Origin of the sequence: Salinimicrobium xinjiangense DSM 19287 (genome assembly GCF_000423585.1) — a bacterium.
Taxonomy (GTDB): Bacteria; Bacteroidota; Bacteroidia; order Flavobacteriales; family Flavobacteriaceae; genus Salinimicrobium; species Salinimicrobium xinjiangense.
This window is the reverse complement of record NZ_AUIG01000001.1, coordinates 115,343-230,685: the sequence shown is the minus strand read 5'-3', so window position 1 is coordinate 230,685 and position 115,343 is coordinate 115,343. Positions and strand designations below refer to the sequence as shown.

At 41.1% G+C, this 115,343-nt stretch carries 95 protein-coding genes (2 of these 95 running past the window's edge); 26 read left to right on the top strand and 69 right to left on the bottom strand.

The window, feature by feature from the left end; all coding sequences use genetic code 11:
• The 7 genes from G564_RS0101040 to G564_RS0101010 form a co-directional block, all read right to left on the bottom strand.
• A protein-coding gene (locus G564_RS0101040; protein ID WP_029036022.1) for an NAD-dependent epimerase crosses the window boundary here: on the bottom strand, positions 1–796 show its 5' portion. The gene continues 236 nt to the left of window position 1, outside the view; only the first 796 of its 1,032 coding nucleotides appear in the window; it begins with the start codon at positions 794–796; its stop codon lies beyond the left edge, outside the window.
• A 232-nt stretch (positions 797–1,028) separates the two neighbouring features.
• Positions 1,029–2,174 carry a dTDP-4-amino-4,6-dideoxygalactose transaminase gene (gene rffA / locus G564_RS0101035; protein WP_029036021.1) on the bottom strand — a complete coding sequence of 382 codons (1,146 nt, stop codon included), beginning with the start codon at positions 2,172–2,174 and terminating at the stop codon, positions 1,029–1,031.
• A gap of 1 nt (position 2,175) precedes the next feature.
• Entirely contained in the window at positions 2,176–3,051 is an 876-nt protein-coding gene (locus G564_RS19710; RefSeq protein ID WP_051205221.1) for a methionyl-tRNA formyltransferase, read from the bottom strand.
• Positions 3,051–3,977, bottom strand: coding sequence for a glycosyltransferase family 2 protein (locus G564_RS0101025; protein ID WP_037373236.1), 927 nt, complete (start codon positions 3,975–3,977; stop codon positions 3,051–3,053). Before G564_RS0101025 ends, G564_RS19710 begins: the two co-directional genes overlap by 1 nt.
• 51 nt (positions 3,978–4,028) lie before the next feature.
• Positions 4,029–5,651, bottom strand: a complete 1,623-nt coding sequence (locus G564_RS0101020) for a hypothetical protein (protein WP_029036019.1) — start codon at positions 5,649–5,651, stop codon at positions 4,029–4,031.
• A 12-nt stretch (positions 5,652–5,663) separates the two neighbouring features.
• Positions 5,664–6,737 carry a DegT/DnrJ/EryC1/StrS family aminotransferase gene (locus G564_RS0101015; RefSeq protein WP_029036018.1) on the bottom strand — a complete coding sequence of 358 codons (1,074 nt, stop codon included), beginning with the start codon at positions 6,735–6,737 and terminating at the stop codon, positions 5,664–5,666.
• Entirely contained in the window at positions 6,734–8,170 is a 1,437-nt protein-coding gene (locus G564_RS0101010) for a lipopolysaccharide biosynthesis protein (RefSeq protein WP_029036017.1), read from the bottom strand. Before G564_RS0101010 ends, G564_RS0101015 begins: the two co-directional genes overlap by 4 nt.
• Positions 8,171–8,371: 201 nt before the next feature.
• On the opposite strand from G564_RS0101010, the gene G564_RS18225 reads away from it, so the two are divergent.
• Complete coding sequence (locus G564_RS18225) at positions 8,372–9,361, top strand: glycosyltransferase family 10 domain-containing protein (protein ID WP_051205219.1); 990 nt, start codon at positions 8,372–8,374, stop codon at positions 9,359–9,361.
• A gap of 145 nt (positions 9,362–9,506) precedes the next feature.
• On the opposite strand, the gene G564_RS0100995 is transcribed toward G564_RS18225, so the two are convergent.
• The 14 genes from G564_RS0100995 to G564_RS0100925 form a co-directional block, all read right to left on the bottom strand.
• Entirely contained in the window at positions 9,507–10,763 is a 1,257-nt protein-coding gene (locus tag G564_RS0100995; protein WP_029036016.1) for a sulfate adenylyltransferase subunit 1, read from the bottom strand.
• A 72-nt stretch (positions 10,764–10,835) separates the two neighbouring features.
• Positions 10,836–11,201 (bottom strand): GxxExxY protein, encoded by a 366-nt coding sequence (locus G564_RS0100990; protein ID WP_029036015.1) that lies wholly within the window; start codon positions 11,199–11,201, stop codon positions 10,836–10,838.
• A gap of 33 nt (positions 11,202–11,234) precedes the next feature.
• Entirely contained in the window at positions 11,235–12,140 is a 906-nt protein-coding gene (gene cysD, locus G564_RS0100985) for a sulfate adenylyltransferase subunit CysD (protein WP_029036014.1), read from the bottom strand.
• Entirely contained in the window at positions 12,133–12,729 is a 597-nt protein-coding gene (gene cysC / locus G564_RS0100980) for an adenylyl-sulfate kinase (protein ID WP_029036013.1), read from the bottom strand. Before cysC ends, cysD begins: the two co-directional genes overlap by 8 nt.
• 383 nt (positions 12,730–13,112) lie before the next feature.
• The gene (locus tag G564_RS0100975; RefSeq protein ID WP_029036012.1) at positions 13,113–13,580 is read right to left on the bottom strand and encodes a DUF2061 domain-containing protein; all 468 of its coding nucleotides are present in this window, start codon (positions 13,578–13,580) and stop codon (positions 13,113–13,115) included.
• Positions 13,570–14,370 carry a 3'(2'),5'-bisphosphate nucleotidase CysQ gene (gene cysQ / locus G564_RS0100970; RefSeq protein ID WP_029036011.1) on the bottom strand — a complete coding sequence of 267 codons (801 nt, stop codon included), beginning with the start codon at positions 14,368–14,370 and terminating at the stop codon, positions 13,570–13,572. The genes G564_RS0100975 and cysQ overlap by 11 nt, the downstream gene beginning before the upstream one ends.
• A gap of 183 nt (positions 14,371–14,553) precedes the next feature.
• The gene (locus G564_RS0100965) at positions 14,554–15,948 is read right to left on the bottom strand and encodes a nucleotide sugar dehydrogenase (RefSeq protein WP_029036010.1); all 1,395 of its coding nucleotides are present in this window, start codon (positions 15,946–15,948) and stop codon (positions 14,554–14,556) included.
• Positions 15,949–16,023: 75 nt separating this feature from the next.
• Positions 16,024–16,401, bottom strand: a complete 378-nt coding sequence (locus G564_RS0100960) for a four helix bundle protein (RefSeq protein ID WP_029036009.1) — start codon at positions 16,399–16,401, stop codon at positions 16,024–16,026.
• 191 nt (positions 16,402–16,592) lie between these two features.
• On the bottom strand, positions 16,593–17,924 hold the full coding sequence (locus G564_RS0100955; RefSeq protein ID WP_084625555.1) for a nucleotide sugar dehydrogenase: 1,332 nt from the start codon (positions 17,922–17,924) through the stop codon (positions 16,593–16,595).
• Between the two features lie 221 nt (positions 17,925–18,145).
• Positions 18,146–18,520, bottom strand: a complete 375-nt coding sequence (locus tag G564_RS0100950) for a four helix bundle protein (protein WP_029036007.1) — start codon at positions 18,518–18,520, stop codon at positions 18,146–18,148.
• A gap of 5 nt (positions 18,521–18,525) precedes the next feature.
• Positions 18,526–18,756: a hypothetical protein gene (locus G564_RS0100945; RefSeq protein WP_029036006.1), complete on the bottom strand. Its 231-nt coding sequence runs from the start codon at positions 18,754–18,756 to the stop codon at positions 18,526–18,528.
• 13 nt (positions 18,757–18,769) lie between these two features.
• A complete protein-coding gene (locus G564_RS0100940) occupies positions 18,770–19,786 on the bottom strand; it encodes an SDR family oxidoreductase (protein WP_029036005.1) in 1,017 nt (338 codons plus the stop codon).
• Positions 19,776–20,051: a GIY-YIG nuclease family protein gene (locus tag G564_RS20855; protein WP_029036004.1), complete on the bottom strand. Its 276-nt coding sequence runs from the start codon at positions 20,049–20,051 to the stop codon at positions 19,776–19,778. The genes G564_RS0100940 and G564_RS20855 overlap by 11 nt, the downstream gene beginning before the upstream one ends.
• Before the next feature lie 218 nt (positions 20,052–20,269).
• Entirely contained in the window at positions 20,270–21,292 is a 1,023-nt protein-coding gene (locus G564_RS0100925) for a LacI family DNA-binding transcriptional regulator (RefSeq protein WP_029036003.1), read from the bottom strand.
• A 109-nt stretch (positions 21,293–21,401) separates the two neighbouring features.
• On the opposite strand from G564_RS0100925, the gene G564_RS20445 reads away from it, so the two are divergent.
• The 5 genes from G564_RS20445 (at position 21,402) to G564_RS0100895 (ending at position 24,270) form a co-directional block, all read left to right on the top strand.
• Positions 21,402–21,545: a hypothetical protein gene (locus G564_RS20445; protein WP_169578102.1), complete on the top strand. Its 144-nt coding sequence runs from the start codon at positions 21,402–21,404 to the stop codon at positions 21,543–21,545.
• Between the two features lie 90 nt (positions 21,546–21,635).
• Positions 21,636–21,959 carry a hypothetical protein gene (locus G564_RS0100915; protein WP_029036002.1) on the top strand — a complete coding sequence of 108 codons (324 nt, stop codon included), beginning with the start codon at positions 21,636–21,638 and terminating at the stop codon, positions 21,957–21,959.
• Positions 21,960–22,032: 73 nt separating this feature from the next.
• Positions 22,033–22,524 (top strand): Dps family protein, encoded by a 492-nt coding sequence (locus G564_RS0100910; protein ID WP_029036001.1) that lies wholly within the window; start codon positions 22,033–22,035, stop codon positions 22,522–22,524.
• Between the two features lie 5 nt (positions 22,525–22,529).
• Positions 22,530–23,435: a mechanosensitive ion channel family protein gene (locus G564_RS0100905; RefSeq protein WP_029036000.1), complete on the top strand. Its 906-nt coding sequence runs from the start codon at positions 22,530–22,532 to the stop codon at positions 23,433–23,435.
• Between the two features lie 544 nt (positions 23,436–23,979).
• Positions 23,980–24,270 carry a GIY-YIG nuclease family protein gene (locus tag G564_RS0100895; protein ID WP_029035999.1) on the top strand — a complete coding sequence of 97 codons (291 nt, stop codon included), beginning with the start codon at positions 23,980–23,982 and terminating at the stop codon, positions 24,268–24,270.
• A 1,073-nt stretch (positions 24,271–25,343) separates the two neighbouring features.
• On the opposite strand, the gene G564_RS0100890 is transcribed toward G564_RS0100895, so the two are convergent.
• On the bottom strand, positions 25,344–29,066 hold the full coding sequence (locus G564_RS0100890; RefSeq protein ID WP_029035998.1) for a metallophosphoesterase: 3,723 nt from the start codon (positions 29,064–29,066) through the stop codon (positions 25,344–25,346).
• A gap of 55 nt (positions 29,067–29,121) precedes the next feature.
• Between G564_RS0100890 and G564_RS0100885 the strand changes: the two genes are divergently transcribed.
• Positions 29,122–30,312 (top strand): Pycsar system effector family protein, encoded by a 1,191-nt coding sequence (locus tag G564_RS0100885; protein WP_029035997.1) that lies wholly within the window; start codon positions 29,122–29,124, stop codon positions 30,310–30,312.
• Here the strand turns inward: G564_RS0100885 and G564_RS0100880 are convergent.
• Positions 30,271–32,679, bottom strand: coding sequence for a hypothetical protein (locus tag G564_RS0100880; RefSeq protein ID WP_029035996.1), 2,409 nt, complete (start codon positions 32,677–32,679; stop codon positions 30,271–30,273). The genes G564_RS0100885 and G564_RS0100880 overlap by 42 nt on opposite strands.
• Positions 32,680–32,802: 123 nt before the next feature.
• On the opposite strand from G564_RS0100880, the gene G564_RS0100875 reads away from it, so the two are divergent.
• Positions 32,803–33,927 (top strand): TlpA disulfide reductase family protein, encoded by a 1,125-nt coding sequence (locus tag G564_RS0100875; protein WP_029035995.1) that lies wholly within the window; start codon positions 32,803–32,805, stop codon positions 33,925–33,927.
• Between the two features lie 71 nt (positions 33,928–33,998).
• On the opposite strand, the gene G564_RS0100870 is transcribed toward G564_RS0100875, so the two are convergent.
• Positions 33,999–34,673, bottom strand: a complete 675-nt coding sequence (locus G564_RS0100870; RefSeq protein ID WP_029035994.1) for an SIMPL domain-containing protein — start codon at positions 34,671–34,673, stop codon at positions 33,999–34,001.
• Between the two features lie 42 nt (positions 34,674–34,715).
• Positions 34,716–35,366, bottom strand: coding sequence for a rhomboid family intramembrane serine protease (locus G564_RS0100865; RefSeq protein WP_029035993.1), 651 nt, complete (start codon positions 35,364–35,366; stop codon positions 34,716–34,718).
• Positions 35,367–35,419: 53 nt separating this feature from the next.
• Between G564_RS0100865 and G564_RS0100860 the strand changes: the two genes are divergently transcribed.
• Complete coding sequence (locus G564_RS0100860) at positions 35,420–36,331, top strand: lysophospholipid acyltransferase family protein (protein ID WP_029035992.1); 912 nt, start codon at positions 35,420–35,422, stop codon at positions 36,329–36,331.
• On the opposite strand, the gene glmM is transcribed toward G564_RS0100860, so the two are convergent.
• Complete coding sequence (gene glmM, locus G564_RS0100855; protein ID WP_029035991.1) at positions 36,318–37,709, bottom strand: phosphoglucosamine mutase; 1,392 nt, start codon at positions 37,707–37,709, stop codon at positions 36,318–36,320. The two genes, G564_RS0100860 and glmM, sit on opposite strands and share 14 nt — an antisense overlap.
• A gap of 161 nt (positions 37,710–37,870) precedes the next feature.
• Between glmM and G564_RS0100850 the strand changes: the two genes are divergently transcribed.
• Both G564_RS0100850 and ggt read left to right on the top strand, forming a co-directional pair.
• Positions 37,871–38,455: an acyl carrier protein phosphodiesterase gene (locus G564_RS0100850; RefSeq protein WP_029035990.1), complete on the top strand. Its 585-nt coding sequence runs from the start codon at positions 37,871–37,873 to the stop codon at positions 38,453–38,455.
• A gap of 7 nt (positions 38,456–38,462) precedes the next feature.
• A complete protein-coding gene (gene ggt, locus G564_RS0100845; RefSeq protein WP_029035989.1) occupies positions 38,463–40,157 on the top strand; it encodes a gamma-glutamyltransferase in 1,695 nt (564 codons plus the stop codon).
• A 45-nt stretch (positions 40,158–40,202) separates the two neighbouring features.
• Here ggt and G564_RS0100840 read toward each other — a convergent pair whose 3' ends face one another.
• The 6 genes from G564_RS0100840 to G564_RS18210 all read right to left on the bottom strand — a co-directional run bounded on the left by G564_RS0100840 (position 40,203) and on the right by G564_RS18210 (position 49,515).
• Positions 40,203–41,342, bottom strand: coding sequence for a M12 family metallopeptidase (locus G564_RS0100840; RefSeq protein WP_245583639.1), 1,140 nt, complete (start codon positions 41,340–41,342; stop codon positions 40,203–40,205).
• Between the two features lie 1,079 nt (positions 41,343–42,421).
• On the bottom strand, positions 42,422–44,095 hold the full coding sequence (locus tag G564_RS19705) for a thrombospondin type 3 repeat-containing protein (protein ID WP_029035987.1): 1,674 nt from the start codon (positions 44,093–44,095) through the stop codon (positions 42,422–42,424).
• Positions 44,096–44,175: 80 nt separating this feature from the next.
• Positions 44,176–45,108, bottom strand: coding sequence for a hypothetical protein (locus G564_RS0100830; protein WP_029035986.1), 933 nt, complete (start codon positions 45,106–45,108; stop codon positions 44,176–44,178).
• 93 nt (positions 45,109–45,201) lie between these two features.
• A complete protein-coding gene (locus tag G564_RS19700) occupies positions 45,202–46,623 on the bottom strand; it encodes a hypothetical protein (RefSeq protein ID WP_156879154.1) in 1,422 nt (473 codons plus the stop codon).
• Between the two features lie 130 nt (positions 46,624–46,753).
• Positions 46,754–48,328, bottom strand: a complete 1,575-nt coding sequence (locus G564_RS0100815) for a thrombospondin type 3 repeat-containing protein (protein WP_156879153.1) — start codon at positions 48,326–48,328, stop codon at positions 46,754–46,756.
• A gap of 188 nt (positions 48,329–48,516) precedes the next feature.
• Entirely contained in the window at positions 48,517–49,515 is a 999-nt protein-coding gene (locus G564_RS18210; protein ID WP_051205215.1) for a response regulator transcription factor, read from the bottom strand.
• A 333-nt stretch (positions 49,516–49,848) separates the two neighbouring features.
• On the opposite strand from G564_RS18210, the gene uvrA reads away from it, so the two are divergent.
• The 4 genes from uvrA (at position 49,849) to G564_RS0100790 (ending at position 58,966) form a co-directional block, all read left to right on the top strand.
• Positions 49,849–52,680: an excinuclease ABC subunit UvrA gene (uvrA, locus tag G564_RS0100805; RefSeq protein ID WP_029035984.1), complete on the top strand. Its 2,832-nt coding sequence runs from the start codon at positions 49,849–49,851 to the stop codon at positions 52,678–52,680.
• Positions 52,681–52,696: 16 nt separating this feature from the next.
• Positions 52,697–53,386: an LOG family protein gene (locus G564_RS0100800; RefSeq protein ID WP_029035983.1), complete on the top strand. Its 690-nt coding sequence runs from the start codon at positions 52,697–52,699 to the stop codon at positions 53,384–53,386.
• A gap of 220 nt (positions 53,387–53,606) precedes the next feature.
• Entirely contained in the window at positions 53,607–56,390 is a 2,784-nt protein-coding gene (locus G564_RS0100795) for a gluzincin family metallopeptidase (protein WP_029035982.1), read from the top strand.
• Between the two features lie 161 nt (positions 56,391–56,551).
• Entirely contained in the window at positions 56,552–58,966 is a 2,415-nt protein-coding gene (locus G564_RS0100790; RefSeq protein WP_029035981.1) for an alpha-ketoacid dehydrogenase subunit alpha/beta, read from the top strand.
• A 54-nt stretch (positions 58,967–59,020) separates the two neighbouring features.
• Here G564_RS0100790 and G564_RS0100785 read toward each other — a convergent pair whose 3' ends face one another.
• The 4 genes from G564_RS0100785 to G564_RS0100770 form a co-directional block, all read right to left on the bottom strand.
• Complete coding sequence (locus G564_RS0100785) at positions 59,021–59,569, bottom strand: hypothetical protein (RefSeq protein ID WP_156879152.1); 549 nt, start codon at positions 59,567–59,569, stop codon at positions 59,021–59,023.
• Positions 59,570–59,734: 165 nt separating this feature from the next.
• Complete coding sequence (locus G564_RS0100780) at positions 59,735–61,246, bottom strand: PH domain-containing protein (protein WP_029035979.1); 1,512 nt, start codon at positions 61,244–61,246, stop codon at positions 59,735–59,737.
• On the bottom strand, positions 61,239–61,772 hold the full coding sequence (locus tag G564_RS0100775; protein WP_029035978.1) for a PH domain-containing protein: 534 nt from the start codon (positions 61,770–61,772) through the stop codon (positions 61,239–61,241). Before G564_RS0100775 ends, G564_RS0100780 begins: the two co-directional genes overlap by 8 nt.
• The gene (locus tag G564_RS0100770) at positions 61,760–62,599 is read right to left on the bottom strand and encodes a 1,4-dihydroxy-2-naphthoyl-CoA synthase (RefSeq protein ID WP_029035977.1); all 840 of its coding nucleotides are present in this window, start codon (positions 62,597–62,599) and stop codon (positions 61,760–61,762) included. Before G564_RS0100770 ends, G564_RS0100775 begins: the two co-directional genes overlap by 13 nt.
• Positions 62,600–62,750: 151 nt before the next feature.
• On the opposite strand from G564_RS0100770, the gene G564_RS0100765 reads away from it, so the two are divergent.
• The gene (locus tag G564_RS0100765; protein ID WP_029035976.1) at positions 62,751–63,218 is read left to right on the top strand and encodes a hypothetical protein; all 468 of its coding nucleotides are present in this window, start codon (positions 62,751–62,753) and stop codon (positions 63,216–63,218) included.
• Here the strand turns inward: G564_RS0100765 and G564_RS0100760 are convergent.
• The 4 genes from G564_RS0100760 to G564_RS0100745 form a co-directional block, all read right to left on the bottom strand.
• Positions 63,215–64,051, bottom strand: coding sequence for a CvfB family protein (locus G564_RS0100760; protein WP_029035975.1), 837 nt, complete (start codon positions 64,049–64,051; stop codon positions 63,215–63,217). The genes G564_RS0100765 and G564_RS0100760 overlap by 4 nt on opposite strands.
• 37 nt (positions 64,052–64,088) lie before the next feature.
• The gene (gene menD, locus G564_RS0100755; RefSeq protein WP_029035974.1) at positions 64,089–65,819 is read right to left on the bottom strand and encodes a 2-succinyl-5-enolpyruvyl-6-hydroxy-3-cyclohexene-1-carboxylic-acid synthase; all 1,731 of its coding nucleotides are present in this window, start codon (positions 65,817–65,819) and stop codon (positions 64,089–64,091) included.
• 89 nt (positions 65,820–65,908) lie between these two features.
• Entirely contained in the window at positions 65,909–67,072 is a 1,164-nt protein-coding gene (locus G564_RS0100750) for a chorismate-binding protein (RefSeq protein WP_029035973.1), read from the bottom strand.
• The gene (locus tag G564_RS0100745; RefSeq protein ID WP_029035972.1) at positions 67,065–67,493 is read right to left on the bottom strand and encodes a PaaI family thioesterase; all 429 of its coding nucleotides are present in this window, start codon (positions 67,491–67,493) and stop codon (positions 67,065–67,067) included. Before G564_RS0100745 ends, G564_RS0100750 begins: the two co-directional genes overlap by 8 nt.
• 47 nt (positions 67,494–67,540) lie before the next feature.
• Between G564_RS0100745 and G564_RS0100740 the strand changes: the two genes are divergently transcribed.
• Complete coding sequence (locus tag G564_RS0100740; protein WP_029035971.1) at positions 67,541–68,179, top strand: alpha/beta hydrolase; 639 nt, start codon at positions 67,541–67,543, stop codon at positions 68,177–68,179.
• Between the two features lie 497 nt (positions 68,180–68,676).
• Here the strand turns inward: G564_RS0100740 and dnaK are convergent, their stop codons facing one another.
• Positions 68,677–70,617 carry a molecular chaperone DnaK gene (gene dnaK, locus G564_RS0100735; protein ID WP_029035970.1) on the bottom strand — a complete coding sequence of 647 codons (1,941 nt, stop codon included), beginning with the start codon at positions 70,615–70,617 and terminating at the stop codon, positions 68,677–68,679.
• A 195-nt stretch (positions 70,618–70,812) separates the two neighbouring features.
• Between dnaK and G564_RS0100730 the strand changes: the two genes are divergently transcribed.
• On the top strand, positions 70,813–72,237 hold the full coding sequence (locus G564_RS0100730) for an L-serine ammonia-lyase (RefSeq protein ID WP_029035969.1): 1,425 nt from the start codon (positions 70,813–70,815) through the stop codon (positions 72,235–72,237).
• Positions 72,238–72,669: 432 nt separating this feature from the next.
• Here the strand turns inward: G564_RS0100730 and G564_RS0100720 are convergent, their stop codons facing one another.
• Positions 72,670–73,146: a nuclear transport factor 2 family protein gene (locus G564_RS0100720; protein ID WP_037373235.1), complete on the bottom strand. Its 477-nt coding sequence runs from the start codon at positions 73,144–73,146 to the stop codon at positions 72,670–72,672.
• Between the two features lie 57 nt (positions 73,147–73,203).
• Here G564_RS0100720 and panB point away from each other — a divergent pair, with 57 nt between their 5' ends.
• Genes panB through G564_RS0100695 form a run of 5 tightly spaced genes read left to right on the top strand, consistent with a single transcriptional unit; the run spans position 73,204 to position 76,040 of the window.
• Positions 73,204–74,022, top strand: coding sequence for a 3-methyl-2-oxobutanoate hydroxymethyltransferase (gene panB, locus G564_RS0100715; protein ID WP_029035967.1), 819 nt, complete (start codon positions 73,204–73,206; stop codon positions 74,020–74,022).
• A 41-nt stretch (positions 74,023–74,063) separates the two neighbouring features.
• Positions 74,064–74,498 carry a hypothetical protein gene (locus G564_RS0100710; RefSeq protein WP_029035966.1) on the top strand — a complete coding sequence of 145 codons (435 nt, stop codon included), beginning with the start codon at positions 74,064–74,066 and terminating at the stop codon, positions 74,496–74,498.
• Positions 74,492–74,917, top strand: coding sequence for a hypothetical protein (locus G564_RS0100705; protein WP_029035965.1), 426 nt, complete (start codon positions 74,492–74,494; stop codon positions 74,915–74,917). The genes G564_RS0100710 and G564_RS0100705 overlap by 7 nt, the downstream gene beginning before the upstream one ends.
• Positions 74,914–75,330, top strand: coding sequence for a hypothetical protein (locus G564_RS0100700; protein ID WP_029035964.1), 417 nt, complete (start codon positions 74,914–74,916; stop codon positions 75,328–75,330). Before G564_RS0100705 ends, G564_RS0100700 begins: the two co-directional genes overlap by 4 nt.
• Positions 75,331–75,341: 11 nt before the next feature.
• A complete protein-coding gene (locus tag G564_RS0100695; protein WP_029035963.1) occupies positions 75,342–76,040 on the top strand; it encodes an RluA family pseudouridine synthase in 699 nt (232 codons plus the stop codon).
• A gap of 48 nt (positions 76,041–76,088) precedes the next feature.
• Here the strand turns inward: G564_RS0100695 and argH are convergent, their stop codons facing one another.
• From argH to G564_RS0100655, 8 genes are all read right to left on the bottom strand, one after another.
• Positions 76,089–77,369, bottom strand: a complete 1,281-nt coding sequence (gene argH, locus G564_RS0100690; RefSeq protein ID WP_029035962.1) for an argininosuccinate lyase — start codon at positions 77,367–77,369, stop codon at positions 76,089–76,091.
• A 123-nt stretch (positions 77,370–77,492) separates the two neighbouring features.
• Positions 77,493–78,560 (bottom strand): M20 family metallo-hydrolase, encoded by a 1,068-nt coding sequence (locus tag G564_RS0100685; protein ID WP_029035961.1) that lies wholly within the window; start codon positions 78,558–78,560, stop codon positions 77,493–77,495.
• Positions 78,560–79,336, bottom strand: a complete 777-nt coding sequence (argB, locus tag G564_RS0100680; RefSeq protein WP_029035960.1) for an acetylglutamate kinase — start codon at positions 79,334–79,336, stop codon at positions 78,560–78,562. The genes G564_RS0100685 and argB overlap by 1 nt, the downstream gene beginning before the upstream one ends.
• A 119-nt stretch (positions 79,337–79,455) precedes the next feature.
• The gene (locus G564_RS0100675) at positions 79,456–80,409 is read right to left on the bottom strand and encodes an N-acetylornithine carbamoyltransferase (protein WP_029035959.1); all 954 of its coding nucleotides are present in this window, start codon (positions 80,407–80,409) and stop codon (positions 79,456–79,458) included.
• A 69-nt stretch (positions 80,410–80,478) separates the two neighbouring features.
• Positions 80,479–81,603, bottom strand: coding sequence for an aspartate aminotransferase family protein (locus G564_RS0100670; protein ID WP_029035958.1), 1,125 nt, complete (start codon positions 81,601–81,603; stop codon positions 80,479–80,481).
• Positions 81,604–81,614: 11 nt separating this feature from the next.
• The gene (gene argC / locus G564_RS0100665; RefSeq protein ID WP_029035957.1) at positions 81,615–82,580 is read right to left on the bottom strand and encodes an N-acetyl-gamma-glutamyl-phosphate reductase; all 966 of its coding nucleotides are present in this window, start codon (positions 82,578–82,580) and stop codon (positions 81,615–81,617) included.
• Complete coding sequence (locus tag G564_RS0100660) at positions 82,577–83,764, bottom strand: argininosuccinate synthase (RefSeq protein WP_029035956.1); 1,188 nt, start codon at positions 83,762–83,764, stop codon at positions 82,577–82,579. The genes argC and G564_RS0100660 overlap by 4 nt, the downstream gene beginning before the upstream one ends.
• Before the next feature lies 1 nt (position 83,765).
• Positions 83,766–84,407 (bottom strand): GNAT family N-acetyltransferase, encoded by a 642-nt coding sequence (locus G564_RS0100655; protein ID WP_029035955.1) that lies wholly within the window; start codon positions 84,405–84,407, stop codon positions 83,766–83,768.
• Between the two features lie 480 nt (positions 84,408–84,887).
• On the opposite strand from G564_RS0100655, the gene G564_RS19695 reads away from it, so the two are divergent.
• Together G564_RS19695 and G564_RS0100640 are read left to right on the top strand one after the other, a co-directional pair.
• Complete coding sequence (locus tag G564_RS19695; RefSeq protein WP_029035954.1) at positions 84,888–85,595, top strand: energy transducer TonB; 708 nt, start codon at positions 84,888–84,890, stop codon at positions 85,593–85,595.
• A 36-nt stretch (positions 85,596–85,631) separates the two neighbouring features.
• A complete protein-coding gene (locus G564_RS0100640) occupies positions 85,632–87,035 on the top strand; it encodes an aldehyde dehydrogenase (protein ID WP_051205210.1) in 1,404 nt (467 codons plus the stop codon).
• Here G564_RS0100640 and G564_RS0100635 read toward each other — a convergent pair whose 3' ends face one another.
• The 19 genes from G564_RS0100635 to G564_RS0100540 form a co-directional block, all read right to left on the bottom strand.
• Positions 87,036–88,559 carry a carbon-nitrogen hydrolase family protein gene (locus G564_RS0100635; protein ID WP_029035952.1) on the bottom strand — a complete coding sequence of 508 codons (1,524 nt, stop codon included), beginning with the start codon at positions 88,557–88,559 and terminating at the stop codon, positions 87,036–87,038.
• 260 nt (positions 88,560–88,819) lie between these two features.
• A complete protein-coding gene (locus G564_RS0100625; RefSeq protein ID WP_029035951.1) occupies positions 88,820–89,692 on the bottom strand; it encodes a 5-oxoprolinase subunit C family protein in 873 nt (290 codons plus the stop codon).
• Positions 89,682–90,413 (bottom strand): 5-oxoprolinase subunit PxpB, encoded by a 732-nt coding sequence (gene pxpB, locus G564_RS0100620; protein ID WP_037373234.1) that lies wholly within the window; start codon positions 90,411–90,413, stop codon positions 89,682–89,684. The genes G564_RS0100625 and pxpB overlap by 11 nt, the downstream gene beginning before the upstream one ends.
• Complete coding sequence (gene pxpA / locus G564_RS0100615) at positions 90,413–91,150, bottom strand: 5-oxoprolinase subunit PxpA (RefSeq protein WP_029035949.1); 738 nt, start codon at positions 91,148–91,150, stop codon at positions 90,413–90,415. Before pxpA ends, pxpB begins: the two co-directional genes overlap by 1 nt.
• A 1-nt stretch (position 91,151) precedes the next feature.
• On the bottom strand, positions 91,152–92,375 hold the full coding sequence (locus tag G564_RS0100610; protein WP_029035948.1) for an Nramp family divalent metal transporter: 1,224 nt from the start codon (positions 92,373–92,375) through the stop codon (positions 91,152–91,154).
• Positions 92,372–93,523 (bottom strand): DUF2891 domain-containing protein, encoded by a 1,152-nt coding sequence (locus G564_RS0100605; protein ID WP_029035947.1) that lies wholly within the window; start codon positions 93,521–93,523, stop codon positions 92,372–92,374. The genes G564_RS0100610 and G564_RS0100605 overlap by 4 nt, the downstream gene beginning before the upstream one ends.
• Positions 93,524–93,532: 9 nt before the next feature.
• Positions 93,533–95,071, bottom strand: a complete 1,539-nt coding sequence (locus G564_RS0100600) for a YifB family Mg chelatase-like AAA ATPase (RefSeq protein WP_029035946.1) — start codon at positions 95,069–95,071, stop codon at positions 93,533–93,535.
• 188 nt (positions 95,072–95,259) lie between these two features.
• Entirely contained in the window at positions 95,260–96,117 is an 858-nt protein-coding gene (locus G564_RS0100595; protein WP_029035945.1) for a BadF/BadG/BcrA/BcrD ATPase family protein, read from the bottom strand.
• 47 nt (positions 96,118–96,164) lie between these two features.
• Positions 96,165–97,166 carry a type I glyceraldehyde-3-phosphate dehydrogenase gene (gene gap / locus G564_RS0100590; protein WP_029035944.1) on the bottom strand — a complete coding sequence of 334 codons (1,002 nt, stop codon included), beginning with the start codon at positions 97,164–97,166 and terminating at the stop codon, positions 96,165–96,167.
• A 21-nt stretch (positions 97,167–97,187) separates the two neighbouring features.
• The gene (pfkA, locus tag G564_RS0100585; RefSeq protein WP_029035943.1) at positions 97,188–98,174 is read right to left on the bottom strand and encodes a 6-phosphofructokinase; all 987 of its coding nucleotides are present in this window, start codon (positions 98,172–98,174) and stop codon (positions 97,188–97,190) included.
• A 124-nt stretch (positions 98,175–98,298) separates the two neighbouring features.
• On the bottom strand, positions 98,299–99,738 hold the full coding sequence (locus G564_RS0100580) for an alpha-amylase family glycosyl hydrolase (protein WP_029035942.1): 1,440 nt from the start codon (positions 99,736–99,738) through the stop codon (positions 98,299–98,301).
• A gap of 65 nt (positions 99,739–99,803) precedes the next feature.
• Positions 99,804–101,477, bottom strand: coding sequence for an alpha-amylase family glycosyl hydrolase (locus G564_RS0100575; RefSeq protein WP_029035941.1), 1,674 nt, complete (start codon positions 101,475–101,477; stop codon positions 99,804–99,806).
• A gap of 5 nt (positions 101,478–101,482) precedes the next feature.
• Positions 101,483–103,366, bottom strand: coding sequence for an alpha-amylase family glycosyl hydrolase (locus tag G564_RS0100570; protein ID WP_029035940.1), 1,884 nt, complete (start codon positions 103,364–103,366; stop codon positions 101,483–101,485).
• 69 nt (positions 103,367–103,435) lie between these two features.
• Positions 103,436–105,844, bottom strand: a complete 2,409-nt coding sequence (locus G564_RS18200) for a glycoside hydrolase family 31 protein (RefSeq protein ID WP_051205208.1) — start codon at positions 105,842–105,844, stop codon at positions 103,436–103,438.
• A gap of 6 nt (positions 105,845–105,850) precedes the next feature.
• A complete protein-coding gene (locus tag G564_RS0100560; RefSeq protein ID WP_029035939.1) occupies positions 105,851–107,692 on the bottom strand; it encodes a glycoside hydrolase family 13 protein in 1,842 nt (613 codons plus the stop codon).
• A gap of 10 nt (positions 107,693–107,702) precedes the next feature.
• A complete protein-coding gene (locus tag G564_RS0100555) occupies positions 107,703–110,009 on the bottom strand; it encodes a glycoside hydrolase family 65 protein (RefSeq protein ID WP_029035938.1) in 2,307 nt (768 codons plus the stop codon).
• A gap of 4 nt (positions 110,010–110,013) precedes the next feature.
• A complete protein-coding gene (gene pgmB, locus G564_RS0100550; protein WP_029035937.1) occupies positions 110,014–110,673 on the bottom strand; it encodes a beta-phosphoglucomutase in 660 nt (219 codons plus the stop codon).
• On the bottom strand, positions 110,666–112,180 hold the full coding sequence (locus G564_RS0100545) for an MFS transporter (protein WP_029035936.1): 1,515 nt from the start codon (positions 112,178–112,180) through the stop codon (positions 110,666–110,668). Before G564_RS0100545 ends, pgmB begins: the two co-directional genes overlap by 8 nt.
• A 107-nt stretch (positions 112,181–112,287) precedes the next feature.
• Positions 112,288–113,325, bottom strand: a complete 1,038-nt coding sequence (locus tag G564_RS0100540) for a LacI family DNA-binding transcriptional regulator (protein WP_029035935.1) — start codon at positions 113,323–113,325, stop codon at positions 112,288–112,290.
• 215 nt (positions 113,326–113,540) lie between these two features.
• On the opposite strand from G564_RS0100540, the gene G564_RS0100535 reads away from it, so the two are divergent.
• A protein-coding gene (locus G564_RS0100535) for a SusC/RagA family TonB-linked outer membrane protein (RefSeq protein WP_029035934.1) crosses the window boundary here: on the top strand, positions 113,541–115,343 show its 5' portion. Its footprint extends 1,116 nt past the window's final position; 1,803 of the gene's 2,919 nt are visible here — the first part of the coding sequence; the start codon lies at positions 113,541–113,543; its stop codon lies beyond the right edge, outside the window.

The following is a 115,343-nucleotide window of genomic DNA, read 5'->3' as shown; positions in this document are numbered from 1 at the left end:
AACTATGTCCTTGGGAATTATCAGCCTTTTGAATAATTTGATATATACCCTGAACGATATCATCTATATAAGTGAAATCCCGTTCCAGATTCCCATTATTAAAAACTTTAATTGGACGATCATTTAATATGGCATCTGTAAATAAAAACATGGCCATATCCGGACGCCCCCAGGGACCATATACAGTAAAGAATCGTAAACCGGTTGTTTTAAAGCCATACAGATGGCTGTACGTAAAGGCCATCAATTCATTACTCTTCTTTGTAGCTGCATACAGACTTATTGGATGGTCCACATTATCTTCTGTAGAGAATGGAATCTTTTCATTTTGACCATAAACGCTGGAACTACTGGCATAAATAAGATGTTTCACCTGGAAATTTCTACAACATTCCAATAAATTAGCAAATCCAACGAGATTACTATCCACATAGGCTGTTGGATTCTCTATGCTGTACCTTACTCCGGCCTGAGCAGCCAGATTAACTACTTTGTAGAACTTCTCCTGAGAGAACAAGGCAGGGAGACGGATACGATCCTCAAGGTCTAATTTGATAAACCCAAAGTTCTCAAATTTCCCACTCCGGATCAATTTATTGTATTCCGATACCTTTTTGGAAGGAATGCCTAACTCCAGAAGCCGATCTATTTTGAGCTGAGGATCATAGTAATTATTCAGGTTATCTAATCCTACAACCTGATAACCTTCTTCAACTAAAATTTTGGATAAATGAAAACCGATAAAACCTGCCGAACCTGTGACAAGAATCTTCCGCCGATCTTTAATCTCTGACATTTCTTTTCTTAAAATTTCATCGGCAAAGATAAAGGATTAGGCTGAAGACGACCCTTATTTAGTCTTAAAGAACTGTGAAAACCACAATAATAGTTATGACCAATAGTCAGGAGATACTTGTGGAAGCTTTTTTCCCTTTTAAACATTTTAAAATCCGTATCCAAATGATCAACCCGTATACTGTGCTGCTGAAATTGTTCTTAGTACCTTTTAAAAAATATATTATTCACAATTACGAAATAAGTTCAAACAACCTTCTTGTAATAAGACTAACAGTCTTATTTTCCAACTCATAAAAAAAAGGAAGCCTTACAACACAGTTCGTATATCTATCTGAGTTCTTCAGGTGTCTACCGTCATGTTTCATTTTGTAAAAAGGACTTTTATGCAGGCTTAAATAGTGGAATACTGCCATTATTTTATTCGATCTTAATCCGTCTAATATTCTATTTCTTTGTTCCAGATCCTTACAAATCAGATAAAACATATGGGCATTATTGGTTGCAAAGTCCGGTATTGATGGGAGCTGTATATTGTTCGCTTTCGCCCACTGTTTTAAATCGCTATAATAATTATCCCAGAGGTCATGTCTCCTGATCTGAATATCCTCCAGGTTCTCTAACTGAGCCCAAAGAAATGCCGAAATAATCTCTGAAGGTAGAAAAGAACTTCCCATTGATATCCAGTTATACTTTCCCACTTCTCCCCTAAAAAAAGCAGAACGATTCGTTCCCTTCTCCCAGATAATTTCTGCTTTGTCCATTAAGCTTGGATCATTGATAGCCAGCATTCCTCCTTCTCCACTAATGATATTCTTAGTTTCATGAAACGAAAAGGCGGCTAAATGACCTATTGAGCCGAGTGCTTTTTTTTCTCCATCTTTCCCTGTATAAAAACCATCAATTGCCTGTGCAGCATCTTCTACAACATAAAGTCCATATTTATTCGCCAGGGACATTATTTTATCCATGTCACAGGCGACTCCCGCATAATGAACCGGAACGACGGCTTTTGTTCGGGCAGTAATCAAAGCTTCAATGGCATTTTCGTCTATTCCCGGATGGTCTTCCCTGCTATCTGCAAATACTATTTTGGCACCTCTTAAAACAAAGGCATTGGCCGTCGAAACAAAGGTGTAGGACGGTATTATCACTTCATCCCCTGGTTGAATATCGATGAGTAGAGCAGCCATTTCCAGGGCATCTGTACATGATGTGGTTAGCAAAACCTTTCCAAAACCATAACGCTCTTTTAGAAAATCCTGACACAATCGGGTGTATTTGCCGTTTCCGGATATTTTACCTGTATTTACGGCATCTTCAATGTAGAAAGTTTCTTTGCCTGTTAAATATGGTTTGTTAAATGGTATCTTTTTCATCCTATCTGAGCCGGGTTCTGAATTTTTTGAAGTGGCACGGATTACCATTCAGGTCCTCCATCTCAATAAGCCTCACCGCATTTTTACCACAGAGTATTACAGGATTATTCCTTTCAAACATCAGCATTTTCCCCGGTGCTTCAATTTCTGAAACGACCTTGTCAACTACTTCACATTCCAGGATGCGAATTACCTGATCATCTTCTGTTCTTGTTTTTGCACCATCAAAAGGATAGCCAACAGCATCAACAAATCGCACGATATCTGCAGCCTCATCTGTCCAGTTTATAAAGTAATCCTCTTCATTCCTCCAAATACTATAAGTTGCCTGCTCAGGATCCTGAGGCGTACTATTTAATTCCTTTTTATTTATAAGCAGCTCCACAATATTAAGAACGATGTCAACATATAACCCGGCAATTAAATCAATTGCCGTCCGGATCTTTAATGGGTAATTTATATCAATTTTTTTCTGACTGATAATATCACCTTCATCCATCCTTTCGGAAGCCCAAAGTGCCGTAACTCCTAAATGATCCTCCCCCTTAATAAGCATGTTTACTATTGGCGAAAACCCTCTGTATTTTGGAAGATAAGAATCATGGATAACTATTAAATTTAGCGGTTCTTTAATGAGCCATCTCCAACCTATTGCAATTGAATATTCACTTTGAACCGGCAACTTCCCACCTCTTTCTATATGCCTGATGCTGTGATGCTCACATAATTCTTTGATTTCGTCGTAGTAATCCTCCTGATTTCCCATGTCCTCCCCGCCCACTACAACATCAATATGTACTATGTACTCCTCTTTTGTCACCAGAGCCTTGAGAACTTCAAATCCTTTTTTGTTTAGTAAGTATAATGTTAGTGACATTATTGTTCCTTAATTATTTTCTCAATTATATAGATAGGTCGCTTTTTTACTCCTTCGAAAATTTTACCCACATACAATCCAATAATTCCTAATGTAGATAAAATAACCCCCGACAACAACCAAATGGAGATAATCAAACTGGTATAACCCAAGACCACCACATCGCCTTTTACCCATTTTATAAAATAGATCAGTGCAATCACTACTGATAAAAAGGAAATGAACAGTCCTGTTTTTACCACTAGGCGGATGGGTTTATCTGAATAGGCCAGAATAATGTCCAGGGCCAAATTGAGCAACCTCTTTAAATTATAACTGGTGTTTCCTTCACTTCTCGCGGCATGTTCCACCGGCACTACAACCGACTTAAATCCAACCCACTTCACCATGGTGGGGAAATACCGGATCGATTCCCGCATCGATACAATGGCATTCACTGCCTTCCTGCTATAGATCCCAAAATTAGCAACTGTTTCGTCCTGTTTGGATCCTGTCAAGTAGCCGAGAGTTCTGTAAAACATCTTCGAGAATAACTTCTTTACAAAACTATCTTTTCTATTAGATCTTCTGGCTATCACAATCTCAAAGCCTTCCTGTGCTTTATGATACAATTTTTCAATCTCTTCTGGTTGATCCTGCAGGTCGCAATCCATTACAACTACCCAGTCTCCATCAGCCTCATCAAGTCCTGCTGTTATTGCGTAATGTTGACCAAAATTCCGGCTCAATTTAATCCCAACCACTTTGCTATTCGCGCTGGCCTCCTTTTCAATCAGCTCCCAGGAGTTATCCTGTCCCTTATCTTCTACCAGGATAATCTCATAATCGGCAGTAATCTTCTGCACGCTTATTTCGATTCTGCTAATCAACTGAGGTATAATTTTTTCCGCATTGTATACGGGGCTAACAATTGACAAATGTGCCATAGGTATAGTTTAATGTGTTTCAGCTAAAAATGGTGTCTCATCTATTCCACTTTAATCAGTTTGCTTTTGAGAATCTATACTTTTTAGATAATATGTAAGTAAGCCTTTTTCTATCCTGCCCACTCCCATTCTTTGAAAATCACCCTCCAATGCACTGGTAAGAAAATTGGAACTTTCGGGGTAGGAATGTATAATAAATATTGCAAAATTGTCTTTTCCCTGCAGCATCTCTTTAATTTTTGCCCTACTGGTCAGATCATCAATGGATTGATGAAAAAAGCCGCTTATCACTACAGACCGGGGATACAGGTAATGAAAAATATGACTCTTATCCCCATAAAAATAAACTTTGATATCCCTGCTTCCTAGCTCTTTAACTTCGGCATCTATTGCGTCTAAAAATTGGGCCCTGAATTCATTAGTACGAATAGGAGAAAGCAGCTCGTGCCTGGGCACTACGTTCAGTGAGAGCAGATTCTTATCCTCATATATCCCGTAAAGTTTATTTACAAAGGAAAATGGGATCAGGACGAGGAGCAGTGTTGACCAGTAATTTTTACCTGCTGAATTTCCGATACTAAAAACGAATGGGAATAAGACAAACAATGAATAGCCTTTCAGAAGTCCGGTGTTTGAACCAAACAAATTAATAAATAGAAAAAGAAAGTACAGGACAAATATCTGAAGTTGCATTCCAGATCGCTTTTTCCAATGGAATATTTGGATACCTGTATACGATAAAACAACTGCAAAAATAAAAAGGGAATAATTAAAAATGTACTTCGTGGGAAGAAGATAATAACTCATAAAGATCAGAAGGATCAGTATAAGCAAGAGATAAGTGAAGACTTTTGAAATCCTTCTCCGTATTCTTAGGAACAGGAAATAGCTAATGAGAATGAAACTGAGAAAAAAGAATAATTGAATTCCATCCCGGAAATAATTTTGAAGGAGTTCTTTAATAAAATGGGAATCTGCATTTGCTGAAGCATTTATAAATGAATTCCAGCTTCCGTAGTACAAAGCATAACCCAAGGCTAATCCCAGAAGTGATAGCAATAGAAGAATCACCGCCTGCCAGCGGTACAACAAGGTCTTTGGAAAAGCACTTCTAAAAAAAAGAAACCAGAAAAAAATAATGGGTAAGACCAGAATATTAGGTAGTCTTACTAATACAGCGGCTGAACAGAGAATGGACAGAAAAAGGAGTTTAGAAAGCTTCGGTTTTTTTATGTGATAAATACAGAGGGTAAAGATCAATGACAGAAAAAAAATGCTGAGGGTGTCGTAGCCCAGAATGTTGACATTAAAAGGTAGAAAGAGAATTAAACCGCAGGCCAGATAGAGCATAATTTTGTTTCTGGAAAGCTGTGGCTTGAGAATGAGGAATGGAAAGAGGAAAGAAAGTAAGAGCAAAAGAGAATTGGCCAGCCGTAAAAAAATGATTTTAGGACCCAATAATTCGACAATCTCCTTTATGATCAGAGAACTACCAAGAAAGGGATAAAGATGTTGATCTCCGGCAGGATGAAGCGCCTGATTCAGGTGATAGAAACTATCAGTAAAATCGAGCCCGAAAAAGATACCTACGAAAAAAAAGGAAATCGACAGGAATAGAGATAAATAAGCAATAAGCCTCTCCTGGCGTCTATCTAAGATTTCAAAAATTTTCATTCGTAATTGTAATTATTCGGAAGCAATTAACTTATTGGTGATTACTTTTAACTGTTGAGGCTTAAGACCTGCATAAAATGGAAGACACAGAATTCTACTAGAAACCGATTCTGAAATTTCCAAACCAGGCAATTTCGTATAGGGCAGAGAATTTAAGGAAGGATAAAAATACCGTCTTGAGAATATTCCTTTTTCATTCAGAGCCTTCTGTGCTTTTAAAAGTTCCTTTTCATCAGAAAATATTACCGGAAAATAGCTGTAATTCCATTCTACACCATCACGAAGTTTGATCATATTAAGCTGAGTATCTATAAGAGCTTCTCTGTAAAAGTCATAGACCCTTTTTCTTTGTTCTATATCTGAATCTACATAGGGTAAAACTGCTAATCCCATTGCAGCCTGTAACTCACTCATTTTTGCATTGATTCCCAATCCTGAAAACTCTGTTGCGCTTTTGTGTCCAAAATTGTGCCTGTAAAAAAGCTCCTCGTATAGTTGGGGATCTTTACAAAACATAGCTCCTCCCTCTCCTGTATGGAATATTTTTGTAGCATGAAAACTACAGGTGCTTACATCTCCATAATTAAAGATCGACTGGTCTTTGTATTTTACTGCAAAACAATGCGCCGCATCATAGATCACCTTCAGCCTATGCTTTTTTGCTATTCTTTCTATCTCCTCCACGTTACAGGGATTACCGAAAACATGGGTTGCCAGAATTGCTGTGGTTTTGTCTGTAATCGCAGCTTCAATTTTAGTTTCATCAATGGTCAAATATTTAGGATGTATATCAACAAAAACTGGTGTGCAATTCTCCCATACGATTGCCGCGGTTGTGGCCACATAACTGAAAGGAGTTGTTATAACCTCCCCATTTTTTGCAAGTGTTTTCAAGGCAATTTGAATAGGAAGAGTTCCATTTGAAGTAAGAATGAGGTTTGGAGAATCCAGATATTCCTTAAGTGTTGCCTGTAACTCATACCAGAGTTTGCCACCATTAGCAATTTGATTTGACTCCCAAATCTGTTTCAGGTATTTTTGATACTTCTTCAATGGAGGGAGAAAAGTCTTAGTTACGTTGATCATCGCTTCAGAATCAAATTAGAAAGTTCAAACAGGCTAGTAAACTTAAGAATATACGCTGTAACCAGATACACAAGAGAACCAATAAATCCTCCAATTAGTATACGTAACAGGTACATCTGGTCCAGCAAAATAAATTGATCTACCAGAAAAATAGCAGTACCACCTAATAGAGAAAGCAGAAGTATGGGAAACACATCTTTTATCTGTTCCCAACCGGTATATGAAATAAATCTGCTCGTGTAACGGGCATTTATAAAAAAAGCCAGCAGAGAGATCAATACCTGCCCATACAGCAGTGCCATAATCCCAAATGGAATAGCAATTATTATAGTGAGAACAATAATAATTTTCTTGATCACCTCCAGTTGTAAGAAAAGATCACTTCTACCCTTTACATTTAAAATCGTGAGGTTATAGGAATGAAGGGGGAAAAGAATGCCGGTGATACAAAGGATCTGAAAATAAGGTACTGCAGGTAACCATTTATCAGTAAACAGGAAAATAAAAACCGGTTCTGCCAGTACTGCAAGAAATATCAGCACCGGACTAATTACAAAAACAACCATTAACATCAGCTTTTTATAAACCCTCTTTAGTCTTAATTCATCATCCTGGATTGAGACAAATAATGGGAAAGTCACCTTGTCCAGTGCCCTTGATATGTTAGTTACCGGCAATTGCTTCATAGTTTCTGCCCGGGTGTAGAATCCCACCTGTGCTGCGGAAAAATACTTACCTATGACAATAAGAAAAATGTTATTGAAGATCCTGTTGAGCAGATCAGATAAGGTCAATTTATATCCATAATTGAAATGTTTGCTGAACCTGGACCGGCTGAAAACTAAACGAGGCTTCCAGTTTGAATACCACCACATCTGAATGGTACTTACAACCGCGGTAGTTATACCACTCCACACCAGGCTCCAAACGCCGTATCCACTATAAGCCATCCAGATTCCGACAACTCCACCCATCACTGCCGCAGGAATAGCTATCACAGCCTGGGTCTTAAAATCCATTCGTTTGGTAAGTCTGGCCAATTGAACAGCAGAAAATGAGGTGATCACAATTGTTAAGCAATATACCCGAATGATATCAGTAAGGACAGGTTGTTCATAGAAGGCAGCAATAAAAGGGGCTGAAAGAAATACTAAAGCATACACTAGTAACCCGGCACCAACATTAAAAAAAAATACCGTGGAGTAATCTACCTCATCACAATCGGTATCTCTTATAAGAGATTTGGTAAGTCCGCCATCCAAAAGTGTATTACCCACAGCTACCACTACAGCGATCATTCCTATTAAACCAAATTCTGCGGGAAGTAAGATCCTTGCCAGGACAAGAGAAACCACAAATCCAATGAGTTGATTTCCGAACTGTTGAGTGAAGGTCCAAACCAGACTAAGGGCGGCTTTTCTTTTTAAAGACATGTAAAGTTCACTGGTTTTTCTGAATTCCTTTATTGTACTACGAATGTATCAATTTTTAATCATTCCCATGGAGGAAAAGGAATCGGGACCGCTTCACACCAAGCCCAAAGAACCAGGACTTCCTGGAACAGAAAAATTAATTGCCTTAGTTATCTAAAAAGACATATTTGATTAGCTTTGATATTGAAAACTCAACGGCTCGTGAAGAAAATAAAATTATGGTACTCTGACTTCTATGAAGGTTTTGATCCTTCCAGTAATTATTTACATGATCTTCTTAGCCTCCACTATGAGCTTATACTTGATAAGGAAAATCCCGACTATCTCATTTATTCCTGCTATGGCAAAGATTTTTTAAAGTATAAAAACCCGGTTAAGATCTTTTACACCGGAGAGAACCTTGTTCCGGATTTTAATCTCTGTGACTACGGAATAGGATTCAATTATCTGGAATTCGGAGACCGGTATTTCAGATATCCTAATTTTGCACTGATCCCGGACCAATTTGAAAAGCTCCTTAAGCAGAGATCTTTTATAAAAGAAGATGTTCAAAAAAAAGAATATTTCTGCAACTTCATTTATTCCAATTCACAGGCAGATCCTGCAAGAGATAATTTCTTTCATCTTTTAAGTAATTATAAAAAAGTCATGTCTCCCGGAAGGCATCTCAATAATACTTCAATGGATATTGGGGGCAGATTTACCAAAGACTGGATGTACACCAAATTAAAATTCCAGTCAAAATGCAAATTTACCATAGCCTTTGAAAATTCTTCTTCACCCGGTTATACCACCGAAAAGCTCATGCATGCCTATATTACCAATACGATTCCCATCTACTGGGGTAATCCTGAGGTAGTCAAAGATTTTAATTCTAATTCCCTGATTAACTGTCATGAATTCAGCAACTTTGAAGAGGTGGTAGAGAGGGTGAAGGAAATTGATCAAAATGATGAGCTTACGGCCGAAATTTTAAATGAACCTCCATTTCAGGGGAATGAAGTACCTGAAAACCTGAAGCAGGAAACCCTCGAAGAATTTCTCAGATCCATTTTTGATCAGGATCAGGAAAAAGCTTACCGAAGGCCCAGATTTGGGAGAATTGCAATTTATGAAGAGGATTTATTTAAAAACTTTCATTCGGGGAGGTCCGGTACTCTTAGTTCAATAAGGAAGTTTCTGAACCTCTAATAAAAAAGATTGCACGGATTTGGAAAGGATTACGCGGATTTTATCTGATTGCGCGGATTACGTTTGTTAGACTACCATTCCAGCCGCGACAGTCTTATTTTTTTCTGATTGCACGGATTTAATTAGATTTCACGGATTACGTTCGCTACACCACCATTCCTGCTGCCACTGTTTCGTTTGTATTTTCGTCTATAAGAATAATGCTGCCGGTATTTCGGTTCTCTCTGTAAGAATCGAGCATTAAAGGTCTTGTACATCTTATTTTCACTCTTGCGATGTCATTCATATATAAATCTTTGTCCTCACTTAAGCGCTCATATGAATTTATATCCACCTTATAGACCACCTCTTTGATCATTGCCCGCTGCTCGCTGGAAGTATGCATAACAGTATACTTTGCCCTTGGCTTAGCTGCATCATTGTTTAACCAACAAAGCATCACATCGAATTCCTGTGTGGGTTCCGGCTGATTATTTACTCTTACGATCATATCTCCCCTGCTCACGTCAATATCATCTTCCAGGCTCATGGCAATGGACATAGGAGCGTAGGCTTCTTCAACTTCTGTTTCACCTGAATTTATGGATCTTATTTTTGAAGTAAAACCAGAAGGTAAAACAGCTACTTCATCTCCCACTCTATAAATTCCGCTGGCTACTCGACCGGCATATCCTCTATAATCCCGATGCTCTTCACTTTGCGGCCTGAGAACGGTCTGTACCGGAAAGCGGGCGTCTATTTTATTAATATCACTGCTAATGTGCAGGGTTTCAAGGATATTCAGTAAAGTTCCTCCCTGGTACCAGAACATATTCTCTGATCTATTCACTACGTTATCTCCATCCAAAGCGCTGATAGGGATAAAGCGTACATCCTTCATTAGCAGTTTGGAAGAAAATTCCTCGAATTGACCAATGATCTCATTGAACCTTTCTTCAGAATAATCCACCAGGTCCATTTTATTGATACATACTATAAGATGTGGAATGTTCAATAAAGAAGCTATAAAAGAATGTCTTTTCGTCTGCTCGATCACTCCGTGTCGGGCATCAATCAAGATCACTGCAGCATTAGCCGTGGATGCGCCGGTAACCATATTCCGGGTATACTGAATATGGCCAGGCGTATCGGCAATGATAAATTTCCTCTTCGGAGTCGTAAAGTACCTGTAAGCTACATCTATAGTAATCCCCTGCTCTCTTTCATCCCTTAAACCATCAGTAAACAGCGCCAGATCCACTCCTTTGTGACCTTTCTTAGCACTTGTAGCACTAACCGATTCGAGTTGATCTTCAAAGATGGATTTTGAGTCGTATAAGAGCCGACCGATGAGGGTGGATTTCCCGTCGTCTACGGAGCCGGCGGTCGTGAATCGTAATAATTGGTTGTTATCTATATGCATTTGCCATTTAATTTGACGCGATTCCACGGATTATAGCGGATTACGCGGATTTGTTGTGTTGATAAAACGTTTTCAAACTAAACTTTTTTGACCGAAATTGACAAGTAAACCTAAGGGTAGTTCGGTGGATTTTAAATAATTGATCAACTGGGCTTCTACATCTTTGACCAGAAAGGAAGCTGCTTTGATCTCAAGAAGTATCTTATCATAACATAAGAAGTCAGCTACAAAATATTTCTTCATAGGTTGGCCTTCATACATCAGTCTTATTTTTAATTGTCTCTGAAAGTCTATTTTTTGAGATTTAAATTCCTTTTCCAATGCCTCCTGATACACCGACTCCAGGAATCCGGGTCCAAGATTTCTATGAACCTTCATACAAGCTCCTATGATTTTATAGGTCTTTTCCTCGTATAATAAAGCATTTTTGTCTCTCATCAATCCGCGTAATCCTTTTTAAAATCCGTGAAATCAGAAATATCCTTGTTTCTTCCTGTCTTCCATTGCCGTTTCACTCCGCTTATCATCACTCCTATCCCCTCTCTCTGTCTTTCTCATAGCAGAAACTTCCTGCACAATCTTTTCAAGAGTATCTGCTTCAGATTCTATTCCTCCGGTGATGGTGATGTCACCTAAAGTTCTGAAACGAATTTTCTTTGTATAGATCTTCTCCCCGGCTTCGAGTTTTAAATATTCTGAATTTGGGATCCAGGAGTTACTCCTCCATACTACCTCTCTCTCATGTGCAACATACAGGGAAGGTATCTTTATATTTTCTCTTTTGATATAATTCCAGACGTCCATTTCTGTCCAGTTACTTATAGGAAATGCTCTGAAATGCTCTCCTTCAAAATGTTTTCCATTCAGCAGATTCCATAACTCCGGCCGCTGGTTCTTTGGATCCCATTCCCCAAAATCGTTGCGGTGAGAAAAGAAACGTTCCTTTGCTCTTGCTTTTTCCTCATCTCTTCTGCCCCCACCAATAGCACAGTCGATCCTGTGTTCTTCAATGGTATCCAGAAGGGTGGTTATTTGAAGGGCATTACGGGTGGCGTTCTTTCCCCTTTCTTCAGCTACTCTTCCGTTATTGATCGACTCCTGAACGGAACCGACAATAAGATTCACCCCTAACTCTTTTACCAGATCGTCCCTGAAATAAATGGTTTCGGGAAAATTATGTCCTGTATCAACGTGCAGTAGAGCAAACGGAATTTTCGCCGGGAAAAATGCCTTTTTTGCCAGGTGGGTTACAAGAATTGAATCTTTCCCCCCTGAAAAGAGGATCACCGGGTTTTCAAACTGAGCCCATACCTCCCGCAGGATATAGATCGCTTCCGACTCTAATTCATCTAGGTAGTTGAGGTAATATTTACTCATTGTAATTCAATTTTTGTTGTAAAAAGGAAAAAAGTCTTTCTACGGCATCTTCAAGAGATTCATCTTCTGTTCTAATTTCAAAGTCTGGATCTTCCGGCGCTTCGTAAGGGGCACTGATCCCGGTAAAATTCTCGATCTCCCCTGCCCTGGCTTTTTTATAAAATCCCTTGACATCCCTTTCTTCACAAACACCTAGAGGAGTATTTACAAAAACTTCAAGAAAGTTCTCCTCTCCAATGACCTGTTTCGCCTGATCCCTATCCTCTTTTAATGGTGAGATGAAGGCAGTTATTGCTACCATCCCTGCATCTACAAAAAGTTTTGCCACTTCTGCTATACGCCGGTTATTTTCATTGCGATCCTCCCGGGTAAATTTCAAGCCTTTCGTAAGTCCGCTGCGAATGTTGTCTCCATCCAAAGAATAAGTCTTTACTCCGGCCTCAAAAAGGCGTTTTTCAAGGGCATTTGCGATGGTAGATTTCCCTGAGCCTGATAGTCCGGTGAACCATAAAACAAAGGAATTGTGTCCGTTTTTCCGGTTCCGGTCTTTTTGGGTGATGTGGTATTTATGTTTTACTATGTTGGGCATTGTTTATTGGTAAATTGGTTAATTGGGGATTGGTTAATTGGTTAATGCGTTAATTCAGAATTGAGTTTTTTAAACAAAATTTCCAGGTTTAATTTAAATTTCAGTTCAGCCTATTCAGACTGAAACTTCTAACTTCTACACTACCGGATGAGATTTGACTACGTCGAAGCTGCGCTTTCTCGTCGCCTCTTCATTTTCTCAAAAGTAAAGACTCTGTCGAAATGACAAGCATTCCACCTAAAAATCAATGATTCCTGTTCCTGATCACTGATCACTTATCTCCCCTCGTCTCCAAGTCCCCTCGTCCCCAAGTCCCCAGTCTCCAAGTCCCCTCTTCTCTAAGTCCCCAAGTCCCCAAGTCTCTCAGTCTCCCAGTCTCTATGTCACCCTTTAACCTGCTCCTTCACTTCCACTACTTCTTCAGCTTTATCTCTCCTTCCCGGCAGTCCGTAATCAACTCTATACCAGGTGCGTTCATGAAGATAGTAAAGGATCATTTTTGTGATGACCTCTGCTAATCCAATCTTAAATCCTGTAATAGGATTTCCGGTGATGATCCAGGCTAGAAGCATGGTGTCCATGGTGCCTACAATCCGCCATGATATTGTTTTGGCAATATGTCTCCTCCTACTGCTCCACTTTCCGGAGGATATAGAAAATTCTCCTTTAAACCAGAACCTTTCGTGAAAATAATACAGGATCATTTTAGTGATCACTTCAGCGAAACCGATCTTTAATCCGGTAAAGGCATTTCCGGAGATCAACCAGGCCAACAGGATAGTGTCCAGAGTTCCTACGATCCTCCAGGTAATGGTCTTGGCAATATGTCGCTTATGTGATTTATCTTTCATAAGAAACTACAAAGTTATCGTTTCTTAGATTTTCCCGGTTATAAGTAATGCTCTTACCGCTACCGTTGAATTTGCAGGAGAAACCTACCGCCTCACAAATAGCCTGTCCCGCTGCAGTATCCCATTCCATGGTGGGACCAAACCTTGGATAAAAATGAGCCTCTCCTTCTGCCAGCAAACAGAATTTTAAAGAGCTTCCTTTCGAAACCACCTGAACTTCCTGTTTTTTCTTTCTGAGTTCCTCTATGAAATCCAACGTTTCCTGATTCATGTGAGAACGGCTACCCACAATATTGATGCACTTTGAATCAGTTTGCGGCTGAATTTCTTTTGCTGATTTTAAAATATAATCGGCATCTAATGCTTCAGAAGGGACAGTTGCTTTATAAGCCTTTCTTTCTGAAACCAGGGTATAGTAAATCAATTCCAGGGCCGGAGCGAAAATCACCCCCAATTCCGGTCTTCCTTTCGAAACTAAAGCAATATTTACCGTAAATTCTCCATTGCGTTTTATAAACTCCTTTGTGCCATCAAGAGGATCAACGATCCAGCATTCCTTCCACTGCTTTCTTTCCTCATAGGAAAGTTCTTCATTTTCTTCACTTATTATTGGAATATCAGTAGGCTTTAAATAAGAGTTGATGATGTCATTAGCTCTTTTATCAGCTACCGTCAAAGGAGATGCATCTGACTTCATTTCCACCTGAAAATCTTCTTCCAGATAAACCTTCATTATCTCTTTCCCGGCTGCAATAGCAGCCTCTATTGCTGTTCTTAAATGTTCTTTCATCAGGAATCAAATATACACAGAGATTTAAAAGGGAGAAAATCTGAAAGACAAAAAAAAGACGCTTACCTCCTTTTATGTAAGGCTGATAAACGTCTCAATAAATCCGTGGAATCTCTATAATCCGCGTAATTCGTTTTCAATAAAAATCCGTGGAATCCGAAGTAAATCCGTGAAATCCAAAATTTAATTCCCTATAGCATAGAATTCGAAACCTATTTCTTTTTTAGTTTTCGGCTCCAGTAGCCTTCTCCCATCAAAAAGGAATGCCGGCTTCAACATCTGATCATATAGCTTTTGCCAATTCAGTTTTTTAAATTCATCCCATTCTGTAAGCACGGCAATGGCGTGTGCATCTTCACAAGCTTCATACGGAGAATTTACCACAGTAACAGCCTGCCGATTAGCATCCCCGCTTCGGCTTCCCAGGTAATCCAAATCAGAATAAATTTGTTCTTCTGTAACTTTTGGATCATACACCACGATCTCTGCCTGTTCGTTCAGCAGGTAATCAGCTACATATATCGCTGCCGACTCCCGGGTATCGTTGGTGTCCTTTTTAAAGGCCCAACCGAGTAAGGCAATTTTTTTACCGGCCACCGTATTGTACATCGTCTGCACCATATTGGCCGCAAAACGCCTTTTCTGATGATCATTCATGATGATCACCTGCTCCCAATAATCTGCCACCTCCTGAAGGTTGTAGGTTCTGGCGATGTACACCAGGTTTAGGATATCCTTTTGAAAACAGGAACCTCCAAAACCAACAGAAGCTTTCAAAAATTTTGGGCCTACCCTACTATCCATTCCGACAGCTTTAGCTACTTCATTTACATCGGCACCTGTCTTTTCACAGAGTTCCGAAATTGCATTAATTGAAGACACTCTCTGAGCCAGAAATGCGTTTGCAGTAAGTTTAGATAATTCTGAAGACCAGACATTGGTAGTCAGGATCTTCTCTTTTGGCACCCAGGAAGCATAAATATTCACCAGAGCATCCATCGCTTCTTGACCTTCTTTGGTATCCACATCACCACCAATTAATACCCTGTCCGGATTTCGGAGATCCTCAACCGCGGTACCTTCCGCAAGGAATTCCGGGTTGGAAAGGATCTGGTACTTTACTCCATTTCCGGTATTATCCAAAATATTCTTCAAAGCAGCTGCTGTTCTTACCGGAAGAGTGGATTTCTCAATAACAATTTTATCATTTTTAGCTACTGCCGCTATTTGTCGGGCGCAAAGCTCAATGTATTTCAAATCGGCAGCCATACCTTTCCCTATTCCGTATGTTTTAGTCGGAGTATTGACTGAAATGAAGATCATATCTGCCTCATCTATAGCTTTATCAACATCAGTTGAAAAGAAGAGATTTCGACCTCTCGTTTCCTCTACAATTTCTGAAAGCCCAGGTTCATAAATTGGAATTTTCTGCACATCAGGATCATTCCATTGCTTTATCCTCTTTTCATTAATGTCTACAACAGTAACTTTAACATTTGAACATTTCTGAGCGATTACTGCCATTGTTGGGCCTCCTACGTAACCGGCGCCGATGCAGCATATGTTTTTAATTTTCATTTTTTATAAGTTAATTGGTGAAATGGTTAATTGGTTAATTGGTTAATTGGATTGTCTCACAACTAATTTTTAGATTTAACCATTACTTTCATTCTGTTTTCTCAAATATTTAATATAACCATTCAACAACCTGATACAGGAGTCGGTAGTAGTTCTTATTTCATTTAAAATCTCATCATTTATATAATTCCAGGAATTAGCTTCAATAGCATGATCAAGCACCTCCGAAACTGAACCTCTTGCATTCAGGAGATATTTTATATTATCTTTAAAGTGGTACCTTCCCCATCCTTCTGCAATATTTGCAGTTGCTGAGCGGGAGGCTCTTAATAGTTGAGACCGCAAATCGAACTTTTCAGAATCCGGTAAAGCTATAAGAACTTTTTCTTTTATTAAAAGCTTCAACTCAAAACACTTTTTCCAGCACTCCAGTTTCTCGAAATTGTCAGCCATTGGTTGGGTTAATTGTTTAGTCTGTTAATTGGTTAATTGGTTAATTGGTTAATTGGAATATAATTTAAACTCATTTCAAGTCTCTAAAATATTTAAACAAAAATTTAAATAAATCAGCTTCCGATTAACTGATCACTAATTAACTAATCACTAATCACCAATTAACCAATCCCTAATTAACTAATCACCAGCTAAAGCTTCTTATCACACCTATCCCCCAACACTCCTTTTACATCATATATAACAGTCTGTCCGTTTTTGAACTGATCGAGGTCGAGGTCAAGGAATTCTTTGTGAGCAACAGTCAAAACAACTGCTTCAAATTTTTCGTTAGGCAATTCTTTTGTGGTGGTGAGGCCATATTCATGCTGAACTTCGTCCGGATCGGCTAATGGATCATAGATGGTCACATTTGTGCCGTATTCCTTCAAATTTTTTATAACATCTACCACTTTAGTGTTCCTTACATCAGGGCAATTCTCCTTAAAAGTTATTCCCAGTACCAGGATATTTGCTCCTTTTACCTTCTGATCATTCTGAAGCATTAGCTTCACAACTTCTGAAGCTACATATTGCCCCATGGAATCATTCATTCTTCTTCCCGCAAGAATAATTTCAGGATGGTAACCGATCTCCTGGGCTTTTTGTGCCAGGTAATACGGATCTACACCTATACAGTGTCCGCCAACCAATCCTGGTCTGAAGGGAAGGAAATTCCACTTTGTTCCGGCTGCTTCTAATACCGCCTGAGTATCGATCTCCATCATATTGAAGATCTTTGCCAGCTCATTCACAAAAGCTATATTAATATCACGTTGAGAGTTTTCTATAACTTTAGCGGCTTCTGCAACTTTAATTGTGGGTGCCAAATGCGTTCCGGCTGTAATTACAGATGCATACAAGTCATCCACTTTTCTACCTATTTCCGGAGTAGAACCCGCAGTGACCTTCAGGATCTTTTCTACCGTGTGCTCCTTGTCTCCCGGATTAATTCTCTCAGGAGAATAGCCTACAAAGAAATCTTCATTAAATTTCATTCCGCTGACCCTTTCCAGCACCGGAACACATTCATCTTCCGTTGCCCCAGGAAATACAGTGGACTCATAGATCACTATATCTCCTTTCTTGAGCACCTTCCCTACAGATTCGCTACTCTTGTACAGCGGAGTAAGGTCTGGCCGGTTATTTTTATCCACCGGAGTAGGTACGGTGATTACGTAATAATTACAGTCCCGGATATCATCAAGTTCTGCAGTACAGAAAAGACCATTCTCATTAGAAGGTGATTCCACCAGCACTTGCTGCAAAACATCATTCTCAACTTCCAGAGTAGTATCTTTTCCTTGCCTAAGTTCTCCAACTCTTCTTTTATTAATATCAAATCCTACAGTTGGATATTTTGTCGCGAATAATCTTGCCAGTGGTAAGCCCACATAACCCAAACCTACTACCGCTATTTTGGGAGTGGGGGACTTGGGGGCTTGGGGACCTGGGGAATTTTTATTGGTATTCGAAATATTCATTTTTATAAGTTTTATATTTTTTGTGCTGCTATTATTGCTTGTCCTACTGGAGGACTCCGGGACTCCGGGACTCGGGGACTTGGGGACTTGGGGACTTGGGGACTCAGGGGCTTGGGGACTCGGGGACTTAGGGATTTGGCATGGAAAAATCTCCTCTTCTCCTAGTCTCCCGGTCTCCTCTTCCCCTAGGCTCCTCTTCCCCTAGTCTCCTCGTCTCATTTTTAAAGTGTCCATTTATCCGGATTGATAATCATTGTGACTATCATACCGATGATGCTATTATATTTTGCAAATATAGCAGCATGTTCTTCTTCATTTATATAATTACAGGCCAAAGCATAGTCCAGCCATACCTGAGTTTCTGCTGCTTCACCTTCTGAATCTGATAGTTTGGCTACAAAAGCTTTTTCATATCTGCGCTTTCGCCAGGCTTCAGCCAAATTTCCAGAGACTGATCTCGAGGATCTTCTTATCTGATCTGTGAGGGAGTATGTTTCTTCTTTTGGAAATTTTTTCGACAACTCATAAACATTCATTCCGGCTTCAAAAGAAAGCTGGTAAACCCTAAGATCCTTATGTGTCTTTATCTTTTCCATATTTATTAAACTGCTTTAATCTCCCTCCCCTCTCTTTCTCCTTTTCTCCAAGTCCCCTTTTTTCCTAAGTCTCCTCTTCCCCCAGTCTCCTCTTCTCCAAAGTTTCTTTTTTCGTTTTGCCCCGCCCTGAAGGGAGCCGAAAAAAGTTGTGGAAAATTTTCATTCTCTCCCAGTCCCGAAGTCTCCTCTTTCCCAAGTCTCCCCATCTCCTCTTCCCCTAGTCTCCTCTTCTCCAAGCCTCCTCTTCCCCTAGTCTCCTCGTCCCAAGTTCTCCCAATACCACTCCACAGCCTCTTTCAAGCCTTCTTCAATCTTGTATTGCGGATCATATCCCAATAATTCTTTTGCTTTATCTACTGAAGCCAAAGAGTGCGGAATATCTCCAGCTCTATTCGGTCCATGCTTCACTTCGATATTAGCTATCTCAGGATCATATTCAGAAAGGTATTTTTTAAGGAGTTGAGTTAGTTCCTTGAGATTTGTTCTGTCCCCGACTGCTGTATTATATACCTGATTTAGTGCTTCCTTATTATCTGTGGTCAACGCCAGCAGATTCATCTGGATCACGTTATCTATATAGGTGAAGTCCCTGGAATAGGTCCCATCTCCGTTGATCACCGGACTCTCATGTTTCATGAACTGAATGACAAACTTCGGGATCACGGCAGCATAAGCGCCATGCGGATCCTGCTTTCTTCCGAAGACATTAAAATACCGTAAACCGATAGTATCTATACCATAAGTCTTATGAAAAATATCAGCATAAAGTTCGTTTACATATTTAGTAATGGCATAAGGTGAGAGCGGCTTTCCTATCTTATCTTCTACCTTTGGCAGTGCCTCAGAATCTCCGTAGGTCGAAGAACTGGCAGCATAGACAAAACGTTTTACGCCTTCCTCTTTTGCAGCAAACAGCATGTTCACAAAACCTGAAATATTCACCTCGTTACTTGTGATAGGATCATTGATAGATCGGGGAACAGAACCCAGCGCTGCCTGATGCAACACGTAATCCACTCCTTTTATAGCCTTTTTACAATCCTCCAGATTCCGGATGTCTCCTTCTATTAAAGTAAAATTGGGATTTTCTTCAATTGCGGAAAGGTTTTCTCTCTTACCTGTGGCAAAGTTGTCCAGGCAAACAACTTTAGCATCTATTTCAAGTAAGGTTTCACAAAGATTTGAACCAATAAACCCGGCCCCTCCAGTTACTAATACTCTTTTGTTACTTAACTTTTCTTTGAATTCTCTATAATTATCTTTCATCCTGACCTGTGAAATACGATTTGAGGCGATTCCCCAAATACATTTTTCCATAATGTGTTTTTAAATATTTTTCTCTTTTTAATGCGTCCTGTTGATCCAGACATCCTTCAAAATATACAAGTTTCAATGGTCGTCTGAATTTTGTAGAAGGAACATGACCATTCTGATGCGCCTCAAATCGTGATGACAAATCTGCCGTATAGCCAGTGTATTTTTTACCGTCAATCAGACTTTTTAGAACATATACAAAATAGAAACCTTCCATATTTGTCATCATTTCACGGGTTAAAACCTGCCCCTCCGGTCACTAATATCTTTTTATTCTTTAGGTCTTCCTGAAATTTTCTGAAATTATGTTCCATTCTTAATAATAAAAAGCTCAAGGTAAGAACCTCAAGCTTTCTGATTTATATAATTTTAATCTGATTCATTTATTACCGGACAAATATAAGAAGTCCGCTGCTGGATATTCCTAATTTACTCTTAAAGAACTTCGCTTTTGTTAAACTGTGTGGACTCCAGATGCACTACTTTGGTTTCAATAATATGTTTCTCCCGCGAGCCCGAATCTTTTTTATTTATCCTATTTATAAGGACCTCCATAGCCTTCTCTCCTATTTTATGCGGGGATTGATCTACATAACTCACTGATGGAGTAAGGTATTTTGCAAGTCCGCCGCGGATAAATCCGATAATTTTGACATCTTCGGGAATACGCAAACCATTTTCATAAGCGAGTCGGTAAGTAAGCATTGTGCTGTCAAAGTCGCTGCACAGAACAGCCTCCACTTTATCTTCCAGGAGCATTTTTAAGGTCTTCTCAGTAAGACTTTCCATATTGGCTGAATTAGCTATGTAAAAAGTCTGGGAATCCCCTAAAGCTTCCCTGTATCCATTGATCCGCGCTCTTCCCACACCCATGTGGTGAATAGAAGTTGCGATACCAACTTTGTTCACTCCTTTTTCAAGAAGGTCTTTGGTTGCTTCAAAAAATATTTTATGATCATCGATCCCCACCTTATCTACGGGCATATCAAAACCTATACGATCGTACAGTACTACCGGAATATCAAAATCAATGATATTTCTTATGTGCTCAAAATCCCCTTTCCGCTGAGTTTCTTCTGCAATGGCAATAAGAACGCCGTCAACATAACCCGAAGTGAGTAATTCAGTAATATGTTGCTCCTTTTCAAGATACTCATTGGAAATATAGGTAATTACCTGCAGGCCTTCCTTTTGTGCTTTTGCCTCCATGCCCGATAATACCTTGGCGAAAAATGAATTGGCAATATTAGGAATAATGACTCCTACAGTGCCACTCTTACTGCTTTTGAGATTAACCGCGGTAGGATTGGGACGGTATTTGTGCAGCGCAGCGAGTTCCTTCACCCGTTCAATAGTCTTAGGACTAATTTCGGGACTGTCATTAAGGGCTTTTGAGACAGTTGAGACGGATACATTAAGTAATTTGGCCAGCTCCTTAAGAGTAATTCTGCTTTTCATTTACATAGGGTGAAGGGTGAAATACAAATGTAAGAAAGACGGGGGAATTGGAGAGATTTTATCCTGTTTCTTGTTTAAATTTGTGTAAATTTTGAAGAAACCTGAAGAAATGAAATTTTTAAAGACTTACTGGTTCTATATTCTGGCGGCTTTAATTACTATAATTGGTTTGGTGACCGGCTGGTATTTTTTCTTTCTCCTGGTCCTTCCTCTTGGCGTGTTTTCCTTTGGAAAGAAAGACCGTGACAGGTAAGTGAGTTAAATAATTACTAAATCCCTGAAGCCATTTGCAAAGACGGGCCTGCAGCCGTAATTTAAACGGAAATGTTTAAACTACTACTAAATGAAACCAAAAGGCACTTTATCTGAGACCATTAACATGTTGAGACTCGAGGAAGGTTATGAAGAAGATTTCAACCTGCTGGATGAGCAGCTTGAACTTAAATCAAAGAAGGAAAAATTCGATATCAATGAGTTTACAGTTGATGAAGTCTATAGATTTGAAGGTCCCTCCAATCCTTCAGATAATGCAATTCTCTATGCCATAACAACTTCTAACGGGAGAAGAGGTGTACTTGTAGATGGTTACGGATATTCCAGCGGACAAATTTCTGATGAGATGATGAAGAAGCTGAACCTAAAGCGCAACCGCCCCACTTCAGAATAAGTGAGAACATTTTGCTTTTTCTTTAAGCTATTGTATATTTGAATAGTAATTTTAAAACCAATAAATAAAAGTTATGAGCTACTTAGGTTTAGACGCCAAAAAGACGTCAAATACTGTACAGGAATTGAATATACTACTTGCCGATTATCATCTGTACTACCAGAAATTAAGGAACTACCACTGGAATGTTATAGGCAAGAACTTCTTTGATCTTCACGAAAAATTTGAAGAGCTCTATGATGATGCAAAGATCAAAGTTGATGAAATAGCTGAAAGGATCTTAACCCTGCGTTACCAGCCTACCAGCAATTTGAGTGAATATCTGGAAAAATCCAATCTTAAGGAATCCAAATCTGATCTTTCAGATTCAAAGATGATCGAAAACCTGCTTTCAGATCATGGTACTATCCTTAAACAAATGCGAAAGGTCGTTGAAGTTGCCGAAAAAGGAGGCGATGAAGGAACTATTGACCTCATCGGGGCTTACATTAGAGAGCTTGAAAAAACAAGTTGGATGCTGGATGCATGGAAGATGAAAACTTCTGAACAACACAAGCCGGTCTAAAGTAAATGTCCGATGAATTTAATATAAATGATTCCATAGAAGGGGTCTGGGAAAAGTTAGGCGAATGGCTGGATTCATTGATCCTGGGTTTGCCTAACTTTCTTTTGGCCTTTATTGTATTTATTCTTTTCCTGCTGGGCGCCAAATATATTGGTAAGATCCTGAGAAAGGTCCTGAGGTTCAAGGTAAAGCAGGATTCGATAAGAGAGATCACCATCAAGATCGTAAAGGTAGTTATTGTGGCCATTGGCTTCTTTGTAGCTCTTGGTCTTCTCAATCTTGATAAAGTTCTCACTTCTGTTCTTGCAGGTGCCGGGGTTGTTGGTCTGGCCATTGGTCTCGCCCTGCAAGGCACTCTGAATAATACCTTTTCGGGTATCCTGCTGAGTTTCCTTCCCGAAATCCAGATTGGCGACTGGATAGAAAATAACGGGTATGCAGGCCGGGTGGTAGAAATCAACCTACGAAGCATAGTGATAAGAGAAGCAGATAATAACTATGTGGTTATTCCGAATTCCCAGGTCATTGACGCACCATTTAAAAACTTTTCCCGCACCTCAAGGTCCAGGGTAATGGTGAACTGCGGGGTATCTTATAATTCCGATCTGGAATTTGTAAAAGAGCTGACTTTAAAAACTATTTCTAAAGTTTATCCTCAACGAGGGAATGAGGAGGTGGAATTCATGTATACCGAATTTGGTGACAGCTCAATTAATTTTGTAGTGAGATTCTGGACACAGGTTACTTCCAACCGGGATATTTTAATAGCGCAAAGCGCGGCTATTATTGCCATCAAGAAAATCTACGACCAAAACAATATCAATATCCCATTCCCAATTCGTACACTGGAATTCAATAATAAACTCAATATTGAAAAACCCTCTGCAGAACAGGATGAGGAAAAGGAGTGATAAGGTTAGATGCTGAAACAAGCCTGCCTGCCGATAGGCAGGTTCAGCATGACGGGAGTTGAAAAATCGCATCTTGAATTTATTTCAGGTTCTCTTTTACTTTTCTCTCTTCAAATGGATGCTGAACCAAGCCTGCCTATCGGCAGGCAGGTTCAGCATGACGGTAGGTAAATATCCGTCACACTGAATTTATTTCAGGGTCTCTTTTATTCTCTTCTGAAATAGATCCTGAAACAAGCCTGCCTATCGGCAGGCAGGTTCAGCATGACGTAGGGAATAAGTGCATCACCCCAAACTCATGAAACACGTTCAGCAAGACGGAACAAAAAACCCGTCACACTTAATTTGCGAACCGTCACCCTGAATTCATTTCAGGGTCTCGTTCAACTGCTGTCTTCAAATGATGCCGAGACATAGATGCTGAAACAGGTTCAGCATGACGGAACCAGAAAACCCGTCACCCTGAATTCATTTCAGGGTCTCCTTTGAGAAAAACCGTCACCCTGAATTTATTTCAGGGTCTATTTCTTATTTTTATTTTACAATGAAATTGAGTTATGTCTACATACTATCAAATAAGAAGAGATCACTAACCTATATTGGTGTGACATCAAATCTGTACAACAGGGTAGTTGAGCATAAATCGGGAAAAGGATCGGTTTTTACAGCAAAGTATCATCTCACTATGCTCCTTTATTTTGAAGAATTTACTTCAATAGACCAGGCAATAGCAAGAGAAAAACAATTAAAGAACTGGCATAAGCAATGGAAGTGGAATCTCATTAAGGAGTTGAACCCCGAATTGGAAGACCTGTTCGACAAGTTGCGGCCTTAAAATTTATTTTCAGGGTCTACTTTACTCTTCTCTCTTCAAATGGAGGTGGAAACATAGATGCTGAAACAAGCCTGCCTGCCGCTAGGCAGGTTCAGCATGATGGAACCAAAAAATAGTCACCCTGAAATTGCGAACCGTCACCCTGAATTTATTTCAGGGGTCTCCTTTACTCTTCTCAAATAGATGTTGAAAAATAGATGCTGAAACAAGTTCAGCATGACGGAAGTTGAAAATCGGTCACACTTAATTTGCGAACCGTCACCCTGAATTCATTTCAGGGTCTCTTTTATTCTCTTCTACTTATGGATGCTGAAACAAGGCTGCCTGCGGTAGGCAGGTTCAGCATGACGGAACCAGAAAACCCACTACTGATTTGGAGGACACCGTCACCCTGAATTTATTTCAGGGTCTATTTCACTCTACTCTCTTCAAATTAAGGCTGAAACTATTTCAGCATAACGAAAAATGAAGGCCGTCACCCTGAATCCATTTCAGGGTCCCCTTTGAGAAAACCTGTTACCCTAAATTCGTTTCAGGGTCTCCTTCACCCTACTCACCTATAACAGATGGTGAAACAAGCCTGCCTGCCGGTAGGCAGGTTCAGCATGACGGAACCAAAAACTAGTCACCCTGAATTTCGAACCGTCACCCTGAATTTATTTCAGGGTCTCCTTTACTCTTCTCAAATAGATGTTGAAAAATAGATGCTGAAACAAGTTCAGCATGACGGAACCAAAAACTAGTCACCCTGAAATTGCGAACCGTCACCCTGAATTTATTTCAGGGTCTCGTTCAACTGCAGTCTTCAAATGATGCCGAGACATAGATGCTGAAACAAGTTCAGCATGACGGAAGCAAAAAATTCATCACCCTGAATTCATTTCAGGGTCTTCTATACTCCACTGTCTTCAAATGAATGCTTGATATAAGTTTGGAATGACGGAGGTCCATAACCGTCACCCTGAATTTATTTCAGGGTCTCCTATACTCCACTCTCTTCAAGTGAAAGCTGATATAAGTTTGGAATTACGAAAGGGAGAAATCGTCACCCCTTCGAATTCCGAATTAACGGATTAAAAATTCACTCCAATACTAAAACTGAATCTTGTTTTGGTTCCGCCGGTAAATAGATTGAACTTTCCCGAGATCGCATCTGCCCCGGTGATCCAGAAGCCTCCACCGTAGCTGTCATGCCAAAGATTACTGTCTTCTCCATCCAGCCAAACCCGACCTACATCATATCCCGCAAAAATTCCAATTTGTATAGGAACAAAGGCAGTTTTAAATTGATCAAAACTGTAGCGCAGATCATTGCCCCAGACAAAGGCACTCTCCCCGGAAAATCTTTCTTCCCTGTATCCCCGCAGGTGTTCGGCTCCACCCAGTGTTGCGGCCTGATAAAATTCAAAGTCGTCACCAAATAGAATTTCTGCATTGATCCGCGAATTCACCACCAGTTTTCTACTTCTGATTATGGCCCTGTAAAATCCTAAATAAGGTGACAGGTATGCGTAAAGATTCTCAGGTTCTCCTGTGTTCACTTTACCTCCTCCAATGAGCTCAAACTTCATCCCGTTGGTTGGGTTAAGCACATCGTCATAGCTCTCATAACGGAAAATTCCCTCCAGACCTGCAAAATATTGTCTTTCAAAGAAGTTGGTGTCCTCCATAAATTCGGCCGAAAGGAAACGGTCCTCGTTTTCTTCGATCTGTACTCCTTCAAAGGACGCAGCAAGTTTATAATAGCGACCAAAAGGTGATTTTTTTACCACTCCAGCCTCTCCGCCAATCCTGCTAATACGCACCCGATTAAAATCTTTTCCAAGTTCTTCTTCAGGATTGACAGTTTCATTACCCATTCCAAAGAAGTTACGGGTGTAACTTGGATTGGTAAAATGTCCTCCCAAAAGCAAATTATAATTGCCTACCACATTGGCAAATTCGCCCTGGTAGCGCAGATCGAAACTCTGGGTGGCAAAATAATATCCGGCTCTAAATCTGTGCTGCGCCGTAAAAGGATTTCTGCGGAAACCGTATTTAGTGAATGAAGTACTTAATCCTACCTGAAAGCCATCGTCAGGATTATAACCTACAGCCGGTAAAATAGCACTATTGGAATATATCTTTCTGTCTTTATCAAATACATTTACTTCATAGTTATCTGTAAAATTAATATCTCCGCCGTCATTTTGTTCTATGGTATTCGGCAGGCTTTTATGATCATATACCTTCACTTTTTTACCATTTTTGATCCTGTAGATATCGTTGTTCTGCCCCCCTATTATTCTCACCAGAATAGAAGATGAAGCCTCTCCAAACACTTCAAAGATATCATCATCGTCCAGGCCGTAGATCCATAATTCTTTTGTGAATTCAGGTTCATATATCCTGTTGCTCACCAGGTCTGCCTTTTCGCCACCTTTGATCCTGAAGATCGTAACCCGGGTTTTTCCTTCAGGCAATCTTTCTATCTCTATATGGTCATCCTTATCTGTACCGGAGATAACACCTATCTTAGCAAAATAATTGTAGTATCTTTCCGCAAGATCCACAAGATTATTCCTTCTTGCTTTCAGGTTCCTTTTTATTTTCTCAGTAGATTCTCCAATAGTTTCTTCAGGAAGATTCTGAAAAGCTTCCTCGATCACCTCATCTGTTATTTGCTTCTGAAGGAATTTTGCCTGCTCCAGCCACTCTTCTCTGCCTTCATTCTGAATAAGACTGCGGTCCAGGCCTACAGCTGCCGAATTGAACCATTTAATATCTTTAATATTCTCGTCATACACTGCAAATTGATTTGCAAAGCCGGTTAATCCGCGGAGGGTATTAAAAAAAGCTCCGTCAAAATTAGAGAAGACCTGGTCCCGGTCCCGAGGTATTGGCCGGAAAGTATGATTACCTTCTTCATCTTCAAATTCGGCCCATCTCCATTGATCCTCGTGCCTGTCCCAGTCTCCCACCAGCATATCAAATAACCGGGCTCTCATATACGCCGATTCATCAAGTTTATATTTTTCATCCCTCCGCAATCTTTCAAAAACTCCCGAAGTACTTTCAATATCGTGATTGGGACTTCCGAAAGATTCGTAACCTACCCAGTCTCCCTCGGGCCTTTCCACGATCATATAGAGTTCGTCACCATACTCCCTGTTATACTGCCCCAGAGCCTTCTGTTTGGGAACATAAAATAGCTGCGGATTTGTATGATTAATCCCCGCTGCTTTGGAAAGAGCAGGTATTGCCAAAAAAGCATATGGGTGAGCTGAAGTGTAAAAGTCCCTGACAATATCCTCCGCAAGGGTACTTTCGAATTTTGTCTCTACAGGCGTATCTTTATAGGCCACAGTTTGTAAAAACTGTACTGCACTTTTTTCGAGAGCCCGCATATTGTAATCCCGGCCTTCACGGTCTTTCAATCTGATAGACCTGGTTTGGTGCCCTCCTCCTGCTCTCACTACCTCCAGGCCTCCATACAAGGTATCCAGCACCGCTACGGGAGCTTCTACTTTTGTCCCATAGAGGTCTCTGTATCTGTCTCCCCAAATACTTTCATATACAGTAGAGACTGTGGTGTCGCGCGGCTCATAAACAGATGCGTAAACAGTCCGGGGGAAAGAGGTGGCTAAGGTATCCAGGTTCACAGGTTCCGGCGCCTTTATTGCTTCTTTTTGATATAAAAGTTTAGGTCGGCTATTTTCACTACCATAGAAGCTTACCCAGGATGAACCATCTTCAAAAACATCAAGAGCAGCAAATCCCTGCCCGGAGTATGCAAATAATCCATCGTTACGCAGGCCAACGTAAGAGGCCTTTGAAGCAGAACCTGATACTACCTGTTTAATGTGATCGTGTTCGATATATTGAAGCGAGTGATCATGACCAGATACGAAAATGATATTCCCCCACCTGCTGGCAATGGTCTCAATGCGTTTACGCATTCCCTTATAGCGTTCGTTCTGGGTATCTGTACTGGTTACACCTCCCGTTGTACGGATGAAATTAGCCAATGTACCCAGTAATGGAAGTGGAAGCTTCCTTTGTGTAGGAAAAATATGATCATTTAAACTGAATTTCCCTCCATGTAATCCATTAGTGTAAAGTGGATGATGAATAACGAAAACTACCGTTTTCGTTTGATTCTTCTTAAGTTCATTATCTATTTCCTGGAAAAAAGCTTCCCGGGTTTTAATGTCAGGACAATCACTGTTAATTTTAGGGTGCTCATCCCAGTCTTCTAAAAACCATTGGGATTCTGCCACTATTACCTGGATGTTCTCGGTTACTTCAAAGGAAGCCAGCCCACAACCGGGTTCGGGATAAAAAACGTCATCTCTTTCAAGTTTTTTCTTTAAATAATCTGCCTGTCTCTGCAGCCCAACCAAACCTTCTCCATACCAATCATGATTCCCGGGGATAAAAAAGAGATTTCCGTCATAATTCTCCACGGCATCTATTTGTGCATCCAAACGATATTCCCCAATTTCCCTTTCGGGATGACCCTCGGGCACCAGACCCACCGGATAGATATTATCTCCAAGGAATACGGTATAGTTTCCTACCTGCTTAACCGAATCTATATAGGTCTTAAAAGCCAAAAGAGCCTCTGAGGAACCACCCGGAGGAGAATAACCTCCGTCTCCCAGAAAATAAAAAGATTTCTCAATGGGTTTTTCCTGAGGATATCCAAAATTGTCTTTGGGTTCATCTTTGGCGTAGTAGAGTTGATTTAAATGCGGAGAACAGCCCGAAAATCCTATGATTATTACCAGTGTTAGAAATATGTTATTTTTTTTCATACAAAATTATTGGGGGGATTTTTTTGTAATTTGGTTCGAACCTAACTTCAATTGAATGACACCCCTTATAGAGAAAGCAGAAAGTTTTGTACAGGAACTATTCAGCAGAAAACTACCAAACACCTTCATTTATCATAATTTAAAGCACACTCAAAGGGTAGTTAAAAGTACTAAAGAATTAATTGAAAAGTCTGAAATTCCTGTTAAACAGGAGGAGGCACTACTACTCGCTGCCTGGCTTCATGACACAGGATACACCGAAAAGTATATGGGTCATGAGGAAGAAAGTGTGGAAATAGCTGAAGCCTGGTTAAAGGAAAATGACGCAGATAAAGAACTTATTGAAACAGTATCCCGCCTCATAATGGCCACCAGGATGCAGGCGAATCCCGAAGACGAGCTTGAGGAGATCATTAAAGATGCCGACACCTCGCATCTCGCAAAAGATTATTTCGAGGAAACCAGCGAATTTCTCCGTCAGGAGTTAAAGCTTGAAAAGATCAAAAATTTTAATCACCAGGAATGGATTGATCAGAATATCGAACTTTTTACAGAACGCCATCAGTATTACACTCCTTTCGCTATAGAGAACTGGAAGGAACAAAAAGATAAAAATCTTTTTGAATTATTGGAAAAGGAAAGAAAGGCCAAAAAGAAGTTAGCTAAAGAAGAAGCCAAAGCCAGACTTAAAGTAAAGTACAAAGATAAAAGTCCCGACAGGGGAATACAGACGCTGTTCAGGGTGACCATGCGGAATCACCTTAAGCTTAGTGATATCGCCGACACCAAAGCAAACATCCTGCTATCAGTAAATGCCATAGTGATTTCTTTGGCAATTGCAAACCTGATTCCCGATCTCACTGCTCCTTCAGACGCAGGAACCACTGTGATGATCCCAACCTTTATATTAATGATCTTTAGTGTAGCCTCAATCATAGGAGCTATTATGTCAACACGACCCAATGTGACCTCTGGAGAATTTACCAGGGAACAAGTGAAGAACGGAGAGGTCAATGTGCTTTTCTTTGGTAATTTTCACCGTATGCCCTATGAACAATTCGAATGGGCTATGCATGAGATCCTGAATAACCAGACCGATGTTTACGAATCTCTGATGAAAGATCTGTATATGCTTGGGGTAGTACTTAACAGAAAATATTATCTCCTAAGAATTACCTACACCATTTTTATGATAGGGATAATTTTAACCGTTCTTAGTTTTATTGTCACTTATTATATGGTCTAGGACTTTTTCAAGATCATCGTATGTGAAGATCTCTTCCTCATGATCTTGTCCTTCTAGGTGGTACAGCACTTCCACCCTTATGGCCTTTAAACCTATTACTCCCTGCACATCTTCAAGTTCTAACATTTCCACATTTCCACCCAGATATTTCTTTGACTGCAGGTATTTGATATAACGCAAATATTCACGTTCATCACTCCTGTTAGAATATACAATGGCTATTTTCCCTTTTTGAGTGATCCTCTCTTCAGAACCTTTGACACTAGCCTTATCTATTCTCTTTTTGATGATCTCGTAACGGGCATTATAGGTGCCGTCGACATCAAACTTCTTTTCATCCATTCTGTATCGGATGGATAAAGTAGTGTTATAAACCAAAATCAGGGAGGCTGCTTCCAGTTTCAGTGGCATATTCTCCTGTATCTGGTAAAAACGATTCTCCATTTCGCACATGGTACTCAGTTGCCAAAGCCGAAGGTTAAAAAGGTAAACCTTATCAAAAGGTTTTATTTTATTATTGGTTAAAGATGCTCCTATATAAATATTGTGTTCAACCCCATCTGTCTTGTATCTCTCAAAATAATGAGGATAGATCTTCTGGGCATCTACTTGTTTGCGGTCGATATAGCGAGCCATGGTGCGGTTGATCTGTTGGACAGCCTCATCATAATTCTTACGATGATTGTAGATGATACCGGTTTCAGAATTTATCTTCTTCTGATATTCTTCTACCTTTTCCTTAAGATGTGGAGTTTGCTTCTCAATATGAGCCATGACAGGGGCAATTTCCCGCTGCAGGAGATTAAATATTTTCTGTTCACTTGAAGCATTTAAACTATCTGAAAATTCTTCTTCAAATTCTTTAATTCTGAATTTTACCTGTTCGTAGATATCCAGATTCTCAATTTCTTCTGCTTCACAAACAATCGTCTTGATAGCCTCCAGCTGGTCGAGCAGATCTTTTTGAATAGCTTCATTTCTTGCTTCAGAAGAGGCTACAATATCAATTTCCCCATAAAGAGGGAAAATATCTTCAAAGGTAATGTCCTTAAAAGAGGCCAGACCATCTTCATCAAGATCCCTGATGAACTTACGGGCTTCTTTTTCAAAGATCCACAGCACACTCGGGTGTATCGAAGTACATTCACTCTGGATCACTGCTTTTACCCTGTTCTCAAACTCAGATTTACTTCTTTCTACTGCTGTAACTATGTACGGCAGAATGTCTTCCAGTTTTGTGGCATTGACACTATTCAGTTCATTTTTGCTGAAGGACACTAACTCCAGAAGCCCAAGCAGATTACCGTTTTTAGCAATAGGAGCAATAATGGCACTTTTAGCCCCTGCTTTCTCCAAAGAAGCCGCAAGGTGATTTTCAGATGAGTCCCTGACGAATTTTTCAACATCGGGTATGCTGAAATAATGGTATTCGTTCACAAGCTTCTGGTAAGCATCTTCATCAAGAGCGGCCCTGCAATCGAGATCTTTCTTACTACCCAGCAGGTAACTCGGCGCCCTGTTGCTCATCATCCGCTCAAAGGTTGATTCCTGTTCATTATACATGGTAAAGCCTATTTTGACCTCCGGGATCTTATAAATAGATCGAAAGATTTCTTCGAATTTTTCAATTTCTTCCTTTCCTGATGCATTTCGTTGAAGTAGTGTTGTTTTCAAATTTGATATTGCATCATCAACAGTAACATCTGTAAGAGAGATGATAGTGAAACCTCTGAAGATCCAGGATCTGGGAGGAAATTTTTCTTTCCAGAGAGCAATGTCTTCAATGTTCTGAATTAACTCATCAACATCTTTACCTGTTATCTCATGATAGCCATCCCCGGGTTCTACTTCTACAAAATCTGAATTCAGGTCGATCCGGTAATGTCTCTGAATTCCATTCGTATCGGGAATATCATAATATAATGGTCTGGAAAAATCGATGTCATAGCCGTAATAGGTATTCAGAATAAGAATACACCCATAAATATAATCCAGGTCTTCATTAAGATTTCTCATCGATAAAGAAAACTCCTCCCCTGCACAGTTAAGGATTTCCCGGAACTTACTGGTAGAATTGAAGATCAGGCTGTGAAAAGGAACCGAGATTGCCTTTATTTGAGTTTCTGAAAGTATTTCCGGAAAAAGGTCTTTCATTAAAATCCGGATTGGATCTTTTAGCCTGATCAATTCCTCGGTATTTTCAATCCCTTGTATTAAGGCAGGGAAAGTAGAAATATATTCAAGCATTTTTTCAATGTACTCCCTGGAAATATTGCTGCTTTCGGTCTCTAATTGCTTTTGGTATTGCTCGATGATCTTATGAAAGCTTATCCTGATATCGAGGGGGAATTCTTTTTGCTGCTTCATATTCTAAAATTAATTTATTTTAATGCCGGGCTTTCGCCTCTGCTTCATATTAACATTATTTTATCTATTATTCAGGCATAGATGAACGAGGTTGTTTATTTTTGTCGAAAATGTAAATATATTATGCGTAAATTTTTAATAATTGGTTTAATTGCTCTGTTTGCTTCCTGTGAAGCTGACAAAGACCAGGGTTACTCTATAAGCGGAACAGTAAAAAATGGCCGTGACGGTCAAAAAGTATTTATTTCTGAATTGAACGAGAGTAATACTCAGACGGTGCCGGTTGATACAGCCACCATTACCAATGGAACTTTTGAACTGGATCTTCCTGAAAAAGAAGCTCCCGCTATTGCTTTTCTAAGCATAGAAGGAGCAAGAGGAAATGTCGTTTATATTGCTGATAATACTCCTATGGCTTTTGAGATCTATCCCGATAGTATGTTCGCCTCAAATGTGACTGGTGGCAGGGACAATGAAGTTCTGTACGGTTATCTCAACGAATTAAGAAAAACGAATAAAAAGCTCATCACAGCGAGAGACGCAATGAGAGATGCATATAATGCACAGGATACAGCTACTCTTGACAGTCTGGATACTGCTCAACAGGGAATTGTTGATATCGACAAAGAGAATAAGAGGGAGCTGGTTCAGAACAATCCGAATTCTATAGTTGCTCTAATGATCCTGCAGGACATGATCAATACGCAGGCTTTCTCTGCATCGGAATTAAATTCTCTGTTCGACAATTTAGCCCCCGAACTTAAGAACTCTGCTTTAGGTAAAAATATAAAGACCAGCCTGGATAGAATGAGTAAATCGGCCATTGGAAGCATGGCACCGAATTTTACTGCACCTACTCCTTCGGGAGAGCAGCTAACTCTTAAAGATGTATTAGGAAAAGTAACACTTGTTGATTTCTGGGCCGCCTGGTGCCGCCCGTGCAGGGTTGAAAATCCAAACATCGTGGAAGTCTACAAAAAATACCATGATAAAGGTTTTAATATTGTGCAGGTTTCTCTTGACCGGCCGGGCCAGAAAGATAAATGGATCCAGGCTATTGAAGACGACAATCTCGACGAATGGCATCACGTTTCTCACCTTATGTTCTGGCAGGATCCCGTGGCTGCAGAATATGGAGTACGTGCTATCCCTGCAGCTTTTCTTTTAGATGAACAGGGAAAAATAATTGCTAAAGATCTTAGAGGCCCAGCACTGGGAGAAAAAGTAGGAGAAATTCTGGATAAATAATTTCGAAAATATTCAATTGTAAAAAGGGCTTTTCAGCCCTTTTTTTTATTCGATTTCTCCTGTAAATAAAATTATAACAGCAGAAAAGACACATCTACTTTTACCCTGATCTCCATTTCTCCGGGAGCTATTGTTTCCTGTTCAGAACTGTCTTGTTTCATCTCCATGACGCGGTATACAGGCTGGTAGCCATCTGTTTGTATTTCGTTTATACTCACAGCTTTCCCTATTTGTTGCCCAAGAGCTTCTGCATATTCTTTCGCCTTTAACTGCGCATCCTGCATAGCTTTTCTTCTTGCTTCCGCCTGTAGCTGTTCCTTTTTGGAAGTCTGAAACTCAATCCCGTCAATTCTATTGAGCCCCGCATTCAGGAGTCCGCTCATGATCATTTCATACTTTTTAAGATCCCTGAGCTGAATGGAAATAGCCTGATTAGCGGAATAAGAGGTATCCTTTGAATTGTAATGATACTCCTTGTTTAATCTTATGTATTCCGTCTGAATATCCTTTGCTGCAATACCTTGAGCCTTTAAATATTTTATCACCCGGTTTACAACCTCATCGTTCTGCTTCTTTACCTCTGCAGCGGGTTTCCCCGTATGTTCAATTCTGGAATTGATCACTACCCTGTCCGGTTCTATATTTACAGTACCTGTACCTACGACAGTTACCCTGGGCTCCTGAGTTTCCTGGGAATAAGATAAGGCCCCCATGAACATAGCCAGCAATAAAAGATATTTTTTCATGTTTTGGATTTTAAAAAGCAAAATTCAATTTCAGTGCCAATGTCAGATTTTCCCCGCTTTTTGTAGGAAAAAAAGGAGAACGATGGGAATAGCAAGAAGAATTACCATAACTAGACTGGTAGTGAAAATTTCCGGCACAAGAATTAAAGTCAAAATATAACCTCCTACAGCCCCACCAAAATGAGCATCATGTCCTATATTTCCAATCCTGTTTTTCATTCCGTATATAGAATACAACATATAGCCTATACCAAAAATGTAAGCCGGTATGGGAATAGGAATGAAAAATAAATACAGACTCATATCAGGATACAGAAGAATGGCTGCATAAATAATTCCTGAAACTGCACCACTGGCCCCCACGGCATTATAATGAGGTTCATCTTTATGAAAGTAATAGGACAGAAGATTCCCCAGCAAAAGACTGGCTATATAAATTAATAAGAACGCAATGCTGCCAAGCGAGGCAATTACTACATCTGCAAAGAAATAAAGGGTTAACATATTTAAAAAAAGATGCCCCGTATCGACATGTAAAAAACCGGAGGATAAAATTCTGAGCTTCTCTCCTCTTTTGACGGCGGCAGTATTGAATTTATATTTTTCAAAGAAGCTGCGGTCTTTAAAGCCTTTCATCGAAATGATCACATTGGCAGCAATTATAAGAATGGTCACCAGGTTTAAATCTCCCATACACGCTTAATTTTGGCCCAAATATACCATATATTTGCCGAAATTACTTTTCAATGCAGCGTTTAGTCTTTTTGCTGACTTACCCTTTTTTATGGCTGATCTCTATACTTCCTTTCAGGCTTTTTTACCTGTTTTCGGATCTGGTTTATTTCATTGTATTCTACATCGCCGGCTACAGAAAAAAGACTGTAAAGGATAATTTGAAATTAGTTTTTCCCGACAAGAGTGAAGCTGAAATAAATAGAATAAGAAAAGACTTCTACAAACACATGGTGGACATGTTCCTGGAAATGGTGAAAAGTATATCCATTTCCAACGAAGAACTTAAAAGGAGATTCACCTTTTCGAATGTGGAAGAAATTCAAAAAATAAGAGAGATGGACAAAAGCATTCTCCTGGCCTGCGGACATTATGCAAGCTATGAGTGGATGAATGCGCTTCAGCTTTATGGACTCGACTACAGAGGCTTCGGAATTTATAAGAAGGTGAAAAATCGCTTTTTTGACAAGTTAGCTAAAGATATAAGAGGTAGATATGATGGCGTACTTATCCCGACTACCAAGGCCACCAAAACTATCGCCGCCAATGAACACGCCGGAATCCGCGGAGTTTATGCCATGGTAGCAGATCAATCTCCAAAACTAGATCGTGCAAAGGCCTGGACAGAATTTATGGGAATAACAGTTCCGGTTTTTACTGGTACAGAAAATCTTTCCCGATCCCTCAATATGGCAGTAGTTTACCTGCATGTCGAAAAAGTAAAAAGAGGCCATTACAAAGCCTCTTTTAAAACCCTTACCTATCATCCTGCACAAGAAGAAGATTTCTACATCACCCGCAGATATTTCGAGGAACTGGAGTCACAAATTAAAAAAGCACCTCAATATTACCTGTGGACCCATAAAAGATGGAAACACAGGAATGTTCCCATTCCAAAAGATGCAGTAGTGATTAAGAGAGACTAGCGATCTCCTTTATTTCACCAATCATCTTCTGCGCTACTTCATCTGCCTTTTCCTGGCTTCCGGCTTCGGTATAGATCCTTATGATAGGTTCTGTATTTGACTTTCTTAAATGTACCCAATGATTAGGAAAATCAATTTTCACCCCGTCAATTGTGGAAACTTCCTCCCCTGAATATTTCTGCTCAACCTGTCGCAGGATCTCATCCACATCCAGTTCAGGAGTCAGTTCTATTTTATTTTTACTCATAAAATAGGAAGGATAGGATTTCCGAAGTTCAGAAACCTTCATTTGTTTTTCTGCCAAAAAGCTCAAAAATAAAGCAACTCCTACCAGGCTGTCTCTCCCGTAGTGAAGCTCCGGATAAATGATCCCGCCGTTTCCTTCACCACCTATTACAGCATCATTCTTTTTCATCAATTCCACCACATTTACTTCTCCTACTGCACTGGCTTCATACTTGCCGCCATGTTTTTCTGTGATGTCCCTTAAAGCGCGGGATGAAGACAAATTACTAACTGTATTTCCCGGAGTTTTACTCAGCACATAATCGGCACAGGCCACCAGCGTATACTCTTCTCCAAACATTTCCCCGTCCTCACTAATAAAAGCAAGTCGGTCAACGTCAGGATCCACTACAATTCCGAAGTCTGCTTTCTCTCTTTGAACAAGATCACTTATTTCATGAAGATGCTCTTTTAAAGGTTCGGGGTTATGCGGAAAGTGGCCTGTAGGTTCACAATATAATTCGATGACCTTCACACCAAGTCTTTTCAGCAACTTTGGGATCGCGATACCACCTGTAGAATTTACACCGTCAACGGCAACAGTAAATCCTGCTTCAGCAATTTTTTTAGCATCCACCAGCGGAAGCATCACCACCTCTTCGATATGGGTATCTATATAATGATCTACCTTTACTATACTTCCAAGATCATCAACTTCAGCAAAGTCAAAATCTGCTTTTTCTGCCATTTCCAGGATCTCTGCACCTTCGGCACTATTCAGGAATTCTCCTTTTTCATTTAGCAGCTTAAGGGCATTCCATTGTTTCGGGTTATGGCTTGCAGTGAGGATGATCCCCCCGTCTGCCTTTTCCATAGGAACTGCAACCTCAACAGTAGGAGTTGTGGAAAGGTCGAGATCAATAACATCAATTCCCAATCCTACCAAAGTGTTCATGACCAATTGTTGGATCATTGGTCCCGAGATACGTGCATCACGGCCAACCACCACCTTCAATTGTTTTTTATCACGGCTGTTTTTCAACCAGCTGCCATAGGAGGCCGCAAATTTTACTGCATCAATAGGGGTGAGATTTTCTGAAGGCTGTCCTCCTATAGTTCCGCGTATTCCGGATATTGATTTAATAAGGGTCATAAAGTATTTTCTAAAGGTTTGTCAAAGATGTCATTTTTGGGACCTCTTTTTCCTGACGGAATTCTTCCCCAGTAAAATGAGATGCGACAAAGATACAGTCCTTCTGAAGCAGTCCCAAACCTTAACAAAAATTAAACACTCAATATGTTAACTTAGCCTGCATGAATTTTCTTGCGCATATATATCTCTCCGGAAAAAATGAGGAGCTCATCCTTGGAAATTTTATAGCCGATTCTATCAAAGGAAAAAAATACCTGAAATATTCCCCGGGGGTACAAAAGGGCATTCTGTTGCATCGAAGGATTGATCATTTTACAGATACCCATCCTATTGTGAAGAAGAGTGCTTCGAAACTCCACAAAAACTACAGTCATTACAGCGGGGTCATTGTGGACATCTTTTATGACCATTTTCTGGCCTCTCAATGGCATCAGTTTTCTGAAATTCCATTGGAAAATTTCGTTGCCGACTTCTATAAACTTCTTCAAAGGAATTTTGAACTCTTACCCGCTCCTATACAAAATTTCCTACCCTATATGGTCGCAGAGAACTGGCTTCTGAGTTACGCTTCTATTGAAGGGATAAGCAGGATCCTTTACCAAATGAACATTCGAACCAGGAATATAGTTCAAATGGACAGGGCGCATATTGACCTCAGGGAGCATTACGATGAATTTAAACTGGAGTTTGCTGCATTCTTCCCGCAGTTGCAAGAGTATTCCAGTGAAAAAATCAAAACCCTCTAAATCTTCTATGAAAATATTCTCATTGCTTGGCATCCTATTTTTAGTGGTTTCCTGTAAAACAGCTACCGAAGTTCCCAAGGCAGAGTCAAGAGGTGTAATTGCAGAGAATGCAATGGTAGTCTCCGCACGAAAAGAAGCCTCTCAAATTGGATTGGAAATCATCAAAAAAGGAGGAAATGCCTTCGATGCCATGATGGCTACAGAAATGGCTTTGGCCGTTTGCTATCCATTTGCCGGAAATCTCGGCGGGGGTGGATTCCTGGTCTACAGGCTTAATTCGGGTGAAACAGGAACTCTGGACTTTCGTGAAAAAGCTCCAATGGCAGCAACGAAAGAAATGTTCCTTGACGAAACAGGAAAAGCAGTACCGGAAAGGAGCCAAAAAGGCGGACTTGCAGTGGGTGTTCCCGGAACAGTTGCAGGTGTTTTCGCTGCACATGAAAAATTCGGTAAACTACCGGTGAGTGAAATTCTTGAGCCGGTAATTGCCCTGGCAGAACAAGGCTTTGAGGTAACTGAAAATCAGGCACGTACTCTTAATTATCACCGTGAGGTTATGCTGGAGGTTAACGCAGACAGTATTCTCTTCACTAAAAATTTTAAAGCAGGAGATACCATTAAAAATCCCGCACTTGCCAGAACTCTAAGCAGGCTTGCCAAAAATGGCAAAAATGAATTTTATTTAGGAGAAACCGCCGATATATTATCTGATTTTTTGCTAAAAAATAAAGGATTAATTAATAAGAATGATCTTGCTGCCTACAAAGCACATTGGAGAGATCCTATCATATTTAACTATAAGGATATTAGGATCATTTCCATGGGACCGCCGTCCAGTGGGGGAATCGTAATGGCACAAATTTTTAAAATGATCGAGACATATCCCATCTCAGGATATGGACATAACAGTTTAAAATATATCCAGGTAATTACTGAAGCAGAAAAAAGAGCCTATGCCGATAGAAGCAAATTTCTCGGAGATCCCGATTTTGTGGAAATCCCCACTTTTATCCTCACAAGTGTGGAATATCTACACAGGCGCATGGAAAACTTTAGTTTTGATGCTGCCACCCCATCTGCAAAAATTTCTCCGGGAGTTGTTCCGGGTTTTGAGGCAGATGAAACCACTCATTATTCCATAGTAGATACAGAAGGAAATGCAGTCGCAGTCACAACTACTTTAAATGGCGCCTATGGTTCTAAACTCTATGTGGAAGAGCTGGGATTCTTTTTAAATAATGAAATGGACGATTTTAGCGCGAAACCGGGAGCCCCCAATATGTTTGGGCTCATTGGAGGTGAAGCCAATGCAGTAGCACCGGAAAAGAGAATGCTGAGTTCCATGACCCCCACGATTGTGGAAAGAGACGGGCAATTCCTCATGTCCCTGGGCTCTCCGGGAGGATCAACTATAATTACTTCTGTTTTGCAAACCATTCTGAATGTGGTAGAACACGATATGACCATGCAGGAGGCCGTTAACGCAGCGCGTTTTCATCATCAATGGCTTCCTGATGTAATTGTGTTTGAACCCGGGGCTTTTGATCCTGTCTTGCTGGAGGAACTAAGACAAAAAGGTTATGAGGTAAATGAGAGGAATTCCCGGATATTGGGCAAAGTAGACGCTGTCCTAAAGCTCCCAAATGGCATTTTGGAAGGCGGTGCCGACCGGCGTGGAGACAATACTGCCGTTGGTTTTTAGGTATAAAAAAACCCGGCAAAGCCGGGTTTATAATTTTATTTCAGATTATCTGGCATAATACCAGTAACCATTCTTTAATACAACTTCTTTCCATCCGTATTTTCTGGAATAATACCACCATAAATCATTATGTCTGTATACAGTTACTCCTTCAATAACGTATGTCTGACCATTAACATATACCGGTTCTGTGCTCGTTGAGCCTGAGGAATAAGGATACATATTGTTAATTCCTGTCTTATCACCAGATGAAAGGCCACTTCTCTGTACGCTAAAGGTGTTTCCATCCTTTTTTACTATAGTGGGTTTTCCATTACTGGAAAAAGAATATGAACCATACATCATAATAGAACCAAGATCAAGAGAACTGGTATACTCGGCACCATCCAACCCCTGCTGAGAATAGGTGTGAAAGTTATGCTCTCTACCACTCTGAACATTCTCATAGTTAATAGTAATATAAGTATCTCTATCAACACGGCTTTGCTCGTGCCACAGACCTATGGCATGCCCTATTTCATGAATAGTGTTACCGGTAGAACAGCTACTTGATAGGGTAATATTTTGTTTACCACCAATCATCCCGACATAAGATGAACAACCGGATCCTGTTACAAAGTAAACATAATTAGACTGGGTAGTTCTTTCAACAAATTTAACGTTGGTATTGCTTTCCCAATGTTTAATAGCATCATATACCCGGGTCTTATTATCCAAACCACTTTCTATAGCATAATAAACAGTATTTTCCGGCCAGCGTCCTGAAGTTCTTCCAACGCTTTTATTTTGAGGAATTACTTCATCTTTTTCAAAAATAACCTGAACCTCAGATGTAGAGGCCATGTCCTTAGGAATTAATATGTCTCCCTGGTATAAATAGTCTCCATTAAAGTCTTCAACATCAAGCTCTTGACCTGCATAAAATACAGTAGTCACACTACCAGTCTCCGGTCTTGCAACTTCAACCATTTCATCTCCTGCGACCATCTCAACAGCAGGATCAATATTGTTAAGCTCTTCAAGCTCATTGGGATTATCTTTACTACAAGAAGCCAATAGGGCAAGAGCTGGTAGTACATAGGTGAATCTAAATTTTTTCATAAGTAGGTTTTCTGTTTTTTCTAACAATGTAAGTTTGGGAGTTACAGTGTTATATGTTTTTTTTAAAGTTTCGATGACGATCAATTTTTTTCGTTAAATAAAAGCTTTTAAAAACAAAAGAAAATCTTAATTTCTCTTATCTGCTCTTACTCTTGTAATAATTATGCCAAAAATAGTTTTAATAATAATTTAACTTTGGGGTTCTGTAAATGTGGGGCGGAGTGGGAATAACTGTCTGTTTCTTGTTAGATGCATTAGGAGTTAAACAATTTCTCATTTACTAAAAAACTTAACGGGATCAACCATTATTAAATTTGTAGGGTAAAAATATAAATTAATATTATTTTAATAGTCTTTTTGAAAACTTTAACAGTCTGGTAATTAAATATTTATGGAGGAAAATTCTTACTTCGAAGAAGGTAAAGCTCCTGAATCAGGCGGATAACAATGAACAGTTCGAAAATTTCCGGATTGCAAAAATTCTTTATAAATTTCTATCAAGGAAGTTCTTTTGACTTAGAAAGGTGTCGTTGGTCGATAAATTACGCTCCTACATTGTAGGAAAATACTGTAATCAACCTCTTTTAAGTTCTGGCACGTATAGACTGTGAACCAAAAGAGAGGGAATACCTCCTGCAAGTCCAAATTTTTCAAGTGTAGTTCAAGGGTAAAATTTCCTCTAACGTTCCAGGAGCAAAAAAAGAGATTTGGTTCTATTGATATCAAATTGCAAATCAATTCCGAAATAATAAAGTTGCTCAAAAGAGCGTGATGTGTGAATTAATAAATCTTCTTCACCACGATTTATCTGAAGAGAGATGAGAAAAGAGCTGCATAATGTACTTACATGCTTTGCCGGGCAGTCATTTTAATAGAGAAAGAAATTGGATCATCCAAAGCAATCGCCTTTCTCTACTCTTGGAAATAAAGAAAAACCCTGCTGCTAAAGAGAAGGACTAGCTCGCAGGAAGCTTTGGCTTGAAATATAGTAATCATTTCGAATAGGAATAACAAAGTAACCTCAATACTAAAAGTACTCGCCAAACAAAAAGTAGCTGTATAAACTTTGAGGTAGAACAGAAAATTATTTTAAAAGTGTAGCAAAAAAAAGGTCGCTTAAAATTGCTTTTAAGCGACCTCTATTATTCATCTAATTCTCCTCTTTATTCAGGAGTACCTACAGGTGTTTCACAAATGATTGCTTTCACCCTAATATAAATAGTAGAATCATCTATAAGACTGTTATCCAAATTAATTAAAATTGGACTTTGATCATCATCTACTAACTGCACAGTTACATCAGCATCGCAAAATGATTGAGAACATTCATCACCAAGATCGTCTTTAACCTCTATTTCATAAGCTATTACTCTATCGGTATTTATAATTCCATCCAGGCTTAAGATATATTGTCCTTCAAGCGTTCCTTGTAAAGTGACCGTTCCAAATTCTTCCTGGAGTGTATTCTCAAGAATAATTGTACTCTCCGCTTCTGAGATTGCAAAGAATCCATCCGGATCTGTTGTATCAGGATAAACGAAGTAACAATTTTCTTCCAGGTCATCAATTGTCTGTGGAATTGAACAAACTTCAGGACATTCGGTTGAAGTAGGACATCCATTGTTATCTACTGGTCCGGCCTCAGTTGGACAGTTATCTACATAGTCCGGCACACCATCTTCATCAGTATCTATTGGACATCCTACTGCATCTACAGCAACTCCGTCTGGAGTGTTTGGACATTCGTCAATAGTATCAACAACTCCGTCACCATCTGCATCAGTTTCTCCTGTTTCAGGACAACCGTTGTTCTCGGCAGAACCTGGTACTGTAGGACATTCATCTACACTATCCGGAACTCCGTCCTCATCAGAATCTACAACTCCGCCGTTTCCGCCGTCATCATCACATCCGAATCTTACGTGCTCATATTCAACGTTATCAGCTCCATCAAAGTTAGCCATGATCTCTGCTCTGCTAAGGCTTCCTGTGATCACCATTTGATCTACATCACCATAAGCATCTTCATTTTCTGTCCAGTCAAGTAGCGTCAACGTATAGTCGATATATTCTTCATCATCTGCATATGCATCAAGGTTAGGAAGTGCGAAACATAATGGATCTGCAAACAGATCACCATTGTCATCTCTTCCGGTATTGTTTACAACACCACTGTAAAGAGATGTTCCATCAATAGAAATATCAACAGCATATCTTGCAGGATAATGTCTTCCTTCAGGAGTACAGTAGTTAGCAAAGAAGCAGAATTCGAAAGCTTCATTGGCATCAAGTTCGAAGAACAGGTAACCATACTGATTTACATCACGGTCATCATAACATACTACTGAAACGTCGACATATTTTTTCACTCCGGCACCAAGATCAATATTTAGTGGAAGTGGATTATCTACAAAGTCGGCAAATATTCCTCCTTTTGGAGCCAACCAGATCAAATCTCCTTCTGCATTATATACAGAAAAGTGATCCAGCGAATAGTTCCCCGGCTCAAGTTCTAAAGCAGCATCTTCTTCAGTGAAGATTTGACCTGCTACAAGATCCACGCGATATGGATCTGCTAAAGATCCAACTACAGCATTTCCTTCCTGCATTAATACTATTTCAACATAGGCAGGTGCATCAGCTGAACACTCTGGGAAATCTCCCACGTCTGACTGCTTATTGTTCGAATTCGCAGCAAGGTCTTGCACTATCGCCCCAAAAGACAATGTTGCTTTGCCGGAATCATCATTCATTCCTGAATTTTCTTCTTTACTACATGAAGTAAAGAGCAGTGCAAAAACTGCTAAAAAGCTCAGGTAAATTTTAAATTTTCTCATAGTTAATTGTTTTGATTAGTAATTAGAATGGTTAATTAAATAGAAGGAGGAAGCTGTTCTCACAGCTTCCTCCTGTTGGTTTATTCACATCCAAACCTTACGTGCTCATACTCAACGTTATCAGCTCCGTCAAAGTTCGCCATGATTTCAGCTCTGCTAAGGCTTCCTGAGATTACTATTGGATCTACATCACCATAAGCATCTTCTTGTTCTGTCCAGTCTAGAAGTGTAAGGGTATAATCAATATACTCCTCGTTGTCACCATATTGTGCAAGATCTGGAAGAGCAAAACATACCGGATCTGCAAAAAGATCACCATTGTTATCTCTTCCAACATTATTCACAACTCCGGTGTATAGAGAAGTACCGTCTATTGAAATATCAACAGAATATCTTGCAGGATAGTGTCTTCCTTCTGGAGTACAATAGTTTGCAAAGAAGCAGAATTCAAATGCATAGTTTAGATCCAGTTCAAAGAATTGGTATCCATATTGATTAACATCTCTGTCATCATAACAGATCACAGATACGTCAACATACTTCTTAACTCCTGCCCCAAGATTAATTGTAAGCGGAAGTGGATTGTCAACAAATTGTGCCAATACTCCTCCTTTAGGCGCTAACCATAGAAGGTCTCCGGCGGCATTATACACTGAAAAATGGTCCAGGGAGTAAGTACCAGGAGTTAGTTCCAGGGCTGCATCTTCTTTGGTGAAAACCTGTCCTGAAACAAGATCAACACGGTAAGGATCTGCAGTAGTTCCCACCACTTCAGTAGTTCCCTGCATAAGAACGATCTCAACATATGCTGCCACATCATCTGAACATGCAGGCATATCTCCTACATCAGATTGCTTTGTAGTAGCATTAGCGGCAAGGTCTTCCACAATAGCTCCAAATGATAAGGAGGCCATTTCAGAACCTGTTGTTGACGAATCTTCGTCTTTACTACAGGATGTAAAAAGCAGGGCAAAAGCTGCTAAAAAGCTCAGGTAAAATTTAAATTTTTTCATGTTAGATTGGTTTTTGGTTAATAAATATTTAGAATGGTTAATAAATACGTTTTTAAAGAAAGCCGGGAGGGATTTTCTCCCGGCTATTTATTTCTAGTGCAGATTTGCGATCTGACCACAAGCTGCCGGAAGAGTAGCCTGGTACTCTCCATTTACCATGAGACCATGAACTACTACCGAAAGGTTTTCCCAATCTGGCAGATCCATAGTGCTCAAGTCAAATGTTCTCTGGTAAGTATATATACCGTGAGCATCTGCAACAGGGAATGAATCATCCTCATAATTTAATGCAAGTTGAACTCCTCCATAGAACGGAGCTCCCTCTTCAAGACTAATCCTTCCATCATTGTTGGTGTCTGCACTCATAGGTGGACATACAGAATTTGAATTGTCGTCAAATCCATGAAGGTGCTGTGGGTGTGCCTTGTTTGGAGTTACACCTGCTGCAAGAACAGTAGCTTTTAGTACATCCCCATTTACTTCTAAATAGGTAAGTGCTACAGACTTACTTCCATTCATTGGATATGCACAAGTCTTATAAAACTCTGATTCTGATTGTGGATCATCAAAGATTGGAGTGGAATCGTCACCACATCCTTCACCTTCTCTGAAGTGATAGTAGTCAAGGTTGTTATCTCCGTCAAAGAAAGCTCTTACAATATCATCATTGATCACTCCTCTTCTTATTACACGCTCAGTTACTGAACCGTATTCGTCTGAAGACCTTAGTGTGATTTCGAAATAATACTCATCAAGCCCATCTCTGTCTGGCAGTGCAAAACACAAAGGTTCTGCATAGAAATCTCCATTTTCATAAGTTCCGGTAACATTAGGAACATCTGTGTATAGAGGAGTTCCGGCTGCACTTGTTCCAGACCATACACTTACACTATATTCTGCAGGGTAGTGTTTTCCTGAAGGAGGACAATAGTTTCCGAAAATACAGAATTCTATTGCCTGATTGGTATCCAGGTCAAAGAAGAGGTATCCATATTCTCTAACATCTCTGTCATCATAACAGATCACAGAAACATCAACATATTTTTTAACTCCTGCCCCCAGATTGATTTGTAATGGTAGTGGATTTTCTACAAATTGAGCTAATACTCCATCTCGTGGAGCTACCCATAAAAGATTTCCACCAGCATCATAAACCATGAAGTGTTCAAGAGTATAAGTCCCCGGTTCTAATTCCAGCTCAGGCACTTCTTCGGTAAAGACCTGACCTCCCACGAGATCAACTCTAAAAGGAGTGGTTGTATTACCTACAACAGGTTGCCCATTTTCATATAATGCTATTTCTACATAGGCAGCAGTAGCATCTGAACATTCAGGCAGATCATCTGTGTCTGACTGTTTAGTAGATTGGTTGGCAATGTCATTTAATATTGCTCCAAAGGATAAGGTTGCCTTATCTGTGTCATTGGAGGTTACATTTTCATCTTCTTTACTACATGAAGTAAAGACCATTGCTAATACAGCAACGTAGCATAAGTAGTACGAAATTCGTTTCATAGTGGTTTGGTTTTTAATTAATAAAATTTAGAATGGTTAATTGTTTTTGATTTTTCCCACAGAAATTCTTGTGGTTTTATATAAACTGCCCGGGAAGAATTATTTCTTCCCGGTACAGTTCTTTATATTTCTAATCTTCTGCTGGACATGCATCTCCAATATGAACGGTAAACCAGAAGTCATTACCCACTTCGGCAAAGTCATCTCCCTCAACATAAGTTAATCCATCGCCGTCAGTATTGTCAAAGACACCAGGTGCTATTTCAGTTTGAGCAGAAGCTCCAACGTAAACATGGATGTCATCAAACTGGTTTCCAGTGAAAGGAACAATGTTCAGAGACACTTGGCCTCCAGTTATGGTTAGAATTACCTGACCAACATAATATCCTTTATCAAGGTTATTCTGTCCGGCACCTGCCCAAATCTGATAAACTTTCTCACCATCTGCTCCGTCAAATTCATTCTCAAAATGCTCAGTCCATCCCCAACGAGTCGCTGTAAGGCCAAGTTCTGTCCATTCAGTATCTCCGAACATAATAGCGGTCTCACAACCTTCCAGAACGTCTCCTGTATCATCTCCTCCTGGAGTTGGATCACAAGCGTTTCCTAAACCGTCGTTATCTGAATCAAGTTGATAAGGGTTGTATACATCAGGACAGTTATCACATACATCTCCATATCCGTCCCCATCAACATCTGACTGGTCTGGGTTATAATCGTTAGGACAATTATCGTCATCATTAGGCACTCCGTCATTATCGTCATCTGGAGGAGTTTGACCATCACATCCAAATCTTAAATGTTCGTAATTAACGTTGTTGGCACCATCAAAGTTGGCTCTAACTTCATTACGACTAAGGCTTCCGGTGATCACCCAGTTGTCTGGAGCATCATAAACGCCATCCCAGTCTAACAGAGTAACGCGGTAATCCAAATATTCAACATCGTCTCCATAGCCTGGAAGATCTGGTAAGGCAAAACAAATTGGATCTGCAAAATTGTCTCCAAATTGATTTACTCCTACATTGTTGATGTTTTCTTCTGCTTCATAAATCACGGTTCCGTCAATAGAGAATTCTACAGAGAATCTTCCAGGATAGTGTCTTCCGTCTGGAGCACAATAATTAACAAAGAAGCAGAATTCAAAAGCTCTGGTCGTATCAAACTCGAAGAAGAGATATCCGTATTCATTTACATCTCTGTCATCATAACAAACTACAGAAACATCAACATACTTCTTAACTCCTGCCCCCAGGTTAATATTTAAAGGAAGGGGAGCATCAACATATTGCGCCAGAATTCCTCCTTTTGGTGCTATCCAGGTAAGATTACCCATAGCGTCATAAACTGCGAAATGTTCCAGGGTATATTGACCCGGATCAAGTTCCAGAGCAGCATCTTCTTCAGTGAAGACCTGTCCTGCCACTAAATCAACTCGGTAAGGAGCATCCCCACCAACGATGTAATCATCTCCCTGCATCAATACGATCTCCACATATGAAGGAGCAGCGTCAGAACATTCAGGCAGATCCCCAAGGTCAGATTGCTTATTGGTCGCATTACTGGCTAGATCGGCCACGATAGCCCCAAAGGACAGGCTTGCTTTTTCTGTGGTGTCACTCACCCCAGACTCATCCTTACTACAGGATGTAAACATTAGCGCGAATACGGTAAGGCACGCCAAATAATTTTTGAAGTTTTTCATAATTAAAGGTTTTTGATTAATAAAATTTAGAATGGTTAATAAATACATGCCTTAAATAAATAATTCAGCTCATACTAGACTTGGGTTTTATGTCGAGGGGGGATGAAAAATGGTTGGGGGGAATTCCTCCTCAATGTAGGATTTATCTTAACCTTTAACAATGGGGGAAATCCCTGCTTTTAGTTTTCTCAAATATCTATCATATTATGGTTCAACGCGTAGACAATACTTTCCAGAATGGTTCCGGAATGGGTCCTTCTTATAATATTAGCTCTGTGTTTCTCAATGGTTTTTGAAGAGATACACAGAGCTTCAGAAATTTCTTTTGTTTTATATCCTTTACACAGGAGCGAAATAATCTCCTTTTCTCTTTTGGTAAAAGCAACTTCCTCGGACGTGTGATTACTGGAGAAATATTTTTCAGTTTCCCTGGACGTACTTCCTATCTCCTGGTTAAGAGGAAAATCGTTTCCGGTAAAATTGATCATCATGACCAATTGTCCACATAAAGATTTATCAAGCTTAGAGAATGTAATACGCGCTTCCCTTATTTTCTCCTTCATCACCAAAGTGGTCTTGGTTGTTGCTTTCATATGTTTGCCTTTGGCAAATTTGCGAAGCGCCTCTTTAACCTTAAGCTTATTTTTATCCACCACCAGGTCGGTAAGCTTGATCTTCTGCTTTCCTGTAATGAAAAAATCATTTTTAAAAGCATCATTCATCGCCACGATCTTCTCATCCTGTAAAAGAATAACGGGATGATTTAAAATATTAAAGAGTCCCATAAAGGAATCTTTCCAATAGTTGGTAAGGCAACTATTGACTTTAACGGTTTCCTCTATTTTATTAATGATATATCCAAAAGATCCTTTGTCATAAATGATCCCATCCACCTGATCTGCAAAAATCTTATCCAGAGTCTTTTTGTTTTCAAGATCTCCAAAGAGAAAGAGAAAACTTTTATTCAAAAAATGTGTAGATTTATAACTGTGAAGGTTCTTTAAACTTTCCAGGCCAAGAGAGGAATAGTCGATTAAGATAACATCGGGAAGAATGTTTAAAGCTAAAGCATAACCCGCATGCATATTGTTTACTGTAGTAGTTTGAAACTCCCTTCTTCCGGCAGTTTCAATTCCTGTAGCAAAGTCATCATTTTTGGAAATTAATAGTAGTAGTTTCTTTTCCATATTCTTACAATTACACTCTCACTTGATACTTCATCTTAAAATCAGGGAAACCGGGGTTATCCCTTATTTTCACGAGTAAAGATAGACAACCTACTTTAAAAGTATTGCTAATCTTTTGTGCTACTCTTCTGACTTTTAAATAGTTAAAAAGACGAAATTCCTACAGGATTTTCCATAATTAACCAAAATTTAATCCTCTAATGGTTTTTTTAGGATAACTTTTGACAGAAAAATTTTAGCACTTGTAAGGGTATTTTCTACAAACTGAGTTAACTGCTCCGGCTTTCGTAATTAAGGCACTTTCAGTACCTTTGCCCCCTTGCAAAAAAATTTATGGCAGTTACAGAAGAGTATATTGATATATTAGGGGCGAGAGTCCATAATTTAAAGAACATAGATGTAAAGATCCCCCGGGAAAAGCTTGTTGTAATTACAGGTTTATCGGGTTCAGGTAAATCTTCTCTGGCCTTTGATACTATTTATGCTGAAGGACAAAGAAGATACATAGAAACTTTTTCAGCTTATGCCCGCCAGTTCCTTGGAGGTTTGGAAAGACCCGATGTGGATAAAATTGATGGTCTTTCCCCTGTTATTGCAATTGAACAAAAAACTACGAGTAAAAACCCCCGTAGTACAGTAGGAACCATTACGGAGATCTACGATTTTCTAAGGCTTCTGTTCGCCAGAGCAAGTGATGCCTATAGCTATAACACCGGTGAAAAGATGGTAAGCTATGGTGACGAGCAGATACAGGAGCTTATCATTGAAAAATTTTCGGAGAAAAGAGTAAATATACTGGCTCCTGTTATAAGCTCCCGAAAAGGACATTATCGGGAACTTTTTGAACAAATAGCAAAACAAGGTTTTGTAAAGGTACGCGTAGACGGAGAGGTACGGGATATAGTGAAGGGTATGAAGCTGGATCGCTATAAAGTACACGACATCGAGATTGTGGTGGACAGAATAAAAATTACAAGAGAAGAGACAACAGCAAAACGCCTGGCCGAAAGTATTAAAACAGCCATGTATCATGGGGATGATGTTCTTATGATCCTGGATCAGGATAGCGGGGAATTAAAATACTTCAGCCGTAATCTTATGTGTCCTTCCACAGGAATTTCCTATCCAAATCCCGAACCCAACAATTTTTCATTTAATTCCCCAAAAGGTGCCTGTGCCGTCTGTAACGGTATTGGAAGTCTTCACAAAGTGAACGAGAACAAGATCATTCCAGACCCTTCAAAAAGCATAAAAAACGGAGCTCTTGCCCCACATGGACCGCAGAAAAAGAACTGGATATTCAATCAGCTCGAATTAATAGCCGAACGTTTCGAATTCAGCCTGGCAGATCCTGTAAAAAAAATTCCGGAAGAGGCTTTGAAAATGATACTTTGGGGAGGTAAGGAAAAGTTCAGCAAAGAATCCAAAACCCTTGGAATCACAAGAGAGTATAAAATAGATTTCGAAGGAGTAGCTGCTTTTATTGAAGAAACCTATAACAAGAATGAATCTGCAGCACTAAAACGCTGGGCAAAAGATTATATGGACAAAATTGTTTGTCCCGAGTGTGAAGGTAGCCGCTTAAAAAAAGAGTCGCTCTATTTTAAGGTCAACGGCAAAAATATTGCCGAGCTTGCTGAAAAAGATATAATAGACCTTGCCAAATGGTTTGATAAACTTGAATCTCAACTTTCAGAAAAACAACAAAAAATAGCTTCCGAAGTAATTAAAGAAATAAAGGTCCGCCTTCAGTTTCTCGTTGATGTTGGTCTAAATTACCTTGCCCTTAACAGGGGATCCAAAACCCTATCAGGAGGAGAGGCTCAGCGAATAAGACTTGCTACCCAAATAGGCTCACAACTTGTTGGTGTCCTTTATATTCTTGATGAACCAAGTATTGGGCTCCACCAGCGGGATAATGAAAAGCTTATTAATTCCCTGATTGCCCTGCGTGATTTGGGAAACTCAGTGATAGTAGTGGAACATGATAAGGACATGATCGAACGGGCAGACCATGTGATTGATATAGGTCCCGAAGCAGGTAGACACGGAGGTGAGATCATTAGTGAAGGAACACCCCAGCAAATTAAACAACATAACACCATTACTGCCAATTATCTCAACGGCAGCATGAAGATCGAAGTACCCAAAAAGCGGCGTAAAGGCAACGGTAAAAAAATTGATCTTAAAGGAGCTACTGGAAATAATCTGAAAAATGTTTCAGTAACTTTTCCTCTGGGAAAAATGATCGCTGTAACTGGTGTATCGGGTAGTGGAAAGTCCACTCTTATTAATGAGACCCTCTACCCTATTATGAATGCCCATTACTTCAACGGAGTGAAAAAACCCGAACCTTACAAGAGCATCAAGGGATTGGAGCATATTGACAAGGTAATTGACATCAATCAAACTCCTATAGGCAGGACGCCCCGATCAAATCCTGCAACTTATACCGGGGTTTTTTCTGAAGTAAGAAATCTCTTCGCGAAAACACCCGAAGCGATGATTCGCGGATATAAACCCGGACGTTTTAGTTTTAACGTTAAGGGAGGAAGATGTGAAACCTGCAAAGGAGGAGGCCTGCGGGTAATTGAGATGAGTTTTTTGCCCGATGTATACGTCGAATGTGAAACCTGCCAGGGAAAACGCTTTAACAGAGAAACCCTGGAAATCCGGTACAAAGGTAAATCCATTTCAGATGTTCTTGAAATGACCATCAATGAATCTGTAATTTTCTTTGAGAACATTCCCAAGATCTACAGGAAGTTAAAAACCATTCAGGACGTGGGTCTGGGTTACATCACTTTAGGTCAACAAAGCACCACCCTTTCGGGAGGAGAAGCACAGAGGATCAAACTGGCCACAGAGCTTTCAAAAAGAGATACCGGAAACACCTTTTATATCCTGGACGAACCTACAACAGGTCTCCATTTTGAAGATATACGGGTCCTTATGGAAGTACTGAATAAACTTGCTGATAAAGGAAATACTGTGGTGATCATAGAACATAATCTTGACGTTATTAAAATGGCAGACTACATCATTGATATAGGCTATGAAGGTGGAAAGAACGGAGGGAAAGTTGTGGCTACAGGTACCCCCGAAGAAGTTGCAAAAGACAAAAAGAGCTATACCGCCCATTTTCTTCAAAAAGAACTAATTTAGCCTAATAATATATTGTATGAGAACAGAAACAAGGAATAAAAGCTGGAATGAAATAAAAACAAATGACTCCTGGGCGATCTTCAAGATCATGGGAGAATTTGTCAATGGATATGAAAAACTAAGTCAAATTGGTCCCTGCGTTTCGATCTTTGGATCGGCACGTACCAAACCCGATCATAAATTCTATAAACTTACCGAAGAGGTCGCCAAGAAAATTGTTGATCACGGTTACGGAATTATAACCGGCGGCGGCCCCGGAGTAATGGAAGCCGGGAATAAAGGAGCACACTTGGCCGGGGGGACCTCTGTTGGTTTAAATATTCACCTTCCTTTTGAGCAGCACGACAATCCATATATCGATAGTGATAAGAACATAAACTTTGATTATTTTTTCGTTAGGAAAGTAATGTTTGTAAAATACTCCCAGGGATTTGTGGTCATGCCGGGAGGTTTTGGTACCCTGGATGAACTTTTTGAAGCCATTACTTTAATACAGACCAACAAAATCGATAAATTCCCAATTATCCTCGTAGGAAGGGATTTTTGGAGCGGATTAATTGACTGGGTGCGTACAACGCTACTGGACAGCTTCCAGAATATTAGTGCAGGGGATATCGACATTCTTCAGGTGGTGGATACTGCCGATGAGGTTATTGAGATCCTGGATAAATTCTATGAAGAATATAATCTGAGTCCAAATTTTTAAATATATTTCAATTTACAATTCACCAACAGCTCTCCCCGGAGAGCTGTTTTTCATTATTTTTGTAAATCGAAAGAACCTACTAAAAATACATCTATACTAAAATATTATTAAGAATCATCATATTAAGTATTGAAGTAATATCTTGCAGGCAGGACAGATAATAAGTTAAACCCCATCTCCCATCTTTAAGTTGAATATAAAGCTTCTGTTTTTATCATTTTTGGGACTCCTTTGTACCCCCGTTACAGGACAGCATAATGTATTCATTAAGGCTGAACTTAATGATTCTATAAAGTCACTTTACATCCAGCAAAACCTTGAATACAGAAACCTTAGTAAAGATACGTTGCAGGAGATTTACCTGAGTGACTGGATGAATGCTTTTTCAGACACCCGCACTCCTCTAGCCCGCCGATTCTTTGAAGATTATGATCGAAGTTTTCATTTTGCAAGGGAAGAAAAAAGAGGAGGTACAACCATAAACTCAATTCTGGGGGAATCATTTGAAGAAATATCCTGGGAGCGACCTATGGGACAACCGGACCTCATTAAAATCACTCCCGATACACCGGTTCTCCCCGGTGAAAAATTTGTTATCAACCTTAATTACAGCGTAAAAATACCCAGTAATGAATTTACCCGCTATGGCTACCAAAATAAGGGAAATTATCAATTACGCTACTGGTTCATAGCTCCCGGAATGTATAATGAGGGCTGGGAGGTTTACAGCCATAAAAATATGAATGACCTTTATCTTCCTAAACTGGAGATGAAGATAGAACTTACAATTCCATCAAACCTTGCAGCCATTTCTTCTTTTGAAATGGAGAAGATCATCCCCGAAGGCGGCAAAAAGACCGTCTTTTTAAGTGGCAGTGAAAAATTGGACACAGAAATTCATCTTACAAAAGAGGTCATTTTTAATGATATACAGGTGGATAGCCTTCATATACTCACGAATATATCTGAAGACGGTATAAATCCCGTAATGAAATCTTTTCTGGTGACCAGGATCGTGGAATTTCTAAAGTCAAATCTCGGAGATTACCCGCATAGATATTTGCTTTCCTCGCAGCAGGATTATGCTGCCAATCCCGTCTATGGACTTAATCAGTTACCTAAATTCCTGCGACCTTTCCCTGAAGGTTTTTCTTATGATCTTAAACAGTTAAAAACCATTTCAGAAAATTATCTCGAAAACACTTTACTTTTAAACCCAAGAGAGGACAAATGGATTTTTGATGCTATTCAGAATTATCTCATGATGGAATATATCGATGAATTCTATGCCGATCTTAAACTTCTGGGTAGCCTTAGCGAGGTATTTGGGGTGCGGTGGTTTCATGCTTCCACTCTTAAATTCAATGATCAGTATTCTCTTATGTACATGATGATGGCCAGAAAAAACCTTGATCAGCCACTATCCACACCACAGGATTCTCTCGTTAAATTTAATAAGAACATTGCTAATCCTTCAAAAGCAGGAGTGGGTTTAAAGTATCTTGACCATTTTCTGGAAGATAACACAGTACCTTATACAATAAAGGAATTTTACCAGAAATATCAGTTAAAAAGAGTTACCGAAGAAGATTTTAAAAATCTTCTCACAACCAACGCAGGAAAGGACATTAGATGGTTCTTTCGGGAGTTTGTCGAAACCAATGACAAAATTGACTTTAAAATAAGAAGCCTCTCCAGGGAGGGCGATTCCTTACGGGTAACTCTTAAGAACAGAACCGGCTCTTCTGTTCCTGTACAGGTTTACGGCCTTCATAACAATGACATTGTGTATAAGACCTGGGTGGAACATTCAGAGGATGTTCGCACGGTTTATCTTCCGGCGACTCGGGTTAATAAAGTGGCAGTTAATCATGAAGGCCTGGTGCCAGAGATCAACCGTCGAAACAACTACAGGACTGTAGGTGGCATAATGAATAAGCCCTTGCAGTTCAGGTTATTTAAGGATGTGGAAGATCCAAGATATCATCAGGTTTTCTTTATGCCAGAATTCCAGTACAATCTTTACGACGGATTGGCATTAGGTTTAAAGCTCTATAATAAGACTATTCTTGACCGAAGTTTCCAGTACAACCTGTCACCGTACTATGCTTCCGGAAGTAAAACTCTTGTTGGAAGTGCTGGCGTTTCACACCAGATATTCTTTGATGATGATAACCTGTACGCTCTAAATTACGGCATTAGCGGAAGTAGATTTTCTTATGGTTACGATCTCATGTACCAGAGACTCACCCCCTATCTCACAATGCACTTCAGGAATTCCTATATGAGGAATGGCCGTAAAGAAAGGATCCTCATTCGCAATGTAAATGTCTTTAGGGATCAACATCCTGAAACACCTCTTGAAGTGCCTGATTACAGTGTCTTCAATATTAATTATGGTTACAGTAATCCGGGATTGGTCACCCATTTCTCAGGAGGCATAGATTTTCAGGTGGCCGAACAATTTAGCAAATCCTCTCTTACATTTGAATACAGAAGACTGCTGAAGAATGACAGGCAGCTGAATTTCCGCTTTTTTGGAGGTGCTTTTCTTTATAATGATATGCCCGGTTCAGATTACTTCAGCTTCGCGCTTGATCGTCCAACAGATTATCTTTTTGATTATAATTACTACGGAAGAAGTGAGACAAGCGGCGTTTTTAGCCAGCAGATCATTCTTGCTGAAGGCGGATTTAAATCGATGCTGGAACCGAAATTCGCCAACCAATGGATCACCACAGTAAACGGAAGTGTAACTCTCTGGAAGTGGATATATGCTTACAGCGACGTGGGACTTGTAAAGAATAAATATGAATCGGCGAAATTCCTTTATGATTCGGGAATTCGATTGAGTCTAGTTCAACATTATTTCGAAATATTCTTCCCTGTATATTCCAGTGAAGGTTGGGAATTTAAAGATGGCGATTATGATCAAAAAATCCGGTTTATCGCCACTCTTGATCTTCAAACTCTGGCCGGACTCTTTACCAGAAAATGGTTTTAACGATAAGGATTCTTTTACCGATTCTTTAATAAAAGGTATTTGCTTAAAAATATCACAATTAGAAGCCACTTATTTTGTTAAATAGTGAGTTTTGGAGTCTTTTTTAGAATTGTAATTAATCATTGTTTTCTTTACATTTGTGCTAATTATAAAAACGTATTATGCAGAGTGAAACTTCCTCAAAAAGTGCAATTTCCTTTGAAGATTTCAGGGCACAGGTCTTAAGCGACTATAAGCTCGCGGTGACCAGCCGGGAATGCAGTCTTTTAGGTAGAAGAGAGGTCCTTACAGGTAAAGCCAAATTCGGAATCTTTGGTGATGGTAAGGAAGTTCCCCAATTGGCCTGGGCGAAGGTATTTGAAGACGGGGATTTCAGATCGGGATATTATCGTGATCAGACCTTTATGATGGCCATAGGAGCTCTTAATATTCAGCAGTTCTTTGCAGGATTATATGCCACTACAGATATTGATCAGGAGCCAAGTTCTGCTGGTAGACAAATGGGCGGCCACTTTGCTACCCACAGTTTAAATGAAGATGGCACCTGGAAAAATCTTACCCAACAAAAAAATTCAAGTGCAGACATTTCCCCTACAGCAGGACAAATGCCACGCTTACTGGGTCTTGCACAAGCTTCCAAGATCTACAGAAATGTGGAGGGCATTGATTCCGAAAAGTTCTCTCAGAACGGAAAAGAGATTGCCTGGGGAACTATAGGAAATGCAAGTACCAGTGAAGGCTTATTTTGGGAAACCATTAATGCTGCAGGAGTACTTCAGGTACCAATGGTAATGAATGTCTGGGATGACGAATACGGGATCTCTGTACATGCCAGGCATCAGACAACCAAAGAAAATATTTCGGAAGTCCTAAAAGGTTTTCAAAGAGATAAAGGAGAGAATAATGGATATGAGATCTTTACTGTAAATGGTTGGGATTATCCTTCCCTTATAGAAACTTATGAAAGCGCCAGCAAACTAGCCCGGGAAGAGCATGTGCCGGTTTTGATCCATGTACAGCAGTTAACTCAGCCGCAGGGGCATTCCACTTCAGGTTCTCATGAGCGTTATAAAAGTGAAGAAAGACTGCAGTGGGAAAGAGAGCATGATTGCAATGTGAAGATGCGGGAGTGGATGATCGAAACCAATATTGCCACCGACGAGGAACTTCAGGAGATCGAAAAAGATATAAAGAAGCAGGTAAGGGACGGAAAAAAAGCTGCATGGGAAGCTCACATGGCTCCGGTCAAAAATAAAATGCATGATGCCCTTCCTGTTCTTCAGAGAGCAGCAGATAGCAGCCAGAAGAAAAACTTTATTCTTCAGTTAAAGAATGAACTTGAGGGAAATAAAGAACCACTAAAACGCGATATTCTTGTAGCAGCGAGAAAAGCCTTAAGGTACATGCGGGGAGAAGACTCTTCCTCAAGACAGGAGCTAATTCATTTTATTGATAAATATACTGAAGAAGTTCGTCCGCAGTACAGCAGCCACCTTTATAGCTCCTCAGAATATAATGCTCTTAAAATTGAACCCATTGCTCCTGCATATGATGACGATGCCGAAGATGTAGACGCACGATTGATCCTGCGGGATAACTTCGACAGGATCTTTGAAAAATATCCTGAAAGTCTCATTTTTGGAGAGGATACTGGTGAGATAGGTGATGTAAACCAGGGACTGGAAGGTCTCCAGGAAAAATACGGGGAGCTGCGAATAGCAGACACAGGAATTAGAGAAGCCACCATCCTTGGACAGGGAATTGGAATGGCAATGAGAGGCCTGCGGCCAATTGCAGAGATCCAGTACCTCGACTACCTACTCTATTCTTTACAGATCATGAGCGACGATCTTGCCACTCTGCAATACAGAACCCGAGGAAAACAAAAAGCTCCGCTAATTATAAGAACCCGTGGCCACCGTTTGGAAGGAATCTGGCACTCTGGTTCCCCAATGGGCGGAATCCTGCATTTAATACGCGGAATTCACGTTCTGGTACCTCGTAATATGACCAAAGCAGCCGGATTTTACAATACGCTGCTTGAAAGTGACGAACCTGCATTAATTGTAGAGTCTCTGAACGGTTACCGACTAAAGGAAAAAATGCCGAATAACCTTGGAGAGTTTAAAACAGCTTTAGGAGTGGTTGAAACCATGAGAGAAGGTAATGATATAACGCTTGTTTCTTACGGCTCTACTTTACGCCTGGTGGAACAAGCTGCCCGGGAACTTATGGAGGTTGGAATAAGTGCAGAAGTAATAGATGTACAGTCCCTTCTACCCTTCGACCTAAATCAGGATATCGTAAAAAGTGTGGAAAAGACGAATCGTCTGCTTGTCATTGACGAAGATGTCCCCGGAGGTGCTTCGGCCTATATTATGCAGAAGATCATGGAAGAGCAGGATGCGTGGAGATATCTTGACAGCAAACCACAAACCCTTACTGCTAAAGATCACAGACCTGCTTACGGTACCGACGGAGATTATTTCTCTAAACCTTCTGTAGAAGATATTTTTGAGAAGGTTTACGATATCATGAATGAAGCTGATCCCGGTAATTATCCAGATCTGAAATAGAAAACAGACACAGTATTATATAAAGCCACGCCTGTAAAACAAGCGTGGCTTTTTTTATCTCCAGGAAAAATTAGAAATCCTAATACCCCTGTAACAGTCGTCCTGGCAACCTATCGGAACAAAGCCACAGAGAATCATGATCCCGACTTCATCAGTTTCAAAGTAGACTTCATTGGTATCTGGATCGGCTATAAGAAATTCAGATATACAACTTTTATAAAGATCATCCATGGTAAAGGGAGGCGCCCCCGGCTCATGCTTTCCGATATCTTTTTTTAAAATCTCTTCATAACTATCAGTGATCGTTTTGCTTCCATCTTCATCCGATATTAGAAAGGCAATGTAATATCTGCCTTTCACTTTACCTTTCTCTACTAAAAGGGTCGTTTCACTGCCATGTCCTGTCCAGGACTGTTCCAGAATGGTGTATTCATAAGAATTACCATTCTTCTTCTTTAATTGGTCCCATGCGGCTTTACTTTCCCTGAAGTTGTAGCCATGCTCTCCCTCAATATTCAAGTTTTCTTCCAGCGCATCAATACTGCAGGAAAATAACAATAAAAGAATTAGGGGTAACGACATAAGTGGGTAGATCTTTTCCATAAGCAATAGGTTTTGTATTAAATTTAATTCAAAACAGGAAAAAATAATAAACTTTAACTAATTAACTTTCAGTTATTTGCGTTACGTAAAATCTTATTGAGATGATATTTAAATTCCGTTTTGGGTGCTGTATTTTAGAGATAATGGAAAGTTTTTCAGAAAATTTTACATCCAGGGTTTTTCAGTACTTTCAATCCGGAAGACCAGATAATTGAGCAGAGGCTCAACTTCAGACTTTTTTACCATTTTAAAGGAAATATCACCTCCTGCTGAGTGAAAAGTAAGATTGACCAAACCTCTTCTTTTATACCAGATGGGTTGAGTAACAGAAACAGCCTGCAGGCGAAACATCTCCAGGTATTGTTCTTTTTTGATCCAAACTCCGGAAAATCTGATCAAAAAATCTTCGGAAACTCCCAGTTTCAAATTCCGGAAATACAAATAATTATACCCGGTTACCAATACCACATAAGCCACGGCAATAGCAAGAAACCAGCTAAGGGTTATAAATTGAGCGTAGAAGAACAGAAATCCGGAAACTATGACCAGAGGGATCATTGCGCGGGAGATCTTTCGGAGAAGCAGATATTTACTGGGCAGAATCCTGAAGTTTTCCTGAATCTGCTTTTTATAAAAATATTCCTTTACCTGCCCAACCACATCCGGAGGCAGACCAACTACTTTGATCTGGTTCTTTTCAAGATCGTCCTCGCTGCTGGCCAGAGAGATCTTCACCTGGTACAGGTTCATTTTCTTCTGAATTGGGTTAGTTAATACCTGTAACAACTGGATACGACTTGCTCTCAGGTTGACCCGGGTATTATTTCGCAGACCCATCTCCACCTGCAGATTATCTTTAAATTTTTGTAGGTGCAATCCGTAATATTTTACAACTGTCTCCCCTACTGTAAGCAGCATTCCAACCAGTAAAAGAAAAATGATGAGCATTAATTTCCCCTGGGCAAAATAGATCTGTGGTTCTTCAAGCCGGGCAGACAGATCTTCATTGAACATGAACTGTTCTCTCAGGGTAAAATAAAAGGCTATTATAATACCAACGCCCCGAAGATAATTGGAAGTTAGACCGAGTTTGATTAGCGTCCACAGGTTCACTTTGTACTCCCATTCCGGAGAAGCTTTTGCCGCTCTTCTCTCCTCTGCCTCTTCTGGTGACAAATCCTCCGTCTGAGCTTCGACCTTTTCTTCTTCGGCATATGCCATGAGCTTATCGGCAAGGGCATTTGCCTTTTCATAATCCAGGGCTTTGATCTCCACTTCCTTATCCTGACTTCCGGCTGTTTCCACCACCACGCTATAGACACCTATAACTCTTTGTAAAATATTCCTGCGAAAATTTACCTGCTGGATCTTTTGAAAAGGAATATTGATAACATCTGTCGAAAAAACACCTTTTTGGAGAACAAACTCCTCATTCTTCTTATCAATATGAAATTTAAAATTCAGGTAGTAAAGGATACTGTAGCCGAGACTTAGCAACAAAACCACTATTAATGCAGCTCCTGCAAAGAAGATCGTTCGTGGGCTAAATTCGCCGATAACGAAATAAAAAACCACTACCCATAAATTACGGGCAATATGGTACAGAGAGGTAGCGAAAATCAAAACCAGTCCCACAACAGATTGGCGCTGGGGGTCATAAAAGTTATGCTCAGGCATGATTGTAAATTCTGGTCGATATTTCTTCCTTCACAGAGGTTGCTGTTTGTGGGTATATTCCGGGAATATTAATATCACTTCCCGAACCTCCGGCAGTGAATACCTTTAGCGTGGAAATATTCAGGATCTTGTCCAAAAATGATCTTTCAACCGAGACATGTTGAATGCGGTTAAAAGGAACTACCGTAGTTCTTTCAAATAAAAAGCCCCTGTGGAAAATGATATCCTGTTCTCTCATTGCATATCCGCTCCTCCTTACATACATGATGTTGTTGAAAAAAGACCAGCCAAAAATGAGAGCTAAGAAGATACCTCCTCCGATTATATAATTTTGAAATTCCGCAGGTACAAAGCTATAAGCCACTATTAAACCTATTCCGAAAAAAAGCAGGGAGATTGTGGTGCCCACCTGTGACTTCACTAAATATTTTTTGGAAATAGGCTGCAACTTCACCTCCTCAAACTTCGGAAGGGAGGCTACATCAAGCTGGAAATTCGAAAAATTCTCTGCTGCTACGGAATCCATTTCTTTTCAAAATTTGGTTTTCTTTTCTCGAGAAAAGCATTGCGGCCTTCTTTGGCTTCATCGGTCATATAAGCCAGTCTGGTAGCTTCTCCGGCAAAAACCTGTTGTCCAACCATTCCATCATCGGTTAGATTCATAGCAAACTTCAGCATTTTAATGGAAGTTGGAGATTTCGCAAGGATCTCCTGTGCCCATTCATAGGCGGTATCCTCAAGTTCATCATGGGGAATAACTGCATTCACCATTCCCATTTCATATGCTTCCTGTGCCGAATAATTCCTTCCTAAAAAGAAGATTTCCCGGGCCTTCTTTTGACCCACCATTTTTGCGAGGTAAGCAGAACCATATCCGCCATCAAAGCTGGTAACATCGGCATCAGTTTGTTTAAAGATCGCATGTTCTTTGCTGGCTAAAGTAAGATCGCAAACTACATGAAGGCTATGCCCTCCTCCTACTGCCCATCCCGGCACAACTGCAATTACAGCTTTGGGCATAAACCTTATAAGCCTTTGCACTTCCAGAATGTTGAGGCGATGCATTCCGTCTTCTCCCACATAGCCCTGGTATCCCCTGGCCTTTTGGTCTCCGCCACTGCAAAAGCTGTACACGCCATCTTTAGGGGAAGGTCCTTCAGCAGTTAGCAAAACAACTCCTATTGAAGTATCCTCCTGTGCATCGTAAAAAGCATCATATAATTCACTGGTGGTTTTCGGCCGGAAAGCATTCCGAACTTCAGGTCGGTTGAAAGCAATCCGGGCTACTCCGTTGCTCTTTTTATAGGTGATATCCTCGTATTCTTTAGCAGTTTTATAATCTGGTTTGGTCATAAGTCAATATTTTAACCCAAAAATAAGGCTTTTAAATATTTCAGCTGATTAATTATTGAGCTTCTTGAGGGCATTTCTCAAGTTTTACCAGCGAAGTTTCTAAAATATGATTTTTAGTACGATATTTGATTCCACCTCTCAAACAGGTAAAATGAAGCCTTTTCTGATATTTGTAATTTTTTTATTCATCGGCCTCAACAGCCGGGCGCAGGAATTTTCAGTTTCCGAAGGATTTTACATTGGTAGCCTGGATATTAAACCAAGTCTTTCTCTTCTCGCTCCGGAATTTCCCGAAAGCAAATTCACCCTCACCGAAGTCAATTTCAATAAAGAAAAGAAGCGGGAGGTAAATATTGTAGCTATGATGGAAAAAGAGCGTTACGAAAGAGAGAGCTCCTATATTGAATTAGAATCTCCCATGCCTAATCTTAGCAAAGGGGAAAAAACCCTGATCGAAGTGACCAATGATATTAGATTCCACGATCGCAGTTCTAATTTTGACATCTACACCGGAGAAAAGAAGATCCCGGCATACCAGGAGATGCGGGTGCCTTTATTCAGCAGCCCGTATTATTCCCGATCCAGGGCAAGAGGTTACATTTCCCCCTACTACTATTAGTCTTTCTTAAGGTAAATGCCGTTGTCTTTTATATCAACCTTGCGTTGTTTATAAAGATTCCCCAGGGCACGTTTAAAGCTCTTCTTGCTCATTTGCACTTCCCTTTCGATCTCTTTAGGGGAAGATTTATCTGTAAGCGCTAAAAAGCCTCCCTTTAGTTCGAGTAGCGTCAAAAGTTCCTGAGCATTAGGCTCAATACTCCTGTAACCGGGGCGTTGCAGTGTAATATCAATTTTCCCGTCTGGGCGGGTCTTCTTCACCCAGCCTTTCAACCTGTCGCCCACGTGCAGTTTCTGAAAAACATCATCTTTATATAAAAGTCCTTTATGGATCTCATTCACGATCACATTCCAGCCCAATTCCGTGGGATTTGCTACTATAAGATCCACCTCTTCAAATGCTTCTACCGTAAGCTGAGAATTATCCAGGAATGCATCCACTTTATTTGATCCTACAAGTCTGTCCGTCAATTCATCCAGATAGCAGAAGATGAGATAGCGCTCCCCTTCTCTCATTTTCATTGCCTGTTCTTTAAAAGGCACAAAAAGGTGTTTTTCCAGTCCCCAGTCCATAAAGGCGCCGATTTCACTCACTTCCACACATTTTAGAAAACCGAACTCATCCAGCTTGACAAATGGCTTCAGAGTCGTTGCCACCGGTCGCTCCTCGTGATCCAGGTAAACAAAAACATTAAGTTCATCTCCTATTTCAAAAGTTTCAGGTTTGTATTTGTTCGGCAAAAGCACCTCGTTTCCGTCATCATCTGTCAGGAAAAGTCCGGGGTCTGTATCGCGATCTATTTTAAGGGTATGATATTCTCCAATGGCAAGCATAAATCAAATTTTTGGCAAAGTTAATTATAATATACGGCTATTTCACGAAGCTGAAATATTCCAGCAACACTTCATCATTAATCTTCCGCGGTGTGAAGATCTCCAAAACCTTTGGCTTTTCTGAGGTGTCAAAAAAGTGATTTAAAGCTGCTTCTATTTCTTCGGAAGTTTTTGCTGAAGCATATTCAAATCCGTAGAGATCACAAACAGGTTTAGCATTGAGATCATGTACGGTTTCAAAGTACTTATCAAAGGTTTCTGTATTCTTTTCCCCCGGAAGAATTCTGAAGATCCCTCCTCCATGATTGTTCAGGATGATGATCCTGAAATTCTTCGGAATGTAATTATTCCAGAGCCCATTGCTGTCATAGAAAAAGCTGAGATCCCCGGTGATCATAAGCACAGGCTCTTCTGAGATCATCGCAGCTCCTACCGCAGTCGAAATACTGCCATCAATTCCGCTGGTTCCGCGGTTGCAATAGATCTTCAGGCTCTCTTTCCAATTAAAAAGCTGCGCATACCGAATTGTCGAACTGTTTGCCAACTGTACAATGGTATTTTCGGGCACAGCCGGACAAACCAACTGCATTGCCTTAAGATCTGAATATGGAATCCTTCCCATGTAATCCTCATGTTTCACTTTCCTCCTGCTCCTCACCTCCTGCCAGTATTGAGCATAGTTACCTTCAGAATTATTGATAAGCGGAAAGAACTGACTAAAGAACGAATTCACAGAAGTTTCGAAATGTTTGTTGAGGCAAAAGAAGGTGTTATATGCCTTTTTTGGATCTACATGCCAGTGCTGTTTCGGCTGGTAATTTCGCAGGAAAGCCTTGATCTTTTTGGAGACGATCATTCCGCCGAAAGTGAGCAGAATTTCCGGCTGCAGGTTGTCGAAAAGCTGCTCCCGGTTTTCATCCTTTTCAATCGGCCCCACAATGGTATCTATGCGCGTGAAGAATTTCTCCTGCTGCACGTTGGAAGTGGTCTCAGTAAAGACAATGACCGAAGGATCATTCGCCAGCCTGTCAAGGAATTCCTGCTCCACAGAGTTTGGCGGGGATACTCCAATGATCACCATCTTCCTCGCCGCCTTGTTCCAGAGTTCGGCATAAGCCTGCAGCTGATTCCTTGAATAGGTTCTCTCGATAATCTCGGGCAAAATCTGAATCGGATTCACCTCCACATCCTCTACCGTACCATACAGCGGCTCATAAAACGGAACATTGATATGCACCGGACCTTTTTCTTCAATGGCCTTGTTCAGCGCCAGATTGATCTCCCGCTCATTGTGCTTCTGAGATTCAAATTGTTTCTGCTGAAGTTTTTTCTCTGTCGCTTCATTTTCCAGTACCAATTCTGAATGCAAATTAGCCGAATACAAAATATGGTTCTCAAAAACGTTCTTTTGCCGGATAGTTTGTCCGTCGCCGATGTCGATTCGTTCAATAGGCCTGTCGGCAGAGATCACCACCAGCGGAATATCACTATAGAAAGCCTCAGCCACCGCCGGATAATAATTCAGCAATGCAGATCCCGAGGTACAAACCACGGCCACAGGCTTCTGTAATTGTTGTGCCATTCCTATGGCGACAAAGGCGGCGCAGCGTTCATCTACGACGCTATAGGTTTCAATATTAGGATGGTGCACAAAGCCGTTCGTTAGCGGCGCATTCCGGGAGCCGGGAGAGATCACCACATGCTGAATTCCCTTGGCTTCGCAAAGCGCGACTATAGATCTTGCAACCGGTATTTTTGGGTGTTTCATTTATCTTGTTTTTCTCCCCGACCCATTTTAGACCTCACAGTCCCGAAGCTTCGGGGCTGTGAGGTCTGCTTCGTAGGGAGGTTCTTAATTTATTTCAACAGCACTTTCTTCATCGTCACCGCCTTATTCACCGTTTCCTGCCATTCATCTTCGGGCACGGAATCTTTCGTGATCCCACCACCAATATAAAGAACAGCATTTCCATCTTCAATTTTCATACAGCGAAGGTTTACATACAGATCGGTTTCTTTTTTGACAGCTCTGTAAGCAAGATTTTCAACATTCCTCCTGGTCCTGCTTCGTTGCACATTTTTCTGAAGGTTCAGCTCTCCCAGGAATCCGGTGTAAAATTCCCGGTTGTAATTTTCTTCTGAAAGGATAAAGGCTTTAGCCTTTTCCTTTGGCAGGCCACATACAGCGGGGGTGGGATGCAGGGCAGAGATTACATTTTGGCATCTGGTAGAGACACCCCATGGGGTGTCTTTACTATCCAACACCCCATTAATATCCGATCTAATATGCAAAAGATTCCCTGCCCTGGCAGTATACGGATGTGATATTTCCAGGTTTTCTACTCCGCAGCTTTCTAGGTTTTCCACAATGGAGTCAGTAACAAATTGCTGCTCCTGCTTCTCCTTTTCGCCCCATTCCACATCTATGGTCCCATTATATTTCTGAGTGCCGGCGAGGGCCATGGTTTTAAAGCTGTTGCCCTCGATCTTTAGTAGTGTCTCAGGTGTAGCGCCCAACCAGCATCCGACTTCAGGATGGAACCAGCAGTAGACAAAAGCTGTGGGATAGGCATTCAGTAGTTCTTTGAACAGCTTAAGCGGATTTGGATCATTCAGCTGCACCTCTTCCCTTCGGGAGAGGACCACCTTTTCCATTTCCCCTGCCTGCAAAGCTGAAACTGCTTTTCTCACCAGCTCAATATGAGCCGACATTTTTTCTTCCGGAATTTCCCCTTTTTGAGAGGTACTCACAGCCGGAACTTCTTCAGAAACTACCTGCTCAAAAATGAGTTTTTCTGAAGCCTTTTCCGGAAAGAGAACAGCTTTCCCTGAGGTGTCAAAAGGGGCAAAAACAAAGCCGCTTTCAGTGTAATCTACATTGTAACGTAGCTGCTTATCCTGCTGTAACAATGCTTTTACTTCTCCTGAATTTCCGGTTAAGATGGGCTTCCGGTAAGCTGCAAAGGGAAGCTTACCTGCAAATTGCGCCTCCAGCTTTTCAAAAAATTCAGCTTCAGGCATTGTCTTTCTTTTTCGGAAGTGTAATAGTGGTCAGTTTCACTACAGAGATAAGATTTTCAGCTTCATCTGTGATCCTGATGCTCCAGAGTTGAGTAGTGCGGCCTTTATGAAGGTAGGTGGCTTTGGCGTAAACAAAACCTTCAGAAATGCTTTTTATATGATTGGCAGAAATTTCGATTCCGCGGACGTAATAATCATCGGTATTTAAAAAAACGAAGCTGGCCATGCTCCCTACAGTCTCCGCCAGGGCAACAGTCGCGCCTCCATGTAGCACTCCGTCGGGTTGATGGACTTTCGGCGTCACGGGCATTTTCGCAATCAAATAATCATCCCCTACTTCAGAAACTTCAATATCAAGAGTTTCCATGAGGGTGTTCTTGCATATCTTTTTCAACAGCGCGTGAGTTTCCTCTTTGGTCATAGCAAATAGATTAGTTTCTTTGTAAAAGTACAAAACCACCAGATAATATGAATGAAAAGCAGGTTTCTTATCGCTCCACCAATACCTATAGCACATTAAACGAACTCACTGAGAAAACTGAAAATGTCTGGGTGGTTTTCCACGGCATTGATTACCTGAGCCGGTATTTCCTGAAATACTTCCGCCACCTAAACCAGGAGAAGAATTACATCATTGCGCCACAGGCACCTTCGAAGTACTACCTCAACGGAAAATATGAGCACGTCGGCGCCTCCTGGGCCACCCGTGAAAATACAGAACAGGAGATCCAAAATGCGATGTCATATCTGGATGAACTATACAAAAATGAAGCCCTCAAAAATGCAAAAAACCTGATCCTTTTCGGCTACTCCCAGGGCGTCTCCATCGTCACCCGCTGGGTTGCAAGAAGAAAGATCCATTGCTCCAAACTCATTCTCAACTCCGGCCGACTACCCAAAGAATTAAGGCCTGAAGATTTTTCCTTTTTAGAGGGTACAGAGATCTCTTTCGTCTACGGCACGGAAGATCCTTTTGTGAACAAAGAATTTCTTGAAGCCGAAGAAAAGAGGATCAGGGAATTGTTTCCGAAGAATTTGAAGTTCATTCCTTTTGATGGAGGGCATGAGGTTAACCAGCAAGTCATCATTAAACTCGCGGGAGAATAGTTTTATAAAAAGAATTTAGACCGCTGCGCTGCTAGATGCTAGAGTCAAGACTTTTAAAATGCCCGTCATCCTGAACTTGTTTCAGGATCCTTGAGAAGCTGAAATAAATTCAGCTAGACGACTCAATATAGAATACGGCCATGTCACCTCGAGCGGAGTCGAGAGGTCTTAGGAAACTAAATAGTTAGTCTGGAAATATAAGTTGGCGCGGATTAGCAATCCGTGCCGAGGACTTCCTTCCCCACCCCGACCTACGGCCACCCCTCCGCCGGAGGGGACTGTTCAAAAGAAAATTTCTCATAACAAGAGGAAGCGTCATCCTGAACTTGTTTCAGGATCAAAGGGAAGCTGAAACGAGTTCAGCTTGACGGAGGGAAAACTTGAGGAACAAAAAAAGCGCTGCCAATTGGCAGCGCTTTTAAAGACTCTAAGTGGATCCCGACATGCGTCGGGATAAGCGATTCACAAGGTTTTGCTTCACAAAACCTGTTCTCTGCTTACTTTACTTCTTCAAAGTCAACGTCTTCTACATCGTCACCTTGCTTGGAGTCACCTCCGGCTTGTCCTCCGGTTGCTCCTCCCTCGGCTCCGGCTCCCGGTCCACCTTGTGGGCCACCCGGTTGTCCGCCTTGCTCGGCTTGTGCTTTGTACATTTCTTCAGAAGCTACTTTCCATGCCTCATTGATCTTGTCCAATGCAGGCTGAATAGTATCAACTTCTTTTGTTTCATAAGCTTTCTTCAGCTCTTCCAAAGCGTCTTCGATCGGCTTCTTCTTGTCATCAGAAAGTTTATCACCAAATTCTTTCAGCTGCTTTTCAGTCTGGAAGATCATAGCATCAGCTTCGTTCAGTTTATCTACTTTTTCTTTGGCTTTTTTATCTGTTTCAGCATTCGCTTCAGCTTCCTGCTTCATCTTTTGGATCTCTTCTTCAGTAAGACCTGAAGAGGCCTCGATTCGGATATCCTGAGATTTACCGGTAGCTTTATCTGTAGCGCTTACTTTGATGATACCGTTGGCATCTATGTCAAAAGTTACTTCAATTTGAGGTGTTCCTCTTGGCGCCGGTGGAATTCCGTCAAGGTGGAATCTACCAATTGTCTTGTTATCGGTCGCCATTGGACGCTCTCCCTGTAACACGTGAATCTCAACAGATGGCTGATTATCGGCCGCGGTAGAGAATACCTGTGATTTCTTGGTTGGAATAGTCGTGTTAGACTCGATCAATTTAGTCATCACACCACCCATAGTTTCAATACCAAGAGATAGCGGAGTTACATCAAGAAGCAATACATCTTTTACATCTCCTGTAAGTACACCACCCTGGATCGCAGCACCAATCGCTACAACCTCATCAGGATTCACTCCTTTTGATGGTTTCTTTCCGAAGAACTTTTCAACTTCTTCCTGGATCTTAGGGATACGGGTTGATCCACCAACAAGAATTACTTCGTCAATATCACTTTTTGAAAGTCCGGCATCGCTAAGCGCTTTTTGCACAGGATCCATAGAACGCTTCACCAAAGTATCGGCAAGTTGCTCGAATTTTGATCTTGTAAGTGTCTCTACAAGGTGCTTTGGTCCTGAAGCGGTAGCAGTAACATATGGCAGGTTGATTTCAGTCTGAGAAGAAGAGGAAAGCTCAATCTTAGCTTTTTCCGCAGCTTCCTTCAAACGCTGAAGTGCCATTGGGTCTTTTCTAAGGTCGATATCTTCAGCTTTCTGGAAAGTATCTGCAAGCCAGTCGATGATCACCTCATCAAAATCGTCACCTCCAAGGTGCGTATCACCATTTGTAGAAAGTACCTCAAATACTCCGTCTCCTAATTCAAGAATAGAGATATCGAATGTACCACCACCAAGGTCATAAACAGCGATCTTCTGATCCTGGGATTTTTTGTCAAGTCCGTAAGCCAGTGCAGCTGCAGTTGGCTCGTTAATGATCCTTCTCACTTTAAGACCGGCGATTTCTCCGGCTTCTTTTGTAGCCTGGCGCTGAGAGTCATTAAAGTATGCAGGTACGGTAATTACGGCTTCAGTCACATCCTGTCCAAGATAATCCTCGGCAGTTTTCTTCATTTTTTGAAGTACCATCGCAGAAAGTTCCTGCGGAGTATACTTACGTCCGTCGATCTCCACACGCGGCGTGTCGTTATCACCTTTTACTACTTTATAAGGAACCCTTCCGGCTTCTTTAGAAACTTCGGAATATTTATTTCCCATGAACCTCTTGATAGAGGAAATGGTTTTTTGCGGGTTGGTTACAGCCTGACGCTTTGCAGGATCCCCTACTTTTATTTCGCCTCCTTCTACAAAAGCAATCACAGAAGGAGTAGTTCTTTTTCCTTCGGCATTAGGTATCACCGTTGGCTCGTTACCTTCCATTACGGCAACACAGGAGTTGGTAGTACCTAAGTCGATTCCAATTATTTTACTCATAATTCTATAGGTTGTTATTTATTATTTCTTAATTTTTTGAACAACCTCTTAAAGTCAATCATTATGCCACCGGAAATTATATGACAGGATGTCATTTTTGACACCTGAAGGCCGTCATTTGCTACAATTTTTGGCAAGGATTTTTATTCTGAAATTGCTGAAGGGATTATTACCTTTGCCCGCTAAAGATTGAGAATGGAGAGTATCAGCGTTTTTGACATGCTTAAAATAGGAGTTGGACCGTCCAGCTCCCACACCCTTGGTCCATGGAGGGCTGCCGAAAGATGGATCGCAGAATTAAAGGAAGCCGGAAGGTTTGATCAGGTGGAAAAAGTGACCATCAACCTCTATGGTTCCCTTTCCCTTACCGGAAAAGGTCACGCCACAGACCTGGCTTCGGTGCTCGGACTTTTAGGCTATGATCCTGTCACTGTACCCGTAGAAAATATTGATCCTGAGATCAATAACATTAAGACATTTAACCGTCTTAATCTGAACGGCGAACGCAGTATCGACTTTGACCTCGTAAACGATATCGTCTTCAATAAGAAGTTCCTGCCATTCCATCCCAACGGAATGAAATTTACCGCCCTCCTTTCCTCCGGAAAAACCACCTCCTCCACCTTCTACTCCATCGGCGGGGGATTTGTCGTAAAGGAAGAAAGGAAGAATGCAAAAAAGCAACTGAAGAAATTTAAAGAATTTCCTTTTCCTATAGTTAAGGGAACCGAACTGGGTGCTTTTTGTAAGCAGGAGAACAAGAAGATCTCTGAAATCGTTTACGAGAACGAAAAATCCCTTCGGACTGAAGAAGAGATCGACGCCGGACTAAAAGCCATATGGGATGTAATGCTGGAATCCATGTACCTGGGCTGTCATACCGAAGGCACCCTCCCCGGTGGGCTTAACGTGCGCCGCCGGGCCCCGGACTCTCACAAAAAGCTTATCGGTGATTCAAAATATGAAAACAAGGAAGAATGGATCGAAGCTATTCGAAACACCGAAGTGAAATTCCGTTCCATTCTAAAATGGGTAAGCTGCTTCGCTTTAGGCGTTAATGAGGTAAATGCTTCTTTGGGACGTGTGGTAACAGCGCCAACCAACGGAAGCGCCGGAGTAATTCCTGCGGTTGTCATGTACTACCTCACCATAGAAAACCACGACGCCGGATTTGAAAAGATAAAGCAGTTCCTTCTAGTAGCCGGTGAAATTGGAAGTTTGTTTAAAAAAGGAGCAACAATTTCTGCGGCCATGGGTGGTTGTCAGGCAGAAATCGGAGTTTCCTCTTCCATGGCCGCCGGAGCGCTAACTGAAGTAATGGGCGGTTCTCCCGAACAGGTAATGATGGCTGCGGAAATAGCTATGGAACACCACTTGGGCCTAACCTGCGACCCCATCGCCGGACTCGTTCAAATACCATGTATTGAAAGAAACTCCATGGGCGCAATTAAAGCCATTAACGCTGCAGAAATGGCCATGGATGCCGATTCCATCCACGCGAAAGTTCCATTGGACAAGGTAATCGAGACCATGTGGGAAACTGCAAAAGATATGAACTCGAAATACAAAGAAACCTCAGAAGGCGGATTGGCGGTGAGGGTGAGTTTGAGTGACTGTTAGGATAGTATTGAGATATTAGTCCCGATAGCTATATCGGGAGAGTATTGAGATTTTAGACTTTGACCACCCCGCCCTGCTGGCACCCCTCCTTGAAAAAAGGAGAGGAACCCTAGGAAGTCGTACACGACTTCCCCTCCGGGCTGCACATTTCAGCTTTAAATGAAATTTCCTGCCTAAGGCAGTGAACGCGAAGCGGAATTATCAATTTGAACTCCCTCCTCCCGAGGAGGGTTTCGCGCAGCGAAATGTCTCCAACAGCTCCCCTCCTTTTTTTAAGGAGGGGTGGCTCCGCCGGGAGGCGGAGACGGGGTGGTCAGGCGCCACACCCGCGCAGCGGAATTTTGTCAAAACTTTTTTAAGCGGAAAACTGAAATTTGGGACGAACAGGAATTCGGGAACCGGCAACCGGCAACAGGCAACCCGCAACAGGAATCACTTTAATTTCTTCTCCTCACATCCTTCCTTCCTCCTGGTATCGATCAGGTAGATGATATTCCATTCTCCTTTTTGCTTCATAAGCTGAAAATTATTCACCCCACAATGGCTAAAAGTATCGTTTAGATAAAACGAATAAGGTGTCCAGGCATTTGCCATGTCTCCGTCTATTTTGATGACATAATCATGTAGCACCTCTTTGAATTCCGTTTCCAGGGGTATAGAAACTATTCCCTTCAGAACCTTTTCCAGCTCCTCTTTGACAAGTTTCGTGTCGCCTTCTTTGGTTCTGCCAATAGTTTGCACAACAGGATCTTCATGGAATGCAGACTTCATAATAATCGAATCCCGGGCATGGAAACCTTCAAAAAAGGTATTTATAACTTCTTTTACCTTATCTTCTTCAGAAATATCCTGAGCTATTGCAAAGGCTCCAAAAAGGAGAAAAACGACACTCGTTACAAGTCTTTTCATGGCTATACGGTTTTGAAGGTAATTTAGTACTTTTACCTGAATTTTAATTTTTACCCTATGTCAGTCGCAAAGAAAGAGTACAAACGCGTTACCACAAAATCTCTGGTGGAAATGAAAGCCAACGGAGAAAAGATCTCCATGCTCACCGCCTATGATTTTTCTATGGCAAAGATTGTGGATGGTGCAGGCATAGATGTAATACTTGTAGGCGATTCGGCCAGTAATGTAATGGCGGGACACGAAACAACCCTTCCTATTACCCTTGATCAAATGATCTATCATGCGGCAAGCGTAGTGAGAGCGGTAGAAAGAGCTTTAGTGGTTGTGGACCTTCCCTTCGGAAGTTATCAAAGTGATCCTAAAGAAGCTTTGCGGTCTTCCATCAGGATCATGAAAGAAAGCGGCGGACATGCAGTAAAACTGGAAGGCGGAAAAGAAATTAAAGATTCAGTAAAACGGATTCTCAATGCCGGAATTCCGGTGATGGGACATTTGGGTTTAACTCCGCAGTCCATTTATAAATTCGGAACTTACACTGTTCGCGCAAAGGAAGACGCCGAAGCTGAAAAATTAAAGACTGATGCTCTTATGCTTGAAAAAGCCGGATGTTTTGCTCTTGTTCTTGAAAAAGTTCCTGCCAAACTGGCCAAAGAAGTAGCAGAGAGTCTGACTATTCCGGTTATTGGAATTGGTGCCGGAAATGGAGTTGACGGCCAGGTGCTGGTAGTTCACGACATGATAGGAATGACCCACGAATTTAATCCGCGGTTCTTGAGAAGATATCTGGATCTATATTCAGAGATGACGAAGGCTTTTGAGCAATACCGGGATGATGTGAAGAGCAGGAATTTCCCATCAGACGAAGAACAATACTAGAAGTTAGATATTAGAAGTTAGAAGTACGAAGTGGTCCTTTCATGAAGATCCAATATTCAAAGAGTAGAGTTTTCTTAAATGGTGCTTTGGGAGCAGCATTTGCCATTTTTGGAGCCTTAAAAGCTTTTGAAGGAACAGCCGGTTTTATCCACTACGTCCAACTAATCCTGGGAATATTGATGGTTGGTAGTTTCTTTCTCGAGCGAAAATTTGGTTATTTAAGTATTGAAGATGGAATATTGACCAAATATTCGCTGAGAAAAAGGTCCATTTCCCTCTCAACAATCAATCGAATCCAATCCTTGCCGGGGAGGATTAAACTGACATCACCTGAAACAAATTTTAGCATTAACACCTCAGTCATTGATAAAGAGTCGATAAAAGATCTTTACCGGGTTTTAGGCTCCCTGGAGCTCGAGTCTCAGAAGAATCCTTTTATCGGTTGGTGCCGGGCAATATCTTCTGAAGGATGGTAATTAGATATTCAAATAAGCATTTAATAGCAGATTTTACCGTTGGTTCGTTATATCTGCTGGCTGGAATTTTAGGAATAATTTTCGGCTCCGATATCTTTAAATATCTTTTTACAGCTTTAGGTATATTATATTTGGGATCAAGCTTTTATAAATTAAAGTTTCAGTGTTTGAGAATAGAAAATCAAGTGCTCACTTATTTCGTGCCTGGAAGAAAAAAGAGAATTGATCTCAGACAGATTACCAGAATAAAAAAAATTACTGACGAAATTACATTTTTGACACCTCATAAAGAACTAAATATCAGCACGAAATTAATTAACAAAGAAGACTTTCCTGCATTTAAAGAATTTCTGGCTTCATTAGATCTGGAACCGGAAAAAAATTCTTTTTCTGAGACTGCTGAAAAATCTGCAATATGACCTTCAGGTACTACAAGAAAATAATTTGGAAAGAGTTGATCCTGGGTTCACTTTTTTTCATCCTGGGTATCTACTTCGCCGTAACCGAGCCAGATAATATTTTCCGGTATGGTTTTATAGTTGTTGGCCTGCTTCATTTGATTTCGGGTATTTACCAATTGAAGATGCCTTACTTGAAGTTCGATAATGGCAGCCTTATAAGAGGCGGATTAATTTCCAAATCTGTTTCTCTTTCTGAAGTAGAAAAAATCAGGAAGTTTGCCGGGGACTATACTTTGTTTACTTCAGATAAGAAACTGAAGATCAATTCAGAATTAGTCAATAAATCTCAGAGGGAAGAACTCAATAAATACCTGAGGTCCCTGGATGTTACCTTTGAGGAGGCTTCTCTTAAAGAATATAAATACAGTTAAATTTCCCTTTTTTGACAGATAAAATAATCTCCACTCCGCATAACCTACAGGTGCTTTACGAAGACAATCATTTGATCATCGTAAACAAACGCCCGGGGGATATTGTGCAGGGTGACAAGACTGGAGATGTGCCACTAAGTGAGGTGGTAAAGGAGTATATAAAGATCAAATACAACAAACCCGGAAAAGTTTATCTCGGAGTGGTTCACCGACTCGACCGCCCCACCAGCGGAATTGTTGTTTTCGCCAAAACTTCCAAAGCCCTTCCCCGCCTCAACAAGCTATTTAAAGAAAAGGACGCAAAAAAGACCTACTGGGCAATTGTGAAAAATCCGCCGCCAAAACAGGAGGACACGCTTGTACATTTCATGAAGCGGAATCCAAAGCAGAATAAATCCTACGCCCACATCAAAGAAGTACCGGATTCCAAAAAAGCAATTTTAGAGTACCATATTCTAAAGAGCCTCAACAATTATTTTCTCCTGGAGATCGACCTGCACACGGGTAGACATCACCAGATCCGGAGTCAGCTATCGGCCATTGGCTGCCCTATCAAGGGAGATCTTAAATACGGATTCGACCGAAGCAACAAAGACGGAAGCATACATCTTCATGCGCGAAAGCTGGTTCTTGAGCACCCGGTGAAAAAGGAGAAACTGGAAATTACCGCTCCTCCGCCACAGAATCCTATTTGGGATGCCTGTTCTTAATAAGCATAACCATTTTTTCAAACAAAGCTTTGGTTAGAACGAGAAGGTTTAGTGCAAATTATTTTTCTTCTTTCTAATCTCTTCCAAAGCTAAATTGTCTTTACTTCCAAGATGGGAATGCTTCTTTGATGTTCCGGGTTGATATGAACCTTTTTCTACCTCGGCACCAATCTTCTTATAAGCTTCTCTAAAGGATTTTCCCTGCATTACAAGATCATTAATACTGTCAACGGTAAACAAGTACCTGTACTTTTCATCTTCAAGATTTACCTCCTTCACTTTTACCTGCGCAATGGAATGAGTGAAAACGTCCAGTATCTCTTTCATGTTTTCCATAGCATAGATGCTGTTTTCTTTGATAAGCTGGTAATCCCTGTGATATCCGCTTGGGAGGTTATTAGTGATAAGGATCATTTCATTAGCAATCGCCTGCAGCTTGTTGCATTTTCCCCGTATAAGTTCAAAAACATCCGGGTTCTTTTTATGAGGCATTATACTGGAACCGGTGGTCAATTCATCAGGGAAAGTGATGAAATCGAAATTCTCGCTCATGTACAGGCAAATATCCATTGCAAACCTGGAAAGCGTATTGGCCAGGGAAGCTATATTTGAAGTTGCAGTTCGTTCGCATTTCCCACGACTCATCTGTGCTGCCACTACATTGTATTTGAGAGTAGAAAAGCCGAGTTCTTTGGTAGTGAATTCCCGGTCGATGGGAAACGAGGAACCGTATCCTGCAGCCGATCCCAACGGGTTCTGATCCACAATTTTTAGTCCGGCTTCGAGCAGGTACAGATCATCGATCAATAACTCAGCATAAGCTGAAAACCACAAGCCAAAAGAAGATGGCATGGCCACCTGCAAGTGAGTATAGCCGGGAAGCACCTTTTCTTTGTGCTCCTCTGCCAGTTCAAGAAGCAGATCAATTAGTTTTCCGGTTTTAGAAGAGATCTCCTGAAGATTCTCTTTAAAGTACAGCTGCATTGCCACCAAAACCTGATCATTTCTTGAACGCGCAGTATGGATCTTTTTACCTGTTTCTCCCAAAGCGGCTGTGAGTTCATATTCAATTTTAGAGTGCACATCCTCAAAATCCTCTTCAATTGTAAAAGTTCCCTCCTCTACTGATTTTGCTAACTTCCGTAGTTCAGAAACTATCTGCTCCACTTCTTCTTCATCCATGATCCCAACCTTCCCCAGCATTTTTCCATGTGCTATGGATGCCTGAATATCATATTTCGCAAGATGCAGGTCCAGTTCCCGGTCGTTGCCAACCGTGAACTTTTCTATTTGTTTGTCTATTGATATTCCTTTGTCCCAGAGTTTCATATTCTAATCATTTTATTTCTTCAACAACTTTCTTAAACTGTCAAGCTGAACTTGTTTCAGCTTCTATTTTATGATAATAACCAGAATAAGATCCTGAAATAAATTCAGGATGACCTACAATTGTTATTTTATGGCCTTTTCCAGCAATTTGATATACTTCTCAATACCTTCCCCGATTTCCCTCACGAAGATGGATTCATCTGCCGAGTGCGAACGTGTCGAATCTCCCGGTCCCAGTTTTAGCGAAGGACAGGAGAGCATCGCCTGGTCAGACAGGGTTGGAGAGCCATAGGTTGCCATCCCCAGGGAAATTCCCGCCTGTACCAGCTCATGCTCCTTTGGAATAGAGGAAGAATTTAAACGCAGTGATCTGGCTTTTATCTCGTCTATCGGTGCCTCTTTCTGCAGGATCTCTTCAATTTCAGCATTTGAATAGCGGTCATTCACTCTTACATCGATCACAAGCTCCACTTTTCCGGGGATCACGTTATGTTGGGTTCCGGCGTTGATCTGAGTGACTGTCATTTTAACCGACCCCAAAGCTTCAGACTCTTTTTCAAATTTATACTTCTGAAACCATTCGAGCACAGAAGCAGTTTTGTAGATGGCATTGTTGCCATTTGGATGGGCAGCATGAGAGGGTGTTCCTTTAATTACCGCATCAAAAACTACCAGGCCTTTTTCTGCAATTGCCAGATCCATTAAAGTTGGTTCCCCAACAATAGCGGTATCAATATTTGGTATTATTGGCAGCAGACATGAAATGCCGTTTTTCCCATTCGTTTCTTCCTCGGCAGTTCCTGCAAAGAGAAGATTCCAGGAAAGATCTGTTGCCTCATAGAAGTAAGTAAAAGTCGCGAGCAATGATACCAGGCAACCGCCCGCATCATTACTTCCCAGTCCGTATAATTTGCCGTCCACAATCTTGGCTTCAAAGGGATCTCTCGTATACGCTGAATTTGGCTTCACCGTATCGTGGTGAGAATTCAGCAACAGGGTAGGTTTAGCCTTGTCGAAATTTTTGTTAACCGCCCAAACATTGTTCAGATGTCTGCTGAAAGGAATATTATGATCTTTAAACCAATTTTCCAGCAGATCAGCCGTACCACTTTCTTCTCCGGAAAAGGAAGGGGTTTGAATCAGCTTTTTTAGCAATTCCAAGGCTTCAATCTGCAGTGTAGCAATATGCATTAGATTGTAATTTTGGTATGTTTTGAATTTTGCTGCAATAAAGAAGCATCTCCAAGATAAATTTTCGAAACATTCCGGTTCAAAACTGAAAAACAGTTGTGCAGCTTTGGCAACATGCCTTCGGTGATGATCTTTTCTTCCAGCAAAATTTTATAGTTTTCCAGATTAAGAATTTCTATAACCGATTCATCGTCATTTAAATTGCTCAAGACTCCTTTCTTCTCAAAGCAATAATAGAGCAGAGTTTCATACTGGTCTGACATGGCACTGGCAATTTCTGCGGCAACAGAATCTGCGTTCGTGTTCAGTAATTCCCCCTCCTCACTATAAGAAATGGCCGAAAATACGGGTACAATCTCCTGTTCAACCAGCGATGAGATGAATGATGTATTGACCTCTTCTATATCTCCCACTAAACCGAAATCGATCTCCCCGGCAGGTCTTTTCCTTGAAACAATACTTTTCCCGTCTGCCCCACATAACCCAATCGCATTACAGCCCAAATGCTGTAATCCCGCAACAATTTTCTTGTTGATGAGTCCGCCATAGACCATGGTGATCACTTTCATTGAATTTTCATCAGTGATCCGTCGGCCATCGACCATTTTTGTCTCGAAACCAAGTTTCATGGCCAGGTCTGTAGCCATATTTCCACCACCGTGTACCAGGATCTTGGGACCTTCGAGAGCAGTGAAATCCTTCAGAAAAACCTTAAGCTTTTCCTCATTTTCGATAAGCTTCCCTCCTATTTTTACAACCTTTAAAACCATTTTCATCTTTTTGTCACAAATATTAAAACTAGTGGTCAGTGGACAGAGGACAGAGAACAGCCCCTTAAAAAGGGTGTTTCCACAATCCAATCACCAATCACCAATCCCCAATCACCAATCACCAATTAACCATTCCCCAACGTCCCCAATAACCGCTTCAAAACTGCCTGAGCGGCAAAAGTCCGGTTTCCTGCCTGCTGAATGACCACCGAATTCTCACCGTCCAATACCCCGTCACTGATCACTACATTTCTTCTCACCGGCAGGCAATGCATCACTTTTGCATTGTTAGTAATATTTAATTTCTCCTCATTAAACGTCCAGGAAGGGTCTGTATTCAGAATTTTACCATACTGCTCATAACTGCTCCAGTTCTTGACATACACGAAATCTGCGTCTTCTAAGGCTTCAGCTTGATCGTGTAACACAGGAGTATTTTTTACAACCGCCGGATTTAAATCATAAGCTTCAGGATTAGTGATCACCAGGTCCACATCTATTTGCTGCATAAATTCGACGAAAGAATTCGGAACAGATTGTGGCAAGGCCCGCGGATGAGGCGCCCAGGTTAACACCACCTTTGGCTTCTTTACTTTTTTTAGCTCCAGGATAGTCAGTGCATCTGTCAATCCCTGCAGGGGATGTCCAGTGGCACTTTCAAGATTGATAACAGGTACCGAAGCAAATTTTTTAAAGCCATTCATTACCAGCTCCTGTTCATCCTTATCACGATCAACAAGTTCCGGAAAGGCGCGAACAGCGATAATGTCACAATACTGCGACAATACTCCTGCAGCTTCTTTTATGTGCTCAGCCTTGTTTCCGTTCATCACCGCACCATCCTCAAATTCGAGAGCCCAACCGTCTGTACCAACATTCATTACCAGTACTTCCATCCCGAGGAGTTTTGCTGCTTTCTCTGTGCTCAACCGGGTTCTAAGGCTGGGGTTAAAGAACAGCATTCCAAGGGTTTTGCCCTTACCTAATTCGGGTACGGTGTTCGTCTTCTTTAGCTGAAGTGCTTCTTCAATCAAAGAATTCAAATCTTCTATATCTGAACTGTTTATGTAGTCTTTCAATTTTTTTATTTTTGAAACCTTACCGGTTTTTAAACCAGTGAAGTCTGGATTATCTTTTATTTCTTATTTCTATAAAGCTGATTGCAACGCCTCGAAAAAGAGGTCAAAATGCTTTTCTTTTATAGTTAATGGAGGCAGGATCCTCAACTGTTTTTTGTTTGAAGAAGCCCCTGTAAAGACCTGGTGGTCGAACAGCAACTTCTTTCTTAGAGAAGTAATTTCGTGTTCAAATTCCAGTCCTAACATTAATCCGCGGCCTTTCAGGTTTTTGATCTCCGGAATTTGAGCGGCTTTTTTCTTTACGTATTGGAACACCGATGCAGCATTTGCCAGCAAGTTTTCTTTTTCCATCACATCCAGTACAGAGATCGCGGCAGCACATGCAAGGTGATTTCCACCAAAGGTGGTACCCAGCATGCCCGATTTGGCTTTAATCGCCTCATCGATCAGAATCCCTCCAATCGGGAAACCATTTCCCATTCCTTTTGCCAGGGAAATAATATCAGGATGTATTCCATGTTTCTGAAAGGCAAAAAAATCACCTGTTCGTCCGTAACCGGCCTGCACCTCATCGGCAATGGATACCACTCCATATTTCCTGCACAGTTCAGCTATTCCCCTGTAAAAATCTGAAGAAGCTTCTTCCAGACCGCCCACTCCCTGAATGACTTCAAAGATCACAGCGGCAACATCTCCTTTTTTCAATTCTGCCTCCAGTTTGAGAAGATCTTCAGAAGGAAGCCTGGCTGTGTTGTGCTGCAGGTTCAGCGGAGCTTTGATCGACTCGTTATCCGTCACCGCCACTGCTGCTGAAGTCCTTCCGTGGAAAGCTTTTTCGAAATAGATCACGCGGCTTTTGCCTGTGTGGAAAGAAGCCAACTTAAGCGCATTTTCATTCGCCTCTGCACCCGAATTGCATAAAAACAACTCATAACCTTGAACCCCTGAGATCTTCTCTAATTTGTTGGCCAGTTCCTGTTGCAGGGGATTGACAATAGAGTTTGAATAAAATCCGAGCTTCTGCACCTGCTCGCTAATTGCCTTCACGTAAGAAGGATGCGAATGTCCAATGGAGATCACCGCGTGACCGCCATACAGATCCAGATATTTTTTTCCATTTTCATCATATACATAAACTCCTTCCCCTTTCACGGGAGTAATATCGTATAATGGATAAACGTCAAATAATTTCATACCACAGTCTTTTAAAAGTAATTCGCTTTCAGGTTGAGCCCTTCCTTTTCAGGAAAGCCGAACATCAGGTTCATATTTTGAACTGCCTGTCCGGAGGCACCTTTCAGCAGATTGTCTATTACAGAAGTTATAAGCAGCTTATTGCCTAATCTCTGAAGCCTTAACAAACACTTGTTCGTGTTGACCACCTGCTTTAGATGCACATCTTCCTCTGTTACGAAAGTAAAGGCCGCATCTTCATAATATTTTTGATAGATGTCCATTGCATGTTCAATACTCCCGGAAAAGCTGGTATAAGCAGTGGCATGGATTCCGCGGGAGAAATTACCACGGTTGGGAATAAAATTTATTCCGAATTCCTTTTCCTTCTGAAGCATTTTTAAACTCTGATCAATCTCCCCAAGATGCTGATGTTCAAATGCCTTATATGCCGAAAAGTTATTGTCCCTCCAGCTGAAATGAGTGGTTTCAGATAATGAAGTTCCTGCCCCGGTGGCTCCTGTTACGGCGTTCACGTGCACCTCATCCTCAATCAAATTTTCGGCGGCCAATGGAAGTATGGCCAGACTAATAGCCGTGGCAAAACATCCCGGATTAGCAATATGCTTAGCCTGCTTTATCTCATCTCTTCTAAATTCCGGAAGGCCGTATACAAAGGAGTGGTCTTTAGCCGAAATCCTAAAATCGGTGCTGAGATCAATTACTCTGGTCTCTTCAGAAAATTCGTTTTCCTTCAGGAATTTTATTGAATTTCCATGTCCCAGGCAAAGAAAAACCACATCTACCTCAAGGTTGATCTTATCTGTGAAATTCAAATCGGTCTCTCCAAGCAGATCCTGGTGTATACCAGCAACCGGTTTTCCGGGTTGTGAAGTACTGTAGACAAAATCTATCTTCACCTGCGGGTGCCTCAGGAGAATCCGCAGCAGTTCGCCTGCCGTATACCCTGCTCCGCCAATAATTCCTGCTTTGATCATTGCTGTTCTTTTACGTGCTGGTAGATCTTTCCGGCGTTAGAATTAATTTTTATGAAGCCTTTGGCATCCTGTGCGGTCCAGGCATTGTTCTCTTCTCCATATTTCCCAAAGCCGCTATTCATAAGGTCAAAAGGCGAAGAAATTCCATCAAGAGTAAATCTGTACGGATGAAGACTCACGAAAACCTCGCCGGTCACCTGCTCCTGTGAATTCTGCAGAAAAGCTTCGAAATCGCGCATTACCGGATCAAGGTACTGCCCCTCGTGCAGGTGCATGCCGTACCAGTTTGCGATAGTATTCTTATGCTGAAGTTGCCACTTGCTCAATGTGTGTTTCTCCAAAAGGTGATGAGCTTTGATCGTGATCAATGCTGCCGCGGCTTCAAAACCAACCCTTCCTTTTATTCCGATTATGGTATCCCCCACGTGAATATCTCTTCCAATTGCATAAACTGAAGCCAGTTTTTCCAGCTTTTCGATATTCTTCTCCGGACTGTCTTTCTCTCCATTTACTGCTGAAAGTTCTCCTTTTGTGAAAGTCAGGCTCACCTTAGAAGGTTCTTTTTCCTGAAGTTGTGAAGGAAATGCAGATTCCGGTAGGGGTTTTTCTGAGGTTAATGTTTCAGCTCCACCTACACTGGTACCCCAAAGGCCCTTGTTAATTGAATATTTTGCTTTTTCCCAGTTCATTTCTACACCGTTGGCCTTTAGGTAATCTATCTCCTCCTTTCTACTGAGCTTTTTATCTCTTATTGGGGTAATAATTTCTATTTCGGGAGCGAGGGTCTGAAAGATCATATCAAAACGCACCTGGTCGTTACCTGCCCCGGTACTTCCATGAGCAATGGCAGTGCCACCGATCTTCTTTGCGTAATTCACGATTTCAATCGCCTGAATAATACGTTCTGCACTAACAGAAAGGGGATAGGTGTCATTCTTTAATACGTTTCCAAAAATGAGATATTTAACCACCTTTTCGTAAAAAGAAGAAACGGCATTGAGGTTCAGGTACGAAGTAGCTCCAATCTTTTTTGCATTCTCTCCTATCCTGTCTATTTCCTCCTGTGAAAATCCGCCGGTATTAACACTTACCGCATGAACTTCATAATTCTCTTCCTTAGATAAATATTTAGCACAGTAGGAAGTATCTAACCCGCCGCTATATGCCAATACTAATTTTTTCATTTTAGTCAATTTTAATTTTATTCTCTGCTTTTTCCTTTTTAAAGAACAAGGTTTGCTTAATGCTCTTAAGCCTGGTAAATGCCTTATCATTTAATCTGGATCTTTCCTTTAATTTTACCTTTTTGGCAGGATCGTAAAGCATTCCTGTACAAAGGCACATTTTTCTTTCTGTACGGGTAAGGATGTCATAATTCTTACAGGTTTGACAACCTTTCCAGAAGCTTTCATCTTCTGTAAGCTCACTGAAAGTCACAGGTTGGTAACCCAGCTCATAATTAATTTTCATAACGGCAAGCCCGGTGGTAATCCCGAAAATTTTCGCATTTGGATACTTTTTACGGGAATGTTCAAAAACGGCCTTTTTTATATCCTTTGCCAGGCCCCGGTTGCGAAAGTCGGGATGAACAATAAGACCGGAGTTGGCCACAAACTTTTCATGACTCCATACCTCTATATAGCAAAATCCAGCGAATTTTTCCCCTTCGAGAGCAATAATGGCGTTGCCATTCTCCATCTTCGTGAGTATATATTCGGGTGTACGACGTGCGATACCTGTACCGCGGACTCTTGCAGATTCCTCAATAGTATCGCAGATAATTTCTGCGTATTTGGCGTGAGAGTTATTAGCAATGACAATTTTCATGTGCTAAAGAATTAAAGGTTAAAAAAATTGGATTTGTAATTTTCGAAAGAAGAACCGGACTCACCTAAGTTCCATAGAATTAAGCACGCACAAACGTGCGGCGTAGGCTGCGAATGCGCCTAAAAGCATATTCAGGAGAAATCCTGAAAAGGCTGCAAAAAATAATTTGTGGAAAAATGTGATTCAAAATAGATAATGGTAAAATAAAATAAGACAATAGAGAAAACTGCACTGGCGGATGAATTACATCCGGCGGCGCAAAAGGGGCCTTATTATTATTTCGTTTTTCAAAATCACGGGGTAAATGTATAGCTTTTTTTAAAACGACAAAATAGTTTTAAAAATAAATTTAAATTAACCCTTAACATCTTCATAATCAAAAGCATACTTACATCAGATAGTATAATCTTCACTCATTCCGGTTTTCCTTTAGCATCTTTTGGTTTTTTGGGGTATTTTTTCCCACAAATAATATTTCATATGAGGTTATTACTATTTGCATTTTTTTTGTTAAGCAGCCTACAATTATTTTCCCAGGATACTATTTATTTAGATAAAAAATATAAACCTGTCTCCCGGACGGCTTCAGAATATTTCAAGGTATTAGAGAGAGACCCGGTGAATTCCGATTCGGGATGGAAAAGAATATTTTCAAATTCCGGACAAATTATGGTTGAAGAATATTACAGCTCTTATAAGAAGGACATTCTGGAAGGTAAAAGAAAGAAGTGGAAGAAGGATGGCACCCTTTGGACGGAGAGTGAGTATAGGAATGGAAAACTGGATGGTTTTTTTGTTTCTTATTGGCGAGATGGGCGCCTTAAAAGAAAGGATATCTACGAGAACGGTGAATTTCAGGAAGGAAAGATCTGGGATTCAGAAGGGAATGAAGTCCCCTGGTATGCAATGGAAATACGACCCGAATTTCCCGGAGGGGAGAAAGCACGTATTCAGTATATAAAAAGAAACACTACAAAACCTAAGGGTATAGCTGGGGGGCGTGTAGTGGTAGGGTTTGTGATTGATGTGGATGGCTCAGTGACCGATGTTGAAATAGAAGAAAGCACATCTCCTGCTCTTAATCTTGCAGCCTACAATACTGTTAGTAATATGCCTCGATGGGAGCCGGGAAAACAAGATGGTAATCCTGTTAGGGTGAAATATTCCCTACCTTTGACCTTTAGATAAATACCTGCATACTTTACTGCATTTACAGGGAACACTATGGCCGAAGAAATAAAAACCTCCGCGAAAGTTGATATTCCGAAAATACTCACCTCCCAAAGATCCTTTTTTGAAGAGGGTATAACTTTCGATGTTTCTGAAAGAATATCAAGATTAAAGGCTTTAAAAAAGCTTATTAAAGAGCGGGAAAAAGATATTGCTGAAGCTCTTTTTAAAGATTTTAAAAAACCCGAGTTTGAAACCTATGCTACCGAGACTGCCATAATTCTCAGTGAGCTGAAGCTTATCATTAAGAAATTAGAAAAATGGGCAGCGCCAAAAAAGGTAAAAAGCAGCCTGCTTAACTTCCCATCATCAGATCATATTTATCCGCAGCCTTACGGGAATGTACTGGTCCTGGCGCCGTGGAATTATCCTTTTCAGCTGAGTGTTTCTCCAGCCATCGGAGCCTTAGCTGCGGGAAATACGGTAGTGATCAAGCCAAGCGAATTTGCGCCTGCCACTTCCCAACTCACCAAAGAAATATTTGCTGAAGTTTATCCTGAAGCACAGGCCGCAGTAGTCCTTGGAGGTGTTGAAGCATCAAAAGAACTTTTGGAACAAAAGTGGGATTACGTTTTTTTCACCGGAAGCGTCCCGGTTGGAAGGATCGTAGCCCAGGCTATAGCCCCGAACCTCACTCCTGCGACCCTGGAACTCGGCGGAAAGAATCCGTGTATCATTCATAAATCAGCAAAGATCGAGCTAGCGGCAAAGAGGATCGTTTGGGGGAAATTTATTAACGCCGGACAAACCTGCATCTCTCCCGATTATATCCTCATCGATAAAAAGAAAAAAACTGAATTTACTGAGGCTGTAAAAAAGGAAATTAAGGCTGCCTTTGGTGAAAGCCCGAAAGAATCTCCCGATTACGCCAGGATCATCAATAAAAAGAACTTTGAACGACTTAAGGCGATGCTGGAGGGCCAAACGATCATCACCGGAGGTGAGACATCAGCCGATGATAATTACATCGCTCCTACGCTTTTAAATGAACCTTCTTTAGATTCTGAAGTAATGCAGGAGGAGATCTTTGGTCCTATTCTTCCGGTGCTCTCCTTTTCAGATGAAAAAGAAATGGAGAAGATCATCGCTCATTATCCCGATCCTCTTTCGCTCTACGTCTTCGCTGAAGACAAAGATTTTTTAGAGAAGATTATGACCACAATACGGTTTGGAGGAGGTACTATCAATGATGTTGTGGTACATTTTGCAAATAAAAAATTACCTTTTGGTGGAGTGGGTAGCAGTGGATATGGCGGCTACCACGGGAAATTTTCTTTTGACACTTTCACCCACAAGAAAAGTATCAGCAAGCGGGCTACCTGGATAGATATCCCGCTGCGATATGCTCCTTATGAGGGAAAACTCTCGCTTATTAAAAAGCTGATGAAGAGGCTGTAATTATTTTTTGAGCTTCAGGGAATAGAGATCCTTCCTGCGGTCCTTGAGGTTTCGTACGCTTCCGAAGTTGTGTAGTTCTTTTAGCAGATCAAGATCTACATCTACCAATAAAGTGCTTTCGGTATTCGGCGTAGCTTCAGCCTTGATCCCGTTTACGGGAAATGAGAAATCTGAAGGCGTAAACACCGCACTTTGCGCGTACTGTATATCCATATTGTTCACCTTTGGAAGATTCCCTACAGATCCTGCAATAGCCACGTAACATTCATTCTCAATGGCACGGCTCATGGCGCAAAGACGTACGCGGGAATAACCGTTCTGAGTATCGGTCATAAAAGGCACAAATAAGATATTCATTCCCTGTTCTGCCAGCAATCTGCCAAGCTCGGGAAATTCCACATCATAACATATAAGCACACCAATCTTTCCGCAGTCGGTATCCATGGTCTTCAGCATGCTTCCTCCTTTCATACCCCAGGCAGAACCTTCGGCCGGAGTGATATGAAGTTTTTCATAACGTTCATAACTACCATCGCGACGGCATAAATAACCTACGTTATACATGTGCTCCCCAATGATCTGTGGCATACTTCCGGTAATGATGTTGATATTGTAGGTAATCGCAAAATCCACAAAGGTCTCCAGCAACTTATCTGTGTATGAGGCCAGGGAGCGGATGGCTTCAGCCTCGTTGAGGTGGTTGTATTCGGCCATTAACGGAGCATTAAAGAGTTCCGGAAACAGTATAAAATCACTCTGATAATCACTTACGGCATCCACAAAGAATTCAATCTGGGATACAAGGGCGTCAAAATCCTTAAAAAGTCGCATTTGCCACTGTACCAGCCCCAGTCGCACCACTGTCTTGGCCGTATTGATTAGCTTATCTGGTTTGGTGTAGTAAATGTTATTCCACTCCATGAGCGTTGCGAACTCCTTGCTTTCGTAGTCTCCGGGCAGATAACCCTTGATCACTTTTTTTACGTGAAAATCATTGGAAAGCTGAAATGAAAGCACAGGGTCATGGATCTCCTTGACTTTCACTTTTTCAATATATTGTTTGGGAGTAAGCTCTTCGGCATAATCGGCGTAATTTGGGATACGCCCTCCAAAAATAATGGATTTGAGATTCAATTGTTCGCAAAGCTCCTTACGGGCCTCATACAAGCGACGGCCCAGGCGCATCCCACGGTATTCCGGATGTATAAAAACATCTATGCCGTAAAGAACATCTCCATTTTTAGTATGAGTAGAGAAATTTTCGCCTCCGGTGATCTGCTCGTAGGTGTGATTGTCGTCAAACTTATTGTAATCGACTATAATGGAAAGGGCACAACCGGCAATCTTCTCATCGATGACTATGCAAAACTGACCATCAGGAAATTTTTTTATCAGGTTCTTGATCTCCTTTTCACTCCAGTATTCATTAGCCAACGCATCATAACTCTCTATCATGGAGATCTTCAGCTCCTTGTAGTCCTTAACGCTTAAATTTCTTAATTCAATTTTTGCAGATTCTATCACGTGCAGTTTTTTTTACAAAGATATCCTTTTCCTGCTTCTTTAAAAATCTGCAGCAGCCAAACTTACTCGTTGCCAAAAGCTTATCTTTTGACATTTTTAGAAAATCTTTTGACCAAAACAATTAAATCTTTAGAAAAGAGAGTATTCCTAATACAGTTATGTTTAAATTTACAGAACAAATTTACTACGACAGGTGCCCCTCTTTGTTTGCCGGGGAATGTAGGGTAACCGGGTGAACACTGGTTGGCACCTTGTGTGGTTTAGTTTACTTCCTTAAGGTATTTAATTAATTTAATCCGGATCTTTTCTCCCGGAACCTTTTGTGCCAGAACGTTTATTCCTGCTTCGCTGAGCTGAAGGATGCGTGGATAACCACCTGTAGTTTGGCAGTCTCTCATCAAAGCAATGATTTTTCCCGAGGGTGTTAACTGTACGGTTCCCGGGATCACAGGGGCAGTAATTATTGGTTCCAGATTATTTTTTAATTCCTCTTCAAACTGAATTCCCATACGGTTGCTGTTTCTTCCTACTGAAAAATGCGATTTTTGAAGCATATTTTTTTCGGTAGTTGAGAGCAGGTGAAATTCGGGTCCTGGAAAGGCTTCCACAATTTCTGAAGCCAAATGATCAAGTTCTCCTACAGACGAGAGACTGCTAATGCTTTTTTCATTAACTCCCAAAAAGGGCAATTTCATGCCTTTTTCCAGTCGGGAGAATTGAGTGATTCCCGGGCTCCAGCTCAAACTTCTCAATACTTCCTCTGTCTTAAATCCGTTTTTAATGGAGAGGTAGGCCCGGGATCCGGAAATTCTTTTTCCAAAGCTTAGAACCTGCCCTGCGCTGACTGAATAAACACGATTATTCCTTAGCTCCTCTTCATCAAGACGCGGTGAAAGTGAAGCTCCGGTGATAACGATTTGAGTAGGGCATAGAAATTTAAGTTTTGGTCCCTGTAGGGTTATCTCCATTACCGCCGTGTCGCGTTCCTGCTGCAAAAGAAGGTTAGCCAGTGCGGAAGCAGCATTATCCATTGGTCCCGATTGGGGAACTCCATACTTCCGGTACCCAAACCTGCCGCCATCCTGAATACTTGAAAACAGTCCCGGATGTAAAACTTCAACTTCAGCTTTCATCTTCTGCCATTTTAAACTTGAATTCCCCCGATTCGACCTGTTTTGAGATCTCCTCATGCTCTTCCCCACTTACAGGATAAAACCTGATCCTGTCTCCCGGCAAAAACGGACTTGGAGGATCTGAATGCACCTCAAAAAGTGGCACCGGAGAATTACCTATAATATTCCATCCGCCGGGGCTTTTTTGAGGGTAGATGCCAGTCTGTTTTTCACCTATTCCAACTGCCCCTTTTTGGACCTCCAAACGCGGCTCTTTCCGACGCGGAAAATGAAGCTCATCGGGTAGTCCCCCCAGGTATAGAAATCCGGGTAAAAATCCGATGAAATAGATCACATAATTTGCTGAAGAATGCAGCCGGATTATCTCCTCCCGGGAAAGGTTTTTCGCTGAAGAAATTTCAGCAAGGTCCAGTCCAAAACTCTCATCATAACACACAGGTATTCTAAATATCCTGCATTGAGATTTTTCCTGTATATTCGCTGTCTCAATCAGCTTTTCAAGCTCCCGAAAAGCACTATAAGCATCCTCTATAGACTCGTGCCAAGTAATTAATAATGAGTTGTATGTGTTAATTACCTCAACCTTTTCTTTAATTAATTTCTTCTGGATAATTTCTTTATAAAAAAGCACTTTCTGAAGCACCTCTGCGCTTATTTTCTGTTCAAATTCAACCAGATAAGCCCGCTCCCCCATCTTTCTGATCTTCGGGAAATGATCCATTATGCGTGAAGAATTTTGATGTTCCTGGACTGCAATTCTGAGTGTAAATATTTCAGAATTTCCACCGAATTTTTTGTGTCGCTGTGCAGACAAAAAGTGGTGGCAAAGCAGTCTATTTTTTCTTCTTTTTGACAGCTTATTTTTCCGTCAGAGATCATGGAAAAAAGGTGCTCCAAAACCTCTTCTTTTTTATTAATAACTGCGCCTTTTTCTACTCGTGAAACAAGGCTTCTGTCGGGGTTGTAATTCCTGTCTGCAAAGGCCTCGAATTTCACTTTCAGTTTACCTTCTGCAAGCCTGCAGATCTCAGAACCATAAGGAGCGTACAAGACAAGGTCATCTCCAAATTCGAGTACAGAATCGATTATGACCTGTGCGATTTCCTCATTTTTTTGAGCATCATTGTAAAGTGCACCATGAGGTTTTACATGCGTGAGTAAAGCTCCTTCAGCTTCTGTGATCTGTTTTAAAGTCATTATCTGTGCAACCAGGGAACGCTTAAGTTCCTTTCTGTTTATTTCTACAGAGATCCTTCCGAAGTTTTCCTTATCGGGGTACGAAGGATGAGCGCCTATTTCGACTCCATGTTCCATAGCAAGATCTACCGTATGCTGCATAGTTTCTAAAGTACCGGCATGTCCGCCACAGGCAATGTTGCAGGCAGAAATTAGAGGCATAAGCTCCTTATCATACTCCCCTCCTTCTCCAAGATCGCAGTTGATATGTATAATTTTCATACTAAAAGTTTTGAAGAACAGTGATTATTGACCTGGCACCCAGAAAGATAGTGATCCCGATTATGAGAAATCCGACTATATTGAGAAGCACAGAATTGCGCGAACTTCCCATGACTGCAGGACGGTTTACGATCCATAATAAAAATATGGCTACCACCGGGAGTAATAACCCATTAGCGACCTGGGCAAACCTAATGATTTCCACGGGCTGAAATCCCAGAGATGAAAAGATCATTCCCATTATAAGCACAAAGGCCCAAACCAGTTTGAACCTTACTGAAGTTAAGCTTTTTTTCCATCCCATACAACCGCTTACCACGTAAGCCGCTGCCAGAGGCGCAGTTATAGAAGAGGAAATTCCCGCTGCGAAAAGTCCCAGCGCGATAAACCAGGTGGCAAAACTCCCAAACAGCGGCTCCAGCCCCACGGCAAGATCGGCGGCCGTTGTCACATTTGTGACTCCCGAAGCTGCTGCAGTAACGACAATGGCAATAGAGACAATTCCGCCGAGACTTATGCTCCAAAAAAGCTCTTTTTGGGCAGTCTTTAAGGAGGATCTTTCCTTCCATTTTTCACTCACCAGGGAGGCGTGTAAAAAAAGATTATAAGGAACCACAGTTGTTCCGATCAAAGCCATGACAGTTAAGATACCCGCACCTCCTTTTGAGGGCACAAACAGGCCTGTAAACAATTCTGATAGCTTGGGCTGCGTCATTACTGCAGTTACAAGAAAAGATACACTCATAACGCCAACGAGCCCAATAAAAACCTTCTCGAGCAGCTTATAGTTCCCAATGGCAAGGAGGATAAAAGCTAACAGCCCAATCACCAGGCTCCACAGGTTAAGAGAAACAAAGCCGACATCAAGAATGTACGCAGGAACAACGGCAGATATCCCCAATACTGCTCCCGAAATATTTCCCGCTTCATAGGCGGCGTTACCAATTACAATCGCCGAAAATATCAGCAGAATAGAAAGGGTCTTAAAAAGGGGATTTTTGATCTCCTCTCTTATCACCTCGCTTAGCCCTTTCTGAGTAATTATGCCAACCCGTGCTGCCATTTCCTGCAGGATGATACAGGCTATTATTGAAAGAAGCAGTGCCCACAACAGTGCAAAACCAAATTCCACTCCTGCCAGAGTGCATACAGTAACTGTTCCCGGGCCAATAAAAGCTGCTGAAACTAAAATTCCCGGGCCTAATTCTTTAAACCAGTTCTTCAATTTTCTCCATTACTTTCCTGGATGGCATACAGCGCAAAGGATCCCAGCCAGTGACCACCTTCATAAGTGTCGCCAACCAGATTTGGAAATGAATGAGCTACATGTTTATCGGCCAGCGAACGTAAATGACCGTATTGGTCCGGATATTGATTTGCCAGCCCGTAGAGCACCCAGGCCCTGCTAAAGTTTAATCCGTCCAAATGCACCAGTTTACCATCTGTTCGATCTGTCACTTCAGCCACTTCAAGGGAGAAATCTTTGTTTTTAAGTTGCGGCATAAAATCTTCCATCCAAAGTCTGAAAGCGTTTTTTGCCAAAACCCGGCGCATAATATCAATTTCTGAAAAACAGGGTGATAGAAAATCAAAACCGCTGGGCTCCCACTCAACAGGACAATGATCATCATTTAAATAATAATCCCTGGACCTCTTATCTATCAGCATTTTAAGTTCTTCTCTATTCATTGCAATAGCATAATCCCTTGCCAGAACGAGAGCGAAAGCAGTATTCGTGTGTTCCCCTACACGTATAGGATAATTAAGTTTTGGAAGAAATCCTTTGAACTTCTCAACCATCAGGTTGGTAAGTGGCTGTAGATTTTTGCTTAATTCAGCTCCAAGAGGATCCTCCCAGGTCTCGAGCTCCTGCGCCAGTTTTAGTACCCATGCCCATCCATAGGTACGCTCAAAAGAGCTCTCCTGCTCATTGCTGAAGTAGCGGACTTCGGCCCGGATATTCTCTTCGGAAAGGGAAGCCTTTAGTTTCTTCCTTATTTCATCGGCTTTTTTAAGATCGGGAAATTGCTTAAGCAGACTTACAAGCGTCCAGTGTCCGTGAACAGAAGAATGCCAGTCAAAACAGCCATAGAACGCCGGATGCAGCTCTCTTGGCTCCCCAATCTCATCGGCTCCTGCGAGCGTCTGATTTAATTTATTTGGATATTCCACATTGAGGCAATCCAGCGGAAGCTGCGCGAGCTTGTTAGCTTCTTCCACAGTAAGTACTACAGATTTTGGTTTCTCCAGCATAGCAACAGCTTCATTTGCAAGGGTAGTATCCTGTCCCCTTTCGGCTTCTGAACTCGTTTCGTTGTCACCTTTACAACTTATCATAGCCAGTACGGCCATGCTAACAATTATTTTCTTCATATATTAATTTTAACCCAACCAACCTTCTCTGTCCAGGCTTCGGTATTGAATTGCTTCACTTATGTGAGCTCCTTTTATTGCTTCTGAATTATCCAGGTCGGCAATTGTTCTGGACACTTTTAAAATCCGATCATATGCCCGTGCGGACAAATTTAGTCTTTCCATAGCTACTTTTAATAAGCTCATAGAAGCAGCATCAAGAGCACAAAATTCTCTTATCTGTCTAACGCTCATCTGGGCATTGTAGTGTACCTTATCATTGCCGGCAAATCTTTCGGTTTGCTTTTGTCGGGCTGCAGTTACCCTTTTTCTTATCTCCAAACTACTTTCTCCCCGTCGTTCTTCGCTCAACTTTTCAAAAGGCACGGGAGTAACTTCTATATGTATATCTATTCGATCAAGTAAAGGTCCGCTAATTTTCCCCATATACCTCTGCATTTCTGAAGGAGAAGAAGTCATAGGGGAACCGGGATCATTGAAAAATCCGCTGGGACTTGGATTCATACTGGCAATCAGCATAAAGCTTGAGGGGTAGGTAACAGTAAATCTTGCTCGGGAAATGGTCACCTCCCTGTCTTCCAGAGGTTGTCGCATGACTTCCAGAACGCTTCTTTTAAATTCCGGAAGTTCATCCAAAAACAACACTCCGTTGTGGGACAGCGATATTTCACCCGGCTGCGGATAAGCCCCACCTCCAACAAGTGCCACATCTGAAATTGTATGGTGTGGGCTTCTGAAAGGCCGGTGAGCCATTAGCCCCACATTTTCCCTGACGCGCCCTACGACGCTATGGATCTTGGTAGTTTCTAATGCTTCATGGAGAGTCATTGGCGGCAGGATACTCGGCAGGCGTTTGGCCAGCATGGTTTTCCCTGAACCCGGAGGTCCTATGAGAATTATATTATGTCCGCCTGCAGCAGCTATTTCCATGCAACGCTTGATAGATTCCTGCCCTTTTACATCGGCAAAATCGTGTTCGGGATTTTCGAGTTCCTGATAGAATTCTTTTCGGGTATCGATCACAGTTCTTTCCATGGGTTCTCCCCTGTCAAAAAACCTGATCACTTCTTCTATATTTTCAATACCATAGACTTCCAGGCCAGAAACGATCGCTGCTTCTTTGACGTTTTGCTTCGGAAGTATGAAACCTTTAAAGCCTTCCTCCTTAGCTTTAATTGCAATAGGCAAGGCTCCTTTTATTGGTTGCAGGCTTCCATCAAGGGAAAGCTCCCCCATGATGATATAGTCACTAATATTGGTTGCTTTTATTTGTCCTGATGCCATCAGGATCCCCATGGCAAATGTGAGATCATAAGCCGAGCCTTCTTTCCGAAGATCGGCCGGAGCCATGTTTACTGTAATTTTCTTTCCGGGGAGACTGTAACCGACATTCTTTAGTGCGGCAGCTATACGATAGCTGCTTTCCTTCACTGCAATATCAGGGAGACCAACGAGATGGTAGCCAATACCGGTATCTACGTTTACTTCCACAGTAACTGTTGTGGCCTCAACTCCAAAAACTGCACTCCCGTAAACCTTTACCAGCATTAAAAAATCTTTTTTCTAAAAATAGTAAAATTTTCGGGTAAAGATTTTACTGCTGAATTTTAAACAGTTTTTTATGATTTCCCGTAAAAATAAAGAGGTGCCAAAAATGTCATTTTTGGTAGGTATTAAAGAAAAACGGCCACCGAAACCGGCAGCCGCTATTCAAAGAAATCTGGAAGGTAATTTATCTATTTTCCTACCACGTGCTTGCGGTAGTAATCTATAATTCCATCTATAGGTCTTTGCACAAAATTCCCCGGAGTTAACCTGTAGGGTTGCAGAGAGTCTTTTATAATGTCCTGGGAAAAATATGCGATTGATCCTACAAAGTGAATCGGCACATTTTGAGCTTCCTTAAAACATAATACCCGGTGCTCAATGAAGTTCTGCATACCTTCGGCGATGAGCTGATAGAAATACCCGTTACGCTCATTTTTAAAGATGAACTCTGCGAAATGAGCCAGGTAAGTATTAGGATTTTCCTTCTTGTAAATGTTCTCTTTTATAACATCTGAAGAAAGATCATATTCCTTTTCGAATCTTTCAGCCAGTGCTAAAGGCATTTTTTTGTAGTAGTAATCCCTGATAAGTCTTTTTCCGAAGTAATTTCCACTCGCCTCATCCATAAGAATATAACCCAGGGAATCAACGGCTGTTCTAATTGTGCTTCCGTCGTAGTAACAACTGTTGGATCCGGTACCGAGGATACAAACAATTCCAGGTTTATCTGTAACGGCATAGACTGCAGCTACCATATCTTCCTGAACCTCAACTTCACCGGCACCGGAGAAAAAAGCAGTAAGTATGGATTTTAATAAAGCGGTAGGTTTTGGAGTACCACAACCGGCGCCATAAAAGTGGACTTTTTCAACTTTGTCTTTGACCTGTTTAAGATCGAGGTTTTCATCCAGTCTATCCTGGAGTATTTCGGTTTTAAACACAGCAGGATTTAAACCTTTTGTACGTGTTTTTAATATTTGCTCTCCTTGCGAATCAAGTAGTATCCAATCACACTTCGTGGAGCCACCATCTGCTATTAAAATCATAATAGAAAATATCAAAAAGCCCTGATCACTCAGGGCTTTGAATTAAATTATTTAAGTGAAGCTACGTGAGCAGAAAGATCAACAAGTTTAGCTGAATAGCCGTACTCATTATCGTACCACGCTACTAACTTAAAGAAGTTGTCATTTAAGGCGATCCCCGCACCTGCATCAAAGTTACAGATGTAAGAGTTCGAAACGAAGTCCTGAGAAACCACCTGTTCTTCGGTATAGGAAACCAGACCTTTATACGCACCTTCCGAAGCTTTCTTAAACACGGCTTTTATCTGGTCGTAGGAAGCCGGCTTTTCGGTTCTAACCGTTAAATCAACCACAGAAACATCTGCTGTTGGTACTCTGAAGGCCATACCTGTCAATTTACCATCAAGTTTGGGTATTACTTTCCCAACCGCTTTAGCAGCTCCCGTTGAAGAAGGAATGATATTGATCAGTGCACTTCTACCACCTCTCCAGTCTTTCTTGGAAGGACCGTCTACTGTCATTTGAGTAGCAGTGGTGGCATGGATAGTTGTCATTAATCCTTCAACCAGGCCAAATTCATCATCAACGATCTTGGCAAGCGGTGCAAGACAATTGGTGGTACAAGAGGCATTTGAAACGATGGTATCTTCTGAAGTGATATCCTGATGATTCACTCCCATAACGAACATGGGGGCATCTTTGGAAGGAGCAGAAATAACCACCTTTTTAGCACCTGCAGTAAGATGTTTTGCTGCAGTATCCTTAGTGGTAAAAATACCTGTACAATCTATTATAATCTCGGCGCCAACTTCATCCCATTTAAGATCTTCAGGATTTTTCTCGGCAGTTATACGAACTGTTTTTCCATTCACTACCAGGTTTCCGCCTTCAATATCGACAGTGCCTTTAAAAGTTCCATGAACAGAATCATATTTTAAAAGATATGCTAAATGATCAACATCGAGCAGGTCATTAATTGCTACTATCTCAACATCTTCCCTCTCACTTGCAATTCTAAAGGCGATTCTACCAATACGCCCAAATCCGTTTATTCCTATTTTCGTACTCATAATAATTAATTTAATTTAAGGTTATACGGTTGTTATGTTTAACACCCGTCTCAATTCTTTATCCAGTGGTCTTGTACCTGAGATGGCTGTTTCAAAATCCACTGTAGTTACTACTTTATGTGTGATGCCAACCATCACTCTGTTTTCTCCCCGAAGCAAGGCTTCTACAGCACCAACCCCAAGTTTACTTGCCAGTACCCTGTCATAACAACTGGGAGCTCCTCCCCTTTGTATATGACCTAAGACTGATACTCTAATGTCATAGCCTTCCAGGTTCTGCCCAATATAATCGGCCAGTTCGAAGATATTCTTTCCGCTCTTTTCGCCTTCGGCTACAACTATAATGCTGGAAGTTTTTCCAGATTTCCTGCTCTTTTCAAGAGATTCCATCATTTTCTCAACTCCCATGTTCTCTTCAGGAATAAGGATCTCTTCGGCACCGGCACCAACTCCTGCATTTAAAGCAATATCTCCTGCATCCCGACCCATAACTTCCACAAGAAATAACCGGTCATGAGAACTTGCCGTGTCCCTTATCTTATCAATTGCGTCTACGACTGTATTCAAAGCCGTATCATAGCCTATGGTATAGTCGGTCCCATTAATATCATTGTCGATAGTACCGGGAATACCTACCACCGGAATCCCATGCTCCTGTTCAAGATAAATGGCTCCCGTAAAGGTTCCATCTCCTCCAATTACAATCAAAGCATCGACTCCCTCCTTCTTTAAGTGAGTAGCCGCTTTAGCACGACCTTCTTTAGTGCGGAATTCCTGTGAGCGGGCAGATTTAAGGAAGGTTCCTCCTTTATTGATAACATTCCTCACCGAGCGGGCAGTTAGTACTTCAAACTCGCCTTCTATAAGGCCCTGATAGCCTCTGTATATCCCTATACACTCGATATTATAAAATGAGCAACTTCTCACTACAGCTCTTATGGCTGCGTTCATTCCGGGGGCATCTCCCCCCGAAGTAAGTACTCCGATTTTTTGCATTTTCTCTAACATTGATGTAAAGCTATTTCAATTCTATAAGATAACCTAATCCGCAATAATTCTCAAACGTTTTCGGTTGATAAAAAAGAAAAAAGCTCCTTTTTAGGAGCTTTTTATAAATTTTTTGGTCAATTTTTTAATTATCTGCTAATATTACATATTCCCAAGGTGCAAAATGATATTCGTCATTTTCCTGCATAATAAAATCTTTTTTCCCCAAATAAGGATTCAGTTCTTCCTGCAGTTCAAGAGTGAATTTCGCCGGTTTATCAGACATGTTCGCTATATAAATAATTTTCTCTCCACCTTTTGACCTTTCAAAAGCAAGTACCTGGGTATCCAATGAAGTTTGCAACCTGTTGTATTCTGCTGCTTCCTTTCCTCCATGTAAGGCTTTGCTCTCATTTTTCAGCTTTCCAAGCTTCTCAAGAAGGGGCCACATTACTCCTTTTGTTTTTGGAATAGTATCCTTTTCGAAGAATTTCAGTCTGTGATCAAGATCGTATTCCTGGCCACTATAGATCAACGGCATTCCGGGAATAGTATAAGTTAGGGCGACCATTGCTTCGGCGGCTTCTCCCATCCTTTCCCTTACGGTACCACTCCAGGAATTTTCATCGTGATTGGTTACAAAGTTCATAAGGTAATCGTCCTCCTGGTAAGTTGTGTCAATCTTCTTCATATAATCATCCCAGGCATCCACAGTTGCTTTTCCCTGTGCGATCTGGTTCTTAATATGATGCCCTTCCCAGTTATAGCCCATTTGGAAAGCATTATGAAAAAGGTCCTTGTCCTCAGATTCCGCAAGCATGAATAAAGGTTTAGTTTCTTCGAGTCTCGGCACAGCCTGCTCCCAGAATTCGGTTGGAACTTCTCCTGCCACATCGGCTCTAAAGCCGTCGATATCATGTTCGTCTACCCAATATTTCATTTCGGCAGTCATAGCTTCCCATAGTTCCTTATTATCATAATTAAGATCGGCCACGTCTGTCCATCCCCAGGATTCTCCTGTGGAGGGGTTTAGTGGATCTACAGGCTCCCCCTGCTCATTCTGAGTGTAAAATTCCGGGTGTTCTTCAAGCCAGGGATGATCCCAGCCTGTGTGGTTGGCAACCCAGTCAAGAATTACATACATCCCGTTATCGTGGGCAGTTTGCACCAGTTCATCAAAATCCTCTTTGGTTCCGAATTCAGGGTTGATCCCCGTATAGTCGGCAATAGCATAATAGCTGCCGAGATATTTTTTTCTTTCCTCGGGATCTTCTATATCCTCAATGCTAAGGTCACCGGTTGCTTTCCTTTTAACTTCAGAAATAGGATATACAGGCATCAACCAAATGACTTTTACTCCAAGATCTTTTAGCTGTGGAATGTCCTTTGTAAAGGCTTCAAAAGTACCTTCAGGGGAATACTGGCGAATGTTTGCCTCATAAATTACAGCCGATTCCAGTACGTCATTGCTGATCGGTTCAATGCTTAATTCGTCCTGTACCTGCACCTGCGCGTCTTGTTCGGCTTCATTTTTACAGGAAGCCAGCATCAGGAAGCCTAATAATAGAATTGAAAATTTTTTCATGATATGTAGTTTAAATTATCGCATGATTACTAAATAATTGCTCCAAAATCTGAAACGTCAGAAAACTAATCTTTCGCCAGTAGCAGAATATCAAAATCAGAATCTATCTCGACTTTCCCTTCTTTCACTTCAAGTGAAGTATTGGAGTATTTATCGATAATTCTGTCTCCATTCTCAAAAGCTGAAGAAACATCAACAACTTTCCTTCCTTTTGGCAGGTCTATACCTATTACAACTTTATCTTTAAAATCTCCTGCGGTATAGGTACGGGAAAAATAATAAGGCTCTTCTGAGATCATTTCATGTTTCCCGGCTCCCACCGCTGGATGGGCTGCTCTGAACTGTCCTAATTTTTGCCAATGGCTAAGAACCTCTCCCACATGGTCATCTGCAGCAATCTGATCCCAATTCATATTAGAGCGCAGGTTGGCATCACCAATGGCTCCTTCAATAATTAATGAACGGGAAGATTCATCGCCATAATAGACCTGGGAAGTTCCCGGACTTAGTAACAGAATTGTTGCTGTTTCAAAAGGTTTCTCCCGTTCCTTATCAAAGGGATCGTGATCATCATGTGAGGTGAGGTAGTTTAACACCCAAAAATTCTCAAGATCTGAGTTTAGGATACCATCGTATCTGGTAAAAATGCTTTCAAGATCCTGTTGCCGGGCGTTCCATTTGAATTCAAAATTGATAAGGCTCTCGAAGCCATTATCAAAATAGTCAACTTTCTTATCCCCAAAATCAAAAGCCCGACCACTACTTATGCCGTAATTATATACTTCACCAACCATATAGAACTCATTGTCATCCAAAACCTTTTCCGGATTAAGGCGTTTATATTCTGCAAAAGCATGATCTGCTACTTGTCTGAATTCATTCCAAACATATTCTTCGGTGTGCTTTACGGTATCCACTCTGTAGCCGTCAATACCGAAATCTGTAATATAGTCTGCCAACCACTTCATGATGTAAAACCTGGGGGCACGTGGATGTCCTGTGCGCTCAAAGAATTCATCGAGTTCTGCTATCTCCTCTTCGTATCTGCCTTCAGCTTTCCATTTTTCCACAAGTTGAGGAGGCAGGTCTACTTCTTCATCACTTTCTGTTCTTATATCGGGTAAATTCTCAACCAGGGTGCAGGTTATGGTAGTTTCGTAATCCTGATAGGTACATGGAGTATGATTTCTCACCCACTCCTTCGGCCAAACAGGATCTTTCTCCGTCACAGGACCTGTGTGGTTGATCACTGCATCGAGCAGGATCCTTATTCCTTTGCTATGGGCAGCATCTACCAGTTCCCGCAGATCGTCTTCCGTTCCATAATTGGGATCTATTGCTGTCCAGTCTTTGGTCCAGTAACCATGATAGCCATAGGTTATCCCGGTTCCTTCATCTGTATAGCCGTGGATCTGTTCCACTACAGGAGTCATCCAGATAGTATTTATTCCCAGGTCTGTAAAATAGCCTTCATTGATCTTTTCAGTTATTCCTTTAAGATCTCCACCTTCAAAGCCCCGTAGGACGGCAGTCTCCTCAGTTCTTCCAAAATTTACATCATTTGAAGGATCTGCATTATTGAACCTGTCTGTCAATAAAAAGTAAACATTGGCTGCTTCCCACACAAAAGGAATATTACGTTCAGTAATTTCAATGTCAGCAGTTCTTCCATCTTTAGAACCTAAAGTATTACAACTGAGTACTGTCGATATTAATATTAAACCTAAGATCTTCTTCATCATAATCAATTTATTTTCAGAATAAGGGATTGCAGAGGTTCAAGGTTGATCTCGACCCTTCCCGTTCCCTTCTTTACTTTCAATTGGGTTATGTGATCATTGTAAAGCTGATCAACTAATGTGTAATTCCCATCCTCAAGCCCCAATAACGCTATTACTTCCTGCGGAACCATTAATTCAAATTCCTGACTGTTTTCTTCAAAATTTGAAACAATGATCAACTTCTCATCAGCACTCCAACGGGTGTAGGCCAAGACCTTATCTGAATAGTTAGTAGTATTCTGCCGGTTATGTTCATGCAGATCCCGGTACTCACCCATCAGCGCAGAGCTGTTTATGGTAAAATTCAACAATCGCTTATAGAAATCCCTAAGTTCTTTTTCTTCAGAAGTAGATTGACCACCGTCAAACTGTTTATCATTCATCCAGCGCTGGTGCGCAGGCACGCCTACATAATCAAAAATTGATGTTCTGGAAGGTTTTCCAAATCCTGCATCCTCAGCTCCCGGCTCTCCCACTTCCTGTCCAAAATAGATCAACGTTGGGGAAGTGCTGATCGTAGCAGAAACCACCATTGCCGGTTTCCCTTTAGCTGCACTTCCCGCAAATTCCGGACTTGCAATTCGCTGTTCATCATGATTCTCCAAAAAGTGAAGCATATGGTGTTCAATATCTTTCAATTCCTCCTGGATGGGTGGTATATTATCTGTGCTTCCCCTGCCCTGCATCACGTTCTTTATGGTGTCATACAATTGGACTTTATCATATAGACAGTCCATTTTTCCTTTTTTAAGGTAATCCCTGTACAGGTGAGGCTGGTAAACTTCTGCCAAAAGAAAGGCATTCGGATTTTTTGTTTTTATAGCTGAATTCAGGTAACTCCAGAATTCTACCGGAACCATCTCTGCCATATCAAACCTGAAACCATCCACGCCCTTTTCTATCCAGTATAGCGTGATATCCCTGAACCTGTTCCAGGAATCAGGAACTGTTTTATCACTCCAGAATTCAAAATGTGCCTTATAGTCCCTGTCCTCAAAACCGGCCGGTAATTCCGGAAATTCTCTTTTTCCATCAGGGGTTACTCCGTAATTGATTTTGACCGTTTCATACCAGTCATGCATATCCGGCTGGGATTCACGTGCACCATTACCGGTCCATTTTGCCGGAAATTCATCAAACTTACCGTCGACCAATGGACGATCCTCACCACCCAGGGGCTGGTAACCATCTCTCCATTCGGGAACCTGGAAAGCTTCTCCGGGATTATAGTAGAAATTGTTATTCACCTTATAGGTAACAGATTGATCATCGTTTACACCTAAAGTCTCTACTCCTTCCGGTTTATCCAATTCTTCATACTTCCGGGCAACGTGATTGGGAACTATATCTATAAGAACCTTCATTCCTGCCTTATGTGTACGTGCTATAAGCTCTTCAAACTCTTTCACCCTGCGGGCGGGGTCATCAGCAAGGTCAGGTTTAACACTGTAGTAATTCTTTACAGCATAAGGAGATCCGGCACGGCCTTTCACAACATCGGGATCATCGTTTGAAATTCCATACGCTGTATAATCTCTTATCACTGCATGCTGGGGAACCCCGGTATACCAGATGTGGGTAACACCCAGATCTTTGATTTCCCCGAGTGCTTTTTCAGAAAAATCACTGAATTTCCCTGCTCCATTTTCCTCAATTGTTCCCCAGGCTTTATTGGTAGTGTTTGTATTCCCATACAGACGTGTAAAAATCTGGTAGACCACTGCTTTTCCTTGGAACTCCTGATTTTCAGGAATTTCCCGGCTACCAGGTTGTAATTCATATTTACAGGCAGATAAGAGAAATGGAAAGAGAAGGACCAAACTGTATTTGATTTTGTTTAAGTTCATTTTAGGTTTAATAAAAAATTCAGATTTCCCATTTTATTCGAATCTGCGATTACAACTTTAGAGTGTAGCCTAAAGAAATTCAATTTTTATGGTGGTGAAATTACTTACATCAAATCTTACCGGAATCACCAGTTTTCCATTGTGCATGTAATTTTGTGCAGTGAATCTCAATGTATTCACCCGCACTACATCTACAGGTTTTACAAGATTTTCAATTATAATCTCGATCAACCGGATACTATCTGTAGCCTCCCCACCCTCTTCTTTTTCAACTTTTATATTTAATGTCTTAGGCTCAAGGCTGCTTGAAAAATGTATTATTTCATATTTCTTTTCCTCCAAAGCCAGCGGATTTTTACCATCGTCGTGATAGAGCATCCCGCTGCTTTCTTTTAAATCCTCATCGAAGTAGTAATGCACCTCCAGGGATTCAGCGGTATAATTGGCGGTAGTTTGCATAGGTTTAGCCATTGGAATAAACGCACCACCTCTCACAAAAGTTGGTGTATACTCTTCCTTTAGCTGAACGTTGGCAGTACTTCCAGCAACGTATTTTTCTCCTGTATAAAAGTCGAACCAGTTCGAGTGCTTCGGAAAATAAACTTCCTGTTCAACGATATTCTCCTGAAGGATAGGAGAAACCAGAAAATCATTTCCCCATAAATACGTACCGGCAACCGAATAAAGCCTGAAATTATCAGGCTCTTCAAAGAACAAGGGCCTCATAAGCGGTAATCCTTCTGAAGCATTTCGGAATGCCAGGGTATAATTATATGGAAGTAATTTGTAACGGAGTTCTATAGCCTGTTTGGACAGTTCTTTTGTCCGCGGTTCCCGAAAAACAGGTTCCGATGGCACGGCTTCCTGTGCATGCGGCCGGTAGATGGGTTGAAAAACCCCGTACTGCATCCACCTCACGTATAGCTCATCATTGACATGATCACCCGCAAAGCCTCCAAGATCTGAGTGCATATAAGCCAGCCCCTGAAGTCCCATTTGCAGGGAAATTTCCGGTTGTGATTTTAATCCGCCCCAACTTCTGCCCACATCTCCCGACCATGGGATGAGTCCGTACCGCTGGGATCCGGCTGCACCGGCCCGCATCAGAATAAATGGTCTTTGGTCAGGAAAATCCTCCCTGTAGCCCTCATATACCATTTTTGCCCAGTAGTGGCCGTAGATATTATGCATCTCATTAGCTGTACCTGTAGCATGGATCAGGTTTTCGGGATGAACTTCCGGTTCTCCCAGGTCACCCCACCAGCCTCCTACTCCCATTTCGGTAAGGTCTTTATAAATATTCCAGAACCAATCCCTGGCCTGTGAATCAAAAATGTCAATTAAGCCTGTGTTTCCGAAGTAGAAATCGTAGGTGTATGGATTCCCTAAAGAATCTTTCGCCAGCACATCATTCTCAACCGCCTCCTCCCACCTTTTGGAAGTGGTAAGAATAAAAGGCTCTGTCACAAGTATCGTTTTCACTCCATCCTTTGCCAGATCGTTTATCATTTCTTCGGGTTTTGGAAACGAATCGGTCACAAATTCGAGGTTTCCCATAGTTCCTGTGATCTCATGACCAAACCAGAACAGATCTATAATTACGGCATCAACAGGAATTTCCTCTTCTCTGAATTTCTCAATGGTATTCTCCACTTCTGCACGGGAATGATACCCAAACCGACTGGAGAAATTTCCGAAAGCCCATCGGGGCGGCATGGGCTGCCTGCCCGTCAACAAAGTGTAATTTCCAACAATAGCTTCCCATGTCTTTCCAACGATCAACTGGTAAGTCTTCCTTCCGCTGATGGTTTCGTAGGTGATCGTATTGCTGTGTTCACTGTCAAGATCCAGATAGCCTATAGGTGCGTTGTCAAAATGCAAAGCATATTTTTCTGAAGAAAGTACAACGGGCAAAGTGTAGTTCAAAAGCTCACTTTTGGTACCATAGCCATAGTGCGCTCTATTGTACAGTTGCAACCTGTTGCCCCTGCGGTTCATGCCAAGAGCACGGGCGCCACCTCCCATAAGAACTTCAGATTCTGTGATATTAAAATCCAGCTTCTCGTGAAGCTCAGATTTTGAATAACCTGTTTTTTCTGAGATCACTTTTTCAGCATTGTAAAAATAAGTCACCTGAAATGGTATTTTTGACACCACTATATCCAGTCCTTCTGAATCTATGGTAATGGAATTTCCGTTTTCATTAAGTTTATAAGAAACTTCTAATGGTTCCAGAACTACAGCATGAGATTTTGACTCAAAAGTTTCTCCGGAAGGAATAAAAGAAGTCTCCACAATTTCAGGAGTGAAATATCTAAACTGATATTTCCCATCATTCGTCATGATCTCCACTCCGTTTTCGGTATCAGTGAGGCCCACAAAAGTCCTGTCCGCATTTTGTGCAATAGCAGACAGGGAGAGGAAAAAAACAGCACTCAAAAATATCATTTTTGAAGCCTCTTTAAAACCTAAGGTCATTTCAGTTTATTTTAATTCAACTACAAGCGAAGTCTTTCCTGCTATTTCCAGTGAATCCTTCAATTGCAACTGCTCCCCGGTAATGATCTCTGTTCCGGAAACAGCTCCTGCAAGACCTTCAGAAAAACGATCAAGACTGAATGCCTGAGCTTCGGGATTGTTGTTGATCACAACCATCACACGATCTTCAGTATTATACCTGAAGTAGACATATACATTGTTTTCAGGAATATAGTGCAGCAGTTTTCCGGTGTGCAGTACCTCGTTTTTTTTGCGGTAATTCAGTAGCTTTTTAGTGAAAGAATGATACTCATTTTGTTCACTTGTTCTTCCTTCCTCCGTAAAAGCAGATTGCTCATCTCCTGCCCAACCTCCCGGGAAATCGCGGCGAATGTCTGCATCTCCCTTTGCCGGCTTGTCCCCGCGCATTCCAATTTCATCACCGTAATAAAGCTGCGGAGTTCCACGTGTTGTCAATACCAAAGTCATTGCCAGCTTATACTTTTGCAGATCTCCATCATATTCTTCATTGATGCGGTTTGTATCATGATTTCCCGCAAATACCAAGAGGTTGTCTGTATCTGCATAGAGGAAATCATTAGCGAAGTTTTCATAAGCCCGAACCATTCCGCGGTCCCAGCCCATTTCATCTTCATTATACATTACCATTAATGCGTCATGGAGTGTAAAGTCCATTACCGAAGGCAAATAAGTATTGTAGCTTTGGATGGCACCAATGGGAGAATCTTTTTGCCAGTAAGAGATCTGTGCCTGGTCGTGCATCCATACTTCCCCAACGATATTAAAATTTGGATATTCATCCATGATGGCTTTTGTCCATTTCGAAATTCCGTCCTTGTCGTTATAAGAATAGGTGTCTACTCTAAACCCATCAAGACCTGCATATTCGATCCACCAAATGGCATTTTGGGTAAGATAGTTTAGCACCAGCGGATTACTCTGATTAAGATCGGGCATTGTAGAAACAAACCAGCCGTCTTCATTTAATTTCCTGTCGATATCGGCACGATTAGGATCGAATTGGGTAGTCATGCGGTAATTGGAATTCTTGTAACCAGGGAACTGGTGGATCCAGTCATAGGTAGGCAGGTCATCCATCATCCAATGCTCTCCTCCCCAATGGTTTGTCACATAATCCATGATCAACTTCATATCCCGCTTATGCATCTCATTGGCCAGCCTGCGGTAATCTTCATTGGTTCCATATCTTGGATCAATTCTGTACACATCACTTTGTGCATAGGTATGATAAGAATATGCCGGATCATCGTCCTCAAGTAAGGGAGTGCTCCAAATAGCTGTAACTCCCAAATCTTCCAGGTAATCAAGGTTTTGAATAACTCCTTCTATATCACCGCCGTGACGACCACCAGGTTTGCTGCGATCTGCCTTTTCCTGCAGTTGAGGATGAGAATCATTAGCGGGATTCCCGTTGGCAAACCTGTCGGGCATAATAAGATAAATAGCATCTGAGGAGTTAAAACCTTCCCGGAGCGCAGACCCTTCATCCCGTTTTTTTAGTTCATAGCTGTGTGAGAAGCTTTTTTTCCCCTTTTTCGAAAACCTGATATCATAATTGCCCGGATCTAAACCTTCAGTTTGAACAGTGACAAAAACGTAATTAGGATTTTCGGTTTTTCTGATATTGCTAATCACCATTTCTTTAGGAGCAGAAACCTGATATTCAGCAATATTCTTTCCGTAGAACATAACCTGAACTTCAGACAGATTCATATCACTCCACCAGAACGGCGGCTCAACCCGGTCGATTTGTGCTGTAAGCGAAAAGCTCACAACAAACATCAAAACGAAAACAATTCTCTTCATAAGTCAGATTTTAAACAGTTAAAGGTACGCTGGGCTTAACTTCTACAGTATTTTCTTTTACCAGGATCTTAAGGGATTCATTACCTTCAAGAGTAAAACTGGTTTTTCCCGGAGCAACATTGATCTTTAAGATTTTATCCCTGAAATTAATTTTAAAGGAGTAGCTTTCCCATCCTTCAGGAATACGCGGATTAAATGACAGTTTTCCATCGACTACCCGCATACCACCAAAGCCTTCCACAATGCTCATCCAGGTACCTGCCATACTCGTAATGTGGCAACCTTCCTTCACCTCGTTATTGTAATCATCAAGATCCAGTCTTGAAGTCCTCAGATAAAATTGATATGCCTGTTCCATTCTGCCTAGTGCCGCAGCCTGAATGCTGTGAACACAGGGAGAAAGAGAAGATTCGTGAACAGTTAAAGGTTCATAGAAATCAAAATGCTTCTCCATATCTTCTAAAGAGAAATGATCTTCGAAAAAGTAGAAGCCTTGTAAAACGTCTGCTTGCTTAATATAGCAGGAGCGAAGAATTCTATCCCAGCTCCATTTCTGATTAATTGGGCGCTGTGAACGCGGAAGCTCACTTACGGGAATGATCTCCTTATCCAGGAAGTTATCCTGCTGCAGGAATACCTTGTATTCTTCGGAATAAGGGAAGTACATCTTTTCAGAAACTTCCCTCCACCTCGAAATTTCCTCATCCTGCAGACCTGTTTTCTTCATTACCCGCATGTAATCTGAAGAAAATTCCTTTTCGACCCTTTCCATCGATGCAAGGCAGTAATCAATACACCATTTTGCAATATAGTTGGTGTACCAGTTATTATTCACATTATTCTCATATTCATTTGGACCGGTCACACCCAATATCACAAACTTGTCTTTTTGTGTACTGTAATTGGCGCGTTGCTGCCAGAAACGTGCAATGGCGATCATCACCTCAAGACCTTTTTCGGGTACATAACTGAAATCTCCGGTGTAATCTACATAACGTTTGATGGCAACTACCATAGCTCCGTTCCTGTGGATCTCTTCAAAGGTGATCTCCCACTCATTATGACTTTCTTCCCCGTTCATAGTCACCATGGGGTATAAAGCTGCGCCATTCGTAAATCCGAGCTTTTCAGCATTTTCTATTGCTTTTCCAAGGTGATTATACCGGTAAGTAAGAAGATTACGGGCCACCTCATGATTTTTTGTAGCCATATAAAAAGGAATACAGTAGGCTTCGGTATCCCAATAAGTGCTTCCACCATACTTTTCACCGGTGAATCCTTTAGGGCCAATATTAAGCCTGGCATCTTCCCCTAAATAAGTCTGATTTAGCTGGAAGATATTGAATCTTATTCCCTGCTGGGCTTTCACATCTCCTTCTATAGTGATGTCGGCCATTTCCCAAATTCCTGCCCAGGCATCTTTTTGCTCCTGAAGCAGTTTGTCATAACCTGCGGGAACTGCATCATCAAGAACATTTTTAGCTGCATCTATAAGATCATTCCGCTTGTGATTCATATCGGTTACATAGCCTCCAAATTTATGAAGAGCCACTTTTTCACCTTTTTTAGCTTCTGTAGTATACCTGAAGATCACCTTCTCATCAAAACTTACTTCTATAGGCTCTGTTTTCACAGCCTTAGCATTCTTAAAGAGTTTTGACTGCATAAAAGCAGTAGCATGAAACTCAGTTTTTAATGTCTTGGCTGTAATAAAAGCCTGTTCGTTTTCAAATTTCACTTCCAGGGTCTTCCAGAATTTCTCTTCCCAGTTCGCATCTTCATTCGTAATTCCACTATCCAGATATGGTTCAAAAATGATAGTGGCATCAGAGTTTTTCACCTCCAAATCATAATTTATCACTCCCAGCTCATTTCGCTTTAGAGAAAGAAATCTTACAACCTTCACCGCCACTTCCATTTCATTTGGCATAATGGCAGTAAAACTGCGCTCATACCAGCCTTCCTTCATATTGAGTTCTCTGCGAAACCCGCGGATCTCCTTACAAGCGTCCAGATCAAGAACTTCTCCGTTGATAAAAACGTTGATCCCAATCCAGTTTGGGGCATTAAGAACCTTAGCGAAATACTCCGGATAGCCGTTCTTCCACCAGCCCACTTTAGTTTTATCGGGGTAGTAAACTCCGGCAATATAGCTTCCCTGGAAGGTATCTCCGGAATATTCTTCTTCAAAATTAGCGCGTTGTCCCATTGCTCCGTTTCCGAGACTAAAAAGACTCTCGGAAGCTTCCACACGCTCTGCATCAAATCCTTCTTCCAGAATTGACCAATTATCGGGTATTATATAATCCTGATTCATTTCTTTATTTACTAACAATTTTCTTTATAAATTCTAAATCTATTTCTGCCAGGTCGGCAAAATTGTAATCTGCCTCCTTCAGTATATTTTTATCTCCTATTCCAATGCTGATCATATCAGCACGATTAGCCGCCTGGATCCCTGCTACAGAATCTTCGAATACAATACATTCCTTTGGAGGTATTCCAAGTTTTTCTGCAGCAATAAGAAAAACTTCTGGATCGGGCTTGGCCTTTGTTACGTCATTGCCGTCAACAATAGCCTTAAATTTATCCTCTATTTGCAGTCCCCTTAAAATCGGGCGGGCATTTTTACTGGCTGAGCCTAAGGCAAACGGAATATTATTTTCGGTAAGGTAATCCAGGATCTTCTTAATTCCGGGTAATAGATCCTCCTCATTCATATGGGCTATTCTCTGAAGATAGTCTTCGTTTTTAGAAGCCATGAGTTGTTCAAATCTGTCTTCAGCTACCGTTTTATTACCCCACCCCAATATATATTTAAGGGAATGAACCCTGCTTACTCCTTTTAATTGTTCGTTCTGCTCAATACTTATATCAAATCCCAGATCGTTGGCAAGTTTTCTCCATGCCAAATAATGAAATTTAGCTGTGTCAACAATTACACCGTCGAGGTCGAAGATTATTCCTTTTGAATTATTCATGTAAATCGAGTTTCCTGTTTGTTCTAACCCTCAATGTTAATAGTCCGGAAAGGATCATGGCAAATCCACCTATTATTAAAGCATAGACGGGTTGGTTTGAAAAAAGTTCTTTAACTAAGTATCCTAAAATTGTGGCGGCAACAATTTGAGGGATCACAATGAAAAAATTGAAAACGCCCATGTAGTAACCCATTTTTGCAGAGGGCAATGATCCCGAAAGCATGGCGTAAGGCAGGGAAAGAATACTCGCCCATGCTACTCCTACTCCCACCATAGACAGGAGCAGTCCTGCTTTACTTGAAAGAAAATAAATGGAAATCAAACTTATTCCTCCAATAAGAAGAGCTAAAAGGTGAGTTACTTTATTACTTGTTCTCTTTGCGAGTACAGGTAAAAGAAAAGCTACAGCTGCGGCTACACCGTTGTAAACAGTAAACATAACCGGCACCCAGTCGGCTGCATCGTTATAAAAAGCCGAAGTGGGATCTGAAGCTCCAAAGACATGCCCTGTCACAGCAGCAGTAGTATAGATCCACATGGAAAAAAGTGCAAACCAGGAAAAGAACTGCACCCATGCCAGCTGCTTCATTGTCTCGGGCATGTTGAGCATATCTGTCACAATAGTTGTAAATCCATTCTTTATTTTCTGCTTACGAAGTATGGATGTGATCATGAATAACACACCAGCAACAATAAGTCCGACAAATAAAATATAAAGTTCCTGTGTATATTGATTGATATAGATGTACCAGGTAACCAGAGCTCCAATAACTGTCATACCTATGCCGTAATACAGTTGTAATTTAATATTACGGTCTCTTTGTTCCCTTGTTTCCTGGACGGGTGCTATTTTTTTATCGGCTCTTTCAAAAGCGGCCAGTTCTTCAGGTGAATATTCTTTAGATTTTAGTACTGTCCAAAGTACAGCTAGAAAAAAGACTATCCCTCCAACATAAAAGGACCATTTAACGGAATCTGGGATGACCCCTTCGGGTGCTGTATTACTAATTCCAAACCAATTAGAGAACATGTATGGCAGTAAAGATCCAACCACTGCTCCAATTCCTATAAAGAAGCTCTGCATGGAAAAACCAAGGGTTCTCTGTTTAGCCGGTAAATTATCTCCAACAAAAGCCCGGAAAGGTTCCATGGAAATATTTATTGAAGCATCCATGATCCATAGCATACCTGCCGCCACCCACAAGGTGGGGGAATTAGGCATAATGAATAAGGCTATAGAAGAAAGAATGGCGCCGACTAAGAAGTATGGCCTGCGTCTACCCAGACGGGTCCACGTTCGGTCACTAAAATACCCTATAATGGGTTGCACCACAAGACCGGTGACCGGTGCCGCGATCCACAGAATAGGAATTTGATCCACATCTGCTCCAAGGGTTTCAAAAATTCGGGATGTATTGGCGTTTTGCAGAGCAAAACCGAATTGTATACCTAGAAATCCAAAACTCATGTTCCAGATCTCCCAAAAACTCAATGTGCGTTTTTGCATTATCGTAGTATTAGATTACGATAAGCTTTTTAGACTTATCAAAACTTATTAAAGGGGAGTAGAAATACAAGTTTTGATAAAAATCCCGACAAAGATAATAAATAAATTTATTCTACCGGGGTTTTTGTTTTTTGACTGGATTCTCTTTCTATTAAACTGGTCTTTATTATAGCAGTTTGAAACCGCTCCTCATCCACTGGTTTTTCAAGTCGTTCGATTAAAAGTTCTGCTGCTTTTGCACCCATTTCGGCTCCGTGTTGGTTGACAGTGCTTAAGGAGGGAATAAAACGCCGGGAGAGCTCTCCGTCAGAAAAACTAAAAACCAGGACATCCCGGGGTACAGAAAGACCTTTTAAATGTAAGGCTTTAATTGCGCTGGTGGCAAACTGTTCATTTACAGCAAATACACCATCTATTTCCCGGGTTCTTAAAAATTCATTGATCTCTTCCTGGCTTTGATCCACATCCTCAATTTTTAAGATCAGGTCTTCATTTATGACCATATTATTTTTTCCAAGTGCCTCAAGGTACCCCCTGGTCCTCAATTTTCCCACACTCACATAATCTACAGTAGTTATTATGGCGATTTTTTGACAACCGGAATCAATGAGGTGCTGGACTGCATTTTGCGCTCCTTCGGAGTCATCAATGATAACTTTGTCGCAAACGATCTGATCCACTACCCTATCGACCAAAACGATTGGCATTCCCTGGTTTATAGCTTCCTGAAGGTGATGATAATCCTCTCGCTGCTGTGTTTCCTTTGCGACAGAAAGAATGAAACCATCTGTACTTCCATTAGCAAGCATTTCCATGTTCATCACCTCCCGGTCAAAGGAATTATTTGATAAACATATGATAACGTTATACCCTTTTTGATTTGCTACCTGCTCAATTCCACTAATTACAGTGGCAAAAAAATCATGAACGATCTCGGGTAGAACCAGACCTATTGTCCTGGTCTTTCTATTCTTGAGACTTAAAGCTATGTTGTTGGGTTTGTAATTATAGAGTTTGGCAAAAGCCTTTATTTTTAGACGGGTTTCTTCACTTATCTCCACACTATCACGTAAAGCTTTAGAAACAGTTGAGACAGAGACGTCAAGCTCTCTTGCGATTTGTTTGAGGGTAAGTTTTGGCTTCATAATTTATGAATCAAGTAATTGAGAACAGGTAAAAATGACAAATTTATGATAAATCAAAGTTAAATTGAATAATTATAAAAGTTTTCAACACGAAATCGTTTTCGGCCGCTCTCGCCGCCATTTAATACCTGCCCGTCTTTTTAAAATGAGTACTTTTAATGCCGGGAAGTAGAAATATAAGGTTAAAATAAAGTAAAACCTAACATCGCAATTTTATGAGAACATTAATTAAAAGCACGTTGCTTCTGTTGTTTATGATGCCAATGAGCTTTTTTGCACAATCTACGATTAGCGGAATTATCACCGAAAGGGATACCGGCATGCCCATACCGGGTGCTAACGTAGTGATCAAAGGTACCATGACAGGTACTACCACAAATTTTGACGGGGAATACACTCTGGAAGGAGTAAATCTTGATGATGTGATCGTTGTATCATATATTGGATTTGCCACTCAGGAGATCCCTTTCACCGGGCAGCAAACAATAAACTTTCAGTTACAACCAGATACCGCCATTCTTGAAGAAGTAGTACTAATTGGATATGGTAGTACCCGAAGACAGGATGCAACCGGTGCGGTAGAGCAGATATCTACTGAAGATTTTAACCGCGGAGCAATTGTTTCACCTGAACAGCTTATCGCAGGTAAATCTGCCGGGGTAAGAATTACTTCAGGAAACGGACAACCGGGAGGCGGAGCCCAGATAAGGATCCGTGGAGGTTCTTCCCTTTCTGCCAATAACGATCCACTTATTGTAGTTGATGGTTTGCCATTAGACCAAAGAGGGGTTCAGGGAGTAAGGAACCAGTTAAATGCTATTAACCCTAATGAAATTGAGGATTTCGTAGTATTAAAAGATGCTTCGGCAACTGCAATTTACGGTTCCAGGGCTTCTAACGGGGTTATTCTTATTACCACCAAAAAAGGTAAAAAAGGAGCTGACCTTACTTTAGAATATGATTTAAAAGCTTCTGTAGGAACAGTTACAGATTATGTGGATGTACTTGACGCTACTCAATTCAGAAATCTTATAGAATCTGTGGAAGGTACAGATTTGGGATTGTTAGGTGAAAGCGATACAGACTGGCAGGACGAGATCTATCAAACTGCCGTGGGAGCGATACATAACTTCACAGTAGCGCAGGGATTTGAAAATTTCTTTTACCGTATCAATTACAATAATACAACTCAGACAGGGGTATTGAAAAAAGACCTTTATGAAAGAAATGCCCTTAATATGGCATTGAATACAGACCTGCTGGACAACACATTAAAACTGACTTTAACGACTAAGGCCAGTATTGATGCCAATCATTTTGCCGACCAGGGTGCTATTGGATCAGCCGTGGCTTTTGATCCTACACAGCCGGTTTATGATCCAACAAGTCCTTTTGATGGCTTTTTTGAATTCCGTAACGCAAACGATGAAGCTCTTACACAGGCGACCCGCAACCCGGTTGCTTTGTTACAGCAAAGAGATGCCGAAGGAGAAACAAAAAGGGTAATTTCTAACTTTAATGTTGACTATCGTTTGCCATTTATTGAAGATCTGCGATTTAATTTAAATGCCGGTGTAGACTATGCAGAGAATGATGGTTTTAATTTTGTGCCTGTAACTGCTGCTACTGTAATACAGGAAATTCCAAATGAAGAGGTCTATGGTGGATTCAATAGAAATACTCTTTTAGATTTCTACTTTAACTATAAGCCTTACGTAGACGCAATTAGTACAAGTGTAGACCTTACCGCCGGTCACTCTTTCCAGGAGTTCTACAGCACCAGCCAGTCAAGATTTACAGAGAATAATGCGTGGGTAGAGAGAGAAAGATCGATTAATAGAAATGCTCTTGAATCTTATTTTGCAAGAGCCAGTTTTGATATTCTTGACCGTTACCTCATCTCCGGTAGCTACCGTATGGATGGCTCTTCCAGATTCAGTGAAGATAACCGCTGGAGTTCTTTCCCTGCAATTTCTGTAGGTTGGAAAATTAATAATGAGGCTTTCCTACAGGGTTCC

Excerpts from the sequence above, each read along its gene's own strand:
- rffA (WP_029036021.1), bottom strand. The coding sequence starts at position 2,174 with ATGAAAAAGATACCATTTAACAAACCATATTTAACAGGCAAAGAAACT.
- G564_RS19710 (WP_051205221.1), bottom strand. The coding sequence starts at position 3,051 with ATGTCACTAACATTATACTTACTAAACAAAAAAGGATTTGAAGTTCTC.
- G564_RS0101025 (WP_037373236.1), bottom strand. The coding sequence starts at position 3,977 with ATGGCACATTTGTCAATTGTTAGCCCCGTATACAATGCGGAAAAAATT.
- G564_RS0101020 (WP_029036019.1), bottom strand. The coding sequence starts at position 5,651 with ATGAAAATTTTTGAAATCTTAGATAGACGCCAGGAGAGGCTTATTGCT.
- G564_RS0101015 (WP_029036018.1), bottom strand. The coding sequence starts at position 6,737 with ATGATCAACGTAACTAAGACTTTTCTCCCTCCATTGAAGAAGTATCAA.
- G564_RS0101010 (WP_029036017.1), bottom strand. The coding sequence starts at position 8,170 with ATGTCTTTAAAAAGAAAAGCCGCCCTTAGTCTGGTTTGGACCTTCACT.
- G564_RS0100995 (WP_029036016.1), bottom strand. The coding sequence starts at position 10,763 with ATGCATATAGATAACAACCAATTATTACGATTCACGACCGCCGGCTCC.
- G564_RS0100990 (WP_029036015.1), bottom strand. The coding sequence starts at position 11,201 with ATGAGAGACAAAAATGCTTTATTATACGAGGAAAAGACCTATAAAATC.
- cysD (WP_029036014.1), bottom strand. The coding sequence starts at position 12,140 with ATGAGTAAATATTACCTCAACTACCTAGATGAATTAGAGTCGGAAGCG.
- cysC (WP_029036013.1), bottom strand. The coding sequence starts at position 12,729 with ATGCCCAACATAGTAAAACATAAATACCACATCACCCAAAAAGACCGG.
- G564_RS0100975 (WP_029036012.1), bottom strand. The coding sequence starts at position 13,580 with ATGAAAGATAAATCACATAAGCGACATATTGCCAAGACCATTACCTGG.
- cysQ (WP_029036011.1), bottom strand. The coding sequence starts at position 14,370 with ATGAAAGAACATTTAAGAACAGCAATAGAGGCTGCTATTGCAGCCGGG.
- G564_RS0100965 (WP_029036010.1), bottom strand. The coding sequence starts at position 15,948 with ATGAAAATTAAAAACATATGCTGCATCGGCGCCGGTTACGTAGGAGGC.
- G564_RS0100960 (WP_029036009.1), bottom strand. The coding sequence starts at position 16,401 with ATGGCTGACAATTTCGAGAAACTGGAGTGCTGGAAAAAGTGTTTTGAG.
- G564_RS0100955 (WP_084625555.1), bottom strand. The coding sequence starts at position 17,924 with ATGAATATTTCGAATACCAATAAAAATTCCCCAGGTCCCCAAGCCCCC.
- G564_RS0100950 (WP_029036007.1), bottom strand. The coding sequence starts at position 18,520 with ATGGAAAAGATAAAGACACATAAGGATCTTAGGGTTTACCAGCTTTCT.
- G564_RS0100940 (WP_029036005.1), bottom strand. The coding sequence starts at position 19,786 with ATGAAAGATAATTATAGAGAATTCAAAGAAAAGTTAAGTAACAAAAGA.
- G564_RS20855 (WP_029036004.1), bottom strand. The coding sequence starts at position 20,051 with ATGGAAGGTTTCTATTTTGTATATGTTCTAAAAAGTCTGATTGACGGT.
- G564_RS0100925 (WP_029036003.1), bottom strand. The coding sequence starts at position 21,292 with ATGAAAAGCAGAATTACTCTTAAGGAGCTGGCCAAATTACTTAATGTA.
- G564_RS20445 (WP_169578102.1), top strand. The coding sequence starts at position 21,402 with ATGAAATTTTTAAAGACTTACTGGTTCTATATTCTGGCGGCTTTAATT.
- G564_RS0100915 (WP_029036002.1), top strand. The coding sequence starts at position 21,636 with ATGAAACCAAAAGGCACTTTATCTGAGACCATTAACATGTTGAGACTC.
- G564_RS0100910 (WP_029036001.1), top strand. The coding sequence starts at position 22,033 with ATGAGCTACTTAGGTTTAGACGCCAAAAAGACGTCAAATACTGTACAG.
- G564_RS0100905 (WP_029036000.1), top strand. The coding sequence starts at position 22,530 with ATGTCCGATGAATTTAATATAAATGATTCCATAGAAGGGGTCTGGGAA.
- G564_RS0100895 (WP_029035999.1), top strand. The coding sequence starts at position 23,980 with ATGAAATTGAGTTATGTCTACATACTATCAAATAAGAAGAGATCACTA.
- G564_RS0100890 (WP_029035998.1), bottom strand. The coding sequence starts at position 29,066 with ATGAAAAAAAATAACATATTTCTAACACTGGTAATAATCATAGGATTT.
- G564_RS0100885 (WP_029035997.1), top strand. The coding sequence starts at position 29,122 with ATGACACCCCTTATAGAGAAAGCAGAAAGTTTTGTACAGGAACTATTC.
- G564_RS0100880 (WP_029035996.1), bottom strand. The coding sequence starts at position 32,679 with ATGAAGCAGCAAAAAGAATTCCCCCTCGATATCAGGATAAGCTTTCAT.
- G564_RS0100875 (WP_029035995.1), top strand. The coding sequence starts at position 32,803 with ATGCGTAAATTTTTAATAATTGGTTTAATTGCTCTGTTTGCTTCCTGT.
- G564_RS0100870 (WP_029035994.1), bottom strand. The coding sequence starts at position 34,673 with ATGAAAAAATATCTTTTATTGCTGGCTATGTTCATGGGGGCCTTATCT.
- G564_RS0100865 (WP_029035993.1), bottom strand. The coding sequence starts at position 35,366 with ATGGGAGATTTAAACCTGGTGACCATTCTTATAATTGCTGCCAATGTG.
- G564_RS0100860 (WP_029035992.1), top strand. The coding sequence starts at position 35,420 with ATGCAGCGTTTAGTCTTTTTGCTGACTTACCCTTTTTTATGGCTGATC.
- glmM (WP_029035991.1), bottom strand. The coding sequence starts at position 37,709 with ATGACCCTTATTAAATCAATATCCGGAATACGCGGAACTATAGGAGGA.
- G564_RS0100850 (WP_029035990.1), top strand. The coding sequence starts at position 37,871 with ATGAATTTTCTTGCGCATATATATCTCTCCGGAAAAAATGAGGAGCTC.
- ggt (WP_029035989.1), top strand. The coding sequence starts at position 38,463 with ATGAAAATATTCTCATTGCTTGGCATCCTATTTTTAGTGGTTTCCTGT.
- G564_RS19705 (WP_029035987.1), bottom strand. The coding sequence starts at position 44,095 with ATGAGAAAATTTAAAATTTACCTGAGCTTTTTAGCAGTTTTTGCACTG.
- G564_RS0100830 (WP_029035986.1), bottom strand. The coding sequence starts at position 45,108 with ATGAAAAAATTTAAATTTTACCTGAGCTTTTTAGCAGCTTTTGCCCTG.
- G564_RS19700 (WP_156879154.1), bottom strand. The coding sequence starts at position 46,623 with ATGAAACGAATTTCGTACTACTTATGCTACGTTGCTGTATTAGCAATG.
- G564_RS0100815 (WP_156879153.1), bottom strand. The coding sequence starts at position 48,328 with ATGAAAAACTTCAAAAATTATTTGGCGTGCCTTACCGTATTCGCGCTA.
- G564_RS18210 (WP_051205215.1), bottom strand. The coding sequence starts at position 49,515 with ATGGAAAAGAAACTACTACTATTAATTTCCAAAAATGATGACTTTGCT.
- uvrA (WP_029035984.1), top strand. The coding sequence starts at position 49,849 with ATGGCAGTTACAGAAGAGTATATTGATATATTAGGGGCGAGAGTCCAT.
- G564_RS0100800 (WP_029035983.1), top strand. The coding sequence starts at position 52,697 with ATGAGAACAGAAACAAGGAATAAAAGCTGGAATGAAATAAAAACAAAT.
- G564_RS0100790 (WP_029035981.1), top strand. The coding sequence starts at position 56,552 with ATGCAGAGTGAAACTTCCTCAAAAAGTGCAATTTCCTTTGAAGATTTC.
- G564_RS0100785 (WP_156879152.1), bottom strand. The coding sequence starts at position 59,569 with ATGGAAAAGATCTACCCACTTATGTCGTTACCCCTAATTCTTTTATTG.
- G564_RS0100780 (WP_029035979.1), bottom strand. The coding sequence starts at position 61,246 with ATGCCTGAGCATAACTTTTATGACCCCCAGCGCCAATCTGTTGTGGGA.
- G564_RS0100775 (WP_029035978.1), bottom strand. The coding sequence starts at position 61,772 with ATGGATTCCGTAGCAGCAGAGAATTTTTCGAATTTCCAGCTTGATGTA.
- G564_RS0100770 (WP_029035977.1), bottom strand. The coding sequence starts at position 62,599 with ATGACCAAACCAGATTATAAAACTGCTAAAGAATACGAGGATATCACC.
- G564_RS0100765 (WP_029035976.1), top strand. The coding sequence starts at position 62,751 with ATGAAGCCTTTTCTGATATTTGTAATTTTTTTATTCATCGGCCTCAAC.
- G564_RS0100760 (WP_029035975.1), bottom strand. The coding sequence starts at position 64,051 with ATGCTTGCCATTGGAGAATATCATACCCTTAAAATAGATCGCGATACA.
- menD (WP_029035974.1), bottom strand. The coding sequence starts at position 65,819 with ATGAAACACCCAAAAATACCGGTTGCAAGATCTATAGTCGCGCTTTGC.
- G564_RS0100750 (WP_029035973.1), bottom strand. The coding sequence starts at position 67,072 with ATGCCTGAAGCTGAATTTTTTGAAAAGCTGGAGGCGCAATTTGCAGGT.
- G564_RS0100745 (WP_029035972.1), bottom strand. The coding sequence starts at position 67,493 with ATGACCAAAGAGGAAACTCACGCGCTGTTGAAAAAGATATGCAAGAAC.
- G564_RS0100740 (WP_029035971.1), top strand. The coding sequence starts at position 67,541 with ATGAATGAAAAGCAGGTTTCTTATCGCTCCACCAATACCTATAGCACA.
- dnaK (WP_029035970.1), bottom strand. The coding sequence starts at position 70,617 with ATGAGTAAAATAATTGGAATCGACTTAGGTACTACCAACTCCTGTGTT.
- G564_RS0100730 (WP_029035969.1), top strand. The coding sequence starts at position 70,813 with ATGGAGAGTATCAGCGTTTTTGACATGCTTAAAATAGGAGTTGGACCG.
- G564_RS0100720 (WP_037373235.1), bottom strand. The coding sequence starts at position 73,146 with ATGAAAAGACTTGTAACGAGTGTCGTTTTTCTCCTTTTTGGAGCCTTT.
- panB (WP_029035967.1), top strand. The coding sequence starts at position 73,204 with ATGTCAGTCGCAAAGAAAGAGTACAAACGCGTTACCACAAAATCTCTG.
- G564_RS0100710 (WP_029035966.1), top strand. The coding sequence starts at position 74,064 with ATGAAGATCCAATATTCAAAGAGTAGAGTTTTCTTAAATGGTGCTTTG.
- G564_RS0100705 (WP_029035965.1), top strand. The coding sequence starts at position 74,492 with ATGGTAATTAGATATTCAAATAAGCATTTAATAGCAGATTTTACCGTT.
- G564_RS0100700 (WP_029035964.1), top strand. The coding sequence starts at position 74,914 with ATGACCTTCAGGTACTACAAGAAAATAATTTGGAAAGAGTTGATCCTG.
- argH (WP_029035962.1), bottom strand. The coding sequence starts at position 77,369 with ATGAAACTCTGGGACAAAGGAATATCAATAGACAAACAAATAGAAAAG.
- G564_RS0100685 (WP_029035961.1), bottom strand. The coding sequence starts at position 78,560 with ATGCATATTGCTACACTGCAGATTGAAGCCTTGGAATTGCTAAAAAAG.
- argB (WP_029035960.1), bottom strand. The coding sequence starts at position 79,336 with ATGAAAATGGTTTTAAAGGTTGTAAAAATAGGAGGGAAGCTTATCGAA.
- G564_RS0100670 (WP_029035958.1), bottom strand. The coding sequence starts at position 81,603 with ATGAAATTATTTGACGTTTATCCATTATACGATATTACTCCCGTGAAA.
- argC (WP_029035957.1), bottom strand. The coding sequence starts at position 82,580 with ATGATCAAAGCAGGAATTATTGGCGGAGCAGGGTATACGGCAGGCGAA.
- G564_RS0100660 (WP_029035956.1), bottom strand. The coding sequence starts at position 83,764 with ATGAAAAAATTAGTATTGGCATATAGCGGCGGGTTAGATACTTCCTAC.
- G564_RS0100655 (WP_029035955.1), bottom strand. The coding sequence starts at position 84,407 with ATGAAAATTGTCATTGCTAATAACTCTCACGCCAAATACGCAGAAATT.
- G564_RS19695 (WP_029035954.1), top strand. The coding sequence starts at position 84,888 with ATGAGGTTATTACTATTTGCATTTTTTTTGTTAAGCAGCCTACAATTA.
- G564_RS0100640 (WP_051205210.1), top strand. The coding sequence starts at position 85,632 with ATGGCCGAAGAAATAAAAACCTCCGCGAAAGTTGATATTCCGAAAATA.
- G564_RS0100625 (WP_029035951.1), bottom strand. The coding sequence starts at position 89,692 with ATGAAAGCTGAAGTTGAAGTTTTACATCCGGGACTGTTTTCAAGTATT.
- pxpB (WP_037373234.1), bottom strand. The coding sequence starts at position 90,413 with ATGGATCATTTCCCGAAGATCAGAAAGATGGGGGAGCGGGCTTATCTG.
- pxpA (WP_029035949.1), bottom strand. The coding sequence starts at position 91,150 with ATGAAAATTATACATATCAACTGCGATCTTGGAGAAGGAGGGGAGTAT.
- G564_RS0100605 (WP_029035947.1), bottom strand. The coding sequence starts at position 93,523 with ATGAAGAAAATAATTGTTAGCATGGCCGTACTGGCTATGATAAGTTGT.
- G564_RS0100600 (WP_029035946.1), bottom strand. The coding sequence starts at position 95,071 with ATGCTGGTAAAGGTTTACGGGAGTGCAGTTTTTGGAGTTGAGGCCACA.
- G564_RS0100595 (WP_029035945.1), bottom strand. The coding sequence starts at position 96,117 with ATGATTTTAATAGCAGATGGTGGCTCCACGAAGTGTGATTGGATACTA.
- gap (WP_029035944.1), bottom strand. The coding sequence starts at position 97,166 with ATGAGTACGAAAATAGGAATAAACGGATTTGGGCGTATTGGTAGAATC.
- pfkA (WP_029035943.1), bottom strand. The coding sequence starts at position 98,174 with ATGTTAGAGAAAATGCAAAAAATCGGAGTACTTACTTCGGGGGGAGAT.
- G564_RS0100580 (WP_029035942.1), bottom strand. The coding sequence starts at position 99,738 with ATGAAAAAATTTTCAATTCTATTATTAGGCTTCCTGATGCTGGCTTCC.
- G564_RS0100575 (WP_029035941.1), bottom strand. The coding sequence starts at position 101,477 with ATGAAGAAGATCTTAGGTTTAATATTAATATCGACAGTACTCAGTTGT.
- G564_RS0100570 (WP_029035940.1), bottom strand. The coding sequence starts at position 103,366 with ATGAACTTAAACAAAATCAAATACAGTTTGGTCCTTCTCTTTCCATTT.
- G564_RS18200 (WP_051205208.1), bottom strand. The coding sequence starts at position 105,844 with ATGACCTTAGGTTTTAAAGAGGCTTCAAAAATGATATTTTTGAGTGCT.
- G564_RS0100560 (WP_029035939.1), bottom strand. The coding sequence starts at position 107,692 with ATGAAGAGAATTGTTTTCGTTTTGATGTTTGTTGTGAGCTTTTCGCTT.
- G564_RS0100555 (WP_029035938.1), bottom strand. The coding sequence starts at position 110,009 with ATGAATCAGGATTATATAATACCCGATAATTGGTCAATTCTGGAAGAA.
- pgmB (WP_029035937.1), bottom strand. The coding sequence starts at position 110,673 with ATGAATAATTCAAAAGGAATAATCTTCGACCTCGACGGTGTAATTGTT.
- G564_RS0100545 (WP_029035936.1), bottom strand. The coding sequence starts at position 112,180 with ATGCAAAAACGCACATTGAGTTTTTGGGAGATCTGGAACATGAGTTTT.
- G564_RS0100540 (WP_029035935.1), bottom strand. The coding sequence starts at position 113,325 with ATGAAGCCAAAACTTACCCTCAAACAAATCGCAAGAGAGCTTGACGTC.